The organism is Cognatundibacterium rugosum, assembly GCF_014284365.1.
Lineage (GTDB): Bacteria > Pseudomonadota > Gammaproteobacteria > Burkholderiales > Burkholderiaceae_D > Undibacterium > Undibacterium rugosum.
On the sequence record NZ_JACOGG010000002.1, the window covers coordinates 1 to 114,591 of the forward strand.

General features: G+C 53.0%; 113 protein-coding genes and 1 pseudogene (1 of these 114 only partly in view). 56 read left to right on the top strand and 58 right to left on the bottom strand.

Features of this window, described 5'->3' with window-relative positions; all coding sequences use genetic code 11:
• Nucleotides 1-177 precede the first annotated feature (177 nt).
• The 4 genes from phnD to H8K47_RS01625 all read right to left on the bottom strand — a co-directional run bounded on the left by phnD (nt 178) and on the right by H8K47_RS01625 (nt 2,756).
• Nucleotides 178-1,161 (bottom strand): phosphate/phosphite/phosphonate ABC transporter substrate-binding protein, encoded by a 984-nt coding sequence (gene phnD / locus H8K47_RS01610; protein ID WP_186879691.1) that lies wholly within the window; start codon nt 1,159-1,161, stop codon nt 178-180.
• A 281-nt stretch (nt 1,162-1,442) separates the two neighbouring features.
• A complete protein-coding gene (locus tag H8K47_RS01615) occupies nt 1,443-1,844 on the bottom strand; it encodes a lysozyme inhibitor LprI family protein (protein WP_186879692.1) in 402 nt (133 codons plus the stop codon).
• A gap of 350 nt (nt 1,845-2,194) precedes the next feature.
• Nucleotides 2,195-2,602, bottom strand: coding sequence for a hypothetical protein (locus H8K47_RS01620; RefSeq protein ID WP_186879693.1), 408 nt, complete (start codon nt 2,600-2,602; stop codon nt 2,195-2,197).
• A gap of 10 nt (nt 2,603-2,612) precedes the next feature.
• Nucleotides 2,613-2,756, bottom strand: coding sequence for a hypothetical protein (locus H8K47_RS01625; protein ID WP_186879694.1), 144 nt, complete (start codon nt 2,754-2,756; stop codon nt 2,613-2,615).
• 99 nt (nt 2,757-2,855) lie between these two features.
• On the opposite strand from H8K47_RS01625, the gene H8K47_RS01630 reads away from it, so the two are divergent.
• Nucleotides 2,856-3,293 (top strand): hypothetical protein, encoded by a 438-nt coding sequence (locus tag H8K47_RS01630; RefSeq protein WP_186879695.1) that lies wholly within the window; start codon nt 2,856-2,858, stop codon nt 3,291-3,293.
• Between the two features lie 136 nt (nt 3,294-3,429).
• Here H8K47_RS01630 and H8K47_RS01635 read toward each other — a convergent pair whose 3' ends face one another.
• From H8K47_RS01635 to H8K47_RS01645, 3 genes are all read right to left on the bottom strand, one after another.
• A complete protein-coding gene (locus H8K47_RS01635; protein ID WP_186879696.1) occupies nt 3,430-3,867 on the bottom strand; it encodes a hypothetical protein in 438 nt (145 codons plus the stop codon).
• A gap of 359 nt (nt 3,868-4,226) precedes the next feature.
• Entirely contained in the window at nt 4,227-4,721 is a 495-nt protein-coding gene (gene ssb / locus H8K47_RS01640; RefSeq protein ID WP_186879697.1) for a single-stranded DNA-binding protein, read from the bottom strand.
• 75 nt (nt 4,722-4,796) lie between these two features.
• Nucleotides 4,797-5,981: an MFS transporter gene (locus H8K47_RS01645; protein ID WP_186879980.1), complete on the bottom strand. Its 1,185-nt coding sequence runs from the start codon at nt 5,979-5,981 to the stop codon at nt 4,797-4,799.
• A 248-nt stretch (nt 5,982-6,229) separates the two neighbouring features.
• Between H8K47_RS01645 and uvrA the strand changes: the two genes are divergently transcribed.
• Genes uvrA through H8K47_RS01660 form a run of 3 tightly spaced genes read left to right on the top strand, consistent with a single transcriptional unit; the run spans nt 6,230 to nt 10,845 of the window.
• Entirely contained in the window at nt 6,230-9,097 is a 2,868-nt protein-coding gene (uvrA, locus tag H8K47_RS01650; RefSeq protein WP_186879981.1) for an excinuclease ABC subunit UvrA, read from the top strand.
• Nucleotides 9,098-9,121: 24 nt separating this feature from the next.
• The gene (gene pth, locus H8K47_RS01655) at nt 9,122-9,697 is read left to right on the top strand and encodes an aminoacyl-tRNA hydrolase (RefSeq protein ID WP_186879698.1); all 576 of its coding nucleotides are present in this window, start codon (nt 9,122-9,124) and stop codon (nt 9,695-9,697) included.
• A gap of 50 nt (nt 9,698-9,747) precedes the next feature.
• Entirely contained in the window at nt 9,748-10,845 is a 1,098-nt protein-coding gene (locus tag H8K47_RS01660) for a patatin-like phospholipase family protein (RefSeq protein ID WP_186879699.1), read from the top strand.
• Between the two features lie 9 nt (nt 10,846-10,854).
• Here the strand turns inward: H8K47_RS01660 and H8K47_RS01665 are convergent, their stop codons facing one another.
• The 4 genes from H8K47_RS01665 to H8K47_RS01680 all read right to left on the bottom strand — a co-directional run bounded on the left by H8K47_RS01665 (nt 10,855) and on the right by H8K47_RS01680 (nt 13,872).
• Nucleotides 10,855-11,094 carry a type II toxin-antitoxin system antitoxin gene (locus H8K47_RS01665; RefSeq protein WP_186880001.1) on the bottom strand — a complete coding sequence of 80 codons (240 nt, stop codon included), beginning with the start codon at nt 11,092-11,094 and terminating at the stop codon, nt 10,855-10,857.
• 2 nt (nt 11,095-11,096) lie between these two features.
• Complete coding sequence (locus H8K47_RS01670; protein WP_186879700.1) at nt 11,097-11,378, bottom strand: hypothetical protein; 282 nt, start codon at nt 11,376-11,378, stop codon at nt 11,097-11,099.
• 82 nt (nt 11,379-11,460) lie between these two features.
• Nucleotides 11,461-12,372 (bottom strand): SPFH domain-containing protein, encoded by a 912-nt coding sequence (locus H8K47_RS01675; protein WP_186879701.1) that lies wholly within the window; start codon nt 12,370-12,372, stop codon nt 11,461-11,463.
• 111 nt (nt 12,373-12,483) lie between these two features.
• On the bottom strand, nt 12,484-13,872 hold the full coding sequence (locus H8K47_RS01680; protein WP_186879702.1) for an MFS transporter: 1,389 nt from the start codon (nt 13,870-13,872) through the stop codon (nt 12,484-12,486).
• 209 nt (nt 13,873-14,081) lie between these two features.
• Here H8K47_RS01680 and H8K47_RS01685 point away from each other — a divergent pair, with 209 nt between their 5' ends.
• The 3 genes from H8K47_RS01685 (at nt 14,082) to ychF (ending at nt 18,381) form a co-directional block, all read left to right on the top strand.
• On the top strand, nt 14,082-15,782 hold the full coding sequence (locus tag H8K47_RS01685) for an SgrR family transcriptional regulator (RefSeq protein ID WP_186879703.1): 1,701 nt from the start codon (nt 14,082-14,084) through the stop codon (nt 15,780-15,782).
• A gap of 89 nt (nt 15,783-15,871) precedes the next feature.
• Nucleotides 15,872-17,266, top strand: coding sequence for an MATE family efflux transporter (locus H8K47_RS01690; protein WP_186879704.1), 1,395 nt, complete (start codon nt 15,872-15,874; stop codon nt 17,264-17,266).
• Between the two features lie 23 nt (nt 17,267-17,289).
• The gene (ychF, locus tag H8K47_RS01695) at nt 17,290-18,381 is read left to right on the top strand and encodes a redox-regulated ATPase YchF (protein WP_186879705.1); all 1,092 of its coding nucleotides are present in this window, start codon (nt 17,290-17,292) and stop codon (nt 18,379-18,381) included.
• Nucleotides 18,382-18,494: 113 nt separating this feature from the next.
• Here the strand turns inward: ychF and H8K47_RS01700 are convergent, their stop codons facing one another.
• Nucleotides 18,495-19,139 carry a cysteine hydrolase family protein gene (locus H8K47_RS01700; protein ID WP_186879706.1) on the bottom strand — a complete coding sequence of 215 codons (645 nt, stop codon included), beginning with the start codon at nt 19,137-19,139 and terminating at the stop codon, nt 18,495-18,497.
• A gap of 89 nt (nt 19,140-19,228) precedes the next feature.
• Between H8K47_RS01700 and H8K47_RS01705 the strand changes: the two genes are divergently transcribed.
• The 3 genes from H8K47_RS01705 to H8K47_RS01715 all read left to right on the top strand — a co-directional run bounded on the left by H8K47_RS01705 (nt 19,229) and on the right by H8K47_RS01715 (nt 22,536).
• A complete protein-coding gene (locus tag H8K47_RS01705) occupies nt 19,229-20,284 on the top strand; it encodes a GlxA family transcriptional regulator (protein ID WP_230410134.1) in 1,056 nt (351 codons plus the stop codon).
• A gap of 255 nt (nt 20,285-20,539) precedes the next feature.
• Nucleotides 20,540-21,385 (top strand): MOSC domain-containing protein, encoded by an 846-nt coding sequence (locus H8K47_RS01710; protein WP_186879707.1) that lies wholly within the window; start codon nt 20,540-20,542, stop codon nt 21,383-21,385.
• A 23-nt stretch (nt 21,386-21,408) separates the two neighbouring features.
• The gene (locus tag H8K47_RS01715) at nt 21,409-22,536 is read left to right on the top strand and encodes a GGDEF domain-containing protein (RefSeq protein ID WP_186879708.1); all 1,128 of its coding nucleotides are present in this window, start codon (nt 21,409-21,411) and stop codon (nt 22,534-22,536) included.
• 41 nt (nt 22,537-22,577) lie between these two features.
• On the opposite strand, the gene H8K47_RS01720 is transcribed toward H8K47_RS01715, so the two are convergent.
• From H8K47_RS01720 to rsmD, 3 genes are all read right to left on the bottom strand, one after another.
• Entirely contained in the window at nt 22,578-22,832 is a 255-nt protein-coding gene (locus H8K47_RS01720) for a YfhL family 4Fe-4S dicluster ferredoxin (protein ID WP_186879709.1), read from the bottom strand.
• Nucleotides 22,833-22,888: 56 nt separating this feature from the next.
• The gene (coaD, locus tag H8K47_RS01725) at nt 22,889-23,383 is read right to left on the bottom strand and encodes a pantetheine-phosphate adenylyltransferase (RefSeq protein ID WP_162019011.1); all 495 of its coding nucleotides are present in this window, start codon (nt 23,381-23,383) and stop codon (nt 22,889-22,891) included.
• A 174-nt stretch (nt 23,384-23,557) separates the two neighbouring features.
• A complete protein-coding gene (gene rsmD, locus H8K47_RS01730) occupies nt 23,558-24,226 on the bottom strand; it encodes a 16S rRNA (guanine(966)-N(2))-methyltransferase RsmD (RefSeq protein WP_186879710.1) in 669 nt (222 codons plus the stop codon).
• Nucleotides 24,227-24,328: 102 nt separating this feature from the next.
• On the opposite strand from rsmD, the gene ftsY reads away from it, so the two are divergent.
• The 4 genes from ftsY to rpoH all read left to right on the top strand — a co-directional run bounded on the left by ftsY (nt 24,329) and on the right by rpoH (nt 28,291).
• Entirely contained in the window at nt 24,329-25,480 is a 1,152-nt protein-coding gene (gene ftsY, locus H8K47_RS01735; protein WP_186879711.1) for a signal recognition particle-docking protein FtsY, read from the top strand.
• 12 nt (nt 25,481-25,492) lie between these two features.
• On the top strand, nt 25,493-26,167 hold the full coding sequence (locus tag H8K47_RS01740) for a cell division ATP-binding protein FtsE (RefSeq protein WP_162019013.1): 675 nt from the start codon (nt 25,493-25,495) through the stop codon (nt 26,165-26,167).
• A 23-nt stretch (nt 26,168-26,190) separates the two neighbouring features.
• A complete protein-coding gene (locus tag H8K47_RS01745; RefSeq protein ID WP_186879712.1) occupies nt 26,191-27,105 on the top strand; it encodes a cell division protein FtsX in 915 nt (304 codons plus the stop codon).
• A gap of 295 nt (nt 27,106-27,400) precedes the next feature.
• Nucleotides 27,401-28,291 carry an RNA polymerase sigma factor RpoH gene (gene rpoH, locus H8K47_RS01750; protein WP_186879713.1) on the top strand — a complete coding sequence of 297 codons (891 nt, stop codon included), beginning with the start codon at nt 27,401-27,403 and terminating at the stop codon, nt 28,289-28,291.
• Between the two features lie 106 nt (nt 28,292-28,397).
• Here the strand turns inward: rpoH and H8K47_RS01755 are convergent, their stop codons facing one another.
• Entirely contained in the window at nt 28,398-29,492 is a 1,095-nt protein-coding gene (locus H8K47_RS01755) for a patatin-like phospholipase family protein (RefSeq protein WP_186879714.1), read from the bottom strand.
• Nucleotides 29,493-29,864: 372 nt separating this feature from the next.
• Between H8K47_RS01755 and H8K47_RS01760 the strand changes: the two genes are divergently transcribed.
• Genes H8K47_RS01760 through H8K47_RS01770 form a run of 3 tightly spaced genes read left to right on the top strand, consistent with a single transcriptional unit; the run spans nt 29,865 to nt 32,331 of the window.
• The gene (locus tag H8K47_RS01760) at nt 29,865-30,590 is read left to right on the top strand and encodes a hypothetical protein (protein ID WP_186879715.1); all 726 of its coding nucleotides are present in this window, start codon (nt 29,865-29,867) and stop codon (nt 30,588-30,590) included.
• Entirely contained in the window at nt 30,587-31,747 is a 1,161-nt protein-coding gene (locus H8K47_RS01765) for a M48 family metallopeptidase (protein WP_186879716.1), read from the top strand. Before H8K47_RS01760 ends, H8K47_RS01765 begins: the two co-directional genes overlap by 4 nt.
• The gene (locus tag H8K47_RS01770) at nt 31,744-32,331 is read left to right on the top strand and encodes a hypothetical protein (RefSeq protein WP_186879717.1); all 588 of its coding nucleotides are present in this window, start codon (nt 31,744-31,746) and stop codon (nt 32,329-32,331) included. Before H8K47_RS01765 ends, H8K47_RS01770 begins: the two co-directional genes overlap by 4 nt.
• 89 nt (nt 32,332-32,420) lie before the next feature.
• Here H8K47_RS01770 and H8K47_RS18240 read toward each other — a convergent pair whose 3' ends face one another.
• The 5 genes from H8K47_RS18240 to H8K47_RS01795 all read right to left on the bottom strand — a co-directional run bounded on the left by H8K47_RS18240 (nt 32,421) and on the right by H8K47_RS01795 (nt 36,651).
• On the bottom strand, nt 32,421-32,969 hold the full coding sequence (locus H8K47_RS18240; RefSeq protein WP_230405194.1) for an SCO family protein: 549 nt from the start codon (nt 32,967-32,969) through the stop codon (nt 32,421-32,423).
• A 405-nt stretch (nt 32,970-33,374) separates the two neighbouring features.
• The gene (cyoE, locus tag H8K47_RS01780) at nt 33,375-34,259 is read right to left on the bottom strand and encodes a heme o synthase (protein WP_186879719.1); all 885 of its coding nucleotides are present in this window, start codon (nt 34,257-34,259) and stop codon (nt 33,375-33,377) included.
• A 4-nt stretch (nt 34,260-34,263) separates the two neighbouring features.
• Nucleotides 34,264-35,352: a COX15/CtaA family protein gene (locus tag H8K47_RS01785; protein ID WP_186879720.1), complete on the bottom strand. Its 1,089-nt coding sequence runs from the start codon at nt 35,350-35,352 to the stop codon at nt 34,264-34,266.
• Nucleotides 35,353-35,354: 2 nt separating this feature from the next.
• The gene (locus tag H8K47_RS01790) at nt 35,355-35,957 is read right to left on the bottom strand and encodes an SCO family protein (RefSeq protein WP_186879721.1); all 603 of its coding nucleotides are present in this window, start codon (nt 35,955-35,957) and stop codon (nt 35,355-35,357) included.
• A complete protein-coding gene (locus H8K47_RS01795; protein WP_186879722.1) occupies nt 35,932-36,651 on the bottom strand; it encodes an SURF1 family protein in 720 nt (239 codons plus the stop codon). The genes H8K47_RS01790 and H8K47_RS01795 overlap by 26 nt, the downstream gene beginning before the upstream one ends.
• A gap of 142 nt (nt 36,652-36,793) precedes the next feature.
• Between H8K47_RS01795 and H8K47_RS01800 the strand changes: the two genes are divergently transcribed.
• Entirely contained in the window at nt 36,794-36,994 is a 201-nt protein-coding gene (locus H8K47_RS01800) for a twin transmembrane helix small protein (RefSeq protein WP_186879723.1), read from the top strand.
• A 122-nt stretch (nt 36,995-37,116) separates the two neighbouring features.
• Here the strand turns inward: H8K47_RS01800 and H8K47_RS01805 are convergent, their stop codons facing one another.
• The 7 genes from H8K47_RS01805 to H8K47_RS01830 all read right to left on the bottom strand — a co-directional run bounded on the left by H8K47_RS01805 (nt 37,117) and on the right by H8K47_RS01830 (nt 42,921).
• Complete coding sequence (locus tag H8K47_RS01805; RefSeq protein ID WP_186879724.1) at nt 37,117-37,977, bottom strand: cytochrome c oxidase subunit 3; 861 nt, start codon at nt 37,975-37,977, stop codon at nt 37,117-37,119.
• Between the two features lie 32 nt (nt 37,978-38,009).
• A complete protein-coding gene (locus tag H8K47_RS01810) occupies nt 38,010-38,222 on the bottom strand; it encodes a DUF2970 domain-containing protein (protein ID WP_186879725.1) in 213 nt (70 codons plus the stop codon).
• Nucleotides 38,223-38,229: 7 nt separating this feature from the next.
• A complete protein-coding gene (locus tag H8K47_RS01815) occupies nt 38,230-38,817 on the bottom strand; it encodes a cytochrome c oxidase assembly protein (RefSeq protein WP_186879726.1) in 588 nt (195 codons plus the stop codon).
• Nucleotides 38,818-38,829: 12 nt separating this feature from the next.
• A complete protein-coding gene (locus H8K47_RS18155) occupies nt 38,830-38,937 on the bottom strand; it encodes a cytochrome oxidase small assembly protein (RefSeq protein ID WP_222612708.1) in 108 nt (35 codons plus the stop codon).
• Between the two features lie 44 nt (nt 38,938-38,981).
• A complete protein-coding gene (gene ctaD, locus H8K47_RS01820) occupies nt 38,982-40,577 on the bottom strand; it encodes a cytochrome c oxidase subunit I (protein ID WP_186879727.1) in 1,596 nt (531 codons plus the stop codon).
• 23 nt (nt 40,578-40,600) lie between these two features.
• Nucleotides 40,601-41,773, bottom strand: a complete 1,173-nt coding sequence (coxB, locus tag H8K47_RS01825) for a cytochrome c oxidase subunit II (protein WP_186879728.1) — start codon at nt 41,771-41,773, stop codon at nt 40,601-40,603.
• 236 nt (nt 41,774-42,009) lie between these two features.
• Nucleotides 42,010-42,921 carry a methyltransferase domain-containing protein gene (locus H8K47_RS01830; RefSeq protein ID WP_186879729.1) on the bottom strand — a complete coding sequence of 304 codons (912 nt, stop codon included), beginning with the start codon at nt 42,919-42,921 and terminating at the stop codon, nt 42,010-42,012.
• A 144-nt stretch (nt 42,922-43,065) separates the two neighbouring features.
• On the opposite strand from H8K47_RS01830, the gene H8K47_RS01835 reads away from it, so the two are divergent.
• The 3 genes from H8K47_RS01835 to H8K47_RS01845 all read left to right on the top strand — a co-directional run bounded on the left by H8K47_RS01835 (nt 43,066) and on the right by H8K47_RS01845 (nt 47,151).
• Nucleotides 43,066-43,806 carry a ComF family protein gene (locus tag H8K47_RS01835; RefSeq protein WP_186879730.1) on the top strand — a complete coding sequence of 247 codons (741 nt, stop codon included), beginning with the start codon at nt 43,066-43,068 and terminating at the stop codon, nt 43,804-43,806.
• Nucleotides 43,807-43,814: 8 nt separating this feature from the next.
• Nucleotides 43,815-44,285: a tRNA (uridine(34)/cytosine(34)/5-carboxymethylaminomethyluridine(34)-2'-O)-methyltransferase TrmL gene (trmL, locus tag H8K47_RS01840; protein WP_186879731.1), complete on the top strand. Its 471-nt coding sequence runs from the start codon at nt 43,815-43,817 to the stop codon at nt 44,283-44,285.
• A gap of 85 nt (nt 44,286-44,370) precedes the next feature.
• Complete coding sequence (locus H8K47_RS01845) at nt 44,371-47,151, top strand: GGDEF and EAL domain-containing protein (RefSeq protein WP_186879732.1); 2,781 nt, start codon at nt 44,371-44,373, stop codon at nt 47,149-47,151.
• Between the two features lie 22 nt (nt 47,152-47,173).
• Here the strand turns inward: H8K47_RS01845 and rfaE2 are convergent, their stop codons facing one another.
• From rfaE2 to H8K47_RS01915, 14 genes are all read right to left on the bottom strand, one after another.
• Nucleotides 47,174-47,665, bottom strand: coding sequence for a D-glycero-beta-D-manno-heptose 1-phosphate adenylyltransferase (gene rfaE2 / locus H8K47_RS01850; protein WP_186879733.1), 492 nt, complete (start codon nt 47,663-47,665; stop codon nt 47,174-47,176).
• An 82-nt stretch (nt 47,666-47,747) separates the two neighbouring features.
• Nucleotides 47,748-48,689, bottom strand: a complete 942-nt coding sequence (locus H8K47_RS01855) for a CysB family HTH-type transcriptional regulator (RefSeq protein WP_186879734.1) — start codon at nt 48,687-48,689, stop codon at nt 47,748-47,750.
• A 128-nt stretch (nt 48,690-48,817) separates the two neighbouring features.
• Nucleotides 48,818-49,882 carry a sulfate/molybdate ABC transporter ATP-binding protein gene (locus H8K47_RS01860; protein ID WP_186879735.1) on the bottom strand — a complete coding sequence of 355 codons (1,065 nt, stop codon included), beginning with the start codon at nt 49,880-49,882 and terminating at the stop codon, nt 48,818-48,820.
• A gap of 21 nt (nt 49,883-49,903) precedes the next feature.
• Nucleotides 49,904-50,809, bottom strand: a complete 906-nt coding sequence (gene cysW, locus H8K47_RS01865) for a sulfate ABC transporter permease subunit CysW (protein WP_186879736.1) — start codon at nt 50,807-50,809, stop codon at nt 49,904-49,906.
• Nucleotides 50,806-51,666, bottom strand: a complete 861-nt coding sequence (gene cysT / locus H8K47_RS01870; protein ID WP_186879737.1) for a sulfate ABC transporter permease subunit CysT — start codon at nt 51,664-51,666, stop codon at nt 50,806-50,808. Before cysT ends, cysW begins: the two co-directional genes overlap by 4 nt.
• Nucleotides 51,667-51,801: 135 nt before the next feature.
• Nucleotides 51,802-52,656, bottom strand: coding sequence for an EAL domain-containing protein (locus H8K47_RS01875; RefSeq protein ID WP_186879738.1), 855 nt, complete (start codon nt 52,654-52,656; stop codon nt 51,802-51,804).
• A gap of 162 nt (nt 52,657-52,818) precedes the next feature.
• Nucleotides 52,819-53,034 (bottom strand): TOBE domain-containing protein, encoded by a 216-nt coding sequence (locus tag H8K47_RS01880; protein WP_186879739.1) that lies wholly within the window; start codon nt 53,032-53,034, stop codon nt 52,819-52,821.
• 102 nt (nt 53,035-53,136) lie between these two features.
• Entirely contained in the window at nt 53,137-54,093 is a 957-nt protein-coding gene (locus H8K47_RS01885) for an ATP-binding cassette domain-containing protein (RefSeq protein ID WP_186879740.1), read from the bottom strand.
• A gap of 40 nt (nt 54,094-54,133) precedes the next feature.
• Nucleotides 54,134-54,961, bottom strand: a complete 828-nt coding sequence (gene ssuC / locus H8K47_RS01890; protein WP_186879741.1) for an aliphatic sulfonate ABC transporter permease SsuC — start codon at nt 54,959-54,961, stop codon at nt 54,134-54,136.
• Between the two features lie 8 nt (nt 54,962-54,969).
• Nucleotides 54,970-56,115 carry an FMNH2-dependent alkanesulfonate monooxygenase gene (gene ssuD, locus H8K47_RS01895; protein WP_186879983.1) on the bottom strand — a complete coding sequence of 382 codons (1,146 nt, stop codon included), beginning with the start codon at nt 56,113-56,115 and terminating at the stop codon, nt 54,970-54,972.
• A gap of 2 nt (nt 56,116-56,117) precedes the next feature.
• Nucleotides 56,118-57,164, bottom strand: coding sequence for a sulfonate ABC transporter substrate-binding protein (locus H8K47_RS01900; RefSeq protein ID WP_186879742.1), 1,047 nt, complete (start codon nt 57,162-57,164; stop codon nt 56,118-56,120).
• A 7-nt stretch (nt 57,165-57,171) separates the two neighbouring features.
• Nucleotides 57,172-58,122, bottom strand: coding sequence for a sulfonate ABC transporter substrate-binding protein (locus H8K47_RS01905; protein ID WP_186879743.1), 951 nt, complete (start codon nt 58,120-58,122; stop codon nt 57,172-57,174).
• Between the two features lie 205 nt (nt 58,123-58,327).
• Nucleotides 58,328-58,924, bottom strand: coding sequence for an NADPH-dependent FMN reductase (gene ssuE, locus H8K47_RS01910; RefSeq protein ID WP_186879744.1), 597 nt, complete (start codon nt 58,922-58,924; stop codon nt 58,328-58,330).
• A 224-nt stretch (nt 58,925-59,148) separates the two neighbouring features.
• The gene (locus H8K47_RS01915; RefSeq protein WP_186879745.1) at nt 59,149-60,171 is read right to left on the bottom strand and encodes a sulfate ABC transporter substrate-binding protein; all 1,023 of its coding nucleotides are present in this window, start codon (nt 60,169-60,171) and stop codon (nt 59,149-59,151) included.
• A 350-nt stretch (nt 60,172-60,521) separates the two neighbouring features.
• Here H8K47_RS01915 and H8K47_RS01920 point away from each other — a divergent pair, with 350 nt between their 5' ends.
• The gene (locus H8K47_RS01920; protein ID WP_186879746.1) at nt 60,522-61,082 is read left to right on the top strand and encodes a glutathione peroxidase; all 561 of its coding nucleotides are present in this window, start codon (nt 60,522-60,524) and stop codon (nt 61,080-61,082) included.
• A gap of 138 nt (nt 61,083-61,220) precedes the next feature.
• Here H8K47_RS01920 and H8K47_RS01925 read toward each other — a convergent pair whose 3' ends face one another.
• The gene (locus H8K47_RS01925) at nt 61,221-61,844 is read right to left on the bottom strand and encodes a TetR/AcrR family transcriptional regulator (protein ID WP_186879747.1); all 624 of its coding nucleotides are present in this window, start codon (nt 61,842-61,844) and stop codon (nt 61,221-61,223) included.
• Between the two features lie 239 nt (nt 61,845-62,083).
• Between H8K47_RS01925 and H8K47_RS01930 the strand changes: the two genes are divergently transcribed.
• The 8 genes from H8K47_RS01930 (at nt 62,084) to H8K47_RS01965 (ending at nt 69,504) form a co-directional block, all read left to right on the top strand.
• On the top strand, nt 62,084-63,394 hold the full coding sequence (locus H8K47_RS01930) for an NAD(P)/FAD-dependent oxidoreductase (RefSeq protein ID WP_186879748.1): 1,311 nt from the start codon (nt 62,084-62,086) through the stop codon (nt 63,392-63,394).
• An 8-nt stretch (nt 63,395-63,402) separates the two neighbouring features.
• Nucleotides 63,403-64,242, top strand: a complete 840-nt coding sequence (locus tag H8K47_RS01935) for a DUF1365 domain-containing protein (protein ID WP_186879749.1) — start codon at nt 63,403-63,405, stop codon at nt 64,240-64,242.
• Nucleotides 64,239-65,483, top strand: coding sequence for an SAM-dependent methyltransferase (locus H8K47_RS01940; RefSeq protein WP_186879750.1), 1,245 nt, complete (start codon nt 64,239-64,241; stop codon nt 65,481-65,483). The genes H8K47_RS01935 and H8K47_RS01940 overlap by 4 nt, the downstream gene beginning before the upstream one ends.
• Nucleotides 65,480-66,136 carry a chalcone isomerase family protein gene (locus H8K47_RS01945; protein WP_186879751.1) on the top strand — a complete coding sequence of 219 codons (657 nt, stop codon included), beginning with the start codon at nt 65,480-65,482 and terminating at the stop codon, nt 66,134-66,136. Before H8K47_RS01940 ends, H8K47_RS01945 begins: the two co-directional genes overlap by 4 nt.
• 38 nt (nt 66,137-66,174) lie before the next feature.
• The gene (locus H8K47_RS01950) at nt 66,175-66,753 is read left to right on the top strand and encodes a DUF3833 domain-containing protein (RefSeq protein WP_186879752.1); all 579 of its coding nucleotides are present in this window, start codon (nt 66,175-66,177) and stop codon (nt 66,751-66,753) included.
• Nucleotides 66,750-67,517, top strand: a complete 768-nt coding sequence (locus H8K47_RS01955; protein ID WP_186879753.1) for an SDR family NAD(P)-dependent oxidoreductase — start codon at nt 66,750-66,752, stop codon at nt 67,515-67,517. Before H8K47_RS01950 ends, H8K47_RS01955 begins: the two co-directional genes overlap by 4 nt.
• A gap of 65 nt (nt 67,518-67,582) precedes the next feature.
• Nucleotides 67,583-68,014, top strand: coding sequence for a nuclear transport factor 2 family protein (locus H8K47_RS01960; RefSeq protein WP_186879754.1), 432 nt, complete (start codon nt 67,583-67,585; stop codon nt 68,012-68,014).
• A gap of 188 nt (nt 68,015-68,202) precedes the next feature.
• A complete protein-coding gene (locus tag H8K47_RS01965) occupies nt 68,203-69,504 on the top strand; it encodes an MFS transporter (protein WP_186879755.1) in 1,302 nt (433 codons plus the stop codon).
• Nucleotides 69,505-69,607: 103 nt separating this feature from the next.
• Here the strand turns inward: H8K47_RS01965 and H8K47_RS01970 are convergent, their stop codons facing one another.
• The gene (locus tag H8K47_RS01970) at nt 69,608-71,623 is read right to left on the bottom strand and encodes an NADPH-dependent 2,4-dienoyl-CoA reductase (protein WP_186879756.1); all 2,016 of its coding nucleotides are present in this window, start codon (nt 71,621-71,623) and stop codon (nt 69,608-69,610) included.
• 308 nt (nt 71,624-71,931) lie between these two features.
• Between H8K47_RS01970 and H8K47_RS01975 the strand changes: the two genes are divergently transcribed.
• Nucleotides 71,932-72,468: a PadR family transcriptional regulator gene (locus tag H8K47_RS01975; protein ID WP_186879757.1), complete on the top strand. Its 537-nt coding sequence runs from the start codon at nt 71,932-71,934 to the stop codon at nt 72,466-72,468.
• 13 nt (nt 72,469-72,481) lie between these two features.
• Here the strand turns inward: H8K47_RS01975 and H8K47_RS01980 are convergent, their stop codons facing one another.
• Nucleotides 72,482-73,294, bottom strand: a complete 813-nt coding sequence (locus H8K47_RS01980; RefSeq protein ID WP_186879758.1) for a substrate-binding periplasmic protein — start codon at nt 73,292-73,294, stop codon at nt 72,482-72,484.
• Between the two features lie 211 nt (nt 73,295-73,505).
• Between H8K47_RS01980 and H8K47_RS01985 the strand changes: the two genes are divergently transcribed.
• The 3 genes from H8K47_RS01985 (at nt 73,506) to H8K47_RS01995 (ending at nt 78,043) form a co-directional block, all read left to right on the top strand.
• Complete coding sequence (locus H8K47_RS01985; protein WP_186879759.1) at nt 73,506-74,057, top strand: ECF-type sigma factor; 552 nt, start codon at nt 73,506-73,508, stop codon at nt 74,055-74,057.
• A gap of 121 nt (nt 74,058-74,178) precedes the next feature.
• On the top strand, nt 74,179-77,028 hold the full coding sequence (locus tag H8K47_RS01990; RefSeq protein ID WP_186879760.1) for a serine/threonine-protein kinase: 2,850 nt from the start codon (nt 74,179-74,181) through the stop codon (nt 77,026-77,028).
• A gap of 73 nt (nt 77,029-77,101) precedes the next feature.
• Nucleotides 77,102-78,043, top strand: a complete 942-nt coding sequence (locus H8K47_RS01995) for a hypothetical protein (RefSeq protein WP_186879761.1) — start codon at nt 77,102-77,104, stop codon at nt 78,041-78,043.
• Between the two features lie 107 nt (nt 78,044-78,150).
• Here the strand turns inward: H8K47_RS01995 and H8K47_RS02000 are convergent, their stop codons facing one another.
• Nucleotides 78,151-79,086, bottom strand: a complete 936-nt coding sequence (locus H8K47_RS02000; protein ID WP_186879762.1) for a PhaM family polyhydroxyalkanoate granule multifunctional regulatory protein — start codon at nt 79,084-79,086, stop codon at nt 78,151-78,153.
• Nucleotides 79,087-79,340: 254 nt separating this feature from the next.
• On the opposite strand from H8K47_RS02000, the gene H8K47_RS02005 reads away from it, so the two are divergent.
• From H8K47_RS02005 to H8K47_RS02045, 9 genes are all read left to right on the top strand, one after another.
• On the top strand, nt 79,341-80,480 hold the full coding sequence (locus H8K47_RS02005) for a DUF3108 domain-containing protein (protein ID WP_186879763.1): 1,140 nt from the start codon (nt 79,341-79,343) through the stop codon (nt 80,478-80,480).
• Entirely contained in the window at nt 80,480-81,214 is a 735-nt protein-coding gene (locus tag H8K47_RS02010) for a DUF3108 domain-containing protein (protein WP_186879764.1), read from the top strand. The genes H8K47_RS02005 and H8K47_RS02010 overlap by 1 nt, the downstream gene beginning before the upstream one ends.
• Nucleotides 81,215-81,437: 223 nt before the next feature.
• Nucleotides 81,438-81,923 (top strand): holo-ACP synthase, encoded by a 486-nt coding sequence (acpS, locus tag H8K47_RS02015; RefSeq protein WP_186879765.1) that lies wholly within the window; start codon nt 81,438-81,440, stop codon nt 81,921-81,923.
• Between the two features lie 41 nt (nt 81,924-81,964).
• Nucleotides 81,965-82,204, top strand: a complete 240-nt coding sequence (locus tag H8K47_RS02020) for an acyl carrier protein (RefSeq protein WP_162019059.1) — start codon at nt 81,965-81,967, stop codon at nt 82,202-82,204.
• A gap of 2 nt (nt 82,205-82,206) precedes the next feature.
• Complete coding sequence (locus tag H8K47_RS02025; RefSeq protein ID WP_186879766.1) at nt 82,207-83,370, top strand: acyl-CoA dehydrogenase family protein; 1,164 nt, start codon at nt 82,207-82,209, stop codon at nt 83,368-83,370.
• A gap of 13 nt (nt 83,371-83,383) precedes the next feature.
• On the top strand, nt 83,384-84,295 hold the full coding sequence (locus H8K47_RS02030) for an amino acid--[acyl-carrier-protein] ligase (protein WP_186879767.1): 912 nt from the start codon (nt 83,384-83,386) through the stop codon (nt 84,293-84,295).
• Nucleotides 84,292-85,287, top strand: a complete 996-nt coding sequence (locus H8K47_RS02035; RefSeq protein WP_186879768.1) for a DUF1839 family protein — start codon at nt 84,292-84,294, stop codon at nt 85,285-85,287. Before H8K47_RS02030 ends, H8K47_RS02035 begins: the two co-directional genes overlap by 4 nt.
• A complete protein-coding gene (locus tag H8K47_RS02040; protein ID WP_186879769.1) occupies nt 85,284-87,851 on the top strand; it encodes a glycoside hydrolase family 2 protein in 2,568 nt (855 codons plus the stop codon). Before H8K47_RS02035 ends, H8K47_RS02040 begins: the two co-directional genes overlap by 4 nt.
• The gene (locus H8K47_RS02045) at nt 87,848-89,671 is read left to right on the top strand and encodes a serine aminopeptidase domain-containing protein (protein WP_186879770.1); all 1,824 of its coding nucleotides are present in this window, start codon (nt 87,848-87,850) and stop codon (nt 89,669-89,671) included. The genes H8K47_RS02040 and H8K47_RS02045 overlap by 4 nt, the downstream gene beginning before the upstream one ends.
• Here the strand turns inward: H8K47_RS02045 and H8K47_RS02050 are convergent.
• Nucleotides 89,619-90,920 carry a lipopolysaccharide biosynthesis protein gene (locus tag H8K47_RS02050; RefSeq protein WP_186879771.1) on the bottom strand — a complete coding sequence of 434 codons (1,302 nt, stop codon included), beginning with the start codon at nt 90,918-90,920 and terminating at the stop codon, nt 89,619-89,621. The two genes, H8K47_RS02045 and H8K47_RS02050, sit on opposite strands and share 53 nt — an antisense overlap.
• Nucleotides 90,921-91,026: 106 nt before the next feature.
• On the opposite strand from H8K47_RS02050, the gene queC reads away from it, so the two are divergent.
• From queC to H8K47_RS02065, 3 genes are all read left to right on the top strand, one after another.
• Nucleotides 91,027-91,764, top strand: a complete 738-nt coding sequence (gene queC, locus H8K47_RS02055) for a 7-cyano-7-deazaguanine synthase QueC (protein WP_186879772.1) — start codon at nt 91,027-91,029, stop codon at nt 91,762-91,764.
• Nucleotides 91,765-91,881: 117 nt separating this feature from the next.
• A complete protein-coding gene (locus tag H8K47_RS02060; RefSeq protein WP_186879773.1) occupies nt 91,882-92,625 on the top strand; it encodes a metallophosphoesterase family protein in 744 nt (247 codons plus the stop codon).
• Between the two features lie 2 nt (nt 92,626-92,627).
• Nucleotides 92,628-94,055 carry a bifunctional serine/threonine-protein kinase/universal stress protein gene (locus tag H8K47_RS02065; protein ID WP_186879774.1) on the top strand — a complete coding sequence of 476 codons (1,428 nt, stop codon included), beginning with the start codon at nt 92,628-92,630 and terminating at the stop codon, nt 94,053-94,055.
• A gap of 80 nt (nt 94,056-94,135) precedes the next feature.
• On the opposite strand, the gene H8K47_RS02070 is transcribed toward H8K47_RS02065, so the two are convergent.
• Nucleotides 94,136-95,290, bottom strand: a complete 1,155-nt coding sequence (locus H8K47_RS02070; RefSeq protein WP_186879775.1) for an alpha-D-ribose 1-methylphosphonate 5-triphosphate diphosphatase — start codon at nt 95,288-95,290, stop codon at nt 94,136-94,138.
• Nucleotides 95,291-95,724: 434 nt separating this feature from the next.
• Between H8K47_RS02070 and H8K47_RS02075 the strand changes: the two genes are divergently transcribed.
• From H8K47_RS02075 to H8K47_RS02095, 5 genes are all read left to right on the top strand, one after another.
• A complete protein-coding gene (locus H8K47_RS02075; protein ID WP_186879776.1) occupies nt 95,725-96,609 on the top strand; it encodes an amino acid ABC transporter substrate-binding protein in 885 nt (294 codons plus the stop codon).
• The gene (locus H8K47_RS02080) at nt 96,609-97,328 is read left to right on the top strand and encodes a DUF1045 domain-containing protein (protein WP_186879777.1); all 720 of its coding nucleotides are present in this window, start codon (nt 96,609-96,611) and stop codon (nt 97,326-97,328) included. The genes H8K47_RS02075 and H8K47_RS02080 overlap by 1 nt, the downstream gene beginning before the upstream one ends.
• Nucleotides 97,329-97,385: 57 nt before the next feature.
• Complete coding sequence (locus tag H8K47_RS02085; protein ID WP_186879778.1) at nt 97,386-97,832, top strand: alpha/beta fold hydrolase; 447 nt, start codon at nt 97,386-97,388, stop codon at nt 97,830-97,832.
• The gene (locus tag H8K47_RS02090; RefSeq protein ID WP_329604124.1) at nt 97,754-98,083 is read left to right on the top strand and encodes an alpha/beta fold hydrolase; all 330 of its coding nucleotides are present in this window, start codon (nt 97,754-97,756) and stop codon (nt 98,081-98,083) included. Before H8K47_RS02085 ends, H8K47_RS02090 begins: the two co-directional genes overlap by 79 nt.
• 449 nt (nt 98,084-98,532) lie before the next feature.
• The gene (locus tag H8K47_RS02095) at nt 98,533-99,075 is read left to right on the top strand and encodes a DUF2726 domain-containing protein (protein WP_329604125.1); all 543 of its coding nucleotides are present in this window, start codon (nt 98,533-98,535) and stop codon (nt 99,073-99,075) included.
• Nucleotides 99,076-99,108: 33 nt separating this feature from the next.
• Here the strand turns inward: H8K47_RS02095 and H8K47_RS02100 are convergent, their stop codons facing one another.
• The 5 genes from H8K47_RS02100 to H8K47_RS02120 form a co-directional block, all read right to left on the bottom strand.
• Entirely contained in the window at nt 99,109-100,491 is a 1,383-nt protein-coding gene (locus tag H8K47_RS02100; RefSeq protein ID WP_186879780.1) for a CoA transferase, read from the bottom strand.
• A 68-nt stretch (nt 100,492-100,559) separates the two neighbouring features.
• A complete protein-coding gene (locus H8K47_RS02105) occupies nt 100,560-100,802 on the bottom strand; it encodes a helix-turn-helix domain-containing protein (RefSeq protein ID WP_186879781.1) in 243 nt (80 codons plus the stop codon).
• Nucleotides 100,803-100,811: 9 nt separating this feature from the next.
• Nucleotides 100,812-101,381 carry a hypothetical protein gene (locus H8K47_RS02110; protein WP_186879782.1) on the bottom strand — a complete coding sequence of 190 codons (570 nt, stop codon included), beginning with the start codon at nt 101,379-101,381 and terminating at the stop codon, nt 100,812-100,814.
• A gap of 175 nt (nt 101,382-101,556) precedes the next feature.
• Nucleotides 101,557-103,965 carry a TonB-dependent receptor plug domain-containing protein gene (locus H8K47_RS02115; protein WP_186879783.1) on the bottom strand — a complete coding sequence of 803 codons (2,409 nt, stop codon included), beginning with the start codon at nt 103,963-103,965 and terminating at the stop codon, nt 101,557-101,559.
• 182 nt (nt 103,966-104,147) lie between these two features.
• Nucleotides 104,148-105,113, bottom strand: a complete 966-nt coding sequence (locus H8K47_RS02120; protein WP_186879784.1) for an alpha/beta fold hydrolase — start codon at nt 105,111-105,113, stop codon at nt 104,148-104,150.
• Between the two features lie 251 nt (nt 105,114-105,364).
• On the opposite strand from H8K47_RS02120, the gene H8K47_RS02125 reads away from it, so the two are divergent.
• The 3 genes from H8K47_RS02125 to H8K47_RS02135 all read left to right on the top strand — a co-directional run bounded on the left by H8K47_RS02125 (nt 105,365) and on the right by H8K47_RS02135 (nt 107,445).
• Nucleotides 105,365-105,799, top strand: a complete 435-nt coding sequence (locus H8K47_RS02125; RefSeq protein WP_186879785.1) for a GyrI-like domain-containing protein — start codon at nt 105,365-105,367, stop codon at nt 105,797-105,799.
• Between the two features lie 59 nt (nt 105,800-105,858).
• Nucleotides 105,859-106,713 (top strand): AraC family transcriptional regulator, encoded by an 855-nt coding sequence (locus H8K47_RS02130; RefSeq protein WP_186879786.1) that lies wholly within the window; start codon nt 105,859-105,861, stop codon nt 106,711-106,713.
• A 141-nt stretch (nt 106,714-106,854) separates the two neighbouring features.
• A complete protein-coding gene (locus H8K47_RS02135; protein WP_186879787.1) occupies nt 106,855-107,445 on the top strand; it encodes a hypothetical protein in 591 nt (196 codons plus the stop codon).
• Here the strand turns inward: H8K47_RS02135 and H8K47_RS02140 are convergent.
• Together H8K47_RS02140 and H8K47_RS02145 are read right to left on the bottom strand one after the other, a co-directional pair.
• Nucleotides 107,442-107,672, bottom strand: a complete 231-nt coding sequence (locus H8K47_RS02140; protein WP_186879788.1) for a DUF4124 domain-containing protein — start codon at nt 107,670-107,672, stop codon at nt 107,442-107,444. The genes H8K47_RS02135 and H8K47_RS02140 overlap by 4 nt on opposite strands.
• Before the next feature lie 108 nt (nt 107,673-107,780).
• The gene (locus H8K47_RS02145; protein WP_222612714.1) at nt 107,781-109,076 is read right to left on the bottom strand and encodes an acetyl-CoA hydrolase/transferase family protein; all 1,296 of its coding nucleotides are present in this window, start codon (nt 109,074-109,076) and stop codon (nt 107,781-107,783) included.
• A 230-nt stretch (nt 109,077-109,306) separates the two neighbouring features.
• Here H8K47_RS02145 and H8K47_RS02150 point away from each other — a divergent pair, with 230 nt between their 5' ends.
• Nucleotides 109,307-109,918, top strand: a complete 612-nt coding sequence (locus H8K47_RS02150) for a glutathione S-transferase family protein (protein WP_186879790.1) — start codon at nt 109,307-109,309, stop codon at nt 109,916-109,918.
• Between the two features lie 131 nt (nt 109,919-110,049).
• Nucleotides 110,050-111,378: pseudogene (locus H8K47_RS02155) on the top strand (IS4 family transposase).
• A gap of 27 nt (nt 111,379-111,405) precedes the next feature.
• Here H8K47_RS02155 and H8K47_RS02160 read toward each other — a convergent pair.
• From H8K47_RS02160 to H8K47_RS02170, 3 genes are all read right to left on the bottom strand, one after another.
• Entirely contained in the window at nt 111,406-111,792 is a 387-nt protein-coding gene (locus tag H8K47_RS02160) for a DUF423 domain-containing protein (protein ID WP_186879791.1), read from the bottom strand.
• On the bottom strand, nt 111,789-113,261 hold the full coding sequence (locus tag H8K47_RS02165) for a peptide MFS transporter (protein WP_222612709.1): 1,473 nt from the start codon (nt 113,259-113,261) through the stop codon (nt 111,789-111,791). The genes H8K47_RS02160 and H8K47_RS02165 overlap by 4 nt, the downstream gene beginning before the upstream one ends.
• A gap of 261 nt (nt 113,262-113,522) precedes the next feature.
• Nucleotides 113,523-114,591 carry the 3' end of an indolepyruvate ferredoxin oxidoreductase family protein gene (locus tag H8K47_RS02170; RefSeq protein ID WP_186879792.1) on the bottom strand. The gene runs 2,513 nt beyond the window's last position, so the window shows 1,069 of its 3,582 coding nt (coding positions 2,514-3,582); its start codon lies off the right edge, out of view; its stop codon occupies nt 113,523-113,525.

Below are 114,591 nucleotides of genomic sequence, written 5' to 3' on the forward strand. Positions count from 1 at the left end.
CCAGAGCGCAGCCAGCGTTCTCCTGCAGATAGTACTCAACAACCTGTACTTTGAATTGCTTTGTATATTTACTCATGAAAACACCCCAAAAGTATGGACGGGTGTCCAACTTTTGGGGTGCAGTTCATTCGGACTGGCTATTTTTCACGAGAGAAATACAAACACTGAAACCCTGGATCAATTCAGGCGGGCAGACTCCAGAATAAAGCTGAGCTTACCGAAACGTGCACTGACCTCGTCAAATTTCTTTTGTTTTTGCTCATTAGTCAGCGTCGTATCGTTCATATTGGTACGCAAAATACTAAACAACGCCAGATCTGCAATCGGTTTTAACTGCGCGTCATTGGAGCGCTGAAAGCCAGACAGATTCAAAATATTCTTCAGCGTCTCGCGCTGAGCAGGATTCTTACCCTTGCCATAATTGATGAAGAAATCTTCAATACGGTTTTTTGTGCCCGCCGACATGTCTTTTCTATACAAAATCGGGTCATTCGGTACCAATGGCGAGGTCCAGATTGCGCGTATTTTATTCAACTGATCCGGTGCTTCTTTCTTCAGCCTGTCCATTTCTTCCGAATTAAACGTCGCCACATCCACTTCGCCACGTAAAATAGAAGCCAGGTTGGCCTGATGATTTCCAACAATCACTTGTTTAAACACTTTGGCCGGTTCAACCTTGTTTTTCGAGAACAGGTAATACGCAGGTACCAGATAACCCGAAGTCGAATTCGGATCACCGTCAGCGAAGCGGTAAGTACCGGGCTTAGCGGTAATCTGATCAAAGTTCAGGAGAGGGCTGGCAGCTGGAACGATCAGTACCGAGGTATAACCACGCGAACCATCCGATTTAATCATTTGCGCAAATACACTGGCTTTACCACCCTCTACCGCTTCGAGTGCCACTTTGCTGCTGAGCCAGGCCACCTGTACCGTATTATTTTTAAAGCCGTCCAGTATGTCCCTGTAATTAGCCGATACCAACGCCTGCACTTCCATGCCTGTGCTCTTGGCCAGATCATCCAGCAAAGGCTGCCAACGCTTGCGGGTATCTTCAGGATTGGTCGGTGCAATCAAGCCCACGGTTAATTTTTCTGCCGCCACCGCGACTGACAACAAGGTCTGGCTCAGCATCAGGGCCAGGCCGAATTTTTTGATAGACATAGTAGACTCACTGAGAAATGGATTGAGAGCGCACAGCTTATGGCCGCCTCGCTAATACAGAACAACAGACGAGAAAGCAGCCGTGACTTCGCCACGACTTAGATATTGCAAATTGGATTGCGACAGTCCAGATATTAGAGGTGATATGAAAACATCCTGTCTGCGCTCATGGCTTTGTGGCTGGATTATAGCATTTATTGCGCTGCAGCAAATTTAATGGAAACGTAAACCCTCCCAACTCCCTACCAGTCTTTAGGGCAAGTTACGCAATCGCGCAGACTTTATGGTTGAGGATCGGGCAGCACCGGCGGCGTCGCATCGTGATAAGTCAGATGCGAAATCCAGATCTCCTTGATACGCGCATCGTACAGCCGTAACTGACAAGCAGCGGTCTCAACAAAGCGCGCACTGCCCTGCTCGCGGCGATACAGAGAATCACAATGCTGACGCAGATAGGTTTCCCAGACTTCCTGCGTTTTGATTAAGGCTGTAGCGCTGCCCCAGACCACACTGTCCTGCTTCTGCGCAGCCAGATAATATTTCTGAAACTTCGCAATCTTCAACTCAAGCTGCCCATTCATACACGCTGTGAGCTCCACCGTATTTTTGCTATTTGCACATACCGCCACATCTTGCGCTGACCACGCTGTGTGAGCAAGCAAGGCAAAAACGGTGGCAAACACAGACTTTGCTAATGTTGATTTTTTCATTTGCAGAGAGGGAATTTGTGGCTGAAGTTATGTTGAAATTCAATTTTCTGAGTTCGATTTGCGCAGTAACGGAATGAGCTTTTTTTCACGCATCAATATTGAGGCATTTAAATATATACAATAATACAAATTAATCCATAATTGTTTTTCATTATCGACACAGGTAAATGTCAATATTTCCACAACAATTCTGGCTATGTATAGCTGAATTTTACGGGAGGCTTACACCTCCTCCGTTGATATCATAATTGAGATCAGAAGACGCGCGCCGCATGACATTCATCTAATGGCAGACGAAATATCTAGGGAACCTCAGTATTGTATTATTTGTTTTTTACAAACCAAATAATAATTCCACCAACACCGATCACAAATAAACCTACATAAAAATCAATTGGAAAGTCATTGATAATCTTTCCATCCACTTCAAATTGAAGCTTCCATTTCTCCTTTTTCAATTCTGTTCCAACAAGCAGATTACGGGGCAAGGATTGATCTGTAGGTCCAGCGGAATAAATGAATTGGCGCTCTACCGAGTTGTTTTTGATAAGATAGTTAGTAACGCAGCGATTGTTACTAGGCTGCTGACAAACTACTTCTCGGTTGATTACCACACCAGCAATTTCAACGCTTGCACGCCCATAGATTTCAGAAATTGACATCAATACCAAAACCCCTCCGAACATTAAAAAAGCTACAAACGGATTTGTAATTTTTTGAAAGTTATTCATACAAATTCTCCTAATGTATGTAATTCATAGACATCATTTCAATTTTCGAAGGGCTGACCTGCTCAGGCTGCAGGCAGGCGTTGATCACTTGATTTTTGAATTCGGCGCTGTGACGCCGACGCCGCACACGCGGCGTATCGAATTCATCGTTCATGTACACATGTCCACTAGTTACGTGGACATGATAATCCGCGTTTAGCGGCTTGGGTTCAAGGTGACATTACCGGGTGCTTACAAAGGTGCTGGCAACAAGGTGGTGACACCAGAAGCCATGGAACTTTCGCGACTGCGAGCATGTCACGCCGCGGCTAAAGCGGGAGAACGAAATTATAAAAAAGGCGGCGGCGTACTTTACCAAGGATATTCTGTGAAGCACGCTTGGATAGACGTTAACCGCAAAACTTATGCGCTGACCGAAATGTGTAGCGTGCTGAACGTCAACCCAAGCGGTTATCGCACCTGTAAGCACGGTGGCACACCTGCGCGCAAACGGCTGATGGACACCCAAATGCTGGCCATTATTCGTGCCATCCCCGCCGAACGCAAAGGGGCTTATAGCTGCCCGCATGGTGCACGAATTGTGTCGACGCGGTTTTACGGCAGGCAAAGAGGGGCAATACCTTGCATTGAGCGGGCAGCAGCCGAAATCGGAGGTTGGGTACTGTATAGCTTAGCTGTAGTGCCCCTCTAATAGGTATCAATATGTCTACTGGCAAATACGCCCAGCGCCCTTGATAGTGCCAACATAAAACGTATTACTTTACATCGCAGGTACGAACTAACAGAGAATGTCAGTACCTCGTAGGCACAGAGCTCAAAAGGTCGACCTATTTAAGACGCCTTGCAGCATCCCATTTCAAGAGTACCAACAATAAATTACCGACTATATTCAAAAAAATTCCGCAACCGAAAAACGTTAGAAAAATCTCTTTTGGATTCCCGATTGTCGCTAATGTATAGTTGACTTTCGGCATATCAAAATACGTCACCTTTAACGTACCCCCAATTTTTATGTTGCAAAATTCTGGAATGCCATCTCCGCCACCACCTGAGACTTCGTGTTTCATATCACCAACCCAAATTGCAGCAGTTACGCGAGGTTTAGGTTTTATTGGACTGCCGTTATCACATGACGTGCTTAATAAGGTGACCTTACCGATGGTTTCAGTTCCACCGACAGAAAGAATGGCATATTTCAATGGCATCAAAATTAAAAAAAATAAAACCATGGCTAAGCGTATTCGCCAGTATCTATTTTTGCCCATGTGCCTTTTGCTTACAGCAGGTTAGGTAAAGTGTTGTATTGGTCTTCGTAGCGCCTGCGCCAAATCCGGAATCAATTCCAATACCGCCTCCGACAATTTTCCCATTGCTGTCAGCATATACGTCAATAGTGATTGGTCCAATGGATATATGTCCATTTTGGAATGGCGCAGCCAGGTCGGATGGAGTACCTAAAACAAAACAAATCGTTGTTAAAGCAAAAATCTTACACTTATTAAGGTATTACATTAGCAAATATTTTACAAAAAATATTTACACTTATTTTGTGTTGAAAAATAAAAAGGCCTTGATAAATCAAGGCCTTAAATTGAAATTTTACATTTTACATCGCAGGTAGAAACTAAAACGGAATATCGTCATCCATATCCGAGAAATTCGGGGCTGGGCGGGATACCGGGGCTGGGCGTTGGGCCGGGGCTGCCGGGCGTTGGGCTGGGGCCGCCGGTGCGCCGTAGCCGTCGTCCATGCCTGCGCCGCCACCCATGCCGCCGCCCATACCCTGGCGGCTGCCTAACATCTGCATGGAATCTGCTTTGATGTCAGTTGCATACTTTTCTACGCCGTCTTTATCGGTGTATTTGCGGGTACGCAGGGAACCTTCGACGTAGACCTGGGAACCTTTTTTGAGGTACTGGCCAGCGATTTCAGCCAGCTTACCGAAGAAGGTAATGCGGTGCCATTCGGTCTGTTCTTTCTTTTCGCCTGTCGCTTTGTCTTTCCACGTATCGGTGGTCGCCACAGTAATGCTGGTCATGGCATCACCGTTAGGCATATAACGGGTTTCCGGATCGCGGCCCAAATTGCCGACGATAATCACTTTATTCACAGATGCCATATTTTCTCCTGATTTCCTATTACTTCCTGTATTTTCCCGAATTGTGCCGTCAATTTCCAGTTGAATCGATAGCAATCAAGTTGCTTCGGGCTTGTTCTTGCCTGCACGGCGCGCTACTTCCGGCATGTTGACTGCGATTATAAGCCAGATAAGCGTTAATACCGCACAGAGCGCGAAGATTGCTGCACCACCGGCCGACTGAGTCAGCCAGCCACCGGCTGCAGCGCCACAGGCAATGCCGAAGGCCTGCAAGGTGTTATACACACCCAGCGCCGCGCCTTTGGCGGCGGGCGGTGCGATGCGTGACACCAGCGAAGGCTGACTGGCTTCCAGTGTGTTAAAGGCCATAAAAAACGCGAACAGCAAGGCGACCAGCGCCAGCGGTTGCTGCAGCAATTGCCAGAAGCCGATTTGCACCACCAGCAATAGCGCGATGGCACCGATGAATACCTGCTTCATTTTTCCATATTTTTCGCCCACAAAAATAGCGGGCAACATGGCAACAAACGAGACCAGCATCACCGGCAGATAGATTTTCCAGTGACTCGCGACCGGCATGCCAGCCACCTGTACCAGCGCACCCGGCACCACGACAAACATCGCCATCTGCGCAAAATGCAAAACAAACACGCCCAGATTCAGACGCATTAATTCTTTATTCGTGAGCACCACCGAAAACGCTACCGGCGCGTGCTGCTGCGGCGGCGCATCCGGCGTCACGCGCAACACCACAGCGATGGCTGCCACACCCATCACGGCGATCATGGCAAACATGCCGGGCATGCCTATGCTTTCAAACAGCACCGGGGAAATCACCATGGCCAGCGCAAAGCTCAGGCCGATGGAGCCGCCCACCATGGCCATCGCCTTGGTACGGTGTTCTTCGCGTGTGGTATCCGCGATCATGGCGGTAATGGCGGCCGAGATCGCGCCCAGCCCTTGTATGCCGCGTCCCAGCATGATGCCGCTCAGGCTGGTCGAGGCAGCGCAGATAATGGCTCCGACGATAAACAGGATCAGTCCCGTCACGATCACAGGCTTACGGCCAAAACGGTCAGAAGCCATGCCAAAAGGAATCTGGCAAAACGCCTGTACCAGGCTGAACATACCCAGCGCCAGCCCAACCATCAGTGCATTATTACCGCCGCTCAGGCTCTTAGCATAAATCGCAAATACCGGCGACAGCATGAACAAGCCCAGCATGCGCAAAGCGAATACGGATGCCAGTGAGGCACTGGCGCGCAGCTCGCTGCGACTCATGCCCGCTGGTTCCGCCTCTGGCTGCCTGGCGTGGTCGAAATCTGTTGCAATAGTCATATGTATAACGCTGGTGTGTGGCCTGGAGTGCGGAAATCAAAGATCAGCCCGCGGTAAATTTGAAAAACCCGTTATAGTAGCAGGTTGCTTGCCTCCGCCAAAATTCAGTTGATACCATGACGACACGATCAAAAGCCGCAAAAGCACCCAAACCCGCCGAAATCGAATTCGACGCCGATGATATAGCACGTATGCAAAAACGCGAGTTGATACGCGTCAGAGGCGCACGTACCCATAATCTGAAAAACATCAATCTCGACCTGCCACGTAATAAGCTGGTGGTGATCACCGGTTTGTCCGGCTCAGGCAAATCCTCGCTGGCCTTTGATACCTTGTATGCGGAAGGACAGCGCCGTTATGTCGAATCTTTATCGGCCTATGCGCGTCAGTTCCTGCAACTGATGGAAAAACCGGATGTGGATCTGATTGAAGGCCTGTCACCGGCGATTTCTATCGAACAGAAGGCGACCTCGCATAATCCGCGCTCTACCGTTGGCACCGTCACTGAAATCCACGACTATCTGCGTCTGCTGTACGCACGGGTAGGCACGCCGTATTGCCCGGATCATCCGGAAAACCCGCTGGCAGCGCAATCGGTGTCGCAAATGGTGGATGCGGTACTGGCCATGCCGGAAGACAGTAAGCTGATGATACTGGCGCCGGTCGTGTCTAACCGCAAAGGCGAACATGTGGATCTGTTTGAACAGATGCAGGCTCAGGGTTTCGTACGCTTCCGTGTACAGAGCGGCACCCAGGAAGCGCGCATCGTTGAAGCAGACGATTTGCCTAAACTGAAAAAGACTGAAAAGCATACCATCGATGTGGTGGTGGATCGCGTCAAAGTACGTGAGGATATCAAACAGCGACTGGCAGAATCCTTTGAAACCTGTCTGCGCATTGCGAATGGCCGGGCACTGGTGGTAAATATGGACAGCGGCCATGAGCAGCTGTTTTCAAATAAATTTGCCTGCCCGGTGTGCGGCTATTCGCTGCAGGAGCTGGAGCCACGTCTGTTCTCGTTCAATAATCCTATGGGTGCCTGTCCGGAATGTGACGGACTTGGTCATATTGAATTCTTTGATCCGAAACGTATCGTCGCCTTTCCTAATTTGTCACTGGCCAGTGGTGCGGTCAAAGGCTGGGATCGCCGCAATCAGTTTTACTTCCAGATGCTGTCGAACCTGGCAGCCTTCTATGAATTCGATATCGATACGCCCTTTGAGCAATTGCCGGAATCTGCACAGCAAGTCATTCTGTATGGTTCGGGTAAGCAGCAAATTCCGTTCACCTACATCAATGAAAAAGGCCGTACCGTCGTTAAGGAGCACAGCTTTGAAGGTGTTGTCACGAATCTGCAGCGCCGTTACCGCGAAACCGATTCAATGGCGGTCAAAGAAGAGCTGGCGAAATTCATTAATGAAAAAACCTGCCCATCCTGCGATGGCGCACGTCTTCGCATAGAAGCACGCTATGTCAAGGTAGGCACTGGCACGCAGGAAAAAGCGATATTTGATATCAGCGCGATGCCGCTGCGTGAAACCCTGCATTTCTTCGAGCATTTGCAATTGCATGGCGCGAAACGCGATATTGCCGACCGCATCATCAAAGAAATCACGGCGCGCCTGACTTTCCTCAATAACGTAGGGCTCGATTACCTGTCGCTGGAACGCAGTGCCGATACCCTGTCGGGTGGCGAAGCACAGCGTATCCGCCTCGCTTCACAAATCGGCTCAGGCCTGACCGGTGTGATGTATGTACTGGATGAACCATCTATCGGTCTGCATCAGCGTGATAACGACAGGTTGATCGACACGCTCAAGCATTTGCGCGATATCGGCAACAGCGTGCTGGTGGTCGAGCATGACGAAGATGCGATACGCTGCGCCGACTTCGTCGTCGATATGGGCATAGGCGCTGGCGTACATGGCGGTGAAGTGATCGCCCAGGGCGCGCTGGATGACATTATGCAGAATCCGCGCTCGCTGACAGCAAAGTATCTGAGCGGCGAACTGGAAATCAGCGTACCGAAGCAACGTACCGCCGCCGATCCCGATAAGCAATTGCTGATTGCGGGTGCGCGTGGCAATAATCTGAAAAATCAGGATATGACACTGCCGGTCGGTTTGCTGACTTGCGTGACCGGGGTATCCGGCTCGGGCAAATCCACGCTGGTGAATGACACGCTCTACCATGTGGCGGCCCGCCATTTATATGGTTCGCAGACTGAGCCTGCTGCGTTTGATCATGTGAGCGGACTTGAGCATTTTGATAAAGTGATTTCTGTCGATCAGGCACCGATAGGCCGCACACCGCGCTCAAACCCAGCCACCTATACCGGCTTATTCACGCCTATCCGCGATTTGTTTTCTACGGTACCGACCGCTAAAGAACGTGGCTACAGCGCTGGCCGCTTCTCGTTCAATGTGAAAGGCGGCCGCTGCGAAGCCTGTCAGGGCGATGGCGTGATCAAAGTCGAAATGCACTTCCTGCCGGATGTCTACGTTCCCTGCGATGTCTGCCATGGAAAACGCTATAACCGGGAGACGCTGGAAGTTCAGTACAAGGGCAAGAATATCCACGAAGTGCTGGAAATGACGGTCGAGGATGCGCACGAATTCTTCAAACCGGTGCCGGTGATCGCACGTAAGCTGCAGACCTTGCTGGATGTCGGCCTGGGTTATATCCGTTTGGGTCAGAGCGCCACCACCTTGTCCGGTGGTGAGGCACAAAGGGTGAAGCTGTCGCTGGAATTATCCAAGCGTGATACCGGCCGCACCTTGTATATCCTGGATGAGCCGACCACCGGTCTGCACTTCCACGATATTGCGCTGCTGCTCAAAGTCATACACCGCCTGCGTGATCAGGGCAATACGCTGGTCATCATCGAACACAATCTGGATGTGATCAAGACCGCCGACTGGCTGATTGATCTGGGACCAGAAGGCGGTGCGGGTGGCGGCCGAATTATCGCCACCGGCACACCGGAACAAGTGGCGGCCAACCCCGACAGCGTGACGGGCAAATACCTGCTGCCACTGCTGAAAAAACACAAAAAATAAGCTTTATATTTATCTTAAATTTGTATGTCTATCCGTCTGATCGTCGGCCTTGGTAATCCTGGGCCGGAGTATGAACAAACCCGTCACAACGCAGGCTTCTGGCTGCTGGATCAGTTTCCGGTCAGCCTGCAGCGTGACAAAAATTTTAATGCGCTGGTGGGAAAAACCCGTATCGCCGGTCAGGAAGTCTGGCTACTGCAACCCCAGACTTTTATGAACCGTTCCGGCCAGTCGGTCGGTGCGATCTGCCGTTTTTATAAAATCACACCGGATCAGATTCTGGTGGTGCATGATGAACTGGATATGCTGCCCGGTGTCGCCAAGCTCAAAAAAGGCGGCTCGTCCGGCGGCCATAACGGACTCAAAGACATCACCGCCGCGCTCGGCACTCAGGATTACTGGCGGCTGCGTATCGGCATCGGTCACCCGCGCACGCTGAATCTGAATCAGGGCGTGGCAGATTTTGTACTGCATCGTCCGCGCAAAGAAGAACAGCCACTGATCGATGAAGCGATTGCAAAAAGCATGGATGTATTGCCGCTGATGGTCGCTGGCGAATTCGCGGAAGCGATGACGCGTTTGCATACCAGCGCAAAATAAAAATCAACTCAGCATCAACACTGTATCAACGCAGCACCAGCGGAGTCCTCATGTCCTCTTCTATCCAGATTTTTGCCGGACAAACTGCTTATCGCCACATCCAGCAATATGGCCTGCAAGCAGCGGATATTGCGGTCGTTCCGGCAGCCGCCGGCGGCCCCAAAGGCCTGATTTTGCAAGCCATGGATCAATGGCTGTTTGGTGATTGGCTGGCCGCTACACCGCGTGAACGCAGCCTGATCGGCGCATCGATAGGCTCCTGGCGTATGGCTGCTGCGGCCTGCGCTGATCCTGCTGCTGCCTTTGCACGGCTAGCGGATTTGTATTGCGAACAGACCTATCCGGAAAAACCCAGCGCTGAATATGTCACGACTGAGATTCAAGGCATGCTGCAGCGCTTCATCGGCGGCTATGAGCAGGAGATACTGCAACACCCTTACCAGCGTCTGCATATCCTGATCAATCGTGGTCAGCGCGGCCTCAGCGCACCGGCCAATATGAAAGCAGCCAAAGCTGGCTTTATCGCGGCGGCGCTGGCGAATCTGCGTGGTCGCGAACATCTGGCGAAACATCTGGAACGTGTGGTGATGAGCGATACACGCGATGCGCTGCATTGGCTGAAAACACCATTTGACGCGTTCAGCAGCCAGTTTTGTGCGCTCAGCAGCGCCAATCTGCAAAGCGCCCTGCTCGCTTCCGGCACGCTGCCGCTGATCATGCAGGAAGTCCGTGCTGTCGCACAGGCGCCGTCTGGTTATTATTGGGATGGTGGCATCATCGATTATCACCTGGCGTTTCCCTACGCACGCTTGCTGAGCAACACGCGCAGCGAACTGGTGCTGTATCCGCATTTCAGCGATCAGATCATACCGGGCTGGCTGGATAAGGCGTTGCCATGGCGGCGTGCTGCACGTGGCCATTTTGCGGCCTGGCTGGATAATGTCGTGCTGGTGGCACCTTCACGCGATTTCATACGCAGCCTGCCACGCGCCAAACTGCCGGATCGCAAAGACTTTGCCTATTATGGTCTGCAGCATGCGCAACGTATCAGTCAGTGGCGGCTCGCGATTGCCGAGAGTCAGCGTATGCGCGATGATCTGGCAGCCTTCATCGCACAGCCGGATATGCGCGCGGTACGCTTGTTCTGAGCGCACTGTTCAGGATTTTTTATTGGTTTTATCCGCTTTATCTGCGAAGTCTGCGTCGGCACCATCCGCCTTGCGCGACTGGACAGCGGGCTTGTCGCGTACCAGTCCGCGTTGCTGCAAGGCCTGACGCAGCATGTACTCGACCTGTGCATTCGCGCTGCGCAATTCCTGCGCGGCCAGCCTTTCTATCTCAGTCCACAAGGCCGGATCAATACGCAATGGGAAGGATTTTTTGCCTGGACTCGCCATCGCTATCTCTGAAATGCTGAAATAAATGAAGACGGCTGTCCCAGATCAGCATGCCAGCGCGGCATGATCTGACGCGCACGTTTCCATAACTGTGCAGCGCTGCCAAAACGTGCCAGCCAGGCTGCAGCATCCGGCACACCCGTGGCAGGCATCAATACCTGCACCACCGCTCCCGTTGTCACCAAGTGCAAACCGGTAAAGCCCAGGCCAGGTTCATCCATGAACAGTTCAACCGCACAACTCAATAATAAAAACAGACACAGCCTGGTCAGGATGGCATGCATAAGGCACTCGCTTATCAGAAAAAACGCAGTTACAAAAAAACAGATACCGGCGCAGAGCTAAGCATCCGCACCGGACTATCCGTCAATTATACAAAGTCCCGGTATTGATCACGGGCTGGGTTTCTTTATCCGAGCACAGCACCACCAGCAAATTACTGACCATCGCTGCTTTGCGCTCGTCATCGAGTTCCACGATCTGACGCTCAGACAAGCCTTGTAAAGCCGCTTCCACCATACTGACTGCACCATGTACGATTTTTTTACGCGCACTGATAATCGCTTCAGCCTGCTGCCGGCGCAGCATGACTTGTGCGATTTCTGCAGCGTAAGCAAGATGGGTCAGTTTGGCATCTTCCACATCGATCCCGGCTGCTGCGAAACGGGTTTGCAACTCAGCCCGCATCGCGCTGGCAACCACTTCCATCCCGGCGCGCAAGGTAGTTTCACCGTCCGCTAAATCCTCACCATCGTCATACGCATACAGAGAAGCAATGTGGCGCAATGCGGCTTCCGCCTGCACATTCACATAGCGTTCGAAATCGTCCACATTGAAGATCGCCAGCGCACTGTCACGTACCCGCCAGACGATGGCAGCACCGATTTCCACCGGATTCCCGCGTTTATCATTCACCTTCAGCGGTGCGGTATTCAGTGTACGTGCACGCAAACTGAGCTTGCGTTTGCTGTACAGCGGATTCACCCAGCGCAGCCCTTCGCTGCGATCTGTACCCTTGTATTTACCAAACAAGGACAGCAGTGCCGCCTCATTCGGTTGCAACATATACAGCCCGGCAAATAAAAATGCACCCAGCGCGACAGGCAAAACCCGCGCAAATACGCCTGCGATCCCGACACCGAAAGGCATGCTCACAAAACTGTAAACGCCCGCAGCAATCAGCAATACAGCGATACCAACGACCAGATAGCCATCGGATGACTGCAACTGACGTTCCTGCGTGACACCCTTTGCGATAACTTGTTGTTCAGTTTTCATTTTATCTCCTGAATGACTTCACCATTGAAATCAAAGTGATATCACTTTAGTAGAAGTTAGTTCAGCTAGCAAGGGTAATTTTGATATTTTTTTTACCGTAGATGCCTGCCGTCAAAAAAAACCACGCAAGCTACGGACAGCGGTACTGGCCATGCGCTGTTCCGCACGAGGACAAGCTGAGCACAGCACCTTACCGGGCGCTACTGGCTTAGCACTACCACGTGCTTGTGCACGCATCCCGAGCACATAGCACAGCAAACCAGCCAGCGCAGCACTGATCAAAGCCATAAACATGCTATGCGCAGAAAAATGGGTGAGCAAATATCCGCTGACAACGGGATTGAGTGCGGTCCCCAGCGTTGCCAGACTTTGCACACCGTAATAACTGCCACGCTGCGCAGGCGGTGCAATCATATCGATACACAGGAATTCACAGGGAATCACGATCACCTCACCCACCGTGAACAAGGCGGTCGCCAGCATCCATTGCCAGCGCTGATCAGCAAACATAAAACCCGTCAGTCCCAGGACGTACATCATTATCCCCATGCTGATCCAGCGCAGGAAGCTTTGTGCCTGTATGCGTTTGCCGATCAGGTACTGCAAACCGACCACACCGATGGTATTCACCATCAGCATCGCTGGCAGCAAATCAGCCGCCGCCTGCACACCCTGGCTGCTAATCAGATACTGCGATAAATAACCGGTAATAAATCGTCCAAATACAAAGGACGTCAGCATGCTGGCAATCGTGAATGACAGCAAACGCCGGTCCTGCCGCAAATCCCGTAAGGTATCTCTGAAGCGCGCCGGTGCGACAGCCGCAGGCCTTTGCAATGCCGCGTCTGCTGGCGCAGTCACCGCCAGATTCTGAACCAGCCAGGAAGCCAGCAAAGCAAAACCAGCGGCGATCCATAAGGGGGCGGCCAGCGCCCAGCCAAACAGCCAGGTACCAAACAAAGGGCCAAGTGCGAATGCGAGATTAATCAACAAATAATTCATCGAAAAAGCGCGCGCACGCTCAACTGGCGACAAATACTCTGCCAACATGGACTTCAAAGCAATGCTGCGTAATACCAAAGCTGATTCAATCAGCGCCAGCATCAGAAAGGCCAGCCAGGCATAGGCAGTCAGACTGAGTAATAAGGAACTCAGCGCCACCAAGACACAAGCCCAGGCCATTAAGCGCGGCTTAGGAATACGGTCAGCCAGATAACCGGAAAACACACCGGACGCTGTTGCGACCAGCATACTGCCGCCCAATATCCAGCCTATCGCATGCTGGCTCAGCCCTAATTGCCGGGTCAAAAACAGCACCATCACCGGTAGCGCAAATGCTCGCCCGATGACGAAGACGAATGAGCTGGCCAACAAACGCCGCACCGGTGCAGGAAATGCCAGCACATCATGCTGCAGGCCTGAACGCATGCCTGACAGGAGGCGACGCAAAGGACTCATACGATCCAGGCGATGACGATTGACAGAGCTGGCTGACTTCATGGCTGACCCCAATAGCGGAAAATATGCATTGAACCACCGCGCAACTGCGACACAAACCAGGCTTGCGGCAGGGATGAAATCAGTATCCGTATAAAAGCAGACAAAAAAAATGGAAGAAGAAAATATTTTTATTTCCGCTTTTCTGTTTGTTTTAAGCTTGCATAATTCAGCACCGAATTTAAGAAGCAGATGCTCACTGATCCATACGTATGAAACTGCGCGACCAATACACCAAGCTTTATGAACTCATGCAAGGCAGGCAGCAACCCGGCCTGCCTGCGCTGGCAGAGGCCATGCATTGCAGTGAAAGAAATATGCGTCATCTGCTGGCCAAAATGCAGGAGCAGGGCTGGCTGCTGTGGACTGCGGCACGTGGACGTGGCCATCACTCGCAATTGCAGTTATTGAAAACGCCGGATGCACTCGCGCTGGATCATTTATCGGGTTTGCTTGCACGCGGAGATCTGGAGCAGGCTTTTGCGAGTCTGGGTCGCGCGCAACGCAAGCAACTGGCAAGCCGCTTACCCGCCTATCTGGGCTTATCCGACGGTAAGCAACAGCTATTACGCATGCCGCTGTACCGGCCGATTGCCAGCCTCGATCCTTTACATGCGTACGGCAGACTGGAAGCGCATCTGATCCGTCAGATTTTTTCACGGCTGCTGACCTTTGATCATCAGCAGCGCAGCCTGCGTCCGGTACTTGCGCATCATTGGGAAAGTGAAGACGATGCGCGCGTCTGGCATTTTTGGTTACGCCCCGGACTCTGCTTTCATGATGGCAGTGAACTGGGACCGGAAGACGTGAAAGCAACGTTCTTACGACTGCGCGATCAGTATTCGATGTATCAAAATCTGTACCGTCATATCGACCGCATAGATCTGGGACCCAATCAACGTATCAGCTTTTACTTACAGCACAGCGACTACTTATGGCCGCATTGCCTGGCCAGCGCAATGTCGTCTATCGTGCCTCGCCAGCGTGCGCGCAATTTCGCGCAATTTCCAATTGGCTGCGGCGCATTTAAAGTGATACGCAATAATCCCTACCAACTCAGTCTGCAGGCGTTTAAATCGTATTATCGCGAAGGCGCTTTATTGGATGAAATCGATCTATGGGTGATGCAGCCCAGCGAGGAACAGGCAGGCTTCGATTTGCAGTTCGGCTATGACCCAGCCCAGGCTGGCAAACAGCAAAGCACCATGATTGCTGAGTCCGGCTGCACACATCTGATTTGCAACCCAGCCCATCCCCTGTTCCGCACTACGCAACAAAGACTTGACTGGGCTGACTGGCTTGCACCGGAAACCTTGTTTCCATACAACGATCCGGCACGCAAACCCGCAGCGGGTTTACTGCCGGGCTGGACCCACCGCATCGCACGTGCAAGTGAACGCCCGGCCTTACGGCACGGTAGCAAGCTACGCTTTGTGACTGGACAATCGAATGAAATTTTGCACCTAGGTGCATTGATACAAGCCAGACTGCAGGCCGCAGGACTCGAAGTCGAATGGCGCACTGTCAATTTCAAAGAACAGATGAGCCGCGCGTGGATGCAGGAATGCGACTTATACCTCGCCAGAGAAATCATGCACGATGATCAGGACTTTGGCTGCTTTGAATGGTTTAGCGCAGACACCTTGTACCGGCGCTGGATGCCGCCCCCGGTGTGGCAGCAAATCGATCAGCAATTACGCAGCATACAGGCTGAGCCCGACAACGCAAACAGAATGCCCGGCTACGCCCGTATCGGCCAACAATTAGTGGAAGACGGATGGCTGATACCGGTGTCCCACGAAAATCATTTCGTCAGCGTGGCACCCCATGTAGCCGGAGTGCGTATGACGCCGCTGGGCTTTGTCTCTTTCTGCGAACTGTGGCTGAAGAACACGCCAGAACCTCAGCAATAGCCAGCCATAGCGGACAGCACCATTTGAGTGCATACGCTCAGATAAGGTAAGATGCGGGTCCAGCTGTAAAGCATTTCACTCGTCTCACCATGAAAAACCGCATCCGCACCGAAGCCGCCGCCCTGTGGCAATTAGCCTGGCCAGTATTAATAGGACAACTCGCTACCGTCGGCATGGGCGTGGCGGATGTCGCTATGACCGGTCACTTCAGTGCCGAAGAACTGGCTGCGGTATCGCTTGGCACCTCACTCTGGACTATCGTGCTGGTGACAGCGATGGGCGTGATGATGGCGGTCAATGCCGTGGTGTCACATGAAATCGGGGCCGGGCAAACCCAGCGCGTGCCGCATGTGGTCCGGCAATCTATGTGGATGGGGCTGGGCATAGGCCTGGCCGGCTGTGTGCTGCTGAACGCGTCCACGCTGGTGTTTGACTATCTGATGCTGGAGCCACAGGCACAGGAAAAAGCCGCACGCTTTGTACATATCATCAGTATAGGCATGCCGGCATTCGCGATGTACCGTGCGCTGTATGGCTATACCACCAGCCTGAATCAAACCAAACCCGTGATGCTGATCGCAGTGGCTGGCCTGGCATTCAATATCCTCATTAACTGGCTGTTCATCTATGGCCGCTTTGGCTTACCACAACTGGGTGCCAGCGGCTGTGCACTGGCGACCGGCCTTGGTATCTGGCTGATGCTGGCAGCGATGCTATGGTGGATGCGGCACTCACCGGTGTATCAGGAGACCTATCCTTTCCACCAGTCAGAACCACCACACTGGCCGGAAATCCGTTCCATGCTGAAGCTGGGTCTGCCGATAGGCGTGACTTATTTTGCTGAAGTATCGGCATTTTCCGCAGTTGGTCTGCTGATCGCACGCTTTGGCGTGATCGAAGTCTCGTCCAACCAGATCGCCCTGAATTTTTCTTCGCTGGTATTCATGGTGCCGATGAGCATAGGCATCGCCCTCACCACCCGGGTCGGGCAAAGTCTGGGAGAAGGCGATGCAGAGCGCGCCCGCTTTATCTCCTGGGTTGGCGTCAGCCTGGGTGTGATTTTTTCTGTGCTGTCGGCCAGCATGATTACGATATTCCGTGACCTGATCGCGGCCGCTTACACCTCGGACCCGGCGGTACAGCGCCTGACGGCGGACTTATTGTTATTCGCAGCGATATTCCAGTTATCGGACGCGACCCAAGTCACCACATCCTGTGCAATCCGGGGTTACAAAATTACGCGCACCCCAATGCTGATCCACCTGATGGCCTTTTACGGCTTTGCGCTGCCTATAGGCTGCCTGCTGGGGCTGGCCCCTGACTGGTTGCCATGGCGACCACAAACACCAATGGCGGCAGCAGGTTTCTGGATCGGTCTGGTGTCTGGTCTGACTGTGGCTGGCATCCTGTTACTCGCTTATTTGCACAGGATCAGTCAAGGCAGGATCAGATTGAGCGCTAATTCCGGTAAAATAGCGGGTTAATTCCATCTTACTGGCAAAATATCATGAGTCTCAAATGCGGCATCGTCGGCCTGCCTAACGTCGGCAAATCCACCTTATTCAATGCACTGACTAAAGCGGGCATCCCGGCAGAAAACTATCCTTTCTGCACCATTGAGCCTAACGTCGGTGTGGTGGAAGTTCCTGATCCACGCCTGAAACAGCTGTCCGAGATCGTGAAACCTGAACGCGTCCAGAACGCCATCGTGGAGTTCGTTGACATCGCCGGCCTGGTGGCCGGTGCGTCTAAAGGTGAAGGCTTGGGCAATCAGTTCCTGGCACACATCCGCGAAACCGACGCCATCGTCAACGTAGTGCGCTGCTTTGAAGACCCGAACGTGATCCACGTCGCAGGTAAAGTCAGCCCGCTCGATGACATCGAAGTGATACAGACCGAACTGGCACTGGCCGACATGGGCAGCGTGGAAAAAGCCATCCACCGCGAAAACAAAAAAGCCCGCTCCGGCGACAAAGACGCTGCCAAACTGGTTGCCTTGTTAGAACGCCTCATGCCTGCACTGAACGATGCCAAGCCAGTACGCGCACTGGGTCTGGATGCAGAAGAGATGGCCCTGCTCAAACCGCTGTGCCTGATCACCGCTAAACCGGCTATGTATGTCGCTAACGTAGCGGACGACGGCTTCACCAATAATCCTTTGCTGGACCAGCTGACTGAATACGCCAAATCTCAGAACGCGCCTATCGTCTCTATCTGCGCAGCGATCGAAGCGGAAATCGCTGATCTGGATGATGCCGATAAAGCCGACTTCCTGGCCGACATGGGCATGGAAGAGCCAGGCCTGGATCGCCTGATACGCGCTGGTTTCAAATTATTGGGTCTGCAGACTTACTTCACCGCCGGCGTTAAAGAAGTACGCGCCTGGACTATCCGCGTTGGCGATACCGCACCCCAGGCAGCCGGCGTGATCCACACCGACTTCGAACGCGGCTTCATCCGCGCCCAGACCATCGCATTTGACGACTATATCCAGTTCAAAGGCGAAGCCGGTGCCAAAGAAGCCGGCAAAATGCGCGCTGAAGGTAAAGAGTACATCGTCAAAGACGGCGACGTACTGAACTTCCTGTTCAATGTCTAAACTGAACGTCATAACTCAGATCTGCGCAGACCTGAGTTCACACTAAAAAGCGGAGCCCTAAGCAGGCTCCGCTTTTTTATTGGCATCGGCGCTTGGGGCTGGTCACGGCCGGCTTACGATTTGCTGAGCGCATCCTGATGCGAGGCGTAGACGTTGCTGCGGCTGAGCGGGACTTGTTGAGCGAGTGCGGCTAACCACTGGTCGGTGCTGCAGGAACTCGCGAAATTGGAATGGAATACCACCTGAAAGACACGATGGATTTCTTCTGCGCTGGCCGCACCAGCCGCATTGCTGTAAGGCAGAGAGCCACTGGCATCGCTTAAGATTTCAACCTGATAGCCGCGATGAGCCGCTTCAAACACGGTGCTGGCATTGCAGTTATGCGTCATATAGCCAACGATGCTCAGCGTATCAATCTGCAAGGCTTGCAATTGCGCGTCCAGCGTGGTTCCTGTAAACGAACTCGCTTTCGTCTTTTCTATATGTACGGTCGATGGACGCCGTGCAACCTCTTCATGTAAGGCCCAATTATCAGAACCACGTGCAAATATGGGTGCATTTTCCGGCGCCGAATGCTGGATCACGAAGACCGGTATACCAGCCTGATGGGCGGCGTCCATAGCGCGACCTATCTGCTGTAAAGAACGCTTTGGATCCGGGTAGCTGATACGCATCTGGCCGCTGAAATATTCATTCTGGACGTCAATCACAATCAGGGCGCGACGCGGTGCAGATGCAGTCTGGTTCAATGTAGTCATCGTATTTCCTTTCGGTGTGGTGAAGGCTGCGTAGTACAGCCAGACTTAGTATGGGCAGCAAAGTTGAACTGCATGGGATAGGATTGTGGATGAATTCACTGCATCTGCAGAGTGACCCAATTGCCATTTACCGATACAATCAGGCCATGACAACATCTCCCTATTCTCCCGCGCCGGTACGGGTTGCGGTGCTTGCCTTTGACGGCATCAGCCCGTTTCATTTATCGGTCCCCAGTCTGGTGTTTGGCGAGTCAGTCCAGACCAGAGAAGCAGCTGCATTTGAAGTCAGAGTCTGTGCTGCAGAAACCCAGCGTGGCGGCCGTAAACTGCGCAGCAGTGCTGGTTTTTACATAGAACCGCGCTATGGTTACCGTACGCTGCGCGAAGCGGATATCGTGATCATTCCGTCCTGGCACCAGGACCTGCGCGCTGCCCCACCCGAACTGCTGACCCAGTTAAGAAAAGCCCATGCAGCAGGTGCGATGCTGGTGGGTCTGTGTCTGGGCGCATTCGTACTGGCACAATGCGGCTTACTGCAAGGGCGCACTGCAACCACACATTGGGCTGCGGCACGCGAATTTGCGCTGCGTTTTCCGGACGTGTGTCTGGCACCTGATGTGCTGTATGTGGCACATCCTGATGTGATGACTTCAGCAGGCACGGCGGCGGCGATTGACTGCTGTCTGCATATTCTGCGCACACAATGTGGCCCAGAAGCGGCGGCACAAGTGGCGCGCAAATTGGTGGTGGCACCGCACCGGCAAGGAGGTCAGGCGCAATACATAGAACGGCCACTGCCGGAGTCAGCCAGCGACCAGCGGCTGACACAGCTGATGGACTGGATGCTGGCCCATCTGTGTGAAACGCCGTCTGTCGATGACCTGGCAGCGCGCGCCTGTATGAGCCGGCGCAGCTTTACCCGCCATTTCCAGCAACAGACCGGCAGCAGTCCAGGCAAATGGCTGCTGCATCAGCGCCTGAACCATGCGCAGCGGGCATTGGAGAGCAGTGAGCTAAGCATAGAACAGATTGCGCTGCAAAGCGGCTTTGGCTCGGCGCTGATGATGCGGCGTTACTTCGCGCGGGAACTACAGATATCACCATCCACTTACCGCCAGCAATTCCGCACGAATGTGACTGTCTGACCTCGCTCAGAGCGTGCTTTCACCGCGCTCCCGCTATCGTTGTGTTGCGCCCACAAGCCGACTGACGTAAAGCGTTTGTCGTTGTAACATCACATAAAAAGTGGAATGCAGAAAAAAACTGTAACACTGACTGAACACAACCGTTCTACAATAGAGAACTTACACAAAATCATCCCCACGTCGCACCGCCTTATCGGGACGAATTTGTGTAGATCTTAAATATCTGCTTCTGTATTTTCTTTTGCCGGAATCCGCATGCCCTACCTCAGCGAACTCACGCTCTATCCGATTAAATCCTGCGCCGGCATTAGCCTGAGCAACGCAGTCGTCGGTGAGAGCGGTCTGGTGTATCAGGGCATCCGTGACCGTGAATGGATGCTGGTCACGCCGGATGGTCAGTTTCTGACACAACGCAGTCATCCGCACATGGCGCGCCTGCGCATCCAGATTGAGGATGGGGTACTGCACGTCAGCTGGTCTGGGCGGCCAGATATCGCGCTGCCGCCGGATATCGTATGGCAGCGTGAATCCACCGTCACTGTATGGGACGACACCCTGCCTGCGCTGGATGCGGGTGATACGATAGCTGCATGGTTTTCTGCGGCACTGGGAGAGAACTGCCGACTGGTGAAGGTTGCGCCACATGCGCAACGCACTGCCAGCCTCAAGTGGACCGGTGAGCCTGCCGTGCGCACGTTGTTCTCCGATGGCTATCCTTTCCTGCTGGCGGCACAGTCCTCGCTGGATGACCTGAATCAGCGCGCTGTCGCGCAAGGCCATGCTGCCGTCCCCATCAATCGCTTCCGTCCCAATCTGGTCATCGCAGACAGCCCGGCGTTTGAAGAAGATTATGCAGCACAATTTGTTTTCAGTGACGGCATCGAATTGCGCTCGGTCAAACCCTGTACGCGCTGTCCTATGCCTGCCGTGGATCAGACCAGCGGGATAGCCGGATGGAATCCGGTCGATATTCTGCAAAGCTATCGTTCCAATCCCAAGGTCGATGGTGAAACCACATTTGGCGTGAATCTGATCGTAGCGCAGGGACTGGGGCAAACACTGCAAGTTGGTGCGCAGCTCGACATAGACATCGCATTCTGAGACCGGAAAGCCATCCGATCGCCATGAACCACACTCAGCATCCGGCACAGATCCAGCATCAGCTAGAGCAAATGCGTCAGGAAAATCTCCTGCTGCGCACGCGTCTGCAAAATATTCTGGAGCAGGCGCACCGCAATCAGAACATCATGGAGCGGCACCAGCACTTCGATCTGAAGATCATCGGTGCCAGTCATTTCGAAGAGCTGATCAGCCATATTTTCAGTGCGCTCGCGATCACCTCTGAACTGGATATGGTGACGCTGGTCTTACTCGACCCACGCACAGACCTGCAAAAAATGCTGGCCGATCTGCGCATTGATCTGTCTGCATTTCCACATCTGCATTTCATACGCCATAGTAAAGAATTGCAGATCCACAGCCTGCCATTGCTCAAGCCTGTACTGGGTCCTTATCAAGACCTGCACCACGCGAGTCTGTTCCGCTGCTGCCACAAAAAGCCTCGCAGCGTGGCCGTGATACCACTGCTGCGTCAGAATAAGCTGATTGGCTATCTGAATCTGGGCAGTCTGCAAGCGGATCGTTTCCAACACAGTATGGCGACCGACTTTATTGAGCGCCTGGGTTCTATCATCGCGATCTGCCTGGAAAACGTGCTCAATAATGAGCGCCTGGTGTATATAGGTCTGACCGACCCGCTGACCCAGGTCAGCAACCGGCGTTATGTGGAACAACGCATGCTGGAGGAAATCGCTCGTGCACGGCGCCAGAATTACAGCATTGCGTGCATGTACCTGGATATCGACTACTTCAAAAATATCAATGACCAATGCGGTCATCAGGGGGGAGATGATGTGCTGTGCGAAGTGGCGCGCCGCATCAAGACTGAGCTGCGGCTCAGCGATACACTGGGGCGTTTTGGCGGCGAGGAGTTTGTCGTCTTACTCATCAATACCAGCCTGCAGGATGCGGCAATGGTGGCCGAACGCATACGCCGCAGTATTGCATCCACTCCGTTTTCGCTGACCGATGGCGGACAATGCAAGACCAGTATTTCTATCGGCCTTACAGTGGTTGGTCTACAAGAGAATTTCGGCGATGCACACCATGTTGCACGCGAGATGCTGGCGCGCGCCGATCACGCTTTATATGCGGCCAAACATGGTGGCCGTAACCGTGTCTGTTATCAGTAAGCGTTGGAGTACTGGCCGCGCGACTGCGCAACCAGGCTGGCTTATTGCTGCTCTGCCTGCAAGCGCTCGTACTTAGCCTGCAGTTGCGCTGGCGTCTCACGCCATTCAGGATTAAACGGAATACAGTTGACCGGGCAAACCTGCTTGCATTGCGGTTCTTTGTAGTGACCTACACATTCGGTGCATTTGTGTGCATCGATTTCGTAAATTTCCGGGCCCATGAAGATGGCATCATTCGGGCACTCGGGTTCGCAAACGTCGCAGTTGATGCAATCGTCTGTAATCATTAACGCCATGTCTATCTCTTTCTGAAAACCACCCTGCCTGCATGCCCGGCAAGGTGTGATACTGCTTACTTATTTTCGTTGAGCGCAGCGACTTTCTGCTTGAGCCAACGGTCTACTGAAGGGAATACAAATTTGGAGACATCGCCGCCAAACATCGCAATTTCACGCACGATGGTACCGGAGATGAACTGATACTGATCTGAAGGCGTCAGAAACAAAGTCTCGACATCCGGCAGCAAATAGCGGTTCATGCCCGCCATCTGAAATTCATATTCAAAATCCGATACAGCACGCAAACCGCGTACGATCACTCGTGCATCGTTTTTTCGTACAAAGTCTTTTAACAAGCCGGAAAAACTCTCTACCCGCACATTCGGATAATGCCCCAATACCTCATTGGCGATACTCAGGCGCTCTTCCAGTGAGAAAAAAGGACGCTTGCTCTTACTGTCGGCAACGCCCACCACCAGCGTATCGAATAAGCCTGAGGCGCGACGTACCAAATCCTCATGACCACGGGTCAAAGGATCGAATGTTCCCGGATAAACGGCTGTGACCATCTTCACTCCCTTTTTTTTCACTTATCGTACAGGGTTTGCACCAAGACTTAACAATAGGACTGACATAAATTTGTGCCGGCCGGGTACGGTCACGCAGACAGTACATTTGTACGGCAAGGAACCATAACGCCGCTGGGCAGGTTTTGCGACAGTCCTAAACAATTTGAAACGGCATTATGCCTTAATTTCGTGCGTCTCATGCGCCAAATTGCTGCGCTGCAGAAGGTGAAAATACACACTTCCTGCCTTATCGGCCCGCAACAACTGCCAACCTCGCAACAATTCCTGCATGTGGGCATCGTCCGATTCAGGATTCAGCGCAAATTCCGCCTCGACATATAGCAAGCCTTTGGGTAACAATAAACTTTGACAAACGGATAACATTTTGTGCAGCCAGTCTTTACCAAACGGCGGGTCCAGAAAAATCAAATCATACTGTTTTCCCTGAGCGATCAATTGAGCTATTGCTTTTTGCGCATCACTGCGCAGTAACTGGCATTGCTCAGCACCCAGTTTGCTTTTGACCTCAGCTAACTGCTGGTAGGCCTGAGTGTGGTTTTCTACCATCGTCACGCTTTGCGCGCCACGGCTGGCTGCCTCGAAACCGAGTGCACCGCTGCCCGCAAACAGGTCCAGGCACTGGCGTTGCGTCCAGTAGGCATCAAACAAGTGATTGAGCCAATTAAACGCAGTTTCTCGCACACGGTCGGGGGTAGGACGCAAACCCTCCGCCTCAATCACGCTCAGTACACTGCGCTTCCATTGACCACCTATGATGCGTATCTGATGGGTAGCTCGCTTGGGCGCGACATTTTTTTTGCCAGTTGTTTTCATTGTTTGCATGACATGGGTAAGTCATTTTACCCAGCGCTGTCTGTTAGAATGGCAGCATTCTAATCCAGGGAAGTGAGGTATACCTTCCCGCACTCGACAAATTCATCCCCGATGTTTAGCTTTTTCAAACGAAAACCCAAAGAACCGGCGCCCGTGCCGGAACAGCCAGCCAGTGCCCCGGTAGCACCGGCACCAACGCCAGCCACCTCTTTCAGCACCAGCCCTGCGCCGGCCGCCGACACGCCCTCTGCTGTCACACCCTCTCCTATCACGCCTGCGGCCATCACACCACCGGTGCAGGACGTGCAGACTGAGGCACCGCAACCCGCAGAAATCGTCGCAGCGCCCGCACCTGCACCGGAACAAAAGCGATCCTGGCTGAGCCGCCTGAAAGCAGGATTGGCCAAAACCTCGTCGAATCTGACCACGCTGTTCATCGGTGCGCGCATCGATGATGACTTGTATGATGAGCTGGAAGCTGCCTTGCTGACCTCCGATGCAGGCGTGGAAGCGACCCTGTTTTTGCTCGATGCACTGAAAAAGAAAGTCAAAGAAGAAAAGCTGACCGAAGCAGTACAGGTCAAGGCAGCACTCAAAACTTTACTGATCGATTTGCTGACACCACTGCAAAAGCCCTTAGTACTGGGTCAGTATCAGCCGCTGGTCATGATGATTGCGGGCGTCAATGGTGCGGGTAAGACCACCACCATAGGCAAGCTGGCAAAACACATGCAGACCCATCAGCAATCGGTGGTACTGGCCGCAGGTGATACTTTCCGTGCTGCGGCGCGTGAACAGCTGACGATCTGGGGTGAACGTAATGACGTGACCGTGATCGCGCAGGAATCCGGAGACCCGGCCGCAGTTGCTTTTGACGCAGTTGCGTCAGCTAAAGCGCGCGGTACCGATGTAGTGATGGTCGATACTGCTGGCCGTTTGCCAACCCAGTTACATCTGATGGAAGAGCTGAAAAAGATTAAGCGCGTGATTGCCAAGGGCATGGATGGCGCACCTCAGGAAGTGCTGTTAATCATCGATGGCAATACCGGCCAGAATGCCCTGGCCCAGGTCAAGGCATTTGACGATGCATTGCAACTCACCGGACTGGTGATCACTAAACTCGATGGCACGGCCAAAGGTGGTGTACTGGCAGCGATAGCGAAAACGCGCCCGGTACCGGTCTACTTTATCGGTATTGGTGAGCAGATCGAAGATCTGCAGCCTTTCAATGCCCAGGAATTTGTTGACGCCCTGCTCAATTAAAAGCGAGCTACCATGATCGAATTTGATAATGTCAGTAAGCAGTATTCCCGCGATGCCTATGCGCTGCGCGATGTGTCGCTCTCTATCCCGGATGGAGAGCTGATTTTTCTGGCCGGTGCATCCGGTGCGGGGAAATCGACTTTATTGAAAATGATCGCTGGTATAGAAAAACCCAGCAGCGGCCGCGTGATCGTCAATGGTCAGGACATCAGCAAACTCAAAGCAGGCAGCCTGCCCTACTTGCGGCGCAAACTGGGGCTGATCCTGCAGGACCAAAAACTGCTGTCGGACCGCCATGTACTGGCCAACGTGATGCTGCCGCTGATCGTGACCGGAGCCTCCGCCAGCGAAGCCGAATCGCGCGCACGCATTGCGCTCGACAAGGTCGGTCTGCCGGATAAGGCGCAGGCGATGCCTATGGAGTTGTCGGGCGGAGAACAACAGCGGGTAGCCATTGCGCGTGCGATCGTCAACCGGCCTAAAATTATTCTGGCCGATGAGCCAACGGCTTTCCTCGACCGCGACAATGCGAACAAGGTACTCAGTGCGCTCAAGATATTTCAAAGTGCAGGGGTGACCTGCGTGATTTCCAGCCATGACGAACAATTTCTGGATCAGGCCAGCCGCGTGATTTACCTGCGTCACGGACAGGTAGCCGATTCCTGGCAAGCCGCTGTCGCTGCCTGAACCTTAGCCTGCAAGGAAATGACATGACCATCTGGTTGAGAGAACATCTGTTTGCAATCAAAAGCGCACTGACCCATTTACGTGCGGCCCCGGGAAATTTTTTGTTTAATGTGTTGGTGGTCGCGATCGCGCTGGCCTTGCCTATTGCAGGTCTGACCCTGATAGAAAATATACGTCCGGTGTCAGCACAACTGTCGATAGAGCCGGAAATCAGCATTTTCCTGACGCCGGATACGCAGCGCAGCAGCGCAACTGCCCTGTCTATACCGATCAAAAAGCTGCTGAAAGACCAGAACATCAGCGCTAAACTCAGTTTCACTCCCAAAGAAAAAGCGCTGGCCGCGATGCAGGATGCGTCCAGTATTGCCGAAGTACTGTCTACGCTGGGCGGCAATCCGCTGCCAGATGCCTATGTGCTGTCTTTATCGAATCAAGATACCGATAAGCTGGAAAAATTAGTGGAACAGTTACGCACACTGCCCGATGTGGACGTGGTGCAGGTGGACTCTGCCTGGGTGAAGCGACTGGCAGCACTGGTGCAGATTTTCCAGATGGGCCTGCTGTTTATGGCGATTACCCTTGGCGTAGTTGTTGTGGTGGTGGTGTTTAATGCGACCCGCTTGCAAGTGATTTCTCATCAGGCCGAAATTTCCGTAACACGCCTGCTGGGTGCCACCAATACCTTTATACACCGGCCCTATTACTACACGGGTGCCTTCCTGGGCATCCTGGCAGGTGCGATTGCACTGGGCGTAATTGCAGCCAGCCTGCAACCGCTGAACCAGGCTATTGCAGAATTTGCCAAGCTGTATGCCTCAGAATTCCGGCTGGTTCCACTGGGTCTGTTACCCAGCCTGGCTTTACTCGGTACCAGCGTTGGCCTGGGCCTGATCGGCGCTTACCTGTCGGTACGCAGGCAACTTGCACGCGCCAGCTGAATCTGAAGCCGGGTGTTGCGCTGGCAGCCCGGCATCCCCCCGCTTCATTCCCAAACAACAATTCTTCCCTGCAATTTTCTATTGCAATGCAACTTTCCAGATTTTTCTTAGTCTATTCTATATGGACTAAGCCGTACTGACCTTGTCTGGAAAATCATTCAAGCAGGCATAAATAATTGCCATGTAGCATTTTTTCGGATTGTTAGCACTCTTTGTCAGAGAGTGCTAATATAGGTACTTGACCTGTTTGATCTGAGTGCTTGGACTCAGGCAGCAATGAGGAGGAACAATAGTAATGACATCGACACAACTTATCCCCGCAACTGACAGCCATGCGCTGGCACTGGGTTTCAGTGGCACGCTCGGTAATATTGACGCCTATATCTCTGCTGTTAACCGGCTGCCTATGCTGACTCACGAAGAGGAAGTTGATCTCGCAACGCGTTTGCGCAACCAGAATGATCTGGCTGCAGCCCAGCAACTGGTGTTATCGCACTTACGTCTGGTGGTTTCTATCGCCCGTGGTTATCTGGGCTATGGACTGCCGCATGCTGACCTGATTCAGGAAGGTAATATCGGCCTGATGAAAGCCGTTAAACGTTTCGACCCGGATCAGGGCGTGCGTCTGGTGTCCTATGCGATGCACTGGATCAAAGCAGAGATGCATGAATACATCCTGAAAAACTGGCGCCTGGTCAAAGTGGCCACCACCAAAGCACAGCGTAAGCTGTTCTTTAATCTGCGCAGCCATAAAGAAGGTCTGGAAGCGATGTCGCCTAAGCAAATCGATGCACTGGCTAAATCGCTGGACGTGAAACGCGAAGAAGTGATCGAAATGGAAATGCGCTTATCTGGCCATGATATCGCGCTGGATGCACCGGGTGATGACGATGATGATAAATTTGCACCTATTGCTTACCTGAAAACCGAGTCTGAAGAACCGACCCGTGTACTGGAAACCCGTCAGTACGACAGATTGCAAAGCGAAGGTCTGGAATCTGCTTTGGCCAAACTGGACCCGCGTTCACGTCACATCATCGAATCACGCTGGTTGAAGAACGACGATGGCTCCGGCGCTACCTTGCATGAACTGGCCGATGAATATGGCGTTTCCGCAGAACGTATCCGCCAAATCGAAAGTGCGGCACTGAAAAAAATGAAGGGTGCTCTCAGCAGCTTTAACTAAGTTTCTCTAACTAAGTTGCTACTGCTCCTTTCCTACAAAAAAGGCACTCTGATGAGTGCCTTTTTTGCATGCTGTACATTCCGTTGCAGGCAGCCTGCTTTGCACTTTAATCCTGAGGCAACTCGTGTATCACCAAGCCGGCATGGGGTGGCAAAGGCTGCAGCCAGGATTTGTGTCGCAATGCACGTTCACAATCATGCACACCTGCCTGCCAGCGGCTCTGGATGGTGCTGGCACTAAAATCTACATCTTTAAAATACTGTTCATCCGGCAGCGCTTTCATAATCAGATGCACCACATTCACCGTATGATCGCAGCCCATTTTCATCAGCGGCTGCAATTGCTTATCCTTGCGAGCTGAGGCTGGCAGGTGCGCAGTAAGCGTACGAATTGCGCGCTGCATATTCTGCATTTTCTGATGCATCATCAATAATTCCCGTGAGCGGCTGGCATACTGTATGTTTTTATAGCGCGTCATCACATCGGCAATCGAGGCAGGCCTGCTTTCGGTCGGGTCCCACAAGTCCACCATAAAGCACAGGGCATCTTCGTTTTCTTCTTCATCCAGGAAAATGCTCAGCGGTGAATTGGAATACACCCCGCCATCCCAATACGCACGGCCATCAATCAGCACAGGTGGGAAACCAGGCGGTAAGGCACCGCTGGCCATGATGTGTTCGGCAGTGATAACTTGTTTGGTATTGTCAAACACCACACTCTGTCCATCATCCAGATCCACCGCACAGACGCTGAGCCGCATATGCCCCTGATTGAGATAATCAAAATCGACATACTGTTGCAGTGTCGCTTTCAACTCTGACGTGTCATAAAAGCCAGCCTCAGACAAAGGAACCGTGCGCTGTATATCCCAGGCTGCACCAGGTCGTGGCTTGAAAAAACCATTCACGCCATTGAGCAAAATACCCATGGTACTGAGGTTCTTCAGCATACTGTTCCAGGGCCAGAACTGCCCTCTGTGCACTGCATCCGGGGCCAGGCTGTTCCAAAATGCCTGTAATTGCGCGAGCCGCTGTTCCGGTGGATTGCCCGCGATCAACGCACTATTGATCGCACCAATTGAAGTGCCTATCACCCAATCCGGCACAGTTCCATGTTGATGTAAAGTCTGAAATACGCCTGCCTGATAGGCGCCTAAAGCTCCGCCGCCTTGCAGTATCAATACGGTTTTTTGCTGTGACATACTATCTTCCTGGAATTTACTTCACTCTGATTCGGACGCACCAGCGCAACTCTCAACCGGACAGAGGACTCATCCTGCGCGCCAGGAAACCGATCATAACCCAGCTTTGCTTCATCTCCATAACACACCGGGAGTCACACTGAGATTCAATGCAGCCCCATGCCGGGTAAATCGACATTAAGCACTTATTTAATATAAAAATACAATAAGTTAACTCATTGCCTATCGGATAAGTTATACAATCAATATTGTTATGCAAGCATCGTATCCGTATTCGACATGCTTGCTGACGTGACGGGAAAACAGCTTAGTGGTAACGAGACAATCAGCACACTGATTTTGCAATAACAATCAAAGAACATGAGGCGATCCATGAGTTTTTCGTATTTCAAGCGTTATGTACAAGGACGGGGTAGTTGCGTTTTATTAGTCGCATTCATGCTGCTCAACGCAGGGCCAGCAGCGGCTGTGGAACAAATTGCAGCAGGATTTAGCGGTCTGAAAAAAGGTGAGAAAGTCGTTCTGATGCCTACCGATGTCGAGCTGTTTTCTATGAGCGCCGGCGGGATGAATGAACCACGCGCAGACTGGACCGAAGCCGCCACCAGGCACTTCAATCTGGCCTTGCTCAAAAAACGCAGTGCGCTGGGTTTAGTCAGCCTGGATCTGGCGAATGAAGAGGCTGATACCTTCAGCGATATCAGTGCATTGCATGCCGCCGTCGCGCAGGCGATCAATACCCATCACTTTGGTCACTCTGGCTACAACCTGCCTACCAAGGAAGGTAAACTGGACTGGTCTATGGGAGAAGCGGTCAAACCGATACAAGAGAAAACCCAGGCGGATTATGCGCTGTTCACCTGGGTACGCGACAGCTATGCCAGCGCAGAGCGTAAGGCCGCGATGGTGGCAATGGCATTTCTGGGTGTTGGTCTGACCGGCGGCACACAACTGGGCTATGCCTCGCTGGTTGACTTACGCACTGGCCGGGTGGTCTGGTTTAACCGGTTAATCAGTTCTACCGGTGATTTGCGCGAAGAGGACAAAGCAAAGGATACGGTGGATTCCTTGCTCAATAAATTCCCGACACCACAATGAAGCGCCGCTACTTTTTACGTTCAGGCGCAGCGTTGGCCGCAAGCCTGCTGTTGACGCAGAGCGCATTTGCAAATACGCCATGGAAAATACCCGAGCGTATGAGCAAGCCAGACATCAGCAGCGATGAGGGTGGCTTATGGGCCATGATGGACAGAGAAGAAAGTCGCTTACGCCGCAGTCCGTTTGCCTTACGTGACGCAGCTTTACAAAGCTACATCCAGGGTATTGCCTGTAAGCTTGCTGGCAATCATTGCACGGATGTCAGGGTGCATCTGGTCAGAAATCGCTACTTCAATGCCAATATGGCACCGAATGGCATGATGCAAGTCTGGAGCGGGCTGATGCTGAGGGTGGAGAATGAAGCGCAATTTTCCGCCATTCTGGGTCATGAACTGGCGCATTATATGGAGCGTCATACCGTCAATCGCTTACGTGATGCCAAGTCCAAAGCGGCATTTGGGCAGTTTCTAAGTATATTTGGACTGCCCGGACTGATAGGCGCGTTGAGTGTCGTCGCCAGCTCTTTTTCTTTTTCACGCGATCAGGAACGTCAGGCCGATGAATTCGGACTGACGCTGATGAGCCAGGCTGGCTATGATCCAGCCGAAGCCGCCAAAGTCTGGGCCAATCTGATTGAAGAAAGCAATGCTTCAGCCGAGCGCGACCCTTCTAAAAACAGCATGTTGTTCGCCACCCATCCGGCCAGCGTCGAAAGAAAAGACACATTAATTCAATTGGCAAACCAACTCCCGGCGGGTGGCCAGCTGAACGAGCAGGAATGGCGGAAACAAACCAAGCCGTTTTTACACGGTTGGCTGGAAGACGAAATCAAACGCGGCTGCCATGAAGAATCGATCGTCTTACTGTCACGTCTGTCGGCCCGCTTTCCGACTGAGGCTGAATATCTGTGGGCCAGAGGTGATATTTTCCGCTTACGCAACCTGCCTGGAGATGCGGACAAGGCGATCGCAGATTTTCGGGCGGCGATCGCGCTTGGCAGCGAACCGGCTGAAACCCATCGTGGCCTGGGCATTATATTTCGCGGTCAAAATCAACAAAAACTGGCATCAGCCAGTTTTTCCCGTTACCTGGAATTAGCACCGGATGCCTCCGATGCGCTGATGGTCAAAAATTATTTAGAGGAATCCAATTCATGAATCTCTTTAAGAAATGCATCTTACTTTCTGCGGTATTACTCGCAACAGCCTGTGTCACAACCACGAAGATAGATGCTGGCCCCAGAAATATAGGCGAACATTTACAACTGAACTTAAGCGGGGCCTGGAATCAGATCAATGTCTCAGGCATGAATGGCCCGCACACCGAAACCTGGACTATGGAAGGCCTGGCCATCGATAAACTGGATATCTATTCCGGTCTGAATGAAAATGAAGCCATCCATCCGGCTTCGGCTTCTGCCAGAGATAAGAAAAATTATGTGTTTAAAGCCAGCTTACAACCGGAACAAATTGTTGCACTGTTCGAAGGCACGCTGACACGTGATGGCTCCACGTTTAAGCTGCTGAAACTGCAACCCACACTGTTTGGCGGCGTCAAGGGCTTTCATTTTGAATATGCAGTGACTAGAAAAATCGACAACGTCGAAATTCTGGGATCAGCCAATGTGGCCATCAGCCGGAATCAACTGTATGCCATGGTGTACCAGGCACCTAAGCTGGTGTTTTACACGCGTCATATCGAGCGTGTGAATCAGATCATGCAAAGCGCACGCATCTCATAATTGTTGCTCCCGCGTTTTGCTACGCAGGCAGTAAGGCAATCAGGCCGGAAGTCATTTCCGGCCAGTTAAGCTGAATAGATCGATAGCGCTCAGGATGCCTTAGCTAACAGCAGCTTTAAATCATGCACGATAGGATCCGGACCTTGTCCATGACGCAGGAACAGGCGTATGCGCCCCTGTTGGTCGAATACATAGGTCCCCGCAGTATGGTCCATGGTGTAGCTGTCTGGCGTTTTCCCCGGTACTTTTTGGTAATACACTTTGAAGTCCTTGGCGACCTGGGCAGTCGCCGCCGCATCACCATACAAGCCCAGGAAGCGCGCATCGAAATTCGGTACATAAGCCGCTAACAAGGCCTGGGTATCACGCTCAGGGTCTATGGTAGCGAACAATACCTGGGTCTTTTCTGCATCCGGCCCCAGCTTTTGCATCACATTCGCCATTTCCACCATGGTTGTCGGGCAAACATCAGGACATTGGGTATAACCAAAAAAGATCAGAACCAGCTTACCTTTGAAGTCAGCCAGGGTTCTGGGCTTGCCATTGTGGTCGGTCAGCTTGAAGTCTTTCGCATAATCAAGGCCAGTTAAATCTGTATTTACAAACTTCTTATCAACGTCTCCCTTCCCCCAACCCAAAAAGGAAAACCGGCTTTGTTTTTGGCAATAAAGCGTCCAACTTGATTCAAACGATACTCCATTTACTTTTGCATCTAAATTAGGGCTAACAAGTAGATTATCGTTCTCAATTAATGCGGTTCTGCTACCTGTTTTAGGATCTTTGATTGAGTAAAAACGCTTAAAACCGACATATCCTCCAAATGAATTCTTAGCGTTTACTTCTCCACAAACTCCATATTCATTAAAAACTTCGTTCCTAAATTGAACTGATTCAGGATCTTTCAAATTAGAAATAAGAAAGTCCTTTGCTTCCTTACTCTCCTGTACTGAGCATCCAGAAAGGAACAGGATAAAAAGTAAAACATATAATTTAAATTTCATTTAATTACCCAACAATAAAAATTAGGTTCCGAAATAAACAATCTAGAATTTAATATAGTGATCGACCAGTAAGGCCGCAAACAGCAGAGACAGGTAAATGATCGAATAGGCAAAGGTTTTACGTGCCAGCAGATCGTTATAGTCGGTGTACATTTTCCATGCATACCACAGGAAAACCGCACCTAACACGATAGCACTGCCCAGATAAATTAAACCACTCATGTGTACCGCGAACGGCAGCAGGCTGGTAGCAAACAAAGCGATCGTATACAGCCAGATATGCAGGCAAGTGATTTTAGGGCCATGCGTCACTGGCAACATAGGCAGGCCGGAACGCGCATAGTCATCGCGACGATACATCGCCAGCGCCCAGAAATGCGGCGGGGTCCAGACAAAAATAATCATCACCAGCAGCCAGGCTTGCATAGGTACATCATTGGCAACGGCCGCCCAGCCCAGTGCCGGTGGCATCGCGCCGGACAAGCCGCCAATCACGATATTCTGTGGCGTGGCTGGCTTCAGGATAATGGTATAAATAATCGCATAGCCGACAAAGGTGACAAAGGTCAGCCACATCGTAAGTGGATTCACAAAGTTGTACAGCACCCACATGCCCATACCACCGATCACACCGGAAAACACCAGCGTTTGCGGAGCGGTAATTTCACCTTGGGCAGTAGCGCGTCGCGCTGTACGCGCCATGCGTGCATCGACTTCGCGTTCGACCAGGCAATTGACAGCAAACGCGGCACCGGCCAGCAGCCAGATACCGATGGTTGCGGCAACCAGTATGCGCCAGTCAGGTAAGTCCGGCGTCGCCAGAAACATGCCGATCACGGCACAAAATACGGCGAGCTGAGTCACGCGCGGCTTGGTGAGCGCCCAGTACTGGGCGATACGGTTAGAGGGAAGAGTGAGTGTGGTCATGAGTTCAATAGACAGCAGCACGGCGTGCGTGCAGGATGCGGTAGTTTAACATGGTCAGCAACAGCACCAGCGCCGCCGCCATCCCGTTGTGCAAAACAGCCAGCAATAATGGCCAGGATAACAAGACCGTAGAAATACCCAGTACCACTTGCGCCAGCACAACCAGCAAGATCAGTTTCCCCAGTTGACGATAAACATCTACCTGCATCGCGCGCCAGGCCGCCCAGCCCACCACGAACGCCACCAGCAAGGCAAAATTCCGATGTACCCAATGTATCGCAACCAAAGCCTGGTAAGTGATGTAGTCACCGCCTGCCGTCTGTCCTAACTGACGCCAGAGGCTAAAGCCATGCTGAAAATCCATCTGAGGGACGATCTCGCCATGACAGAGTGGATAATCCTGGCAAGCCATGGCTGCATAGTTAGTACTGACCCAGCCGCCCAATGCAATTTGAAAAAACACAAACAACAGTGCCGCGCCCGCCAGCCAACGCAGAGACTGAGGCTGTAGCTGCGGTTGAGCACTTAGCCCGGATGAACCGGCAAAGCACCGATATTGTTCCAGACTCGCTGCCAGCAAGGCCAGCAGTCCCATCCCTAACAACAGATGGGTGGTCACGATCACAGGCTGCAGCTTCAGCGTGACAGTCCAGGCACCAAATGCGCCTTGTACACAGACCATGAGCAAACAGGCGATGGCCAGACTCAGCGGATAGTCGCGCCGCCGTGCACGCCAGGCCATGACGACTTGCGCAATACACAGCAGACCAACACTCATGGCCAGGTAGCGATGTATCATTTCTATCCAGGCCTTGGTGACCGTGACCGGGCCATGTGGCATCACAGCTTCCGCCGCCTTGATATCGCTGTGTGCCTGGAAAGGATTGGATTGGCCATAGCAGCCTGGCCAGTCGGGACAACCCAGACCGGAATCCGTCAGCCGGGTAAACGCACCGAACATAATCAGTTCAAAGGTCAATGCCAGCGTCACCGCCAGCAGCTTGCGGTGTTTATCGGAATCTGCAGAAAACAGGATAATACAGAGCGGCACCGTCGCCACCGCCAGCGCAATCAAAGCAAGTTGCAACCACATAGTCAGCCTATCGCCGAAGCACGTAACAGTTTAGAGAGATCTTTTTTGATCTTATTCGGATCCGCATTTTTTGGGTAACGCATCATCAGATTACCTAAAGGATCAATCACATAAATGTGCTCATTCAGCGTCGTGTCAGCCGCTACCGGCAACCAGGCGGCCAGGCGTGCACGATCAACCTGCAACACCCGCATACCATCGTATTCACGCAATAAACGGGTTTCGACCGGTGTCTGATCGGTCAGCAGCCAGACCCGCTCTATACGCTCCATTTCCTTGCCTTGCGCCAGCCGTAACTGGCGTACATCATGCAGCCGTTTTTCACAGGACGCATCACAATCAGCATTACTGATTGTGACTAACAGCCACTTCCCTGCATAGTCGCGCAAACCCGTCTGCGCTGAATCCGGCGCATCGCCCAGACGATGCGACTGCAAATCGGGAATCGGGTACTGGCGCGGATCAAGAATAGTCCCGTAATTGGTTCTTCCCTCAGGCTTAATCACGTAATACGACAGATAGGAAAAAATCATGGGGGCGGCGCATACGGCCAGCACCAATAATAATTTCCAGCGTCCCTTAGTTGTTTGCTGCTTGTTGTCCACGGCGTATTCCTGTCACGACATAAAATATAAAAACCATGAGCGATAAAGCCAGCCATTGAAATGCATAGGCACGGTTTTTTTCCGCACCGCTGCTGGCCTTCGCCCAGTCACGCTGTAGTCCGTCAGCGCTATCGGAAGTCTGCTCCAACATGATGGATAAAAACTGTTTCCCACTGGCCTGCGCGACTTCACTGGCGCTGATATTTTGCAACAGCGCGCCAGGCCGCACGGCCTCAGGCTGCCCCAGTTGCATCACATGATCAAAGCCACTGCGTGCGGTTCCGACGATCTCAATGATACCCTGCGGTACCTTGACCGGCGCCAGCTTCAGCCTGTCTTGCGGGTCTCTGGCCTGCCAGCCACGCGCCACCAGCAAGTACTGATCCGTATCCGCAACACGGAAAGGCATCAGCACATAGCGACCAGATACACCATGCAGCGGCCGGTTATCGAGGTACAGCGGCCAGTCTGCCAGGAATTCGCCGCGCACCCTTAATTGGGTATAAGGTTCGATCGAGGCATGCAGATTCAGATTGAGCGGCATGATAACGCGTTGTGCCTGCTCACGCTGCAGCGCAACTTGTTCACGCTGTTCGGCGCGCCGCGTTTGCCACTGCGCCAGCGACAATCCTGTGCAAATCAGCAGCAAGGCTGCAATACTGGGGATCAGACGAAATTGAAAAGAAAGTGACATTCAGTATTACAATTCAAAATAGGTACAAGACAGAAGGATGTCCTCCGGCCAGGCCGCAGACGCTTCTGCATACGCGTTGACAGCTGAGTAGCAATGGCGTCAATCATCCTTCAATTCACGGGACGGCAACGTCTGATTCAATATGAAAATACTGGTCGCCATCGCTTTTTTTCTAATCATTGCCAGTATGGGCTCTGCACTGGTTTATCTGATGAAAGATAAGGGAAAAAGTAATCGTACGGTGCACGCACTGGCACTCCGGGTTGGATTCTCCATCACGCTGTTCCTGCTGATCCTGTTCGCGAACAAGATGGGCTGGATACAACCAACCGGCATACGCTGAGCGCTTCCGGAAAACCAAAACAGAATACAGCAGACAGAAAAAAGCCGCAGCAAACCTGCGGCCTGTGATGCTCAATTTGACGACGATACGATGCGGCTGCCCGTCGTCAAGCCTGGTGATACTTACAACCAGTACACCACCACGTACAACCCGAGCCAGACCACGTCGACAAAGTGCCAGTACCAGGCCGCACCTTCAAACGCAAAATGCTGCTCCGGTGTGAAGTGACCTTTGAGTACACGATACAACACCACAGACAACATAATTGCACCCATCGTCACGTGGAAGCCATGGAAGCCGGTTAGCATGAAGAAAGTCGAACCATAAATGCCGGAAGTCAGTTTCAAATTCAGTTCGCTGTACGCATGCATGTACTCATAGGCTTGAAAGCCCATAAACACGGCACCCAGTACTACCGTTGCAAACAGCCAGAAAGCCGTTTTACCACGTTGACCAGCACGCAGCGCATGGTGGGCGATAGTCAGCGTCACTCCTGAAGTCAGCAGCAATGCGGTATTGATGGTTGGAATAGGGAATGGTCCCATGGTTCTGAAGGCTTCGACCGTGCCAGCCGGACCAGTATTACCCCATTGTGCAGCAAAATCCGGCCACAATACCTTGTGATCGAGATCGCCCAGCCATGGCATGGTGATACTGCGTGCATAGAACAAGGCACCGAAGAAGGCACCAAAGAACATCACTTCAGAAAAAATAAACCAGCTCATACTCCAGCGGTAAGACACGTCGATACGCGCGCTGTATTTGCCGCCCTCGGACTCTGCAATCGCATCGCCAAACCAGTTGTATAAGACGATCAATGTCAAAATGATGCCAGCGAAATTCGCATAAGAGCCCCAGCTCACACTATTGACCCAGGCGGAGGCGCCTATCATCGTCAGCAATAAAGAAGCGCCAGCCATAATAGGCCATTTGGAAGGACCTGGCACAAAGTAATAAGGTGCTGCGGCTTTTGAAGAACTCATTTCCATCTCCTGAAACGTATCTCGGATTGTTATTATGCGACGACCTGTTTAACGATAAATATCAGCGTCATGACAAACAGCACAGCGCCGATGATGCCTGCGATGATCACATGGACAGGATTGAGCTGGGCAGCATCCTGTTCATAATCTCCTTTTTTACGGATACCCAGAAACGACCAAAACACCGCTTTCATCGTCGCTACAAACGACATTTTGCGTTGCGCCGCTTCTTTTAAATTACTCATTCAAGACTCATTTCTGTTCCTGCGCTGCCATCGCAAGCGACTGGTTTTTGCCACCGACCTCAAAGAAAGTATAGGACAAAGTAATCGTCTTCACTTCTTTAGGAATGGCAGTATCTATGTAAAACACCACTGGCATTTGCCGAGCTTCATTAGCTTCCAGCGTCTGCTGTTTAAAACAGAAGCACTCCATTTTTTTAAAATAATTGGCTGCCTGCTGCGGTGCATAGCTGGGTATCGCCTGCGCATCCATCTTCACAGCCTGTTTATTGACGACTTCGTACACAATCTGCGCCATTTCACCAGGATGCACTTTCATGCTTGACACCACAGGACGGAAGCGCCACGGACCCTGAGTATTGGCATCAAATTCCACAGTCACTTCGCGGCTCAGATCCACCTGGCTGTTCGAGATCTCTTTGAGTGAAATATCTTTAGGCGTCAGGATATTAATGCCAGTCAGTTCGCAAATCTGTTTATAAATCGGAACTAAGGCATAACCAAAACCAAACATCATGACGGCGATCACCAGCAATTTGCCGAACATGCGGCGGTTCAAGCCTCCATTGCCCTGTACCTGATCTGTATGCTCATCCATACCTTTACCCGCTTAACGCAGTATTCCCTGCTTGATAAATACACCGATAAAAAACACCAGTGCGACCGAAGCCAGGATCAGCGCCGTTCTAAGGTTGTTGGGCTTTTTTTCATTCTTCATCGTCATGCAGCACAGGCCTCACGACCTGCACTGCCCTCAAGGTCTCATTTAAAGACAGGGGGTTCTTCAAAGGTATGGAAAGGTGCCGGACTTGGTACTGTCCATTCCAGGCCTTCCGCGCCTTCCCATGGTTTAGCTGCTGCCGGCTGACCACCCCGGATTGATGGGATCACCACCGCCAGGATGAAGTAGACCTGCATCAGACCGAAGCCAAAGGCACCCACTGTCGCTACCATATTCCAGTCTGTGAACTGTGCCGGATAATCCGCATAGCGACGCGGCATGCCAGCCAGACCCAGGAAGTGCATAGGGAAGAAAGTGATATTGAAGCTAATCAGCGAACCCCAGAAATGGATTTTGCCGCGTGTTTCGTTGTACATGAAACCTGTCCACTTTGGTCCCCAGTAGTAGTAACCGGCGAACAGCGAGAACAGCGAACCAGCCACCAGCACATAGTGGAAATGCGCCACCACGTAATAGGTATCCTGCAGCTGAATATCGATAGGCGTCACCGCCAGAATCAGACCGGTGAAACCACCCATAGTAAAGACGAAAATGAAGCCGACTGCGAACAGCATCGGTGTCTCGAAAGTCATCGATCCCTTCCACATGGTCGCTACCCAGTTAAATACTTTCACGCCGGTAGGAACCGAGATCAGCATGGTTGCATACATAAAAAACAGCTGTGCAGTGACTGGCATACCGGTGGTGAACATATGATGCGCCCACACGATGAAAGACAGAATAGCGATGGAGGCAGTTGCATACACCATCGATGCATAGCCGAACAAAGGCTTACGGGCAAATGCAGGTACGATCTGGGACACAATACCGAAAGCGGGCAAAATCATGATGTACACCTCTGGATGTCCGAAGAACCAGAAAATGTGTTGGTACATCACAGGATCACCACCACCGGCGGCATTGAAGAACGAAGTACCAAAGTGACGGTCAGTCAGCGTCATCGTGATCGCACCGGCCAGTACCGGCATCACCGCGATCAGCAGATAGGCAGTGATCAGCCAGGTCCAGCAGAACATAGGCATTTTCATCAGCGTCATGCCAGGCGCGCGCATGTTCAGAATGGTCGTGATGATATTGATCGAACCCATAATGGATGAGGCACCCATGATGTGAACAGCAAAAATCGCCATATCCATACCCGGTCCCATTTGCGTGGACAGCGGCGCATACAGGGTCCAGCCAGCCGCCGTGGCACCGCCCGGTACCCAGAATGAGCCCGCCAGCAGCAGGGCTGCCGGTGGCATCAGCCAGAATGAAAAGTTATTCATGCGCGCGAAGGCCATATCGGAAGCACCGATTTGCAGCGGAATCATCCAGTTCGCAAAACCGACAAAAGCCGGCATGATGGCGCCAAACACCATGATCAGACCGTGCATGGTGGTCAGCTGGTTAAAGAATTCCGGCTGCACCAGTTGTAAGCCCGGCTGAAATAACTCAGCCCGTATCATCAGCGCCAGCACACCACCTGACAGCAGCATAGTGAATGCAAACCAGAGGTAAAGGCTGCCGATATCTTTATGGTTGGTGGCAAATAACCAACGACGGAAACCATGCGGATGGTCGTGCGCGTGGTCATGAGAGTGATCGTGAGCGTGATCAACGGTAGTAGTGCTCATCTTGTCTCCTGTTATTCCTGTGATTACTTACGCGCAGCCAGAACTTCAGCCGGCTGGACGATGTTTTCTGCCGCTTTGTTTGACCAGCTGTTGCGGGTGTAAGTAATGACCGCCGCAATTTCTGTTTCAGACAAAGTGGATTTCCAGGCTGGCATCGCATTTTTACCGTTCAGCAAAATACCGATTTGTCCTGCTTTCTCACCATTGACCACTGCCGATCCATCCAGTGCCGGGAAAGCACCCGGTACGCCTTTACCAGTCGCCTGATGGCAGGCGACGCAGTTGGACGCATACACTTTTTCACCACGTTGTTTGAGTTCGTCCACGGTCCAGACTTTGGCAGGATCATCCGCCTTGGCAGCCATTTCTTTCTTTTTCACGTCTACCCATTTTTTGTAGTCGTCTTCAGACACCACATTCACAACGATAGGCATGAATGCATGTTCTTTGCCGCACAATTCCACGCATTGACCGCGATAGACACCAATTTTGTCGGCTTTAAACCAGGTGTCGCGTACAAAGCCCGGAATCGCATCCTGTTTAACGCCGAAGGCTGGGATAGTCCAGGAATGGATCACGTCATTCGCCGTGGTGATCAAGCGGATTTTTTTATTGACCGGTACCACAACCTGGTTGTCCACTTCCAGCAGATAGTTGTCACCACGGGCTTCTGTCGGTTCGACGCCAGGCGCACCAATCTGGGTACGTGGCGTAGACAGCGTAGACAGGAAGGAAATACCTTCGCCATCGCCTTTGAGGTAATCGTAGCCCCATTTCCATTGCATGCCTGTCACTTTGATGGTGATATCGGCATTGGAGGTATCTTTCATGGCCACCACGGTTTTAGTCGCTGGCAAAGCCATCACGATCACGATGATGAAAGGCACCACTGTCCAGGCGATCTCGACTGCGGTACTTTCATGGAAAGTCGCAGCTTTATGACCCAGAGATTTTCTGTGCTTGAGGATGGAATAAAACATGACTCCGAACACAGCAACGAAAATCGCCAGGCAAATGCCCAACATTAAGTTGTGGATGGAGTAGATCTGTTCGGCAATCTGTGTTGCCGGTGTTTGCAAGTTCAGCTGACGGACGGCCGGACCGCCCTGGCTGTCGACCACAGCCCAGACTGGCATTCCTGTTGCCAGAAGTGCAGCACTCAGCATGAACGATTTGTATCGCTTTGCGTGTCTCATGATTTCCCCAAAACCCCGATTAGAATTCTTATGAATTGATCACCAGAACGCGGAGATATTGTTACAAAGTGCGTGCTGGCAACTTCTACAACGGCATGAGTATAAGGCGGAATTTAAACGCACATCAAGCAGAATACTTCCGCAATTTCTATGATGCAACGCAAACAAAATGAGAATTCACATCAAATATGTTGTCGATTTTCAGAAAAATTGTGAAATTTCCCTGAAAAAAACATCTATTTTTTGCGTGGCAAATCAAAGCGCACGATGGATTCTCCTGCGGAGGTGCGGGTATTGACCGGTTTAAACGCATGTCCGTACACCACTTCTATGCTGAGCGCAATACGGCCATCTGCGCCGCGTTGTTTTTCCAGTAATGCCAGCAGGCGCTGGTAGCGTTGACGGCCAAACAAACCACGCTCACGGGTTGCCAGCGGATTACCGCCCAGCGCACGTACATCCTGCAATAACTGATGTGGACTGGCATAGGTCAGGGTCAGCTTTTCCATGTCCATCACCGGAGTGGAAAATCCCGCATTCACCAGCATATCGCCAAAATCATGCATATCGACGAAGGGCAAGGTATGGGGCCAATTGTCGACTGCAGCAAACACATCCCTTAATTCGACGAAGGTATCCGGCCCGAAGCAGGAAAACATCAGCAAACCGTCTGTTCTGAGCAGGCGGCGCCATTCGTTAAAAACGCGGTCGGGTTCAGGATGCCAGTGCAACGCCAGATTGGACCAGATCAGGTCCAGACTTTGTGGCGCCAGGCTGGTGGCGGCAAAATCCTCACACAACAAACTGGCTTCTGGCGCGCCGCGCAAAGCAACCGGCGTCCACTTTCCCAGCAATTTACCGAATACACTCCTGGCCTGCGCCTGTTGTTCCCTGACCTGCTGCAGCATGGCCTCAGAGATATCCATGCCGCTGAGTTGTGCCTCAGGATAGAGTTTTTGCAACTCCTGCAAATCTGCTCCTGCACCACAACCCGCATCCAGTACCTGCGCCGGACTGATACGCACCAGTTCCAGCTTGTCACGCATGCGCGCAGCGATTTCACGTCGTAAAAAGTCCGATGCAGCTATTTTTGCCGGATCAGAGAACAGACGGGAGACCAGTTGGAGATCAATGGGGGCGCTTTGCATAAGACTCAAAAAAAAACAATTCAGGGTTGTGGTCCGCTCACACCAGCCAGGCAGCAGAGCAAGAATGCTGACTGTGCGGCTGCGGGAATCTGCTACAGTAAAGGTCAGAGTTTACACGCTTGTGTCATTAGCTGCTGAATACGCATGAATACCCATCTGCCACCCGTTCTGCTGCGCGCCCTCGCCGGATTCCGGCAGATAGCCGCCTGCAATTGTCTGTTGTGCCGTCAGGCCAGCCCGGAAGCAGTGTGTGCAGCCTGTCTGCAGAGTTCGCTGCCGCGCAGCGGCAAGGCCTGTCTGCAATGTGGAACCGCGTTGAGCACAGCCGATCAGCGCTGTGGCGCATGCCTGCATCAAGCGCCTGCATTTGACATCACCATTTGCGCCACCGACTATCAGCCACCTCAGGATCAACTGGTGCTGGCCTTAAAATTTGCGCATCAGCTGCCGCTGGCAAGCATGCTGGCGCGCGCAATCCGTGACGCGATACTACGCCAGCCCGGTCTGGTTCTGCCCGATTTGATCTGCCCGGTTCCGCTCAGCCCGCAACGCTTGCAGGAAAGGGGGTTCAATCAAGCGCTGGAAATCGCACGCCCGCTGGCAGCGATGCTGGGTGTGCCCTGTCTGCCCTATGCGATACACAGAGTAAGGCATACTCAGCAACAGGCCTTGCTGGCACCAGCCGACAGGCGTAGGAATATCGCCAAGGCTTTCAGTCCGGATGCCGACTATTTACCTCAGCTACAGGGCAGACATGTCGCCATCGTGGATGATGTGATTACCACTGGCATGACACTGCATGAAATCGCTACAATGCTGAAACGCTATGGTGTCCGGCAAGTCAGCAATTATGTATTTGCGCGCACACCGCCTCATTTTGAATAAGGAAGTTCATGTTTCATGTCGTCCTGGTTGAACCAGAAATCCCGCCGAATACCGGCAATATTATCCGTCTGTGTGCCAATACCGGCGTCCAGCTGCATCTGATCGAGCCTCTGGGCTTTCCGCTGGATGACAGCAAAATGAAGCGCGCCGGACTGGATTACCATGATTATGCAAGTATGAAGGTTCATAAGAACTGGGAAGCTTTTCTGGAGCAGGAGCAACCTGACCGCAGCCGCATGTTTGCCATGACCACCCATGGCTCAACCGGTTTTGCCAAACTCGCCTTTGCACCGGGTGATTATTTTGTGTTTGGTGCAGAAACCCGTGGTCTGGCACCGGAATTACGTGATTCTTTCCCCGTTAGTCAGCGCATACGCCTGCCTATGCGACCTGATAATCGCAGCCTGAACTTGTCAAATACGGTAGCGGTTGTGGTGTATGAGGCTTGGCGCCAACACGATTTTGCCGGTGGGAGCTGAGTAGCCTGAATTCACTTTTACTAAAAAGTTGATTTAAGACACAATATTGCATTACGTCTATACGGCGCAAACCGCACAGGAGTCTATGCAATTGAGCAGAGTCGGCTTATGGAGATGGTATGCCAGCAGCAGAGAAATGCACTGTTCTGCAGGCATGTGCGCGCTGATTGGTATTCCGCACCAGGCGTCCCGTTTAACTTTCGATGCTATCGCTGACTTACTCACGCCTGCATCTGCCCAGGCCTGGGAGCAAGCTTTACAACACATGCTGGCGAAAAAAGGCGAACTGGAGTGTCAGTTAACGCTGCGCCACGGTGGGCAGCAAGGCTATGTGCGTGTGCTTGCCGACATATTGCAGGACGATGCACAGGTCGTTGAGGGCAGTGCAGAATGGCTGCCCGAATGCCAGACCAGTCACCCCGAGCAACTGTTACACGCGCTGCCCATAGGAATACTGGAAGTCAGTGCAGAAGGCCGCGTCTTATTTGTCAATCAAACCCTGCTGCAATGGCTGGCGCTACCCACCGTCCGGCCACATCTGTCGCTCAATGACTTGTTTGACCTGAACAATGTCAACCTATTGCGTCAGTTGCTACACGCGGCTTCGAATGGCAGTACAAAGCCAGATACAACGCTGCGCCTGAAGCAGGCAATACCCCAGCACCCACAGCGCGAGCTGGCAGTTGAATGCCAGGAATCAACCGCTGCACCGACTCGCAAAAACAGCTGGTACCTGATCATGCATGATGTGACTGTGTATGCCGAACTGACACAACAACTCAGGCAAAACGAGGAGCGCTGGCAACTGGCACTGGAAAGTTCAGGTGACGGGGTGTGGGACTGGTATCCGCAAACCGGCATAGAACTTCTGTCTGACCGTTTGAAGGCCATCTATGGCTATGGACCAAATGAAATCGAGGATTTATCCGATGAGCTGGACCGGCGCACCCATCCGGATGATCTGGAGCAGATGCAAGCCGACCGTCAGGCGCACTTTGACGGGCTGACCCCGACGTATATCAATGAACACCGGGTACAGTGCAAAGACGGAAGCTGGAAATGGATACTGACGCGCGGTACCGTCATTGAGCGCAATGTGCATGGCGAACCGGTCAGGGTAGTCGGCACCCACACCGATATATCAGAACGCAAACAAGCCGAGGCTGATGTGCGTGACAGCGAAGAACGTTTGCGCATGGCCTTGTCAGCAACGCATCAGGGTCTATACGATCTGAACGTGCAAAGCGGCATCGCGATCGTCAATGCCGACTATGCCTTAATGCTAGGCTATCCACTGGAACAGTTTTCTGAAAACCGGCAAAACTGGTTACGCCGCTTACACCCGGAAGATCTGGCGCAGTCAGAGCGTGCCTTCCGGGATTACATCAATGGCAAGGCGCCGGAATACCGCGCGGAATTCCGGCAAAAACACGCCAATGGCAGCTGGGTCTGGATTTTGTCGGTTGGCGCGCTGGTGGAATGGGATGATCAGGGAAATCCCTTGCGTATGCTGGGAACCGTGCTCGATATCACGGCGCGCAAGCAATCGGAAGCCATTATCTGGCAGCAAGCCAATATTGACCCGCTGACTGGTTTACCCAACCGCCGCATGTTTTACGACAGGCTGGAACAAAATCTGCGCCAAAGCAAGCGGCGCAAAAACCTGCTGGCAGTACTGTTCATCGATCTGGATTTTTTCAAGGAAGTCAACGATACGCTAGGACATGCGACCGGCGACAGCCTGCTGGTCGAAGCTGCCAGACGTCTGCGACTATGCGTGCGCGAAACCGATACCGTGGCTCGTCTGGGTGGAGATGAGTTCACGGTTTCACTGCCGGATCAGACCGATACCGTGCGCGTGGAGCAGATTGCGCGCAAAATCATCGAACAACTTGCCTCCCCCTTCCATGTCGCGGGTGAAGAAATTTATTTGTCAGCCAGCATAGGAATTACGCTCTATCCGCGTGATGCCAACAATCTGGATGACCTGATGAAGCACGCTGACCAGGCCATGTATGCGGCCAAAGCGGCGGGCCGTAACCGATTCAGCTACTTCACACCAAATCTGCAGACAGCAGCATTGGCCAGATTGCGCCTGAATAATGAATTACGCAGTGCCATCGCCGACAAACAATTGCAAGTCTATTTTCAGCCTATCGTGGAAACCGATAGCGGCATCATACGTAAAGCCGAAGCCCTGATACGCTGGTATCAGCCACACAAAGGCTGGATCAGTCCGCTGGAATTTATTCCGATTGCTGAGAGCAGCGGCCAGATCCATGCGATCGGTGAACTGGTATTTCAGGAGTCGGTACGCTGGGTCAGCCAGTGGCGCAAAACGATACATCCAGACTTCCAGATCAGCATCAATCAGTCACCGGTGGAATTCCAGAACGAGAACAGCCCCTACACTGGCTGGATCGCCTATCTGGAACAGCAGGGATTACCCGGACAAGCCATTAATATCGAGATCACCGAAGGCCTGTTGCTGGATGCGGATAATAAAGTTGCCTCACGCCTTATTGGCTTTCGCGACGCAGGCATACAAGTGGCGATAGATGATTTTGGCACCGGCTATTCCGCGCTGTCTTATCTGAAAAAATTCGATATCGATTACCTCAAAATCGATCAGTCCTTCGTCCGCAACCTGAGCGAAGACAGCAGCGATATGGCCTTATGTGAAGCGATCATTATGATGGCACACAAGCTAGGTTTGCAGGTCGTCGCAGAAGGTGTGGAAAACGCAGAACAGGAACAATTGCTACGCAGTGCAAAATGTGATTTCGTGCAGGGCTATCTGTATTCGAAACCGCTGCCAGCCAGCGAATTTGATCACTTCCTGCGGCAAGCTGCCAGCAAGTTGTGAGACAAGCAGTGTGAGTGATGACTTATGCGTCTGCTGCAGCGCTGGCACGCACTTTGGCCAATAATTTACTGGTCGAGCGATCATGTTCAAAATCGATCGCGGCGACCTGGCCGCCATACGCCAGCACCGCCTGCCCTTCGGGAATCGCACGCATGTCGTAGTCGCCGCCTTTGACATACAAATCCGGATGCGCTGCAACAACGGCCTGTAAGGCGGTATCTTCATCGAACTCCACCACCAGACTAACCGATTCCAGTGCCGCCAAGACGGCCATGCGATCAGCTGCTGTGTTGACGGGCCGGTCATCGCCTTTACCCAGACGCCGCACTGAAGCATCGGTATTCACCGCTACCACCAGCGAAGCCCCAAGCGCCCTGGCCTGGGCCAGATAGGTGACGTGTCCGCGGTGCAGAATATCGAATACGCCATTGGTCATCACCACCGGTTTTTCTAAGGCAGCGACACGCGATGTGAGTTGTGCGCGGGAACAGACTTTGTCTTCGAAGGAGGCCATAAAGCGTGCAAAAGAAAAAGGAGCAGAACGCGCATTTTACACGCTCTGCTCCCTGTAGTCGCCGTTTCAGTCCCGGACAGGATCAGCCAGGATCGGCCTGACTGGCTTCACTCAGCGCACGGTGAATTTCTTCCTTACTCAGTGCCGGTGCAAATTCACGGATAAAATCATAGGTGTAGCTGCGCAAATATGCGCCACGGCGCACGGCGAGCCGGGTCACGTTCGGCGTGAATAAATGCTTACCATACAGAGTGCGTAAGCCCTGGCTACGGCTGGCTTCCACGGCCATCGAGGCAACGATACCTACACCCAGTCCCAGGCTCACATACTGCTGAATCACGTCAGAATCCATCGCGGTCAGCACGATATCGGCCTGCAAACCTGCCTGCTCAAAGGCAGCATCAATGTGGCTGCGCCCCGTGAAACCCCGGTCGTACGTGATGATAGGATATTTCGCTAATTCCTCCAGCGTCAGCAGTGACTGACTCAGTAAAGGATGGTCGTCCGGCACCACAATCATGTGATTCCATTCATAGCAGGCGAAAGAAACCAGGTCTTTGAATTGCGATAAACCTTCGGTGGCGATACCGATATCCGCTTTGCCGGAAATCACCCATTCCGCGATATGTTCCGGACTGCTTTGCTGTAAGGCGATACGCACATCTGGATAGGCCAGACGGAATTTTTGCACCACTTCCGGCAGCACATAACGCGCCTGGGTATGAGTGGTCGCAATCGACAGCGTACCGCGGGTCTGATCGGAAAATTCGTTACCTGCTTTTTGCAAATTTTCAGCTTCGCGCAACAGCCTTTCGATGATAGGCAATATACCTTTGCCCGGCTCAGTCAAACCAGTCAGGCGCTTACCATTGCGTTCGAAAATATCGACGCCCAGCTCCTCTTCCAACTCACGGATCTGGCGGCTCACGCCGGGTTGAGAGGTGAACAGCACATTCGCGACTTCGGTCAGATTAAAACCGCGCCGTGAGGCTTCGCGGATAGAACGTAATTGTTGAAAATTCATAGCATCTTCCTTTTGGAAACTGCGCAAAACTGTCCTGCTGGCCTTATAACGCCAAGCCGTAACAATTTTGCTTCAGTCTTTATTTGTTTATTGTTGGCAGACGGGGCCGCGTTGCAGATTTGCCGTACTTATTGTTGATTGACAAAAACATGCAAACGACGCGGGCGCAGCACCAGTGCCTCACCGACTTTCAGATTCAGAGACTGATAGCGCTCGCTGGAAATCATGGCTTCCACCAGATCGCCGTTGTCATCGCGTTCCAATTCCAGCTGCGCCAGCGGACCGATGCTGTGTACCCGGCGTAATTGCACCACCAGACCTTCCGCCCCCGGCGAATAACGGTCAATATCAAATTCATGCGGGCGCACATAACCGGTACCGACCGCATCTTTGGTATCAGCGTGGCCAGGTGCGGAGAATTGCACACCGCCGGCATCCAAAATCCCTTCATGTACGCGGCCATGGAACAGATTCACATTTCCAAGGAAGCCATAGACGAAAGGCGTGGCCGGATGCTGATATACCTCAGCCGGTGCACCCACCTGCTCGACCACACCATGATTCATCAGCACGATCTGATCCGCGACTTCTAATGCTTCTTCCTGATCATGCGTGACAAAAATACTGGTCACATGTAATTCATCATGCAAACGCCTTAACCAGCGCCGTAACTCTTTTCTGACCTTGGCATCAAGTGCGCCAAACGGCTCATCAAGCAACAGCACGCGTGGCTCGACGGCCAGTGCCCGTGCCAGCGCGATACGCTGACGCTGACCGCCGGATAACTGTGGCGGATAGCGGTCAGCCAGCCAGTCCAGTTGTACCAGCTCGAGCAGGCGCGTGACTTTCTCACGAATTTCGGATTCTGATGGACGGACTGCACGCGGTTTGACACGTAATCCGAACGCGATGTTTTCAAAAATCGTCATGTGTTTGAACAGCGCATAATGCTGAAACACAAAGCCGACCTGACGTTCACGCACATGCTGTTGCGAAGCATCCTGCCCGTCCAGCAAGACCTGACCGCGATCCGCATATTCCAGACCCGCAATGATGCGTAACAAGGTCGTTTTGCCGCAACCGGATGGCCCTAACAAAGCGGTTAACTCGCCATTTGGAAAATCCAGCGATACGTTATCGAGCGCAGTGAAGTTGCCGAAACGTTTGTGTAATTCTTTGACTGCGATACTCATGCTCTTTTACTCCTGCCTGAATTAAGCGGCTTGATCAGCCTGATGACGACGCTGTTCATGACTGCGCCATTCCACCAAAGTCTTCAAAGCCAGTGTCAGCAACGCCAGCAAAGTCAGCAAGGAAGCGACTGCAAACGCGGCAACAAAGTTGTACTCGTTGTATAAAATTTCGACTTGTAAAGGCATGGTATTGGTTTCACCACGGATGTGACCGGACACGACCGACACCGCACCAAATTCACCCATGGCACGTGCATTACACAGAATCACGCCGTACAGCAAACCCCATTTAATATTGGGTAAAGTCACATGCCAGAAGGTTTGCCAGCCCGATGCGCCCAATACCAGCGCGGCCTCTTCCTCTTCACTGCCCTGCGCCTGCATCAGCGGAATCAGCTCACGTGCGACAAACGGAAAAGTGACAAAAATAGTGGCCAGTACGATGCCTGGTACCGCGAATAAAATTTTGATGTCGTGTTCACGCAGCCACTCGCCAAACCAGCCCTGCGCACCGAACAACAGTACATAGATCAGACCGGAAATCACTGGTGACACGGAAAACGGTAAATCGATCAACGTCAGCAAAATGCTTTTGCCGCGGAATTCAAACTTCGCGATGGTCCAGGCGGCAGCCACGCCAAACACCAGATTCAACGGCACTGCGATGCCGGCGGCGATCAGGGTGAGCCGTATCGCCGACAAGGCATCCGGTTCCAGGATCGCGTCCAGATACAGGCCCCAGCCTTTCTTGAGGGCTTCAGCAAAAACAGCAGCCAGTGGAATAAACAAAAATAAAGTCAGGAATCCCAATGCAGTCAGCGTCAGCGCGATCCGTATCCAGCGTGCCTCGGTCGTGGCAGCAGGCTGAATTGCAGGTTCGGCGCGGCGCGCAACAGGGTTTTGCAGATGACTCACGGTCGCACTCATTCTTCTCTCCCTGCATGCTGACGACGACGCGTCCAGGCTTGTAAGGCATTAATCGTCAATAACATCACAAACGACAGTACCAGCATCACCACGGCAATCGCGGTAGCCCCTGCGTAGTCATACTGTTCGAGTTTGGTGATCATAAACAGCGGTGTAATTTCCGACACCATAGGCATATTGCCTGCGATGAAAATTACAGAACCGTATTCCCCGGTCGCTCTGGCAAATGCGAGTGCAAAACCAGTCAGCAGCGCAGGCAAAATCGTCGGGAAGATAACTCTGGCAAAGGTCTGCCAGTGACTCGCGCCCAGACTCAGGGCAGCTTCTTCTAATTCTTTTTCTGCCTCTTCCAGCACCGGCTGTACCGTGCGTACAACGAAGGGCAAGCCGATAAAGGTCAGCGCCACCAAGACACCCAGCGGTGTGAAAGCCACCTTGATGCCTAGCGGTGTGAGCAGTTTGCCGATCCAGCCATTCGGCGCATACAGGGTCGCCAGCGTGATGCCAGCTACTGCGGTCGGCAAGGCGAATGGCAAATCGACCAGGGCATCGATAAAGCGCTTACCCGGGAATGAATAGCGCACCAGCACCCAGGCTACGATGCCACCAAACACCACGTTGATCAGCGCCCCCAGAAAAGAGGCACCAAAGGTCAGCCGGTAAGACGCCAGCACGCGATCCGACGTCACGGTGTTGACGAAATCCGCCCAACTCAAGGTAAACGTTTTGAGAAACACCGCAGAAAGCGGGATCAGAACGATCAGTCCGAGGTAAAACAGGGTAAATCCCAGAGACAGATGAAACCCTGGGATGACCCGCTTTCCTCTGGCCTGCGTACTTAATGCCAGGAATGCCATAGTCAGCCTTTATTACTGATTTAACTAAAGATGACGAATCTTGGCAGTGATTTGATATATAAAAAACGATTTTTTTTTTATTTCTTTAGATGAATAGTGCATAAGCAAGTCTTGCCGGTGCTAAGCTGCCCTCGCTTAGGCTGACTGTCTGGCTTGCGCATACACTGCAGAAGGTAAAGTTTGGGTAAAACTGGTCGTGACGGGTAATTCAGCCGCCGGGATATCGAATAAAAAACCCTGCACCAGGTAAGGGCTGGCGGTACCGTGACTGTTTTGCAATGCGTCGAACTTTTCTTGCTGCTCTATGCGTTTAAAAATGACCTGGCATTGTGCACGCTCAGCCTGTTCCAGCAAATTGATTTGCAATTCAGGACGGTTGGCAGCATAAATATCGATCTTGATCGCATCCGGCCTGACCCGCTGTAACAGGTCGATGGCCTGCTCCAGATTGGCTGCATTGACGCCGACCCGGAAGCCATTGCGGCGATAGTTTTCCACGACATGCGCGAGCACCCAACGCTGGCTGGCCGTGGCGGCAGGCATCTGCAAAATGATGTGCTGATGCGGCAATTCCAGCACATCCAGAATACGGCGGAATGCCATGCCGTGATTGCCTTCTATCGCGGCCAGCAAACGACTGTGCACACTCAGATACAGGTCAAGCTGACGTACCCCGGACTGACGGTAAAAATTCATGGTGTGCAATAAGCGGCACAAGCGATCCAGCTCAACCGACTCTTCATCGTTTGCCACAAACTCCAGCAGGCGCCATACATTTAAACCCTGATCGGTCGGATCGAAACTGCGTGCATAGGCTTCATAGGCAATCACTTGCTGATCCTGACCGCTGCGTATCGCCTGAAAAGCCGTGGTCAGACTGGCGTTGAAATAGCGTCCGCGTGCGCGTCCCTGTTCATCCAGCCACAACTGGGAATTCGACAGTGCGCTTTGCAAACGGCTCAAATAGTGTTGCAAAGTTGGATAATGCATAAAAATTTCTCCTGTTTGTGCCATATCACAGGCAATCACTTTGAATGAGAAGTCCAGGCAAATTTGCCTCAACCAGGCCAGAGGCGCAGGCTATACGCGTAGCAGTGCCAAGCGTAAAAACGCAAAAGCGCAGTGACGCAGCTGGGGCGTTTTTTGTCACGGCTATAGTTTGGCCAGTGATACTTCAGTTGCCTTGACCAGCGCCACCACTTCGGTGCCGATTTCCAGGTTCAAATCCTTGACTGAACGGGTAGTGATGACCGAGGTCACTATCCCGGCAGCTGTCTCGACATCGATTTCAGAGACAATTTGTCCCAGCAATATGGCCTTAATTTTGCCGCGAAACTGATTGCGTACATTGATCGCTTGTATCGTCATTTTTTCTCTCCCGTTTGCGTGTAGACCGGATGATTCCTGTCAATCATGCCCTGCCTGACATTGAGGATGCTTACATGCTTTCGACCAAGCCCGGAGTCTGGATCAGACTGCCCAGGCCAGGTCAGTCACCGTAGGCAGCGCCGCGGCATCCGGCGCTTGCTGATTCTCTACCGGACCTGCTACCGGACCAGCTGCTGTTTGCGCTTGCGGCGCATTGCCATCTAATACGCGCTGCAAGATCGCGGCTTCCAGGGCAGCGAAACGGGCATCGCCACGCTGTCTGGGCCGTGGCAAATCAATTTGCTGATCCAACGCGACCTGACCATCTTCAATCAGAATGACACGGTCCGCTAAAGTCACGGCTTCCTGTACATCATGCGTGACTAACACCGCCGTCAAGCCACGTTGCAGCCACAATTGCTCGATCAGATTTTGCATCTCTATACGGGTCAGCGCATCCAAGGCACCCAAGGGTTCATCCAACAGTAATACGGCGGGCTGATGCACCAATGCTCTGGCCAATGCCACGCGCTGCCGCTGACCGCCAGACAATACCGATGGCCAGTCACCAGCGCGGTCTGCCAGTGCCACCTGTGCCAATAACTGGCTGGCCTGTGCCGCATCCTGTTCCAATCCCAGTGCCACATTTTGCTGTACGGTTTTCCATGGCAACAAACGCGCATCCTGAAACATCACACGGATCGCCGGTTGCTGCGTGCCCTGAGCAAACTGCAGACTGCCGCTGTCGATTTGCTCCAACCCGGCGATCACACGTAGCAAAGTGCTTTTACCGCAGCCGCTGCGGCCTATCACTGCGACGAACTCACCTGCGGCTATTTGCAAATTCAAATCCTGCAAAATGGCTTGAGGTCCAAATGACTTCGTCACGTGTTGCAGGTCTATCGTGCAGCCTGTGTTGCCAGCTGGCGGCTCAGCAGAGACTGGCGTGCCTATATGTTGCGCCACGTCTGCATCGTCTAGTTGCAGCGGATTCAGTAACTGACGCAGGGAAGCAATTTCCAGCGTGGTCTGTGAAGTTAATTCTGCGGAAAAACGCATGATGCTATCCTTATTCTGAAAGCGGAGTCAGCCAGCTGATTCAAGCCTGTTGCTGATAAGCCGGATGCCAGCGCAGCCAATAGTGTTCCAGTGCGCGTGACAAGACATCGGCCAGCTTACCCAGCAAGGCGTATAACAAAATTCCGACCAGCACCACGTCGGTCTGCAAAAACTCTCTGGCATTCATCGTCATATAACCAATGCCGGCCTGCGCCGAAATGGTTTCAGCCACGATCAATAAAACCCACACCAAGCCCAGCGAAAAACGCACGCCGACGAGAATGGATGGCAGCGCACCTGGCAAAATCACGTCGCGATACAGTGCCCAGCCCGATACGCCGTAGCTGCGCGCCATCTCGATCAAACCGCGATCAACTGAACGTATGCCATGAAAAGTGTTTAAATAGACTGGAAAAAAAACCCCCACCGAGACCAGAAACAGCTTGGCTGCCTCATCAATACCAAACCATAAAATCACCAACGGTATCAGTGCCAGAGCAGGAATATTCCGTATCATCTGCAAGCTGGTATCAAGTAAGGTCTCAGCAATGCGGAAGGTGCCCGTTAACAAACCCAGCAATAAGCCCAGGCCGCCGCCGATGGCAAAACCTGACAAGGCACGCCACAGGCTGGTTCTGGCATGCAGCAATAAATCGCCAGACAGGCTGAGCTCCCAGGCTGCGCGCACCACTGCCCACGGCTCAGGTAAGATACGACTGGATAGCCAGCCAGATTGCGCTGAAAATTGCCAGACGACGATCAGGAGTACCGGTACCAGCCAAGGTAGTGCCTGACCGCGCCAGTCAAATGTGGAGGCCCTGGCGGGTATGAGGTTACCTCGTGTGGTTTGTGTGATCTGCTGTCCCATGTGGCGTCCTAACTTTGTGAGACTTTGGGTGCAATGCCATTGGCCATAATTTCACCAAAAGGTCCGGTCAGACTGGAGGCAACACCAGGCACTTGCTTGCCAATCAAAGGAAAGACCAATTCTGAGAAACGGTAAGACTCTTCCAGATGCGGATAGCCGGAAAAGATAAAGGTATCGATACCCAAATCGGCATATTCGCGGATACGCGCCGCCACCGTTTCAGGATCGCCGACTAAAGCCGTACCGGCTCCGCCGCGCACCAAACCGACACCAGCCCACAGATTCGGGGACACTTCCAGCTTATCGCGTTTACCGCCATGCAAAGCCACCATACGCTGCTGGCCGACGGAGTCCATTTTTGCAAAAGCAGCCTGGGCCCGCGCGATCACGTCATCATCGACATAGCGGATCAGCGCATCTGCAGCTGCCCAGGCTTCTGCATTGGTTTCCCTGACGATCACATGCAGCCGTATGCCAAAGCGCAAACGTCGCCCATGTCTGGCTGCGCGTTCACGCATATCGGCAATCTTGGCAGCCACTGCCGCAGGCGGTTCACCCCAGGTCAGATACACATCCACCTGTTCTGCAGCCAGTTCATGTGCAGGTTCTGAAGAGCCGCCAAAATACAGTGGCGGATACGGTTGCTGCACCGGTGGGAACAAGGTCTTGGCACCCTTCACGCTCAGATGCTTACCCTGAAAATCGTAACCAGCCTCCCCGCCCTCGCCAGCCAGCGACGCGCGCCAGATACGCAGGAATTCATCGGTGATTTCATAGCGTTTTTCATGATCCGCAAATACACCATCCGCTTCCAGTTCGCCCTGATCACCGCCAGTCACGATATTGATCAGCAAACGTCCGCCCGATAAGCGGTCGAAAGTGGATGCCATGCGTACCGATAGTCCCGGGCTGCTGAGCCCCGGGCGTATCGCCACCAGAAATTTCAAACGCTTAGTTGCCGCGATCAGGCTGGATGCGACCACCCAGGCATCTTCGCAAGAGCGGCCGGTAGGCAGCAACACCCCATCGTAACCCTGAGTGTCGGCCGCGACCGCAATCTGCTTCAGGTAATCATAATTGATGGCCCTTGCACCATGGCTAGTGCCCAGATAGCGGCTGTCACCATGGGTAGGGATAAACCAGAATATGTTCAGACTCATGCTCTTTCCTTCACAGAGTTATTCAGCTGCGCCGGTGGAAACCAGGCCGCATCGGCAATACGAACCCCTTTCGGGATTAACTTTTGCTGGTAAAAATTGTCTGCCACGCGCTGCTGCTCTTCCAGCATCTGCGTCGTCAGATACACCACCGGCGAGCGCGGTCTGCGCTCCAGAAAACGTGCAATGGACGTTTTATCGAGCCCGGTACTGGCCGCGATAATCGCAATCGCCTCAGTCCGGTTACTTTGCACAAAACTGTCGCTGCGGGTCAGCTCTTCAAACAGCAGCTGTATCAGATGCGGATAGCGTTCCGCGAACTCGCGTGAAGACAAGTAATGCGACAGGTTATTCACCAGACCTTGTCCGGTCACCAATACCCGTGGTTTGAGCGCCTGTTCTATCGCCGCCCAATACGGGTCCCAGATCGCCCAGGCATCCACACTGCCGCGTTCAAACGCGGCACGTGCATCAGCCGGTGCCAGATAGACCGGCGTGATATCTGACCATTGCAATCCCGCCTGCTGTACTGCACGCAAGACGTGATAATGGGCGCTGGAGCCTTTTTGAAAAGCGATTTTCTTTGACTTCAGATCTGCCAGCTGGCGAATACTGGAGTCGGTTTTAACGAGGATCGCGCTGACGCCGGGCTTGGCTGGCTCTGCCCCCACATACACCAGTGAACTGCCGGCAGCCTGCGCGAAAATCGGGGGAGGTTCCCCTGTCGTGGCAAAATCGATACTGCCAGCTGACAAGGCCTCTAACATCTGGGGTCCTGCAGTAAATTCAAACCATTGAATACGCACTGTTTTCAGACGCTGCTCCAGCGCTTGCCGGTGCCTAAGCAGGCTCAGATTGACTGAGCTTTTTTGAAAACCTATACGTAACTCTTTAGGCAAAGCGGGCTTGTCATTCACATTACCGTTTGCATTCGCTGAAGCAGCGTACACGGTACTAAGTGGCAGAACGCAGCCGCTGACTGCCAGTGCAAGCGCAGTCTGCAAATGACGTCGGCGCGATAAGCGAAATGGAATAGGATCATGCATCGCAAACTCACTGTTTAGGCTGATACACCGCGTCGCGTACCACGATGCGCTTAGGCAGCAGCTTCAGCTCGGTAAAGCTGTCTGCAATCGCCTGCTGCTCCTTAATCACGGCTTCCGATAAAGGCTTGACGCCATACGCAAAGCGCTGTGCGGCCAGCTCCACGATTGCTGGCTCCAGTCCGACCTGAGTCGATAACAAGGTAGCGGTTGCTTTCAGATTTTTCTGACTCCAGTCATCCGAACGGGCCAGCTCATCAATGATTTGGCGTATCACTTCCGGATTTTTCTGGGCAAAGTTGCGCGCCGCCAGATAGAACTGGTGATTGCTGACCACGCCCTTGCCATCGGCCAGCACGCGTGCGCCGAGTTGCTTTTCAGCGGCCGCCAGGAAAGGATCCCAGATCACCCAGGCATCCACGCTGCCGCGTTCAAAGGCAGCTCTGGCATCGGCTGGTGGTAAGAAAACCAGTTCTACATCCTTATAAGCCAGACCGGATTTTTCGAGTAATTTCACCAGCAGGTAATGCACATTCGAGCCCTTGTTGAGCGCGATTTTCTTACCCTTCAGTTCGCTCAAAGACTTCAGTGCAGAGCCCTTAGGAACAACGATAGCCTCACCACCCGGTGCCGGTGGTTCATAGCCCACATACAGCAAATCAGCACCGGCTGCCTGTGCAAAGATAGGCGGCGCTTCGCCGGTGGTGCCAAAGTCGATACTGCCTACATTCAAGCCTTCCAGCAATTGTGGTCCGGCCGGAAATTCGATCCAGCGGACTTCTACGCCGCTGCCAGCCAGTCTTTTCTCCAATGCTCCGCTGGCTTTGAGTACAACCAGGGTGCCGTATTTTTGATAGCCGATGCGTACGACCTGGGCACTGCCTGGTTTGCTCTGCGCCGCTGCGGACTGCGCTGTCAGCAAAGTGACGGCCACCAGCGCCAGCAAAGAAAATACGTTCATTACCAAACTTTTTCCCGCCAGCCACGCTGATTGAATTCTGTTGTATTGATGTTGCATACTATGTGCTTTCTAATGGTGTCAGGTATGAGACTGCCCCTGCCGGCACTGCTCAGGTGGGCATAGTCACTGCATTTCTGGCTGGAGTCCGGGCCTGGTGCCTGCAGACTTCAGTCAGCATGTATTCGGAAATAGAACAGATTTCGGGCTAGGCGCGACAGCGCATTTCTGGCGCGATGGCACTGCGTGAAGCAAGGCGGGAGAGATGATATTGACGCATGGATTCCAGCGTTTCGTGCAATAGTTCTACGCCATGATTGACGCGCTCTGCGATGGCTGGGTCGATTTGCAGCCCCTCGGTTTCATGCCATTGTATCTGTGCATCGGTAGCATAGATGCTGGGCAAAATATAGCGTGCCGATAAAGAAGCCAGTATCGGACGCAGGCTGTAATCAAGTGCCAGCATATGTGATTGTGAGCCCGCAGTTGCGATGGGCAATATAACCTTTCCAGCCAGGCCATCCTGCGGCAACACATCCAGAAAAGATTTCAGCAAACCGCTGTAAGAAGCTTTGTAAATCGGCGTAGCAATCACCACCGCCTCTGCTTTTGCCAGCAACTGGCGGGCTGCCAGCAATTCCGGATCGCTAAAGTCTGCATTGAAAATTGCCTGTACCGGCAACTCACGGATAGGCACACTGACCGTGCGCTGACCATAAGCTTTGAGCTTTTCGCCCACATAATCCAGTAGCCGGGCGGAACGCGAAGGCGTCACCGGGCTGCCAGAGAGTAATAACACGCTCATCACATCTCCTTCATCGAGGTTAGGACTGACGCAAAATTGTCCCGGCAAGGCATGGCGACACAGGCAGTACAAGCTGTACGGCAAGGAGCCATAACGCCGCTGGGGCGGTTTTTCGTGAGTCCTAAAGGAAAAGAATTCAGGTGACGCTGTTGCGTGGCGTACCCCTGTTTTCCATATATTTACTTCATTTGTGCAGGCAGACAGCTGCCTGCACACTTTTATCATTAACGCTTACCTGGCTGATAAATCTGATCGAAAATACCGCCATCCGCGAAATGGGTTTTCTGCGCTTTAGTCCAGCCGCCGAACACATCATCAATCGTGAACAACTTCACATTCGGGAATTGCGCTGCATATTTTTTCGTCGCTTTTTCTGTGGTCGGACGATAGTAGTGTTTAGCAATCGCGTCCTGGCCTTCGTCGCTGTACAGGTACTGCAAATAAGCCTCTGCCACCTTGCGTGTACCACGCCGGTCAACCACTTTATCGACGACTGCAACGGCCGGCTCAGCCAGAATACTGGTGGATGGAACGACGATCTCGACTTTATCCGGGCCCAGTTCTTTGATCGCCAACAGCGCTTCGTTTTCCCAGGCCAGCAATACATCACCAATACCGCGCTCTACAAAGGTAGTAGTGGCACCACGCGCACCGGAATCGAGTACCGGTACGTTTTTATACAGCTTACTCAGAAATTCTTTGGCACTGGCTTCAGAACCACCTGGTTGTTTCAAGGCATAGCCCCAGGCCGCCAGATGATTCCAGCGTGCGCCGCCGGAGGTTTTAGGATTCGGTGTGATAACGGCCACACCCGGTTTGACCACGTCATTCCAGTCTTTAATCGCTTTTGGATTTCCTTTGCGCACCAAAAATACAATGGTGGAGGTATAAGGGGATGAGTTATGCGGCAAACGTTTTTGCCAGTTTTTATCGAGCAGATTTTTTTCTGCCAGTGCATCAGTGTCATAGGCCAGAGCCAGCGTGGCGACGTCCGCGTCAAGCCCGTCTATCACAGCACGTGCCTGTTTGCCGGAGCCACCATGCGACTGTTTAATGGTGACTTTATCACCGGTTTTCGCCTGCCATTGTTTAGCAAATGCCTGATTGATATCCTGGTACAGCTCACGGGTAGGATCGTAAGAGACATTTAACAAAGAAATATCGGCGGCCTGCGCTGTTGCAGTTAAACCGAAACTCAGTGCGACACTGGCTGCCAGCGCCGACCAGGAAAATTGAGCAATTGCCATAACTGTACTTTCCAACTTGTAGGGGTAAATAATCGAGAATTTCAGAATAAAGACATTCTTTATATTTGAAAACGATTTTTTTTGACGATCTATATTCTCAATAAGCATATAGAACTGGCGCAAAAGTGTGTCAGCAAGGTATGACGATGCAAACAATACATTGGTGCGGCAAGGTATCAAAACGCAGTTGGGATGGTTTGCAAAAGTCCTGACATGAAGAGATGCATAGCAAGGAAACGGAGGGTCGGCTACACTATGCCGGTCTTGCATCAAATGAAAGCTGGCTATAGTCGCCAGTGACAAACTATTCACCGCAATCGCGGTCTGACATCTTTATCCAGGAGTTCGCCATGTTGCTACGTACACAGTTGCTCGCTATCACTTTCGCCGGACTCGGTCTGGCGAGCGACTACGCCAGCGCACAGGATGCCTGCCCGGCAGTACTGAAACACAGTTTTAAGCGCTTGCAGGATGATGCGCCGCAAGACTTATGTCAGTACACAGGCAAAGTGGCGCTGGTCGTCAATACTGCCAGCTATTGCGGCTTCACCAAGCAGTATGAAGGTCTGGAAAAGATGTTTGCCAAATACAGTGATAAGGGCCTGGTGGTGCTGGGTTTTCCATCAAATGACTTCGGCAAACAAGAGCCGGGGAACAGCAAGGAAATCGCCGACTTCTGCTTTAATACCTATGGCGTGAAATTCCCCATGTTTGCGAAAACCGTAGTCAGCGGTAAGGATATGAATCCCTTCTATGCTGAACTGGTCAAAGCCACCGGCACCACACCGAAGTGGAATTTCTATAAATACCTGATCGACCGCAAAGGCAATGTGGTCGCGGCTTACTCCAGCATGACGACACCGGATGATAAAAAACTGGTGGCCGATATTGAGAAAGCGCTGGCGCAATAATTCTCTACATGCAAGCTATATGCGCGCCAGAGGCTGAAAACCCTGCAAAACCCTGCAAAAAAAAATGAACCCTGCTACGGCAGGGTTCATTTTTTCAATACTGCGTCAATCAGCCCCAAATTTTCCTTTGCGACCTGCTCAAAACTGCGCACGCGCCTGTTCTGATAAAAATCCACCTATGGTCGCATGCACCATCGCATCCACGATTTGTTCATGGCTGAGTTTCTTATCCCTGAGCAGGAATTCCATGGTCGGATCGCAGGCACGGGAATACAGGGTATAGACCAGCACATCGTCCGGTACCAGCGGCGTCAGCGCCCCCTGTTCGCGGGCTCGCGCCACCATGGCATGAAAGCGCTTATGCACTTTCAACGCCACCATCACGTATTCCAGGTTCAGCATCAGGCTACGCTGTAAGGTCAGACTGGTTGAAGGTAAATGCGGCACACCTCCCTGCAACCGTAGTCTGAGTGACCAGGCCAGGATATGCCGTATCTGCGCCAGCGCCGGTAAGTCCGCAGACAGGCTGTCGAGCTCCGCGACGGTGGCATTCAACAAGCGGGTCAGCGCCGCAGCCGCCAGCTTTTCTTTCGACGAGAAATGCTTATACAGGCTGCCTTTGGCGATGCCGACTGCATCGGACACATCATCCATGGTCATCAGGTCGTAGCCTTTTTCCGATAACAGGCGGTTCACGGCATCGATGATGGCCTCTTCACGTGCATCAAACTGTTGTTTTTTAAAGGGAATTTTTATCTGCATGATATTTTTCTGCACAAAATAAAACTTTGTAGTATATTTTATGACTGATCAGTCACGTTTTGAAATTAATAGTCATATTTTACTCCAGCATAGCGTGATGCACAGGAAATCTGGGGTAAAACAGAAAAAGTAATGGCGTCAGGTGCGAATAACAACGTTCCTGCAAGAAATAACCGCAGTGCAACCTTAGCGTCACATCAAGGTGTGATAATAAAAATCCAACAACGATCTCTGCCCCTATGAAAATCGCTGTCATCGGCTCCGGCATCTCCGGCTTGTCTTGCGCCTACGAATTGTCCAAGGTAAAACTTGCGGTTACCCCTGAGGTGAGCTTGTTTGAGGCCAACGATTACTTTGGTGGGCATACCCATACTGTTGACGTCAGTCTGGAAGGCAACACCTTCGGTGTCGATACCGGCTTCCTGGTGTTCAATCACAAAACCTATCCCAATCTGGTGCGGCTGTTTCAGGATTTACAGATAGAGACCGTAACGACCGATATGTCGTTCTCAGTCAAAATGCCGCAAGGCGGACGTTTGCTGGAGTGGGCTGGTGCCAATCTGGATACCGTATTCGCACAACGCAGAAATCTGTTCAATCCCGACTTTCTGCGCATGCTGCGCGATATTCTGCGTTTCAACAAACAGACTACCGCACTTGCCCTGTCCGCCAGCCAGCAGGAATTCCACACACCCTTGGGCCAGTTCCTTGATCAGCATCGTTACAGCGACGGATTCCGACACGGGTATTTGCTGCCGATGGCGGCCTGCATCTGGTCCTGTCCCACCGAAACCATGATGGCGTTTCCGCTGTCGTCCTTTGTCAATTTCTGCCATAACCACGGCTTGCTGCAAGTCAATAACAGGCCACAATGGCAAACCGTCAAAGGCGGTGCGCGCCAGTATGTAGAGAAAATGCTGCCTGTAATCAGTCACTGCCATCTGAAAACGCCGGTCCACGCCGTGTATCAACATGCGCAGCGCAGCTGGATCGTCGAATCAACCCGCGGTATAGAAAGCTTTGATCAGGTTGTATTCGCCTGCCACAGCGACCAGACCCTGGCCTTGCTGAAAGATGCCAGCGGCGCAGAGCGTAGTGTCTTGTCCGCCGTCGCTTATCAGCCAAATCACGCGGTACTGCATACCGATGCGAGCTTCCTGCCGACGCGTCGCAAAGCCTGGTCGGCCTGGAATTATGAGAGCGAAAATGGGGATGAGCCACGTGTCTGCGTGCATTACCTGATCAATCAATTGCAACCGCTGCCATGTCAGACACCGGTGATCGTGACGCTCAATCCAATTCGTGAACCAGCGGCTGATAAAGTGCTGGCGCGCTATGACTATGCGCATCCGGTATTTGACAGCAAAGCCGTTGCTGCGCAACAGGCACTGACACAGATACAAGGCCAGCGACAAGCCTGGTTTGCCGGTGCCTGGACCGGTTATGGCTTCCATGAAGATGGCTTGAAATCGGGACTGTTTGTGGCGAAAAATATCCTGGCGCGTGCCGGTTCTTCCGACACTGGCGACACGTGGTCAGCCGCTGCCTGAGTCTGACTATGGATACCGCTCACACGACAGCCCACCACAGCGTGCGTCAGATAGAACTGTGCCGCGGTGTCGTGATCCATCAGCGCTTGCGTCCTGCTGTGCATGCCTTCCGTTATGGCGTGTTTTTTCTGCGCATACCGTTGCAAAATCTGGAACAACAGAGCACAGACGCCGGTTGTCGCCTGTTCTCACTCAATCGCTGGAATTGCCTGTCGTTTTACAACCGTGACCACGGCGATGGTCAGGGCGCCTTGCTGACCTGGGCGCAGCAGATACTGCATGCGCATGGCGTGCATGATGCCGATGGCGATATCGTGCTGCAATGCTTTCCACGTGTATTTGGTTATGTGTTTAATCCGGTTTCTTTTTGGTTTTGCTACCGTCGGGACGGTGCACTGCGTGCGATTCTGTGCGAGGTGAATAACACCTTCGGTGAAAAGCATGTGTATTTACTGGCCCAGGATGCAGCGCTGACAAATGGCCAGGAATATCAGGCAGAGAAAATTTTCCATGTGTCGCCGTTCTGCGAAGTACAGGGGCGTTACCGTTTTCGCTTCCTGCATCGTCACCCAACGCAGCACACACAGCATGCAGATAGCGTACCGGCCGCAGCGCGCTATCTGGCGAAAATCGATTACGACGATGCAGCCGGTCCGCTATTACTCACCAGCGTATCCGGACAGGCCGGGCAACTCAGTGACCGTTGCATCGCCTTTGTCATGCTGCGCTATCCGCTGATGACTTTAGCCGTCATGTGGCGTATCCACTGGCAGGCTTTGCGTCTGTGGATCAAGCGTGTTCCTTTTTTTACTAAACCCAGCCCACCCCAACAAGAGGTCAGCCGATGAGCAGTCTACACCCCACCCTGTCCAGCGCAAACCATGCCATCGCCCATCTGGATACCAGCTGTTTTCCGGCTGAAATGCGTATCGTACTGAGTCTGCTGAGCAAACTGGAGCATGGCAGCCTGACCCTACATTTTCCCGATGGACAAAGTGCCTGCTTTGGACGTGCTGATGATGGCAATCGTCATGTGCATTTATATATGCATGACTGGCAGATGATACGTTCTGTGCTGAAGTCGGGCGATATCGGCTTCGCTGAAAGCTTTATTGCGGGGCACTGGAACAGTCCCAATCTGGTCGGATTGATCGAGCTGATCACGCGTAACCGCGCACAGCTGGAATCGGTGATTTACGGCACCTGGTGGGGCAGCCTGCTGTATCGTATCAAGCATCTGTTCAACCGCAATTCACGTACCGGCAGCAAGAAAAACATCCATGCCCATTACGATATAGGGAATGATTTTTACCGGCTGTGGCTGGATCCGTCCATGACCTATTCCAGCGCCTTGTTCGATGGTGATCAGGTCGGCAATCTGCATGATGCACAACTCACAAAATACCGCCGTATCCTGAATCAGTTGCAATTGCCCGATTCCGCCAAGGTATTAGAAATCGGCTGTGGCTGGGGCGGTTTTGCTGAGATGGCGACGCGTGAAGCCGGTGCCCACGTGACCGGGCTCACGCTCTCTACCGAGCAATTGCATTTCGCGCGCGAGCGACTGCAGCGTGCCGGACTGCATGCGCAAAGCGATTTGCAAATACTCGATTACCGCGATGCGCGCGGCGAGTTCGATGCGATCGCCTCGATAGAAATGTTTGAAGCGGTGGGCGAACAATACTGGCCTTCGTATTTCGCCTGCTTACAACGCAACCTGAAACGTGGCGGCCGCGCCTGCATACAAAGCATTACGATTGCAGACGATTTATTTGCGCGGTACCGCAGCGGCACTGACTTCATCCAGCAATATATTTTCCCGGGCGGCATGCTACCTTCCATCGCACGCTTCCATGCGCTGGCTAAGGAATATGGTCTGGAGGTAGAAGACACGTTTACCTTCGGGCTGGATTACGCCAGAACCTTACAGGAATGGCGACTGGCCTTCCTTGAAAAATTGCCGGAAATCCGGGCTCAGGGTTTTGATCAGGCTTTCCTGCGCACCTGGGAATTTTATCTGGTCTATTGCGAAGCCGGATTCCGCGCCGGGAATATCGATGTCGCTCAATTCACGCTGCGCAAACGATGAAACCGCAAGCCATCCAAGCACATCGACCCGCCTCGCAGCTACGCTGGCTGCAGACCGGATTACTGCTGCTTAGCTGCTTCAGTCCGCTGCATGCCAGCAGCCAGACTCAAGCTCAGATCCAGGCGCAATCTCCAGCGCAGACCCAGAGCGAAAGCGCGGCGCCCCATATCCAGCAAGAGTTGGGCAAGGCGCGTCTGTCCGGCAGCGGTGGCTACCGCTGGTTTGGGCTGGCGATTTACCAGGCCAGCCTGTGGACTGGCCCGGAAGGCTGGCGTCCCGACCTGAAACGCTATGCGCTGGATTTGCGCTATGCGCGCAGTCTGGTCGGTAAAAAGATTGCGCAGGCCAGTCAGGATGAAATGGAAAAACTGCAGGTCGGCACGCCGGAAAAACGGCAGCAATGGCTGGCCACGATGCAGCAGATTTTCCCAGACGTGAAAGAAGGCACACATATCACCGGCATCTATGATGGCGCCAGTGGCGCTCGCTTTTACCTGGACGGAAAACTGCTCGCTGAAGTCAAAGATGCCGACTTTGCACAGGCTTTTTTTGCGATCTGGCTGCATCCGAATACCTCGGCACCGGCCTTACGCAAGCAATTGCTGGCTGGTTCCGGTAACAGCGCCGGGTACAGCACGGGCACTGCGCCCTGAGTCTGAACGCTCTTATTGATTAGCTGAAGGAAACGCACATGAAAACACGTCTGCAACGCACCTGGGCGCTGTCCGGCCTGAAACTGGCTGGCGCGCTGACGCTGGCTGCATTGCTGAGCTCCTGCGCCAGCACCTATGATTCTGCGCTATATGCAAAGGAACAGCCAGTGCTGGAATTGCAGCGCTATTTCAATGGCAAGCTGGATGCCTGGGGCATGTTTCAAAACCGTTCAGGCGAAATCGTGAAACGCTTTACGGTTGTGATGCAATGCGACTGGCAAGGCGATACCGGCACCCTGCATGAAGACTTCAGTTATTCCGATGGCAGCAAACAAACCCGTATCTGGACGCTGAAAAAAACCGCACCTGGACGCTTCACGGGTACTGCGCCTGACGTCGTGGGTGAAGCACAAGGCATCGTGTCCGGGAACACGCTGCACTGGAATTATGTGCTGGCCTTGCCGGTGGATGGACGCATTATCAACGTCGACTTTGATGACCTGATGGTACAGATGGACGACAAAGTGATGCTGAACCGCGCACAAATGCGTAAGTTCGGTGTGCATCTGGGCACAGTCACTCTGTCCTTCACTAAACGCGATGGACCAAGGCCATGAACCCGCCTATCCATAACTGGCAAGGAAAACGCATCTGGATTATCGGTGCCTCAACCGGTATCGGTGCAGAGACCGCACGCCTGTTGCTGCAGCGTGGCGCACGGGTCGCCGTATCTGCACGTAACGAAGCTGCGTTGCGACAGCTGGCAGCACCATTTGGCGCCGCCTGCGTAGCCGCGCTGGACATCACCGATGCAGTCAGTGTCAGCGCGGTACATGCGCGTCTTATGCAACAATGGCAGGGCATCGATCTGGTGCTGGTCGTGGCCGGTGCCTACAACGAAATGCGCGCAGACAGTTTCGACCTGGATGCGGCCAACCGCATCCTCGATATCAATATTCGCGGGGTTTATCATTGCCTCGATGTGGTGCTGCCTGAGCTGCTCAGGCAGCAATCAGGTGGCATAGGCATCGTCGGCTCTGTCGCTGGATTGTCTGGCCTGCCCAAGGCGCTCGCTTATGGTCCGAGCAAGGCGGCAGTGATCAATTTATGTGAATCCCTGTTTTTGGATTTGCGTCCCAAAAATATTGCGGTGTATATGATTAATCCGGGTTTTGTCGATACCCCGCTCACGGCCGATAACGACTTTGCCATGCCTGCACTAATGACCGCCAATCAGGCGGCCAGTGCGATTGTGCAAGGTATGGAACGCGGTGACTTTCATATCCATTTTCCGCATCGTTTCACCAACTGGTTGCGGCTGGCGCGTCTGCTGCCGTATCGTAGTTACTTTTATCTGGTGCATAAAGTCACAGGACTTTAAGCAATACGCAGATCTGAGCGCAGCGACCGTTTGCGTCTTAGCTGTCATTTTTCCCGGAGTAGCGCATGTCTTATCAGACCAGTCTGCATAACCTGGTACAGTTCTTTGAACACATCAGTCCTGTTACGGTCAGTCAGCTCGCCGTGATTTACAGTACGGATGCAAGTTTTAAAGATCCCTTCAATGAAGTGCGCGGCCTGCCCGCCATTACGCGCATTTTTGAGCACATGTTTGTACAGGTTGATCAGCCGCGTTTTAAAGTCACCAATACGGTATTACAGGACAATACGGCGTTTTTATGTTGGGAATTCTATTTCCGCATGAAGCGTTTTGACCGCAGCGAACAATGCATACGCGGTGCCACCCACGTACGCTTCAATGCGCAGGGGCAGGTTGAAATGCATCGCGATTACTGGGATGCTGCCGAAGAATTGTATGAAAAATTGCCTGTTCTGGGCGGACTCATGCGCCTGCTGAAAAAGGCAGCGAATCAGTAAATCCCTGTGCTGACATTGTCTGTGTTCAGCCTGAGTTGAAAATCTTGCATGTATCAGCGATTGCAATTCTGAGTCAGCCTCGTTATGCTGCTTTGCAAATACAACACTGCGCAAGGCACACCTAAGGCTGCATACGCTGCTGGCAGTCTGCCTTTCCAAGCGCAGCCATCCCAACCAGGAGACATGCAATGGCAATCAGCAGTACCCCGCAGGCCGCACGGCCACTGAACCGGCAGGACATGAAAACGCTGGCATTAGCCGCACTGGGCGGCGCGCTGGAGTTTTACGACTTCATTATTTTCGTCTTTTTTACTGTCGTCATTGGCAAGCTGTTCTTCCCACCTGATATGCCGGACTGGTTACGTCAGTTCCAGACTTTCGGAATTTTTGCGGCCGGTTATCTGGCACGTCCGCTGGGCGGTATCATCATGGCCCACTTCGGAGATTTGCTGGGACGCAAAAAGATGTTCACCCTGAGTATCATTCTGATGGCCTTACCCACCTTTGCCATGGGTTTGTTGCCGACTTATGCGACGATCGGTATTGCAGCGCCGCTGGCTTTGCTGGCTTTGCGTATTCTGCAAGGTGCTGCAATCGGTGGCGAAGTACCGGGTGCCTGGGTGTTTGTGGCCGAACATGTGCCGCGCCAGCATACCGGTTATGCCTGCGGTACCCTGACTGCCGGACTGACGGCCGGTATTTTGCTGGGCTCGATCGTGGCAACGCTGATTAATACCAGCTACAGCCCGGCTGAAATCGAAGCCTGGGCCTGGCGTATTCCTTTCATCGTCGGCGGTGTGTTTGGCTTTATCGCGATGTACCTGCGCCGCTGGCTGCATGAAACACCAGTATTCAAAGAACTGCAGGAGAAAAAAGCGCTGGCCGCAGAATTCCCGCTCAAAACCGTACTCAGGGATCATAAAAGCGCCGTCGTCTTATCGATGTTGCTGACCTGGCTGTTATCGGCCGCGATAGTGGTGGTGATACTGATGACGCCGACCTATTTGCAAAAGCAGCTGGGGCTGGCACCGGCCGTGACTTTGCAGGCGAATTCGCTGGCTACCATTGCACTCACACTGGGTTGCATATTGGCGGGACGACTGATCGATAAAATTGGTGGCGGCTGGACTTTTATTCTGGGCAGCAGTTTGCTTGGCACGGTGATTTACTATTTCTACAGCACGGTATTGCAAGACCCTTCCACACTGTACGGTGCTTACGCACTGGCTGGTTTTTCAGTTGGTCTGGTTGGCGCGGTACCCTATGTGATGGTCAATGCTTTTCCGGCCACCGTACGTTTTACCGGCCTGTCGTTTTCGTATAACGTGGCCTATGCCATCTTCGGTGGGCTGACGCCGATGATGGTCTCGCTGTGGCTGAAAACCGAGAAATTTGCTCCGGCTTATTATGTATGCAGCCTGAGCGTACTGGGTTTCCTGATCGGTGTATATCTGCTGATACACGATAAAAAAGCAGCCGCTAGTGCATGAGTCAAAGCACGCAGTCAGGGCAACAAAAGTCCGTTATAAAAACAAGGGAGCGCTATTGCGCTCCCTTGTTTGTTACCGGTTTCGCTGAAGATGGATACTGGACTCAGATCACCGCAGCTAAGCGTGTACCCTGGTTAATCGCGCGTTTGGCGTCCAGTTCTGCCGCCACATCCGCACCACCGATCAGGTGTACCGTCTTGCCCAGTGCGTCCAGACCCGCCTGCAAATCACGCTTAGGTTCCTGGCCCGCGCACAGCACCACGTTATCGACCGGGATCAGCTTTTGTTCACCGTTGACCGTGACATGCAAACCAGCATCGTCGATGCGGTCATAGGACACACCGGCGATCATATGTACCTGACGGTTTTTCAAACCGGTGCGATGTATCCAGCCTGTGGTTTTACCCAGACCATCACCGACTTTGGAGGTTTTACGCTGCAACAGGAACAGCTGACGCGCAGGTGCTTCCAGATGTGGCGTGGTCAGGCCACCTACGTGCTGATAGCTGGTATCGACACCCCATTCAGCAAAGAACTTGGCCGGATCAAGACTAGGGCTGGTACCGCTGTGACTCAGGTATTCCGCCACATCGAAGCCGATACCGCCAGCACCGATAATCGCGACCGATTGACCGACGGCTTTCTTATCGCGCAAGACATCCAGATAGCTGAGTACCTTAGGATGATCGACACCCGGAATAGCAGGTACACGCGGTGTAATACCGGTGGCCAGCACCACTTCGTCAAAGTCACGCAAATCATCCGCACTGACTTTGGTATTGAGTTTGAGTTGTACGCCAGTCAGTTCAATTTGCTTGGCAAAGTAGCGCAGGGTTTCGTAAAACTCTTCCTTGCCCGGCACTTGTTTGGCGATATTGAATTGTCCGCCGATTTCGGAAGCAGCATCAAACAAAGTCACGCTATGTCCGCGCTTGGCAGCGGTGGTTGCAAATGACAGCCCGGCTGGTCCTGCACCGACCACAGCGATACGCTTAACCTGGGTCACAGGCGCATCAATAATTTCGGTTTCATGGCAGGCACGCGGATTGACCAGACAGGAAGTCAGCTTGCCGCCGAAAGTATGATCGAGGCAGGCCTGATTACAGCCGATACAGGTATTGATTTCATCCGCGCGGCCTTGCTCGGCCTTACGCAGGAATAGCGGATCAGCCAGCAACGGACGCGCCATCGACACCATGTCGCAATAATCGTCTGCAAGCAATTGCTCAGCCACTTCCGGCGTATTGATACGGTTAGTCGCCACCAGCGGAATCGAGACATGGCCTTTGAGTTTTTTGGTGACCCAGGCAAACGCCGCACGTGGTACTTTGGTCGCGATCGTCGGGATACGCGCTTCATGCCAGCCTATACCGGTATTGATGATGGTGGCACCGGCCGCCTCTATCGCTTGCGCCAGTTGTATCACTTCTTCCAGCGTCGAACCGCCTTCCACCAGATCCAGCATGGACAGGCGATAAATGATGATGAATTCCGGGCCGACTTTTTCACGGATACGACGCACGATTTCTACCGGGAAGCGGATACGGTTTTCATATGCGCCACCCCATTCATCATCGCGCTGATTGGTACGCGCAGCGATGAATTCATTGATCAGGTAACCCTCGGAACCCATGACTTCAACGCCATCATAACCGGCGAACTGCGCCAGACCGGCGCAACGGACGAAGTCGCTGATGGTTTCCTCGACTTCAGCGGTGCTCAGTGCATGCGGGGTGAAAGGATTGATCGGCGCTTTCAATGCGCTAGGCGCCACCAATGAAGGCTGATAGGAATAACGGCCAAAGTGCAGGATCTGCATGGCGATGCGGCCACCGGCCTGGTGTACCGCTTCAGTCACGATTTTATGATGATTCGCTTCTTCTTCGGTAGTCAGCATGGCACCGCCATGCATAGGACGCGCACGCTCATTCGGTGCGATACCACCCGTGACGATCAGCGACACACCACCACGTGCACGTTCGGCATAAAAGGCGGCCATGCGTTCGAAGCCATTGTCCACTTCTTCCAGCCCCACGTGCATGGAGCCCATCAGTAAGCGATTCGGTAAGGTCGTAAAGCCAAGGTCCAGCGGTTTAGTCAGGTGGGGATAGAATGCCATGGGTTTTCCTCAATGTGTCTGCGCGACAGCGATAGCCTTACAGCAGCAGGAAGCGGGCGGCAGAGCCTTGACTCTGTCTCATCCCCTGTGCCGTATCGCTATGGCGACAGCGCGATAGGTTAATACGGTCAGAACGCGTACCACAGCTGCTTTGTGCTTGTAAGCCACAGTGCGCTGATCTGGTATGGACTGAATAGCTAAAGTATTCTGACTGTGCATCGCAGAATAGCGAACAAATTTTGTTTATGCAACCAGTTGCATATAAAATGTCGATGATCCACCTCGAAGATTTACTCTAAGGTCCGTCCATGTCATTACAACACGCCCTGCTGACCTCAATCATAGAAAAGCCCTGCTCTGGCTACGAGCTGGCGCGGCGCTTTGACAAGTCGATAGGCTATTTCTGGCATGCCACCCATCAGCAAATTTATCGGGAACTGGCGCGGATGGAGCAGCAGGGCTGGGTCTCGTCCAGCGAAGTCGAAGGTGGCCGCTCCGGTAAAAAGCAATTTGATGTACTGCCAGCCGGGCGCGCTGAATTACAACGCTGGGCTGCCGAAAGCAGTGCGCCGCTGCGCCTGCGGGATGAACTAATGCTGAAACTCAGGGCGGATGCGGCGATAGGACCGCTGGGCATGGTGGAAGAGCTGGAAAAACGACTGCAATTGCATGAGCAGGAATTAGCTACCTACCGCGCTATTGAGCAGCGCGATTTTAGTAGCTCCAACGCCGGACGCGAAGCACAGATTCATTATCTGATATTGAAAGCCGGTATCGCCTATGAAGAAGGCCGCATCACCTGGACTAAAGAGGCTTTACAGACTTTGCGGCAGCTTGCAATTTAAATATTCGCAGGCGCTAATAAAACTTCGCCATGATTTTTGGCAGCTCGCCATTGTCGGTACCGCGCCGTATTACTTCATTGAGTTTGGCCAACTCATTCTGATACTTACCCTGGGCAACGGCAAAATGTACCGTATCGTAAAACACTGGCTTTTGCGACACATGAAAACGCTTCCCCTTCAATTCCGGATCGTTAAAACTGGGCAGCAGTTTGTTGTTCAGGTAATCCTCGACCTGCGCCGCGGTAGTTAGCTGACGGACAGGCCACAGCATCAGATCACTGCGTTTATTCATGAGTTTTTTGAAGCGCGCACCAGAGGATGCAGAATCTTCCTGTACGGTAAAAACCACATTCCTGGCTTTTTCAAAATCCATCCCGTGACTGAAACCCCGGCCTATACCCACCGTTTTCCCCCGTAAGTCTTCCAACGTACGAAAATTCTGACGTGGCTCGCCATAAGTGACAGCCCAGATCTTTTCACTCACGATAGGCTGGGAAAACTGAAAATACTTTAGCCGTTCCGGTGATTTAGACAATCCAAATACGATGCCCTCACCATTACGTCCTAACATCTGCGCGCGGTTCCAGGGCAGCATGCGCCAGTCAAAACGCAAGCCCGATTCGCGCTCAAAATAGATGAGAATTTTTTCCAGGTCTTTATCGATGGGTAACTGCCTTCCATGGATATCCAGATTTTCCTGTAAAAACAATGGCACCGTCTGAACTTGCGCGCGCGCAGTGCTGCTACCTGATAACAGGACAAACAGCCCTATAAACGCCGGCAACAGAATTGGGCCCAATAAGCGCGGTATCAGTCTGATTTTCATTGTTCATCTAGGGTGTTGATTAAGCCAGGGTATATCGCAATGCCTGAGTCGCGCCATACTGAGAGTGAAAATACCTTATTTATGCAGATTTACCAAATCTCATGCAAGTCCCGCACCAAGCGTGAGTGATGTACCACAGCCGGTGTACAGAACACGGGTTTCTGCAGTGAAGTCCGATACAATAACTAATTTATCAATCAGCCTACATGCTATGCAGGACTTTGCCACGGTATTCCAACATGCACGTCAGGGCGATCCCGACGCAACCGGGCGTCTGATGCAAATGATCTATCCGGAATTGCGTCAGCTCGCGAAATCCCGGCTGCGCCGCAGCGGACATCTGACCTTACTCAATACGACGGAACTGGTCGCTGAGTTATGGCTGCGCTTACAAAATCTGCAGCAATTACCAGGTGCTCAGCGCCACTTTTTTCTGGCCTATGCAGCCAAAGCGATGCGCACCATCGTCATCGACTATGTACGTAAGCGTCAGGCGCAGCGGAATGGTGGTGACGTGGATCATATTTCGCTGGATGAAGAGCTACTCATCAGCCATCCCGACACTTCCGAACTGCTGCGTGTCAACGATGCGCTGTCTGAGCTGGAACAGCTGGCGCCACGGCTGGCTCAGCTGGTTGAATTGCGCTATTTCGCTGGTCTCACTGAAGAAGAGGCGGCTGAATTTCTGGGTGTTGCCAGACGTACCGTCCAACGCGACTGGCTAAAAGCAAGGGCCTGGCTGTATGAAGCCTTGCGCCAATAAAATCCTGGCGTGTCCGTTCTGTCCCAACTTTATTTGTGACCCAATGACGCTTTGACAGGGGTGAATACGTTATGAGCCATAAGCTGATACAAATAAAACGGAGAATACGCGGAGTTCACCTTTGAGCAACAATACGCAAGACTGGCAAGCCATTTCTGTCCTGCTCGACGAGCTGCTGGAACTCTCAGCAGATCAGCAGCGCGAATTCCTGCACAACCTGCCACCGCCACAGCAGCACCTGCGCGCGCGTCTGCATAGCCTGGCGCAGGCGCACTGGCAAGCGGAACAAGACGAATTCATGTCGACTATTCCGAAAATCACGCTGACCGATGACGGCAGCCTGAGCCTGCGCCGCAACTTCCAGCCCGATAGTCAGATTGGCCCCTGGCGTCTGCTGCGTAAACTCGGTGAGGGTGGCATGGCCAGCGTCTGGCTGGCAGTCAAAGAGGGAGAGTTCCGGCGTGAAGTCGCCTTAAAATTACCGCATGCGGATAATCTGTCCGAGCGGGTCATGGAGCGCTTTGCACGAGAACGCGACATTCTGGCTCAACTGGTTCATCCACATATTGCGCGCCTGTACGATGCCGGTATGGATAAGTCGCAGCAAAGCTGGCTCGCCCTCGAATTTATCGAAGGCATGCACATTCAGGATTGGTGTCACAGCCAGGGGCTGGATACAGCGGCAAGGGTCAGGCTGATGGTACAGGCTTGCTCCGCTGTGCAATACGCTCACTCGCGTCTGGTGGTACACCGCGATCTGAAGCCATCCAATATACTGGTTACCAGCGAAGGCTACGTACGTCTGCTGGATTTTGGGATTGCCCACATCTTACAGGCCGATGCGCATAACGATACACCGGCACTCACGGAGATCAAGGCATTTCAGGGCAAACCGGTAACCTGGCGCTATGCATCACCGGAACAGCTGGGTAACCAGGAAATCGGCATTACCACGGACGTGTATGCGCTCGGCGTGGTCCTCTACGAATTGCTGACCGGACACAACCCTTATCAGCCGGAAGACCGCTCACGACGCGCACTGGAACAAGCGATTTTGCATCAGGAGCCAGCGCCCGCTTCCAGCCGTGTCAGTGATCGTAAGTTAAGTCAGCACTTACGTGGTGATCTGGATGCCATTCTGCACAAAGCACTGCAGAAAACCCCTGAGCTGCGTTACCCCACCGCCCATGCGCTGGCCAGTGATTTACGGCGCTATCTGAATCACGAGCCAGTCAGCGCAAGACCAGACAGCTTCTGGTACCGCAGCAGCCGCTTCGTTCAGCGCTATCGCACACTGAGCGCGTTGAGTGTACTGTTACTCAGTGTGGTATTGAGCAGCAGCGCCGTCGCTTTGTATCAGGCGAATAAAGCAAGGCAGGAGGCGGATCGCGCACAAGCCATGTATCAATTCGTATTGCGTATTTTTAATCCTGAACAAAAACCAGACCCCGACCTGGTCAGGCGCGACCTGAGCCTGAAAGACCTGGTCGCAACCGGTATACAGAACGCGGTCAGGGATTTTTCTTCGCTGCCAATGGAGAGTAGCAAACTGACGCATGATCTGGGTCAGCTGGCCATTCAGCTCGGTCTGAGTGATGCTGCGAGCACCTTGTATGAGCATAATCTGGCATTGGCAAAACAGGTGTATGGCGACCAGAGCAGCGAATATGCACATGCCCTGATCGAGAGTGTAGACTGGCTGGCCAGTGTAGGTCAGCATCAACGTGCATGTCAGCAAACCACGCAGGCGCTGGCGATATTCCGGCAGGCAGCAGCCAGCAGCGATCAGCTGGCGCAAGCCCACAGAAAAGCCGGACTCTGCGCGAGCAAATTATATGCGGCGAATGACCCGCGTATTTTTCAGCATCTGGAACAGGCCATCACACTGGCACGCCACAACGCAAACCGGAATGAGCTGGGTTATGCGCTGGTCAGTATAGCGATGGCCTATCTGAATGCTGACCAGACCGACAAGGCACTGGCCGCTTATCAGGAAGCCTTGCAAGTACGGCTGCTGGAATTCGGCGAAAATAACTGGCAAACCGCAGAAGCACGTCAGGGTGTGGCGATCTGTCTGGATAAACTCGGACGCCCGGCCGAATCCAGCCAGGTCGCGATCCAGGCCATGCACAATATGGAACAGGTCTGGGGCAAACATCATTACCGGGTATCGGAAGCCAGACTGTATATCGCGAATGTACTGGCCGATTCAACGCAGAGATCCGAAGCACTGCAGCAGGCGCGCACCGCCTATGACATTGTGTTGCTACCGGAATGGCGTACACAGAAACCCGACTATCTGGAAAGCGCACAAGTCGCTTATTTACGGATTTTGCTCAGAATGGGTAATCTGGCACAGATGCTGCAAGTCTGCCGCGACATCGATATGCAGGCAGCCATCAGTTATCCGCGACTGCGTCTGATGGCGGCCGATCACTGTGGTCTCGCCCGGGCCATGCAGGGCGAGACTGAAATCGCACTACAACACGTGCGCCACAGCCAGCAATTACGTGAACAATACTGGCCTGATCAGAAAAAACGCGCACTTGGCGGACTGCTGGTGCAAGGAGCGCTTGCACTACGCAAGCGGGATTTTGCACTGGCCGCTCAACTCTATCGTCAGAGCATCAGCTATGCAAACAATCATGCTGATTATTCGCGCAGTCTGGCCTGGCGCGAGCTGGCCAGACTGCCCGTCAGCAAAACAGAGGATGACTTACGACGCATCCAGGCTGAATATCAGGATTTGCAAACACCTCAGCAGGCTGACTACTGGCGTGGTCAGAGTGTAAATCTGCAAGAAGCTTTGGGATGGATTTATCTGCAGCGCGCGCAATATGGCTCTGCGATCACTGCGTTCAGGCTCGCATTGCAACTGCGTGCAAGCATGGATGATCCGGTCGACAGTGTCTGGCAAATGCAAACCCGGGCAGCATTACAACAAGCCCTGGAAAAAAATCGCAGTCTGTGACGCTTTTTTTCTGACTACTCCGTCTTAGCGAATGAAGACCCATTATTTCTCATTCATTCACAACGAGGACAGTATGAAAAAAAGTATTCCATCCAGCCTGCTTATTCTGAGTCTGATCGCTGCATTGAGCGCTTGCGGTGGCGGTAGCAGTGACAATGCGGGAAATGCCAGCGGCAATAGCAGCGGTTCCAGCGGCTCAGGTGGCAGTTCTGGTGGCAGCTCCGGTGGTGGCTCTGGCGGCAGTTCGGGCACAGGCAGCTCTGCAGGCTTGACTGAGGCATTGAAAGTATTTGCTGAGAGCTGGATTGCCACACAGATGGTGAACAGCCTGCATGATTTTGCCGTCATTGCCGGCAATACCGGAAATTGCCCTAAGGGTGGCAGTGTCAGCTATGCTGGTGGTACCACCAGCATGAGCAATTGCGTGCGCCGCTTCCCTGCCGATAACGCTTATCAGGGGGCCTTCAGTGGCGTCCCGAATCAGATCGGCAATATCAAAATGCTCAATTTCCAAAGCAGCACGGCGATCAAGGTGAATGCAGGTGATAACCCGGCACTGACACAATACCAGATCAGCAATGCCAGCTTTACTGCAACCGATGACAACAGCGACAGCAGCAAAGAACTTACCCAGATCGGTGGTGGCGCAGCCAGCTTTAGCCTGGGCACTGGCAGTTACAACATGACAGCAGTCGCCGGCAATGCCACCAACACTGGCAGCAGCCTGAGCATTGCCAATGGTTTTTTCTATACACGTAATAATGCTGCCGCAAACCGCGTGGTCAATCTGGGCAATATCGTGTATGGCGCTGAAACCAATGGCATGACGACCCGTCCTACTTCTGGTAAATACAATGTCGCCGTCGGAGGCAGCAGCACCGCCTGTGTAAATGTGGGCGTACAACTGATCAGCCTGACACAACTGACGATTACGTGTGAAGCGACGAAAGAAAGCCGTACGCTGAACTGGACTGACGCAGATCTGAAAGCTGCTCTGACTGCAGCCCAAAACTGAGGCAGATAAAAAATGCTGGCGAGCGAATAGTGCGCTCAGCCAGCGTTTTGAAGTTCATTCCGGCACGGAGCAGGAAGCATGACAGGCAACCTGTCTCTGCCGATGAATCATTTCTTCGTCGGTTTCTTCGCTTGCGTCTTTGTCTTGAGCGGCAAGCTGGTTTTCATCTGCGTACTGGCAGCAGGGCGGCTCTGCGTTTTTTTCGACGCAACGGTACCGGCCTTACTGGCTGAAACCGGCTTTGCCGGGTTGGCTTGACCAGCTTTGGCAGGCGTAGCCGTTTTACCCGCAACGGGTCGGGCTGCACTCCCGCGCTTCGTGCCGGCTGGTTTGTTGCTGGCCCGTGCTGCGGGTGATTTTTTTTCGGGTGCTGCCGGTGCAACCGCAGTTGGGGTTGCCGCGGTCTGTCCGGCACTGCCAGAATCAGACTGTATCGCCTGACTGACCGCCTGCTTAAACTGATCCTGCAGCAAATTCCACCAGACCGCCGGATTCGAAAATGTGTGGGCTGAGTCTTCCGCTGCAGATGATTTCTGCGTGTCTGAAGCCGTGTTCTGCGGCGTATGGTTTACCGCGGACGCAGCATTGCCAGGGTTCGCAGTGAGGTCTGGCGGCGCCTGATAGGCTGTATCGCTGGCGGCCTCCTTGCTCTGCTCACTGGCCGCTGCCGCTGCCGCTGACATCGGCCAGCCTGCATTCGAAAACGCAGCACCGGCACTGGCCGCCGCTGCAGTTTCTGCAGCAGCCTGTTGTGCTTCCCGCGTTTGCTGTACAAAACTGTCCCCCAAAGACTGTAAGGCAGCCAGCGTGGCACGCTGCACTTCCAGTGTCTGTATGGTTCCGCGCAGCATATTCATATTCACGTTAAGCCAGGATTCGACAGTCTTTAAATCCTGAATTTTCTTATCCAGTTCATCGAGCGACATCGGTGGCGTGACCATACCAGGTACCTGCATACTGCCCCACAGCTTTTTAATAAAACCCAGCGGGTCAGCCATCTGAGACAGGCCTGGTGCTTCCGCACCGGTAAAGGGATTTTGCATGGATAACTCCGGTTAGTATCATCGATAGCCGCACACTGCGGATTGAGGCAAGGCGGTCAGGCTGTCCGCACTGATTGTTGCCGACTACTGCTGTCGGTGGCTGCCTGACGGGTGGATTTCATCTTGCACCAGTCATAACAGTCCGTCAACTATGAATACTCAATCAGGATCACGCCATGCGCCCTGGCGCGCTATCACGAAGTCTCAGACAAATTCTGATCGCGATCCTGCTGAAGTCAGTTTACACTGCGCGTATGTCTTACACACCCAGCCAAATGATGACCGCGACGCCGCCCGGACGCATGCACTATCTGTGGTTTGCCGGCCTGGCGCTGGCGGGTCATCTGCTGCTGTGGCAATGGGGTGCAATCAGCATACGGCCCACGCCTGCGCTCAGTCCCAAGCCGGCTCCCATGACAGTACAAATGCGTGTCCGGCCTCCCGTCACAGCAGCGATCACGCCAAGCACAGTACCGCCTGCGCGCTCACTTGCCAGCTCACCGGCCCGATCACAGTCTCGCAGCGAGGCCATGCCTGCTCCACCTGCGGCCAGTATCAGCCAGAGTGAAGCGCTGACCATCGCAAGTGCGGTCACGGAACGCGGTGCGGTAACCAGTACAGTCGATGAAATCAGTAGCAGTATCGCACTCGATCCGGTCACGGTGCTGACCCCATTGACCGAATCCGGGCAAAGTCTGAGCTTACATGGCTATCCGGCAATCGCACCGGACAGCGCTGTGTTAAAGACTAAGCTGGTCAGCGAAAGCCCAGGCAAAAATCCGGTCTATGGCGTGGGTGAAATTGCGTTTCACGTTCAGGATGGACGCTATCAGGTCAAAGTCCAGGCTGGCCTTGATCTGCTGCTCACGACCTTGAATTTGTATCAGATGCAAAGCGAGGGCAACTGGACAGAATTCGGCTTGCAGCCGCAGACCATGAGTGAGAAACGGCGTAACCGTAGTGAGACTGCCACACACTTTCAGCACGACGGCCAGACCATCAGTTTTTCGTCCAGCAACCGCAGCACCCCATTACAGGCTGGCGCGCAAGACCGTGCCAGTATTTTTCTGCAACTGAGCGCACTCGGAAAAGGATCGCCACAGTTATTCCAGGCGGGACAGCAATTGCGGGTACAGGTGGCTGAAGACCGCGAGGCGCAGGAATTTCTGTTTCAGGTACAGGCAAAGGAAGTCCTGAAGACCCGTATGGGCGAACTCGAGACCTGGCATATCATTCGTCCGCCACGCGTCGGAAAATATAACTCCACACTGGAAATCTGGCTGGCTCCTGGCTGGCAATGGTATCCGGTACAAATCCGTAATACAGAATCGAATGGTACGGTGACCAGTCAATATGTGACCGCCATCCTCCCTCCCGAGAAAGGAAATTCCTGATGTTCCACGCAATTACCCGTACGGTGCTTGGTGTATGTCTTTGGCATAGTCTGTCAGCGCTGGCAGCAGACAGTTATCCCGCAACCCAGCTGGCGCCTGCGGCAGAGCTGCAATACAGTATCAAAGCCAGACAAAGCGGTCTGAGCATCGGTGGTTCAGCACTGGTACGCTGGCAGCAACAAGATGGGAAGTACAGCATACACAGCGAAACACGTGCGGTGCTGGTCGGTAAAATTCTGGATACCAGCAGCCAGGGCAGCATCGATGAACAGGGTCTGGCACCGGAACTGTTCACGGAAAAACGCTTCGGCAAACCCCAGACCCAGACCAGCTTTGATCGCCAGAATAAAATGATCAAATTCAGCACCTCGGCTGAAACTTATCCGATTAAGGGTGGCGAACAGGACCGTAGCAGCGCGACCTGGCAACTGATCGCTCAGGCCAGGGCCGCCAGCGCGCACTTCACGACTGGCAGCGAATGGAAAATGTTTGTTGCAGGCCGCCGCGATGCAGAAACCTGGACCTTCAGAGTTGTTGGGACAGAGACGATACGCACGGCACTCGGAGAATACCAGTGCATTCATGTCAGCAAAGCGCCACCACCTGATTCCAGGGATCAGCAGCTCGATATCTGGCTCGCGCCGGGACTCAACTGGTATCCGGTGCGTCTGCGTTTCAATGATGCCGATGGGGATTTTGTCGATCAGTTGCTGGAGAGTGTCAACAAGCTCTGAAACTGCGGATAGACGCGCAAATTTATTCTGTTCCAGGCATCAATAATTTCCTCATGGAAATTAAAAAAATCGGATGTGCTGACACAATAAGCAAAAAAAAAAGACGAGTTAATTTCTTAACGGAATTAATTCGTCTTTTTTTTTAAAAACTTGACATTTTTTAACTACAATAAATTGCCATTCGGCTATTCTATTACTTTCAGTTACACTTTTGCAGGCTGCCATGTACAGCGCCCCGGTTTTCTCCAATTTTTCAGTGCGTTGTCGCCGCCATGTACCGGCTAAACGCGACAATAACTTATTAATTGGAAACGATCTGGTATGGATACCCGAAGTCCGTAACGCCATTGCTCAGTTCGGTCAACGTTACCTGGACAAAATCTTCAGCGCTGCTGAAATAAACGACTGCGCGGGCATACCAGAACGCCGTGTCGCCAGTCTCGCGGCACGCTTTGCCGCCAAAGAAGCCGTGATGAAAATCCTGGGTCTGAACAAAAACAGCGTACTGCCCTGGCGTGCAATTGAAGTGATACGTCCAGCCGGTCAGGCGCCCTCTGTCCGGCTGCATCCGCCAGCCTTACAGTTCGCACGACAAGCGGGCATCCTGCATTGTTCACTTAGTCTGAGTCATGAACATGAATATGCGATGGCTACCGTGATCGCGATCCGTAAAACCAGACAAATGCAAGTTCGCCTACCACGTAACTGATGCTCCTCCCCCCCCATTTCAACGCTAAAAAAGGTTAAGCCATGAGTAAAGAAAAAATCCGCCAGGTTCTGAAGGAACAAGGTAAATTCAGCACTGACATCGACAGTCTGTCTGATGATGCCGACTTGTACGAAGCAGGCATGACTTCACATGCCAGTGTCAATGTGATGCTGGCACTGGAAGACGCGTTCGATTTGGAATTCCCGGATCGCATGCTGAAACGCAGCGTATTTGAAAGCATCAATGCAATTCATGCTGCCATTGAAGAATTGAGCGCCTGATCATGCACAGCTCTTCACTCATTCAAACAGCGCGCCTGATAGCCAAAGACTTTGCTGCTCCTCACGCGGACGCGGCAGATCGTGATGCACGTTTTCCACAAGAAGCGATAGACGCATTAAAGCAGGAAAAATTGCTGAGCGCCTATATACCGGTTGAACTCGGCGGCGCAGGTGCCAGCCTGAGTGAATTAGTGGAGATCTGTGAAATTCTGGGGCGTCAGTGTGCCGCCACCGCCATGATATTCGCGATGCATCAGATTCAGGTTATCACCCTGGTTGAACATGCTATTGATCATCCATGGTACCGCCAATATTTGCAGGATCTGGTTAAACATCAGTATCTGATCGCTTCGGTCACCTCGGAAGTGGGTGTCGGTGGCGAAATGCGCCGCAGCCGTTGCGCGGTGGAGCTCAACGGCGACTATTTCCGTCTGGTGAAAGATGCCACCACCATTTCCTATGGTGCCCAGGCCGATGATTTACTGGTCACCGCAAGGCGGCATGCCGATGCTGCGAACAGCGATCAGTCGCTGATATTGGTGCGCAAAGTGGATTACAAGCTGGAACAAAAAGGAAACTGGGATACCATGGGTATGCGTGGCACCTGCAGCCCGCCCTTCCTGATGACAGCCAGCGGTCATCGCGATCAGATCATGGAAGTTCCTTTCGGTGATATGTCTGCGCGTACCGTCGTCCCGGTATCACATCTGCTGTGGGGTGGTTGCTGGCTGGGCTGTGCCACTGCTGCAGTCAACAAGGCACGCAGTTTTGTACGCGGACAAGCCAGGTCTAATCCCGGCACTGTGCCGCCAACAGCACTGCGACTGGCGGAATTAGTCAGCATGCTGCAAAGCCTGCGCACATCGGTACAGGCCTGCCTGAGCGAATACGAACAATTATCCGCTGCCAGCGACGCTGCTACCGGCCCGCTTTCTTCGATAGCGTATTCGCTCAAAATGAATAATCTCAAAGTAGATGCGACTCAGGCCTTGCCACAAATCGTCATCAAGGCCCTGTCCATCTGCGGCATTCTGGCCTATAAAAATGACAGCAAGTTCAGCATGAGCCGTCATCTGCGAGACAGCCTGTCTGCCGCGCTGATGGTGGGTAATGACAGGATACTGGCGACGAATGCCAACCTGTTGCTGGTTCTCAAAGACGACTGATAAAGGAAGCACCATGTCTATCGATTTTTCTCCTGAAGTACTGAGCAATGACCTGATTGCCGCCGGTCATATTATTCCTGTCGGCGTACAAGGCATATTTGGACGCGGACCGATGTTTGAAGAAGTATTGCGCCGCTTTGATGATTATGTTTCACGCGTGGCAGCAGGCGATCAGGCAACCCGTATGTCTTTCCCGCCTTGCCTGGATCGTAAAGTGCTGGAACGCAGTGAATATCTGGATTCCTTCCCACAACTGGCAGGAACCATATTCAGCTTTACCGGCAACGAAGCACAGCACAAAGAACTGATAGAAAACGTGCATGAAGGCAGGCCCTGGACCCATTTGCAAACCATGACTGGCGTCTGTCTGACACCAGCTGCCTGCTATCCGGTCTATCCAAGTTTCACCGGCACCTTACCCGAAGGCGGTCGTCTGGTGGATATGCAGAACTGGGTATTCCGCAATGAACCCTCGCCTGAACCAACCCGTATGCAATCCTTCCGCGTGCGCGAATTTGTGCGGGTAGGTACACCGGACATGGTGGTGGCATGGCGTGATCTGTGGCTGCAACGTGGTATCGATATCCTGCAATCGTTAGGACTGCCCGCCCATTCCGAAGTCGCATCTGATCCTTTCTTTGGTCGCGGTGGCCGTATGCTGGCCGCGAATCAGCGTGAGCAGCAATTAAAATTTGAAGTCGTGATTCCTGTCATCTCTCAGGAAAAACCAACCGCAGTATGCTCCTTCAATTACCACCAGGATCACTTTGGTAAATTGTTTGACATTCAAACTGCCGATGGTGAAGTAGCGCATACTGCCTGCCTGGGTTTTGGTCTGGAACGTATCGTGATGGCCTTATTCAAAACCCATGGCATGGATACCGCTGGCTGGCCTGCAGCGACACGCGAAATTTTAGGCTTATGACTCTGCACGCCCTGCCCCCTATCGTACTGAGCGAATACCGCCAGCACAGTCTGCACGGTCCGGATCGCGACTGGGCGGAAACCAATTGCTATATCGATGTCTGGGTTGAGGTCTTGCATGCGCAAGGTCTCAACCCGCTGGCCTGTTTATCCATGGTATTTGCCAATGATTTCGACGGTGATCAGTGGACGTTTTACAAACCGCCGCATGAAGATTTGTTTGCGCTGTATGGCATCGATGTACAGGAACTCAACGTCTGGCGTGGCTTGCTACCCAACGCGAGTGAGCAGCTCAGACGCGGGCGGCTGGTGCTGACTGAAACCGATTCATTTTACCTGCCGGATACGGCCGGTACTGACTATCGCAGTAATCACGTCAAAACCACGATAGCGATACAGGAAATTGACCTCGAACAGCAGCGCATGGGTTATTTCCACAATAGCAGTTACCATGAAATGCAGGGCGAGGATTTCATCGAGACCTTCCGCATAGGCAAACCCTATGATCCGGCTTTCATGCCTTTGTTTGCTGAATTCGTGCGTCTGGATCGGGTACAAATCAAATCCGAACCTGAGCTTGCCGCGATCGCGCTGCAACTGCTGCGAAAACATCTGGGACGTCGCCCACACAGCAACCCCGTTTCTGCATTTTTACCGGTTTTTGTGCAGGATGTGGAAGCACTCAAAGAACAGGGGATGGCGGCTTATCACGCGTATGCATTTGCTACCCTGCGCCAGCTGGGTGCCGGCTTCAGCCTCGGCAGTCAGCATCTGGGCTGGCTGCAGGCAAGTACTGGCGTGGACTTCACTACAGCAGCACACGAGTTTCAGTCGATTTCAGAAGCCTGCAAAACCCTGCTGCTGAAGACAGCACGGGCTGTCATGGGCAAACGCGCAGCAGACTTAACACCTCTGGTGAGTCAGATGGCAGCACACTGGGATCAGGGTATGCATGCCTTACAACACAGCCTGGATCAGTCAGCGCTGCTATGAACGGGCACTACACTTCAGCCACAGCTGCGCCCACTCTACAAGCGCTGCAGGCAGCCTGGCAAATGGCGATCGTGCCTGCTGGACGCTATGCGCTGGCCAGTGAGGCGGACCAGGAGTTTCTGACCGGTTATCCGGTGCAGGTTCCTTGTACTGCCCTGTCAGCGCTGGCACAGGCAGGGGAGTTCCAGTTTCAGGATTTACAGCTGGATGATAAAGATGTCTGGCTCCGCTGCCAGCTGGATTTGCTACCGGAAGCTCAATACCTGCATTTCGATGGTTTAGCCACGCATACAGAAATTTTCTGGAATGACAGACTGCTGCAGTGTACCGACAATATGTTCCTGCGCTACACGCTGAATTTGCAAGAACTGGATGTACATGGTCAGGGTACGCTGGCTATACGCTGCTGTGCACTGCATACCGAACTGGCAAAAAAACGCCCGCGTCCACGCTGGAAAACGCGCCTGGTCGAACAACAACAGTTGCGCTGGTTACGTACCAGTCTGCTCGGTCGTATGCCGGGCTGGTCGCCACCGGTGCCGCCAGTCGGTCCCTATCGTGATATCTGGATAGAGTATGCAGCACCGCTGCGGCTGCGCGAAGTGCAATTGCAAACAAGGCTGTCGGCGCAGGACGGCGTAGTCAGTTTTTCCGCTAGCTGTATCAGCGATGAACCACTGTTGCAAGCGAGCCTGCACGTAGGCAGTTATACCCAACAACTGGATTTACACCAAACTACCGGCGCCGACACTGCGATACAAGGCGAATTGCTGTTTCCCTCGCCACAGTTATGGTGGCCACATACCCATGGCCGGCCACAGTTGTACACCGCCTGCCTGGCGCTGAGCACAGCGCGCGGGCAAAGCCTGATTGCACTCGGCGAGCTGGGGTTCCGTCATATCCATGTCGACACACGGGATGGCAATTTCTCATTGCATGTGAATGATGTACCGGTTTTTTGTCGCGGCGCGTGCTGGACACCGGCCGATCTGCTTGCACTGAATGCGAGCGAAGAAAAGCAGCGCCAGATGCTGACGCTGGCCCGTGATGCAGGCATGAATATGCTGCGCGTAGTCGGTACCATGGTGTATGAAAACGCACACTTTTACCGCCTGTGCGACGAGCTCGGCATCCTGGTCTGGCAAGACTTCATGTTTGCCAATATGGATTACCCGGTGGCCGACCTGGCATTTGGATTGCAAGTCTGTCAGGAAGCAAAAGCATTTTTAAACCGCACCCAAACTTCTGCCTGTATCGCCGTCTTATGCGGCAACAGCGAAATCGAACAACAAGCCGCCATGCTGGGACAGCCGCGTGAAAACTGGAGCAATCCGTTTTTTAGCGAGAGCCTGCCGCAAATTTGTCAGGAGCTGCGGCCTGACTGTATTTACTGGCCATCCAGCCCCAGCGGCGGCATCATGCCGTTTCAGGTCGACAGCGGCGTGGCGCATTACTTTGGCATCGGCGCCTATTTACGTCCGCTGGATGACGCACGTCGCAGCGGTGTACGCTTCACTTCCGAATGCCTGGGGTTTTCTAATATGCCGGAAGACAGTCTGCTCGACAGTATGTCCGGGCAAGGCGATTTCCCGGGGCTGCATCCATCGTGGAAAAAAGCGATACCACGCGACCATGGCACAGGCTGGGACTTTGAAGATGTACGCGATCACTATTTGCAGCAGTTATATGGACTGGACCCGGCACGGCTGCGTTATGCTGAACGCGAACGCTACATCGCGCTGTCACGCCTGACTACCGGCGAAGTCATGGCACAGGCTCTGCATGAATGGCGTCGCCATGAATCCGGCTGTCATGGCGCGCTGATCTGGTTCTGGCGCGATCTGTGGGCCGGGGCCGGCTGGGGCCTAGTCGATGCATCGGGTAGACCGAAAGCAGCCTATTACTTCGTCAAACGTGCGATGGCAGCACAACTGGTGTTCTTCACGGATGAGGGTCTGAATGGTCTGGCCATCCATGTCAGAAATGACGCGGCCAGCAGTCTGGAAGGCAGCCTGAATCTGCGGCTGACACGTCATGCCGATACCAACGTTGCCGACATCAGCGTGCCGGTTCAGGTCGCGCCACACAGCAGCATCATGCTACGTGCGGATGCCTTGCTGCCGCATTTTATGGATACCAGCTATGCCTATCGTTTCGGCCCACCCGGTCATCATCTGGCCAGCGTGCATCTGACACGGAATGGTGAAAGTACAGCCTGCAGTCATGATCATCATTTCCCGGCAACGCGCTTAGCCGGTATGGAAAACGATGCCGGACTCGATGCCAGCTGGCAGCCGGAAGGGAATGGCATGCTGCGTCTGCATTTGAGCTGCCGCCGCTTCTTACATGGTGTACAGCTACAAGTCTCTGGTGCCGAGACGCTGGATAATTATTTCCATTTAAGCCCGGGCGTCGTTTATACGGTCAGAATGCGTCTGCTTGGTTCTGCAGAGCAGGTCAAAGTACAAGTCAACGCCATCAACCTGTTGTCAGCGCAGCGGCTACGTCCGCCCGCTGAGGCGTTCAGTTCATCTCTTCATGGATACACCGGGGACCAGGTTTGAATTCGCAACAATTTCCAAGCCAACAGATTCTGTTCAGGCCCGAGGCATTCTGGTTCGGTGATCCGGAAGCGCCACTAATGGGCTGGTATCATCCTGCCCATCTGCGTGAAGCAGGCGGCAGCCGCCAATGTGGCGTGGTGCTATGCGCGCCGTTTGGGCATGAGTATATGGTGGCTTACCGGTCGTATAAGCATCTGGCTGAACGACTGGCGCGTGCAGGCTTTGATGTACTGTTTTTCGATTACCGCAATACTGGTGATGCAGGCGATCAGGCCGGTAACCGGATAGAACAGTGGCAGGAAGACATCCGTAGTGCCTGTCAGACTCTGCGGGAAATCGCGCAGGTCACTCAGATCGCACTGTTCGGTTTACGGCTGGGTGCTTTGCTGGCCGCCAGCGTACTACAGGAATGTGAGGCAAGTGCACTGATAGGCGTGGCTCCGGTGATCTCAGGCCGTGCCTACAGTCGCGAATTGCGGGTGTTACGCACCATGGGCACTACCACACCAGCCGAAGAAACTGACACTGCATGCCAGGTGAGTGAGGATGAGCTGACTGGCTATGTATTCGATGCAGAGATGCGCGCCTGCCTGGCGAAGCTTGATATGCTCAACATGGCAGCGCCTGCCTGTCCGGTGCTGCTGATCGCCCGTGATGACGTGAGCGGACAGGAAAGCAAGCTAACGACAAACTGGCACGAAGCCGGTACCAATATCACACTGAGCAATACACCCGGTTACGCCGCCATGATGCCTGGCGATGCCTATGAGAGCGTGGTACCCGATGAAATCTGGAGTGAAATTCTGGCCTGGCTCAGTCCTGCATTTCCCATCAACGACCAGGAAACACCTGTCAGCAGCAACCGGCAAACCAGCAAAATCCTGCACGTAGGAACGACACAGATTCAGGAAAAACTGGTGCATTTCGATGGTTACAGCGGAGTATTGAGTCAGCCTGTGCATCCGGTTGCCCCGCATTTGCCGGCCATCTTGCTCTGTAATATAGGCGCCAATCACCGGGTTGGCACTCACCGTTTGTATGTACGCTTTGCCCGCGCATTGGCGCAGGCTGGTTTTCCTGTATTACGTTTTGACAAAGCAGGAATCGGCTATAGCAAAGCCACACCGCAGGACACAGAAAACGATGTATATGCCGACGGCGGTGTCAACGATATCCGGAATGCCATGTATTTCATGGAGAACAGCGTGTACTGCGAAGGCTTTGTCGTCGCCGGTTTATGCTCGGGAGCTTACTTCGCCTACCTGAGTGCACTGGAGGATCAGCGGGTGCGCGGCGTGGTACTGATGAATCAGCTGGTGTTCGAATGGCATGCAGGTGACACCATCACTGCGCGCAAGCAGGAATCGATTAAATCCACCCATTTCTATGTCAAGGCGATACGCAATCTGCACACCTGGAAACGCCTGTTCAAAGGCGATATCCGGCTGCGCCAGATCATACGCAAGCTCAGTGAACGGGTGGCAAAACGTCTGCGTACCATTTCCCAGGCACTGATAGGGAAACTGATCAAGGACCACCATTTCTTAGGCAAGGTAGCCCGTCAGTTCCGTTTGCTGGAGGCACGCGGGGTTGAAGTCATGCTGCTTATGGATGCAGGTGATGCCAGCGTTGATCTGATGACAGAAAATCTGGGGCGGCACGGGGTGTTACTGGGCGACAGTGAACGGATACGCCTGGAAATTTTCAAAGGCGCTGACCATACCTTCACACCGCTATGGGCCCAACAGTATGTGAGCGGCCTGCTGGTCAGCCATTTGCAAGCGCGTTTTCTGCCTGCCGGCGCAAAGAAGGTAGAATAAAACGCCAGACCACCACCGTTTCAAATACCTCTACACAAATTAAAGCCACAATCGCACCCGCGCTGGCCAGGTAAGGCATGGTCAGCGTGGTAATCGCGATCACCAGTACCAAGGTAACGACGCCCAGCTTAAACATGGAACGGAATGCGCCACCACTCATGAGCCAGGAAGTGCCGATCGTACGCACCGCATTCACGGCAAAATAAGCACCCCACAACATGATCAACAAATCCAGGCCAGCGTATTTATTCTTATCGATAAAATGCGTTTGCAACCAGGGCATGGCCAGCAATAGAACGCCAACGAAACACAATACCACCGCCTCTATCCCCAACACCGACATCAAGGTCAGCTTGCGTAAGCCTGTCCAGTTATGTTCCTGCATCAGGCGACCGGCGACCGGGCGCGCCACCCGTATCCAGGCAGCCACTGCCAGCGGTATAGGCATCAGCAGCAGGCGTGCGGCATTCAAATCCGCAATCGCAGCCGCGCCCAGCATGGCGCCTGACAAATAGACATAGCTGTAATTCGACAGCCATCCGACCAAAGCACCGGCAACCGCCCAGCGCCCATGACTACGTATGGTTTCCTGATGTGCCTGCAGGGTTTCCTGATCATGCGTTTCGATCGCTGCCTGGGTCGCGGTCAGTTGCATCAATGCGCTGCGTCCATACAAGGCGGCCAGCAGTGAAGCGCCGGACAACACCAAAAACAAGGGCAGCAAGGCCAGATATTCAAAATACAACAGCCCGGTCAGGCCTGTCAGTACCAGCAAGACATACACCACATCCTGACGCAGCACCTGCGGAATCGCGGACTGGATAAAGCCCACAGTACGCCCATATTCACGCAAGCCATTGCCGATTACATACAGGCCGAATGCTGCCCCCAGCCCCCAGCTTTTTTCCGCATAATGCGTGGCAGCCGGAATGAACTCCACCACCAAAAAAGCAATCGCAGCCATCACCAGCGTCCAGAAAATCTGACGCGTCCAGAAAGTACGCAATAAATGGCGGCGCGTATTTTCACTGACCACACTGGTCACCGTGGTCAGTGGCCCGGCGATCCAGGAATCGACCAGCAACCCCGCCAGCAAACCACCGACATACAGTTGGCCGTATAAGCCGTAATCATCTTTTGCAACCAGACGGATTAATAAGGCGCCAATCAAAAAATTCAGCGCGCTGAGCAGGCCTTGATCAATGACGGATAAGATGGAGGAAGAAAGAAATTTTTTATGAAAACTCATGGGCTTGCGTTAACATTGGACTCAACGCTCACCATAACATTCAGCAAGGGTGCTGTGAAGTAAGTTTCGATCTTTTACACTCCTTGCCGGTTTTTTACTTTACGACATGAATAATTTGCTTACTTCTCATCACAAGTCTGATAGCGCACTGGTTTTATTCAGTGGTGGTCAGGATTCGACCACCTGCCTGGCCTGGGCACTGGCACGTTATGCGCGGGTTGAGACCATAGGCTTTGATTATGGTCAGCGCCATGCGATAGAACTCACGGTCAGACCGCAGTTATTGTCGCGTATTCGTGATATCCAGCCCGAATGGCGCGAAAGGCTGGGCGAAGACCATATGATAGATCTCGCCCTGATTTCTCAGTTATCCCATACCGCGATGACAGAAAATATCGCGATAGAAATGCAGGAAAATGGCTTACCAAATACCTTCGTACCCGGCCGCAATCTGATGTTCATGATGGTCGCAGCTACCCTGGCTTATCGCCGTGGCCTCAATGTACTGGTCGGCGGCATGTGTGAAACGGATTTCTCCGGCTATCCCGATTGCCGTGACGACACCATGAAAGCGCTGCAGGTCGCACTCAACCTGGGCATGGCAAGCCGCCTGAAACTGGAAACACCGCTGATGTGGATTAATAAGGCAGAAACCTGGTCGCTGGCTGCCCAGCTGGGTGGACAGCCGCTGGTCGATCTGATACGGCAGGATACCCACACCTGCTACCTGGGCGAACGTGGCGCACTGCATGACTGGGGTTATGGCTGCGGCACCTGCCCGGCCTGTGAATTGCGCGCACGCGGCTATCAGCAATACCGTGCCGCCTTGTCTGACAGTCTGTAAGCCTGGTGTTAGGCTGAGCCGCTACACTAGTCCTGCGACGTATCTGCGTCAGCCTGCCGGGCGCATCCTTAGCGAACTTGCAGACTCCGGTTTTTATCACTTTACTCACGGATTACCATGCTGCTTGCCTTAATGACAGATCTCCATGCCAACCGCGAAGCGCTGGAAGCCTGCCTCGCGCATGCGCAACAGCAAGGCGTATCCCAGTATGCGTTTCTGGGCGATCTGGTCGGCTATGGTGCAGACCCGGGCTGGGTGGTGCAAACTGTGATGGACTATGCCCGGCGTGGCGCATGGGTAGTCATGGGCAACCATGACGCGGGCCTGTTTCAGGAAGAGCGGCAAGGCATGAATCTTGTCGCACGCCAGGTGGTTGAATGGACCCGTGCGCAGCTGAGCCAGTCGCAACTCGATTTCCTGCGTGCCCTGCCTTACCGGCTGGAGCTGGACGAACTGCTGCTGGTGCATGCAAATGCCTGGGCACCCGATAGATGGGAATACATAGACGGTGTGATGGAAGCGATGCGCAGTATGCATGCGTGCAAAGCCCAGATTACCTTCTGCGGTCATGTGCATGCGCCTACCCTGTACCACATGACCATGACCGGCAAGACTGGCGAATTTCTGCCGACGCCGGAAAACAGCATCCCCTTGTCGCGCCAGCGGCGCTGGCTGGCCATCCCAGGCTCAGTCGGGCAGCCACGCGATGGCAATCCGGCTGCCTGCTATGCCAGCTTTGATACCGAAACTCAGGAACTGACTTTTTTCCGGGTGCCCTATGACCACGACGGTGCAGCACGCAAAGTGCTGGCCGCCGGCTTACCGGCCGCACTGGCAAACCGTTTACTGACAGGGAATTAGGGATGAACGCACGCAGCCTGCAGGCAGGGATGGAATTCGACGGCTACCGGCTGGAAGAAAAACTCCATACCGGTGGCATGGCAGCGTTATGGCGCGTTACCGATCTGCGCGCACGCCATCTCGGCAAACCCGGGCTGGAACAGGCTGTGCCACCGCTGATCATGAAGGTGCCGCTACTGTATTCCAGCGATGATCCAACCGCGATTGTGGCGTTTGAGGTTGAGCAAATGATTATGCCCAAACTCAAAGGGCCGCATGTGCCGCGCTATTTCGGTTCCGGTGACTTTGATGCCCAGCCGTATATTGTGATGGAACAGATCGCCGGGGAATCGCTGCGCAGCCGCTTTGAACAGGCACCGTTACCGATAGACGAAGTAGTCAGCACCGGCATACAGATTGCCTATGCGCTGCATGATCTGCATCGTCAACATGTGATCCACCTCGATATCAAGCCCAGCAATATCATGTTCCGTAACGGCCTGGCGGTACTGATCGATTTTGGTTTATCGCGTCACGACCGTCTGCCTGATTTGCTCGATGAAGAATTCCGTCTGCCGATGGGAACCGGGCCGTATATCTCGCCCGAACAAGTGCTGGGGGTACGCAATGAGCCACGCAGCGACCTGTTTTCACTGGGTGTGCTGTTGTATCACCTGGCGACCGGCGAACGCCCTTACGGTCATCCAACGTCGGTGGCTGGTCTCAAGAAACGGCTGTACCGCGACCCCATCCCACCGCGTCAGCATCGCCCGGACCTACCGGCCTGGTTACAGGAAATCATCCTGCGCTGTCTCGAGGTCCATCCGCAGGACCGCTTTGATACTGCCGCACAGCTGGGCTTCCTGTTACAACATCCCGATCAGCTAACCCTGACTGCGCGCGCTGGCAAACAACAACAGGATGGCTATCTGGCGATGTTTAAACGACGCCTGAAAGCAGCCGGTTCAGAACCGCTGTTACAGCACACCGTCTCCGAGCAATTAGCCAAAGCCCCCATCATCGTGGCCGCACTCGATCTGACCCATGGTTCAGAGGCACTGGCTGAACAGCTACGCCAGATCACGCGCCGCATGCTGCAAACCGAACCTGGTGCACGGCTGGCTTGCCTGACCATACGCAAAACCAGCCGCATCGGTATGGATGACAGCCTGATTCAGCAAGGACAGAATATCCATGTCAAACAATTGGTTGATCTGAAACACTGGGCGCGGCCTTTGCAGATGGCGGCCGACAAAATCACTTTTCACGTACTCGAAGCGCCCGACCCGGCGACTGCCATCATCGACTATGCGCATAACAATGATGTCGACCACATCATCATCGGTTCACGCGGCAGTTCTGCACTACGGCGCTACCTGGGCAGCGTATCGGCACGGGTAGTGGCAGAAGCGAACTGCACGGTCACGGTAGTGAAGAACAGCGATCAATAAGGCATTCAGAGCATTTTCGTCTGAAACACCGCATATTTCCTGGGGTTTGATTCGGGCTGAACCGCTAAAAAGGATGAAACTCAGAACAACTTCTGTCCCTGCTTCCAAACGCCGAGCACGACTGGCATGCCATCGATCAGGCGTACCCGCAGGAAATCAGCACGCAAGCCTATAGCGATTTCTCCGCGATCTGTGAGCCCCAGCTTTTGAGCCGGATTGCGGCTAACGGTCGCGATGGCAGCAGGCAGGTTGTAATCGGCATTTTGTAAATAGAACGCCGCTTGCAGCAAGCTGGCGGGCACATAATCGGAAGAGAAAATATCGAGTAAGCCCAGTCTGGCCAGCTCCATGGCCGACACATTGCCGGAATGCGAGCCGCCACGCACGCAATTCGGCCCACCCATGACAATCGCCAAACCATGGGCACGGGCTGCCTGCGCGGCTTCCAACGCAGTTGGAAATTCCGAAATCGTGACGCCATCGGCCACACCTTCCAGCACATGGGCCAGCGTCGTATCATCGTGAGATGCGAGCGGAATGCGGGACGCCGACTGGCGACATAACTGCACGATCTGCTGCCGGTTTTCTGCCACATGACGCTGCTGCCGCTGTAGCGCCAGTGTCAGCATCTGATCGACCTTTTCATGGCTCCAGCCGCGCTTACCGGTCACGTGGGTACGGTAATGATCGAGATCCGTCCATTGGCGTTGACCCGGCGTATGATCCATCAACGACACCAGCCGCAAACGCGGATCATCCAGAAATGGCGTAAACAACTGTAGCAAATCCGGTTCAGCCAGTTCCAGCCTCAGATGCAGCAAGTGGTCTGCACGCAACACCCCGGCTTGGGCCGCTCTGCTCAGGCCCTGAACACAACTGTGTAAGGTCTGGGTACGCAGGCTGTCAGGCTCGATATCACCGACCGCAATGGCATCGAGTACGGTGGTAATACCGGCTGCGACGATCTGTGCATCATGCGCAATAATGGCAGGCAATACCGGCCAGTTAACCTTAGGGCGCGGCATCAGGTGTTTTTCCATATTGTCGGTATGCAGCTCGACCAGCCCCGGCAATAAATAGTCGCCCTGCCAGTCGTCACCACTCAGGCCCGCATTGCCAGCATGGATGTCGGCGAACTTACCCTGGCTGACTAAGAGACTGCCTGTGATGGCCTGGGTCGCAGTGACCATACGTGCGTTCCGTATCGCAATATCGGGTAGCGAAAAAGTCTGCATAACACGCCTATCTACAAAAAAAATCTCAAAAAACATTAACATGTTTTCCTGACGGAAACATGACTATGAGTGAATATTGTTTATATTTGCAAATATTGTAATATTTGTAAATGTCAGTCTAATAATTTTTAGTAACTGGTATCGTTAGCAGCAAAATTTTTATTGTGCTTTGTGCGTTTTTTTCGTGATTTATTTCCTGTGAGGGCTGATAACTTCAGGAAGATGCAGGGCGGGTGATATTTGCGGCATGGATGCACATCTGTCTGCCTGAGTGGCTTGCAAGAACGACTTAAGACTGCTTTAGGTAACTTATTGTTGATATCGGCTGGATGGGCAAGACCTTCACTGAGCTGTATCAAAATTCCAATATGGAAATTCTATGACACTGCGCATACCTGTTTGTACACCGCTTAACCTGTTCACAAGGATCTAGTATGCAACGTCCCTTATACATCGCAGTCTTACTCAGCACCCTGCTCGCTGGCGGCTTAGCGCACGCCGCAGATACCGTCAGTAAAATCCGTAAAACCCAGATCCTGAGCATAGGTGTGCGCGAGACGCCGCCCTTTGCGTTCACTGACAGCAATCAGCAAGCGAATGGCTACGCGATAGAGTTGTGCAACAAAGTCGCTGACGCAGTGAAAAAAGAATTAAAACTGCCCAACCTGAAAGTCCAGTATGTGACTGTCGATTCGACCACCCGCTTCAGTGCGCTGACGGAAGATAAAATCGATCTGGAATGTGGCAGCACCACCAATAATGCCGAGCGCCGCAAAAAATATAGCTTCTCAATTCCGCATTTCTTCTCTTCAGTCAAAGCACTGGTACGCACCGACAGTGGCATCAAAAACTGGAATCAATTCCGGAACCGGACCATTGTCACCACCAAAAGCACCACCACCGTGCAATTGCTGGCACAGCATAACGACATCAATTCTCTCAATATCCGTCTGATCGAAGGCAATAGCGATCAGGAATCTTTTCGCATGGTAGAGGAACGTAAAGCCGATGCGTTTCCTATGGATGATGTTTTGCTCTATAGCCTGAAAGCAGAAGCGAAAAAACCTGCAGATTTCATGGTGATCGGCGATCCTTTATCGATAGAACCGTATTCCATCATGATGCGTAAGGACGATCTGGCCTTTAAAAAAATCGTGGACACAGAAATGCTGCGCATCATCCATGACGGTGAAATTTATAAGATTTACGAACGCTGGTTTATGCGCGCGATTCCGCCTAAAGGCGCGAATCTGTCCATGCCGATGAGTTTTTTATTGCGCGATTCATTGCGCTTTCCGAGTGATCAGGTAGGTGATTAATGGCCCGTTACGCGCTTTACTTTTCCCCCATATCCAACCCGGCCTGGCTGCAAGCCGGTAATCTGTGGCTGGGTCGCGATATCCGCGATATGCGGGAAGGGCAGCAACTGCGCGTCACGGACGTTGCTCCCAAGGTCTTGCATACCCTGACGCGCGATGCCAGACGCTATGGTTTTCATGCTACGCTGAAAGCACCTTTCCGGCTGGCGGAAGGTTATCAGCGTGCCGACCTGGAGCAGGCACTGCAAACCTTCTGCGCCAGCCGCAGCACCATTACGATCCCCGCCCCCCAGGTCAGCCGCATGGGTCAGTTTCTGGCCCTAAGGCCACAAGGGGATGAAAGCCAGATCAATGCACTGGCCATGCACAGTGTGCGTGAGTTTGATCATTTGCGCGCACCACTACGACCAGAAGAACTGGCGCGCAGGCAGCAACAGCAATTGAGTGCCCGCCAGTTACGCCTGTTGTCGCACTGGGGTTATCCCTATACTGAAGAAGAGTTTCGCTTTCATCTGACCCTGACCGATGCGCTCGACAATACCGATTCTGCTAACGCAATTTATCAGGCAGCAGTAAGACATTTCGCGCTGACAGAACCACTGCAAATAGAGGGCATCGCGCTCTGCTATGAAAGTGAACCAGGTGCGCCCTTCATCTTGCTACAACAATTTCCATTCGCAGCAGTCCGGGAAAAATCAGCCGCACTGCTATCGGCGTGAGGCGCACAGGCTGCGGTTACAATAGCCGTTTTTCTGCGTCCTGACCTGGTGTGACTGATGACTACGACCTCCCTGCCTCTGGTTCTGCTACCCGGTTTCATGTGTGACGCACGTCTATGGCATGCGCTACAGCCAGCGCTCGCCACAATCGGTCCACTCATACTTTGCGAACCACTGCAGGGCGACAGCATAGAGGCGATGGCGCTGCATGTGCTGCCGCAATTACCTGAGCAATGTCATCTGATAGCATTTTCTATGGGTGGCTATGTGGCGCGTCATTTAGCCGCCATCGCGCCGCAGCGGGTGCGTAGCCTGAGTCTGCTCAATACCTCGGCGCGCGCTTCGAGTGCGGAAGAGGTGCAACGCAATCAGCAGCAAATCCGCATGCTGCAGACTTTCCATATCGTGGGCAAACCCGCACTGCATTGCAACGCGCTGTCCATCCGGCCCATCCTGAGCGCGAAGCTTTACTGGATTTACTGCAGTCTATGTCACTCGATTTAGGCGTTGAGCGATTCCGTCAGCAACTCAGTGTCATTCGTGCCGACGGCCATGCCGAACTGGCGGCACTGCGCTGCCCTTTACTACTGCTCGCCAGCCGCGACGATCAAATGCGCACGCTGCAGGAAACACGCAATATGCAAGCCGCAGCACCGCATGCGGTCTGCCATATTCTGGATGATTGCGGCCATATGTCAGTACTCGAACAGGCAGAACGCATCAGTCAGTTGTTACTGGATTTTTTAAGCCCCTGAGCCAGCATACTAGCCCACACAGAGTGTTAACTGGTCTTATCTTTACCTAGCACAGTTATTATTTCCATCTCCACCTTGCATAGGCTCGCATGCTGTGCCGCTACACTGAGGCACACAGCAAAGTTTGCCCTTGGTTCCAGATTTTGCCTGATCCGTCCTCTCCCTTATTCAGCAAGTCATCCCTTGTCCATCCAGATAAAATTATATTTTTATCATTTTTACCACAATCTCACGCACCCCGCTGAATACGCATAAATACGTATTAAATATGGAAATTAATCCAATTTTTCTTTTATACGTCTCATATAAATCAAATTTTCAAAAGAAAAGTCGAAATATTCTTTTACAAACATAGGAATTATTATCAAAATGGTATTGCCAATCAGTTAGTAATAGCTCAATATTCGTTACATGTCTTTTATTTAACTAATTCGGGATTGGAGAGTATTGTGAAATACCTTGCTTTTACCCTCACGCTGTTACTGTTGATGTGGGTAGCCAGCCGCCTGTTCCGCAAACAAGAGCAGCCTGAGCTTACCAATACGAACTGGCCTTATTACCTGCGACGTCCGGTGGGTGCAGCCGAACAGATATTATTTCACCGCCTGACGACAGCATTACCCGAGCATATCGTACTGACCCAGGTACAGATGTCGCGCATACTGGGAGTCAAAAAAGGTGCCAATCTGCTGGAATGGCATCAGCGTATTAACCAGCTGAGTTTTGACTATGTCATCTGCAAAAAAGATTTTTCAGTGGTGGCGGCAATCGAACTGAACGACGGAAGCGGTCGTACCCCTCATCACGAAACTGACTATCAAAAAGCCAAAGCCTGTAAAGATGCAGGCCTGCGACTGATACACTGGCACGTTAAACTATTACCGGATGAGGCTGCTATCCGTGCGGCCTTCTCTGAACCCGTAATCACACGTAGCGCGCATCCTGAACAGATAGACCGCGAATTCAAGCAGATCGTGGCCCACTTCCACTAAACCAGGCACGCCGCTGCGAACACTTTACACGCCCTATCCCCATTGTGGTACGTGGGTACCACGTGGCATAGACGGCAGGAAAAAGTAAGGCTGACAGGCCGGCATCTGTTCCACCGGCCGAATCGCCTGCATCTGACCAAAGCCCGACGCAGTGATTTCAGAATACGCTGCAATTTCTGCGGCTGTTAACTCCGCATCTTGTACGTGAAGGGCCTGTCTGGGCAGAGATTGCAGCAATTGCCCGGTCTGGGCCAGTGATACGCGAACCTGCCAGCTTCCGCCCTCGCTTGCTCTGCGCTGCAAAGCGATCATCGTAGCGAAAGCTGCCAGATAACCCGTCGCGTGATCCAGTGCCTGACAAGGCAATTTACCAGGTCCACTCAGGTACGCGGCCTGACCTTCCGTATCCGCGATCCCGCTGGCCGACTGCACCAGACTGTCAAAGCCACGCCGTTGCGACCATGGCCCCTGCTGTCCATACGCAGACAAACTGACCACAACGATGCCGGGATAACGTGCCGCCAGGGTTTCTGCATCTAATCCAAACTGTGCCAGCGCGCCTGGCCGGTAAGCTTGCAGAAAAACGTCGGCATCTTGCATCAGCTGTGCCATATGCTGCTGTCCTGGCGCACTGCGTAAATCGATGCGGGTATTGCGCTTTCCGCGCGCTGTATCCATCACCAACAAAGGAATTTCCGGCAAATGGGCTGCACCGACTGCAAGCACATCGGCACCATGTTGCGCCAGCGTGCGCGCAGCCACCGGTGCGGCAATCACACGCGATAAATCCAGTACCCGGATACCAGATAAAGGACGGCCAGCAGCAGCTAAAGTACGAACTGGCGCATCACCAATGCGAGTGATTTCAACAGCGGGCAAGGCGGCAATAGCCTGCGCCTGCGGATGCTGCGCCCATTCTTGCTCAGTGCGTATCATGGCAGCGCACATGTCAGCTTGCGCTAACACCGCTTCCAATTCCTCTGCCTTCCAGCGCAGGATGGCTGCAGCGACAGCTTCCCGTGTCGCCGCACTGCCCAACACCTGCAAAACACCGGCGCTATGATGCGGAAAGTTAGTATGCAGCTGTATCCAGCGTCCATCACCGGTTGGATAGTAGCCGCTCAGCGGACTCCAGGTATCCTCAGGCACCTGACCATCGATACGCAGATAGCGCTCGCTGCGAAACATTGCCAATGCATGACGCCGGTCGACGCGGATTTGCTGCTCTACACCACCGCGCAATTCCCACAGCTGCTGCGCCGCCAGCGCCTGTGCCGCAATACTGGCCGAAGCCAGCGTACCGACTGCAAAAGTCGAGGGCAACTGCAGCTCGCTTCCCGTGAATTGCAGGCGCTGACAAAAATCGACATCCGCCCCAGCCTGTGTCCACAACTGCTCCAGCAATGCGCGCGCCATACCATCCTCCGTGACGATAAAAAGCTGTGAGCATCGATGATCGCATAAATATCGCTACTGAATACCGTTCAGTTTTCCTTATTATCTGAATTTTCGTTGTCTGATGCTGACGGACTGTAAGCCAGGATATCACCCGGCTGGCATTGCAGAACTTCACAAATTTTTTCCAGGGTATCAAAGCGTATCGCTTTAGCCTTACCGGTTTTTAAGACTGAGAGATTCTGTGGCGTAATTTGCACAGCTTCAGCCAGTGTATTGAGTCGCATTTTACGTTGAGCAAGTACGACGTCCAGATTAACAATTATCGCCATCACTACTCCTCAAATGACCAGTGCTGCATCTTCATTCAGCTCTGTTCCAATTTCTAAGGCCCAAACAAGCAACTTAGCGATACCCAAATTCACAAGCTCAACAAACAAAGAATCTGCAAAGTTTGTCCATAATTGCGCGGACCCGCTCGTCAAAATAATCGCAATCAATTGCACGCTATAGATACCGAAAGTCCAGGCGAGATACACCCAGAATCCAGTCTGTGCGCAACGAAGTGCCTGTCGATTAAAAATTTCACCCTGATAGAAAAAAACCAGCATGTTGTTGAGCTGAATGAAAATCCAGACTATGCAGGTACTGCTTAGCAAAACAAACGTAGTCGCCATCCATCGGTATTCATGCGCTATGCCTTGCCGCGCAAGGTCCATCATTCCCTGTACATCACTGGTATGAGAGAAGAAACTAAGTATGCCTTGCTGTCCTGACGGAGCCATCCAGATTTGCACGACGAACCCTAAGGCGCTCAGCGGCAAGAGACAGATCACAGATGTAGTGAGCCACAGGAAGTAGCGACTTAACTGACGGATATGTGCCGCTTTAGGGCGAGAAGTAAGAGACATGAGACCGACTCCATTTATGTGTGATAACTGGAGTCATATTAGCAAAATAAATATGTAATTCAATATAAATTTACTGTTTATCGATAAATTTTTAATTCTATTTATTTTTTCCATTAAAAAACGTCAAAGAAAAAAGCCGCATCAGCGGCTTTTTTTACTTTATCGCAGATACGGCTTACCAGGCGTAGCTGGCTTTGGCGTACAGATAGCGGCCATTGAAACCATACGGAGAGAAGGTGCTGTAAGGCAATGTACCACCGGTGTTCAGGTTGCCGTTAGAAGTGACTTTATCCGGATATTTATCGTTCAGATTGTCGATCCCTGCGCTGAGTTTCCAACGGCCGGTACGATAGCTGACGGCGATATCGGCCACAATGTTCGCGCTGTAAGTCTGATCCAGCGCAGGATTATTTTGCGGCGAAACAAAGCTACCATAGCGCGTGACCTGGGTATGCAGATTCCAGGCACCGCTAGCATAGTCAGCGCTGAGGCTGAGCTTGTCTTTCGGGCTGCTCAGGGTGGCACGTTCTATGGTTTGCTTATCGATCAGGGTCAGATTGTTTTGCGTCAGGATATCGGGATTGGCAGCAACTCCGCTGACACTGGTCGTATTACGGTTATAGCCCAGAGTCAGGCCCAGCGTGTCTTTATCCGCCAGTTGCCATTGGTAGGTACCAACCACATCCACGCCACGGGTGCGGGTATCAAAGGCATTGGCAAAATACCGTGCAGCACCGACCAGTACGCCCTGCTTCGCCAGTAAGGATTGCAGGCTGGCTGGTAACACCAGATTGCCCGAGTACAGAATGCGTTTATCGATATCGATCTGGTAGGCATCCACACTCAGAGAAGCGTTACGCACAGGTTGCCATACCGTTCCCAGACTCAAATTACGTGATGTTTCAGCTTGCAGTGGTTTCGCACCCAGCGCTTTGGCAGCGGCCGTGGCGACACCAAACGTACCGGTATCCACCAGTTGTGAGCTGCCATTAATGGTGATCAGATTGGTGGTGGAAATGGTGTAATTCTGCTGTGCCAGTGACGGTGCACGGAAGCCGTTGGAGACCGCGGCACGGAAAGCCAGTTCCGGCACCACGACGTAGCGGGCCGATAATTTCCCCGAAGTGACTTTACCAAAATCACTGTAATTCTCATGACGGACTGCCACGGAAGCGCTGAGCTGGCGCGAAATCTCTGCCTCCAGGTTCGCATAGAAGGACAAGTTATGGCGCTGGAAATTACCCGCATTCGAAGGCTGGAAGCCAGAAAAACCCTGGGCGCCGCTACCGCTATAGGAACTCGCTTCACCGGCGGAAATCGCATACTGATCACGTCGGTATTCCGTGCCCAGCGCCAGCGTGGCCGGATTCGATAAGCCGGGAATATCCAGCTCTGTGGCCGCGTCCAGATTCAGCAGAGTCTGGGTATTTTTCAACTTACCGGCATAAAAACTGGTCGGGCTGGCGGCACCTAAACTCAGGTTGGCGGTGTTATTCACATCCAGGCTAAAACTATTGCTGCCGCTGTTGAAGCTGGTATCCCAGCGCCAGCCTGCGGTTTTACCTTTCAAACCTAATACTGCAGATACGTCTTCATTATTGGCTGCCAGATTTGGCAAAAATCCTTGCGGATACAAAGGCGAACGTAGCGTCGTGCCGCTGCTGTAAGCCGTGCGCCAGGTAGCGGCAGCATCGGTCTTGCGCTGGCTGTATTGCAGGAAGCCATACAATTCCAGATCGTCGCTCAATGCCAGACCGGCATTGACGCCGAACTGAGTTTGTTCGAGATCAGGATCACCCTGTTTTTGATTCACACGGCCATACAAGGGTTCAAGTGGATTACGCAAATCAGGACCCGCGCGGTTGGTATCACCCTGATGTTTTTGTTCCACAGTCCAGCGTGCCCAGCCTTTGTCACCCAGCTTCGTGCCGAAGTTGGCGCTGATACTGCGTTGATTGCCGTCGCCTTGACTGGTACGTCCGCCACCCAGCTGGATTTCACCACCTTCTGCGCCTTTTTTGAGGATGATGTTAATCACACCCGCAATCGCATCCGAGCCATATTGCGCAGCAGCGCCATCACGCAATACTTCCACCCGCTCGATCGCCGATACCGGGATAGTATTCAAGTCCGCCGGGGACGAACCACGACCGGCTGTACCATTCACATTCACGACCGCCGTAGTATGCCAGCGTTTGCCATTGACCAGCACCAGCGTCTGGTCCGGTGATAAACCGCGCAGCTGAGCCGGACGATTGGAAGAAGTACCGTCGGCGACAGCCGGACGTGGAAAATTCAATGAGGGTAATAATCTGGCCAGTGCCGTTCCCAGTTCCAGGCTACCGGTATTCTGCAAATCTTTATTACTCAGTACATCAATCGGCGCTTCGGAATCAGACACGGTGCGCTTGACGCTGCGGGTACCGGTCACGATCACCTGTGCAGCATCGCTGTCGGCGCTGACTTGCGCGAAGGCGACTGGGCTCAGACCAGTGATAAAGAGCGTTGCAATCAGGCTCGATAACTGTAGGCGCGAAAATGGAATGGCGTCGCTGGTGGTGCGTTTCTTTGTATAGGGTTTCATCTGTGCTTTCTGCTGAAATTATCGTATGGAATCTGTATAGCCATGCCACTGAGGGCATGAGGGATAACAGATCATACGGTCACAGATACGGCGTGCAAACGACCTTATTTTTATGTCGACATAGTTAAAAGATATAAGCCGTCCGGCCTTTTGTCGGTGTTCGGCACGTGTTTAGCACATACTCAGCGCGTGTCGCGTGCCAGAAAAATTCTGGCTGCTGCAGCGGTCACGAATGGCGCCTCTTCCTGTGGCACATGGCCCAGTTCATCAAACATGATGAGTCTGGACTGCGCGATATCACGTGCGAACCAGGCTGCATTTTCAGGCGGGATCAGTTTGTCTTTGCCACCCCAGAGTATCAGTGTGGGCACATGGATACGCTGAATATCAGCCGCGTTTTCACCCAGATTCAGGGTGCGGATACGCTTGCGCAAAGCGGCACGGTTACCGGCACGCACTGTCATCGCGCGATAACGTGCGAGCAGTGCAGGGCTGACTTTCTCCGGGTTGCCATACACATCTTTAACGCTTTCTTCCAACATAGAAGCCGGCAAGGTGTGATCCATGAACCAGGATAAAATCGGTATCCGCGCAATCTGGAATCCGGCAGGAATAGAAAGTGGCTTAAACGCATAGCCCGCTGCATCCACCAGTATCAGTTTATCGACACGCTGCGGTGCCGCCACCGCCACGTTCCAGGCGATTTCACCGCCCAGCGAATTGCCAGCCAGGACAGCCTTACGGATATGCAACTGATCCATCAAATCCAGTATAAAGCGGGTATACGCGGCATTGCTGTAGTCCTGCGCCGCATTCGGGCCAGTCAGGCCAAAGCCGGGCAAATCCATGCTGATCACGCGCCGGTCTTTTTTCAGGATACTGACCCAACCTTCCCAGGTATGCAGACTGGAAGAAGTACCGTGTATCAGTAAGACCGGTACCGGATCATCGGCCATCCCTTCATCGCGGATATGAACGGATAAGCCATTCACGTCGATAAAGCGTGAAGGTGGTGGTGCCCATTGCTGTGTCAGGTCCGGTAGCGGACGATCAGGTGCCCAGTTCCAGGCAATACCCGCCATCACACACAGCGCAAATACAGCAGCAATACCTGCCATCACGGCAGGCAAACGAAAACGAACACTCATGCAACTTACTTTCAGGGAAACAGGCCAGAACTGGCAGCGGCTGCTATTTTCCCATGCTATTCAAACAGGAAACAGTCTCAATAGCAAAAAACTCCGCAAGATTTGTGAAATGATAGCGTGCTATGCTTTTTTTGCGCAGTGATGGTTCAGCCAGAATGCCCGGCAGTTACCGATACATACACTGCAGCGCCAGGCAGCCGGGCTTAGTCGCGGGCTACGCCGGATAACATCAAATAACGGAGCACAGAACAATGAAACAACAACAGATAGCAGGATTTTATGTCAGTGGCCCCTGTGTTCGTACCACCAACGCGGCCGAGACTGGCCCCAATGGCCGCATCCCGGGATTGTGGGGCAGCTTCTTTGCCAGCCAGCCCGATCTCAGCCAAAGTATGTATGGCGTGTATTCGCATTATGCATCGGACCTGCATGGCGAATTCAATGTTACGGCAGGCGTCAAAGCTGATATAGATACGACCCCGGGGGTTCATATCCAAAGCGGCAGCTATCTGGCTTTTCCGGCACAAGGTACCATGCCGGATGCAATTATCCAGACATGGCAGACCATATGGGAGCACTTTGCACAGCAGCACGATTATGAGCGCGCCTATGGCACGGATTTTGAAGAATACCTGGGACCGGAATCTGGCATCATTTACATAGGTATCAAACCGCGCAGCGTGTGACAACTGACCGCAACCTGTGCCACGCCCAGAGCAAAGCCAATTCAGGAGAACCGCGCCCCATGTCATCGCTCAGTCCGCTGCAGCAAAGTTATGAACGCCGCTTGGCGCGCGTGACCACCTATCTGCATGAACATCTGGATCAGCCTTTAGATCTGCAACAACTGGCTGATCTGGCCTGCATGTCGCTCTATCACTGGCACAGGATTTATCAGGGCGTGCATGGTGAAAGTGTGATTGCCACGGTCAAACGTCTGCGTCTGCAAAAGGCGGCTGCCTTGTTATTGCGCAGCGACCTGCGTATCAGCCAGATCGCGGCACAGGTTGGTTATCCGAATCTGCAATCCTTCACCCGGACTTTTTCACAAAGCTACGGCTTGCCACCCGCCCGCTTTCGCCGACAAGGAGTGACCATGACTTTAGCAACTACCGCGCCCGAGCTCGCTGCCTATCCGGTCAGTATCTGCGAAATCAACGCCATCCCGGTCTTGCAGCTGGCACATCGCGGCAGCTATATGGGCATCAGCCAATCGTTTGACCTGCTCAACAGCCATGCGGGTGCACGTGGCTGGATGAACGCGGAAACACGCTGGCTGGGGGTTTTCCTGGACGATCCGGCAGTGACGCCGGAAGCGGAGCTGCGTTCTTTCGCCTGCCTCTCTCTGCCGCCAGGTTGGCAGGATGTGGCAGAAGCACCTTTTACGCAGCAGAGTCTGGCCGCCGGTAAATATGCCGTATTGCGTTATCAGGGGCCATACTCAGCCATGCAGGCGGTCTACCAATGGTTCTGTGGCCAGTGGCTGCCCGCATCGGGACTGGAAGCCGCCGATGCGCCACCATTTGAAGACTACCTGAACAACCCGCGCTGCACGGCGCCAGCGGATTTACTGACCGATATTTATCTGCCACTGCGCTAAGCATGTGGTCCTGTTGCCGTGCGCTCAGGCATGACATTCACACCTTGTCATGGTTGACGCGGTTAACTTACATTTTCTTACTTGATGCCTGCGGCTGAACGCGGCTATCTTTGCGCCTTTCAGCGCAAAGTCTTCGTTTCCATGCATGCCGTTTTACGCAAAAACCAATTTTTTGTTCAGCAACAGCTGGGTTTGCTGGAGATGGGCAAGCATTTTGACATCTTTGATCCGCTGACTCAGCAACCAATTATCGAATGCAGAGAATTAGAACACAGGCATTTCACACGGCTGTTACGTATCCTGAACTGGGAGGCTTTGCGTCCCTTGCATGCGGAATTGCGTACACCGGAAGGCAAGCGCGTACTGCGTTTGCAGAAATGCTTTTCTTTACTGGCCGTCAAAATTGCTATTTACGATGGCAATGGCGGACTGGTTGGGTATTGCCAGCGCATGCACCAACGAGCTGACAGCTTTCGCATTCTGGATCCGGATGAACGTTTTATCGGGGAACTGCATAGCGATCAGAACAATTTTTTGTATCGCTTTGTGCAAAATGGCCAGGAGCTGGCTTGTGTGTCGGACCACCCATGGTCCCTGCCGCAGGAATTACGCAATCACCACCATGCTTATCTGCTGGAATTAAATCCCGGACTGGCACCGGAATCGCCCTTGCGTTTGCTGATATTGGCGGCGCTGCTGGCACGCCAGATGCATAGCACGAATCTGGCTTAAGATTTCTTCGGCGACGGCGTGGAGACTGGTTGTGGCGTATATTTACCAGCGGCCGGATTCTTATGTTCGCCCGACCCCAACGGCTTAACCTTGACCACTTTACTATTGCTACCGCAAGGTTTGTCTGACCAGGTGACTTTGCCACCCGACTCACATTTGAATACCGGGGTCTGCGCCTGAGCCGCAGCAGCCAGCAAAAACAAACCGAAAACGACTAGTTTTTTCATTCTCCGCCTTTCGTATTATGCTGCTTACCAATGCCTGAATACATGTTTTTATCACAGGCAACAATGCCAGCGCATTGTGCCTGAATTTGCTCTGGTACGTATGCTTTTTTACAGCAACTGCAGATGACGCGCCTGATCACGCAACTCTGCGCGGAAGTCAGGATGGGCGATGGCGATCATTTCCAGCACACGCTGACGCGCTGACTTACCTCTGAGTTGGGCCACACCGTATTCGCTGACGACGTAGTTCATATCGTTCTTGCCTGTGGTGACGTGGGTGCCTGGCGTCAGCGTGGAGACGATACGACTGATACTGTCATTTTTGGCGGTAGATGGCAGCACAATAAAAGCTTTGCCACCGCGCGAACGGTTGGCTGCACGCACAAAATCAACTTGCCCACCGGTACCGGAATACGGTAAATGGCCCAAACTTTCCGATCCACACTGCCCCAGCAAATCGATCTGCAGCGTCGCATTTATCGCTACCAGATGATCATTTTTTGCAGCCAGATACGGATCATTGGTAAAGTCGACAGGATGCATTTCCAGCGCAGGATTCTGATGCATGTAGTCGTACAGTTTGCGCGAACCCAGCGCGAAGGTTGCCACTGTTTTTCCGGGCAAGTAATTCTTGCGACGATTGGTGACCGCACCGCTTTCTATCAGCTTCAGAATGCCATCGCCTATCATTTCTGTATGGATGCCCAGATCTTTTTTCTGTACCAGTTGCATGACTACGGCATCTGGAATGCCGCCATAGCCTATCTGCAACGTCGAGCCATCTTCTATCATCTCCGCCACGTACTGACCGATGGCTTGCTGAACCGGTCCAATCACAGGCAAGCCCACTTCTGTGACGGGCTCTGTACTCTCAATCAGCCGGGTGACCTGGGAAATATGGACATGGCAATTGCCGTAAGCGAAAGGCACATTCGAATTCACTTCCAGCACAACTGCGCGCGCTTTTGCAATCGCTGCCATGGTGTAATCGGCCGCCAGGCTCAGCGAGAAATAACCCTCTTCATTCATCGGTGAAGCAAGTGCAAATACCACGTCAACCGGCATCAGCCCCCGCTCTATCAGCATCGGCATTTCAGAGAAATAGCTGGGAATGAAATCGATCCGCCCGGCTTGTCCGCCCGGACGCGAAGCAGCACCGAAAAAGTAAGCTACATGCCGTACATGCTGTTCCGTAGCAGGATCGAAATAGCCGTATTTGCGTACCGCTAATATCTGCGCCACACGGATATTCTGAAAATGGCGCCGCCGTTCAGACAAAGCAGTCAGTAAGGCAGGTGGCTCGCCAACGCCAGTCGGCACCACGATCCAATCACCGTTGTGCAAGACCTGTAGTGCTTCGTCGGGCATGCACTGCTTTTCCGTGTACTCCTGCTGCACTGACAACATAGCTCCTCCTGATTGTATGGGTATTGGATTTGATGAGATATGCTATGCCGCATCGGGAATTGGCGCAGTCAGTTCAACGACATTTCCGCACTGGCTTTGCTTTATCGCAAGTGCAACTGTGCGGTATGCGTCTGATACAGCAACAAGGGAGAAATGTTTTCCGCTCGGCAAGCATTGCGCTTTGTGTGCATAATACAAATCCTGTCTGACCGAACCGGAGACCATCCATGATCGAAGTCCATCACCTGAAACAATCCCGCTCACGCCGCATTACCTGGATGCTGGAAGAGCTGGGACTGGATTACCTTGTCATCAGCTATGACCGTGATCCAACAACCCGGCTGGCACCGCCTGAACTGAAGCAGATACACCCACTCGGCAAAGCCCCTGTGCTGGCGGATCAGGGTCTGGTGCTGATTGAATCCGGTGCGATACTGGAATATCTGATCAATACCTATGGCCGCGCGCAGTTTGCACCACCACCCGGTACGCCGGACTACTATCGCTATCTGCAATTCATGCACTATGCAGAAGGCTCGGCCATGTTGCCACTGCTGCTGAACCTGTATGTAGGCCGTCTGGGCGAAGCCGGTACCCCTTTGCATCCACGTATACACAGTGAAATTGCGAATCACTTCGGCTATCTGGATGCAGAGCTGCAAGGGCGTGATTTCTTTGTCGGCGATCATCTGACCGGTGCCGACATCCAACTGTCGTTCGCGATCCAGTCAGTGGTGCGTACCGTGGGCAAGGACAAATTCCCGAATCTGACCCGCTTCACCGAGCTGATCGAGGCGCGGCCTGCCTATCAGCGTGCAGTGGCGAAGAACGGCGAGTAAAGCACCGCACCTGCATACAGGTGACAACCATAAAAAAAACCGGCCTAGCCGTAATGCCGTTCAGTTAAGACTGAACGGCATTTTTATTTAGTGCTTGTAAACCTCCCAAGCTGCTGTTAACCTGCGGCGCCATGCTCGACGACACCCTTCACTTCCTCGCAAACCACCTTGAGTCGCCCGACTGGCGCCGGCTCGGAGCCCATTTACCTGTTGAGTGGATCGAACAGGCCGTCCAGCGCACCGAGGCCACCAGCATCCGCCAGCGGCGACTGCCTGCCGAACAGGTACTCTGGCTGATGGTAGCGCTGGCGCTGTATCGTCACAAATCCATCAGCGAAGTATTGGATGATCCCGGACTCGCCGTACCCGATACACAAACACCGTTCGTCAGTAAAAGCGCCGCCGCGCAGGCTCGCCAGCGGCTCGGAACCGATCCGGTAAAGTGGCTGTTCAATCATTCCGCACGTCACTGGAGCGCTCAGGATCGCCGCGGCTACCTCTTTAAAGGGCTGCAATTGTTTGCGATGGACGGCACCAACTTGCGTATCCAGGACTGCGCTGAGAATCGCGACCACTTCGGCGCACAACGGTATGCCAGCGGTGCCATAGCGAGCTATCCGCAAGTGCGCGGTGTCACACTCACCGCACTCCCCACGCACATCGTTCACAGCGCCGCATTCGGCCCGTACGGAACCCATGAAATGCGGTACGCGAAACAGCTGATTGCGGATGTACCCAATGAATCACTCACGGTCTTCGATCGCGGCTTTCTGTCTGCGGAAATCCTGTGCGCACTGACGCAACAAGGCAGGGATCGCCACTTCATTATCCCTGCCAAATCGAACACCCGGTAGGAAGTGATCGAGGGAGATGATAAGGACTGCATCGTTCGCATGCGCGTGTCGCCGCAGGCGCGGGCGAAGTGTGTTGACTTGCCGGATGTCTGGGAGGCACGTGCCGTGACGATCGTTGACCGGCATGCGCGCAAACGCATCTTACTGACTTCACTGCGCGACCGGCGCCGTTACCGACCGGCTGATATCGCCAGCTGTTACGAGCGGCGATGGGGCATCGAGACGAGTTATCGTGAGCTCAAGCAAACGATGCTGGGAACAGCACTGACCTTGCGCTCGAAAACGAAAGACGGCATCTATCAGGAGATCTGGGGCACACTGATTGCCTACAACCTGATTCGCCTCGAGATCGCCAAGGCAGCCTTAACGGTGAAATGCGAGCCAGGCGAAGTGAGTTTCATTCGTGCATTTCATCTGATCCAGTTCGAGCTACACTGGGCGGCAGTCACGCGGTCCTACGGCAAGCTGCCTGCGTCGATGAAGCATCTGCTCGAAAGGCTGGTTAGCCTCCTGAATGAAGAACGGCCCGATCGACAATTCGACCGGGCCATCAAGGCAAAACCAAACCGCTATGCTATTCGTGTTCTGCGAAAAACGCTTAACTGAACGGCATTACCGGCCTAGCCGGTTTTTTTATTCCTTGGAAGAGTGCTGCCAGGCGCTGATTGCTAACAACAACCAGCCAGCCAGAAATGCCACCCCGCCCAGCGGCGTGACCGCACCCAGCCAGCGTATTCCGCTCAGCGCCAGTAAATACAAACTGCCGCTGAACAGGATTATGCCGACGACAAAGGCAGTCGCTACCCACGCCAGCCGTTTCGCCCGTGGCCATTGCGGCATCAATATGCCAACTGCCAGCAAACCCAGTCCATGCACCATCTGATAATGCACTGCCGTCTGCCAGATAGCCAGCATCTCTGTGCTTAACACTGCCTTCAGACCGTGCGCACCAAATGCACCGGCCGCCACCGCGATCAGCATACTGAACGCGGCAACTGTAATGGCTATACGCGGCTTCATACTGCGCTTGGTTCACTGGTGTTAGAAATCAGCTGACGCAGGAAAGGAATCACCACCACCATCAGCACGCCTACGCCTACGCTGCCCCAACCCAGCATAGAGAAGATATGATGGTAAGTCGGATTAGTCGCCACCGCCATGCCTTCGCCAGCCTCAGGAATCAGGCCGGAAAAATAACTGGCCAGTATCGACGCGGTACCGGTAGTCAGCATCCAGGTTCCCATCATCACGCCCTGATAACGGGCTGGTGCAAGCTTACCTATCATGGCGTAACCAACAGGGGAAATCAGTAATTCGGCGATACTCTGTAACAGATAGCTGACGAAGATCCACTTGAAAGCGACCATGCCATTTTGCGCAGCAAACGTGATCCCCAGCGGTAACACCAGAAATCCTATGCCGATCAGGATCAGCGAAGTCGAAAACTGTGCGGGCACATCCACATTCCAGCCTTTTTTACGCAGCGACTGGAAAAACATCGCCATTAAAGGGCCACCGACCATGATCACAAAGCTGTTGATATTCTGTATCCACTGCGGTGCGACTTCCACACCCCACACCATGCGGTCCACATTATTGACCGCGAACAGCTGCAAACCCATCGGTGCCATCTGATACAAAGTCCAGAACACCAGCGAACCCAAGGTCAGTAACAGATACGCAATCATATTACGCTGTTCACGTCTATCTTCATGTTTCGCCGTCAGGAACACCAGAATCAGGCCTATCATAATGCTGATGATCAGCACCAGATTACCGGTCAGTTCCGCTTTATGCAGCATGAAATAAATCACCGGCACCAGTCCGACCAGCACCGCGATCCCGACCAGCAAACGTTGATTGAATTCTTCTTTTCCAGCTTCCAGCAAAGGTGTGTTCAAGTCTTTCAGACGCTGCCAGTTCAGCAGTGCCAACACGATAGCCATGAAGTTGCCTACGGTCGCAAAAATAAACAGGCCGGAATAATTTTCCTGCAACTGGAAATGTCCGGCCGCGGTAAAGCCAACAAAAAAACCCAGATTCATGCCCGCATAATTCCACAAAAACGCGCTTTCACGTCTGTCGTCCTCAGGCTTGAAACGCTGGGTCAGCATCATGTTGATACAAGTCACATTCAAGCCACTACCGGTCAGGAATAAGCCCAGCCCCCAATACATCTGTTCCGCACCACCCAAAGAAATGCAGCCACAACCCAGTACCTGCAACAACATGCCGCCGACAAACAGATTACGGTTACTGATAAAGCGCCCCCCCAGGTATCCGCCAAACAAGTGCAAGCCATAATTGAAGGCGCCAAATACGCCCATGATGGCAGTCGCATCCTTGACGCTGAAACTGAGTTTTTTGGTCGCATATAAGACCAGCGTCGAATACAGAACGGCAAAACCCAGCGTTGCGAAAATCTGGATAAAAAATAAGGCTGCCGAACCTTCCGGTATGGATGTTTGCTTAAATTTGGCGATAGACAAGTTGGTCTCCTGAGAATGTCTTTGCGTACGCGTGTCAGCCCGCGCTATAGCTGCGCTGCATTGTAATGCACTGTGGCGGCCATGCGTATTCAGGCAGGGTGGTTTTTATACTTATTATTTCATGGCTGACCATGCCAGCCAGGATGAAAAAAGGTCAGCATGGCTGACCTTTGAATATGTCGATATTTAGATATTTCGAAGCTAAACACAGATACTGTTGCGCGCGCGTCCGGGACTGCTACATCCCGGACGCCCTCAGGATCACGCTGCGCGCTGATGCTGCCCGGCGCTGTGAAACTCTGCCAGCAAGCCGGCTTCTTTGTTTTTTGCCACCGCCAGATGACGTTCCTTCACATGACCATAGCCACGGATATCTTCCGGTATCGCAGCAATTGCCACCGCTTTAGCCAGATTATCGGCATTCAGCAAAGGCAGCAACTGCATGATGGTTTGACGGTAAGCGACTGGCAATTCACGTTCTGTGCGACGCTCTTCGGTATAGCCGAACACATCCAGCTTAGTACCACGCAAAGACTTCATCTTTGCCAGGATACCGAACATTTTCATCATCCAGGGGCCATATTGTTTCTTGAGCAGATTGCCCTTGGCATCGCGCTTGGCAAACATCGGTGGCGCCAGATGGAAATTCAACTGGTAATCACCTTCAAACATATCAGCCACTTTTTTCTGGAACTTACCATCGGTGTAAAGACGGGCGACTTCATATTCGTCTTTGTACGCCATCAGTTTAAACAGATATTTCGCCACGGCTTCAGTCAGACGCAAAGGCGCGCCTGCCACAACTTTTTCTTCCGCCGCTTTGACTTGCTCAACAAAGTTTTTATACGATGCCGCGTAGTCGGCATTCTGATAGTCGGTCAGGAATACCAGGCGCTTTTCGATCACTTCATTGAGCGTAGGCTGACGTTTGATTTCTACCACTTGGGCCGGTGTTGCCAGACGCTTGACGGCCGCCAGATCATGCGCTGCCAGACGTCCCCAGTTGAATGCCTGTTTATTGAAGTCGATAGAAACGCCATTGAGTTCGATCGCACGCATCAACGCTACTTCTTCCAACGGCACCCAGCCTTTTTGCCAGGCGTAACCGAGGATGAACATATTGGTCGCGATGTTATCCCCCATCAAGGCCGTCGCTATCGAAGCTGCATCGATCAAGTCCACACGTTCAGCACCGCAGGCTTTGCGGATATCGTTTTCTGCCGATTCGCCCGGGAACTGCCAGTTAGGATTTTTAATGAAGGTCGAAGTCGGCGTGCCATTTGCATTGATGGCGGCAAACGTACGGCCCTCACCCATGCGTGACAGAGCA

What these genes read in the sequence shown, in the direction of transcription:
- phnD (WP_186879691.1), bottom strand. Translation starts at nt 1,161, where the DNA reads ATGTCTATCAAAAAATTCGGCCTGGCCCTGATGCTGAGCCAGACCTTG.
- H8K47_RS01620 (WP_186879693.1), bottom strand. Translation starts at nt 2,602, where the DNA reads ATGAATAACTTTCAAAAAATTACAAATCCGTTTGTAGCTTTTTTAATG.
- H8K47_RS01625 (WP_186879694.1), bottom strand. Translation starts at nt 2,756, where the DNA reads ATGAACGATGAATTCGATACGCCGCGTGTGCGGCGTCGGCGTCACAGC.
- H8K47_RS01635 (WP_186879696.1), bottom strand. Translation starts at nt 3,867, where the DNA reads ATGGGCAAAAATAGATACTGGCGAATACGCTTAGCCATGGTTTTATTT.
- ssb (WP_186879697.1), bottom strand. Translation starts at nt 4,721, where the DNA reads ATGGCATCTGTGAATAAAGTGATTATCGTCGGCAATTTGGGCCGCGAT.
- H8K47_RS01645 (WP_186879980.1), bottom strand. Translation starts at nt 5,981, where the DNA reads ATGAGTCGCAGCGAGCTGCGCGCCAGTGCCTCACTGGCATCCGTATTC.
- uvrA (WP_186879981.1), top strand. Translation starts at nt 6,230, where the DNA reads ATGCAAAAACGCGAGTTGATACGCGTCAGAGGCGCACGTACCCATAAT.
- pth (WP_186879698.1), top strand. Translation starts at nt 9,122, where the DNA reads ATGTCTATCCGTCTGATCGTCGGCCTTGGTAATCCTGGGCCGGAGTAT.
- H8K47_RS01660 (WP_186879699.1), top strand. Translation starts at nt 9,748, where the DNA reads ATGTCCTCTTCTATCCAGATTTTTGCCGGACAAACTGCTTATCGCCAC.
- H8K47_RS01665 (WP_186880001.1), bottom strand. Translation starts at nt 11,094, where the DNA reads ATGGCGAGTCCAGGCAAAAAATCCTTCCCATTGCGTATTGATCCGGCC.
- H8K47_RS01670 (WP_186879700.1), bottom strand. Translation starts at nt 11,378, where the DNA reads ATGCATGCCATCCTGACCAGGCTGTGTCTGTTTTTATTATTGAGTTGT.
- H8K47_RS01675 (WP_186879701.1), bottom strand. Translation starts at nt 12,372, where the DNA reads ATGAAAACTGAACAACAAGTTATCGCAAAGGGTGTCACGCAGGAACGT.
- H8K47_RS01680 (WP_186879702.1), bottom strand. Translation starts at nt 13,872, where the DNA reads ATGAAGTCAGCCAGCTCTGTCAATCGTCATCGCCTGGATCGTATGAGT.
- H8K47_RS01685 (WP_186879703.1), top strand. Translation starts at nt 14,082, where the DNA reads ATGAAACTGCGCGACCAATACACCAAGCTTTATGAACTCATGCAAGGC.
- H8K47_RS01690 (WP_186879704.1), top strand. Translation starts at nt 15,872, where the DNA reads ATGAAAAACCGCATCCGCACCGAAGCCGCCGCCCTGTGGCAATTAGCC.
- ychF (WP_186879705.1), top strand. Translation starts at nt 17,290, where the DNA reads ATGAGTCTCAAATGCGGCATCGTCGGCCTGCCTAACGTCGGCAAATCC.
- H8K47_RS01700 (WP_186879706.1), bottom strand. Translation starts at nt 19,139, where the DNA reads ATGACTACATTGAACCAGACTGCATCTGCACCGCGTCGCGCCCTGATT.
- H8K47_RS01705 (WP_230410134.1), top strand. Translation starts at nt 19,229, where the DNA reads ATGAATTCACTGCATCTGCAGAGTGACCCAATTGCCATTTACCGATAC.
- H8K47_RS01710 (WP_186879707.1), top strand. Translation starts at nt 20,540, where the DNA reads ATGCCCTACCTCAGCGAACTCACGCTCTATCCGATTAAATCCTGCGCC.
- H8K47_RS01715 (WP_186879708.1), top strand. Translation starts at nt 21,409, where the DNA reads ATGAACCACACTCAGCATCCGGCACAGATCCAGCATCAGCTAGAGCAA.
- H8K47_RS01720 (WP_186879709.1), bottom strand. Translation starts at nt 22,832, where the DNA reads ATGGCGTTAATGATTACAGACGATTGCATCAACTGCGACGTTTGCGAA.
- coaD (WP_162019011.1), bottom strand. Translation starts at nt 23,383, where the DNA reads ATGGTCACAGCCGTTTATCCGGGAACATTCGATCCTTTGACCCGTGGT.
- rsmD (WP_186879710.1), bottom strand. Translation starts at nt 24,226, where the DNA reads ATGCAAACAATGAAAACAACTGGCAAAAAAAATGTCGCGCCCAAGCGA.
- ftsY (WP_186879711.1), top strand. Translation starts at nt 24,329, where the DNA reads ATGTTTAGCTTTTTCAAACGAAAACCCAAAGAACCGGCGCCCGTGCCG.
- H8K47_RS01740 (WP_162019013.1), top strand. Translation starts at nt 25,493, where the DNA reads ATGATCGAATTTGATAATGTCAGTAAGCAGTATTCCCGCGATGCCTAT.
- H8K47_RS01745 (WP_186879712.1), top strand. Translation starts at nt 26,191, where the DNA reads ATGACCATCTGGTTGAGAGAACATCTGTTTGCAATCAAAAGCGCACTG.
- rpoH (WP_186879713.1), top strand. Translation starts at nt 27,401, where the DNA reads ATGACATCGACACAACTTATCCCCGCAACTGACAGCCATGCGCTGGCA.
- H8K47_RS01755 (WP_186879714.1), bottom strand. Translation starts at nt 29,492, where the DNA reads ATGTCACAGCAAAAAACCGTATTGATACTGCAAGGCGGCGGAGCTTTA.
- H8K47_RS01760 (WP_186879715.1), top strand. Translation starts at nt 29,865, where the DNA reads ATGAGTTTTTCGTATTTCAAGCGTTATGTACAAGGACGGGGTAGTTGC.
- H8K47_RS01765 (WP_186879716.1), top strand. Translation starts at nt 30,587, where the DNA reads ATGAAGCGCCGCTACTTTTTACGTTCAGGCGCAGCGTTGGCCGCAAGC.
- H8K47_RS01770 (WP_186879717.1), top strand. Translation starts at nt 31,744, where the DNA reads ATGAATCTCTTTAAGAAATGCATCTTACTTTCTGCGGTATTACTCGCA.
- cyoE (WP_186879719.1), bottom strand. Translation starts at nt 34,259, where the DNA reads ATGACCACACTCACTCTTCCCTCTAACCGTATCGCCCAGTACTGGGCG.
- H8K47_RS01785 (WP_186879720.1), bottom strand. Translation starts at nt 35,352, where the DNA reads ATGTGGTTGCAACTTGCTTTGATTGCGCTGGCGGTGGCGACGGTGCCG.
- H8K47_RS01795 (WP_186879722.1), bottom strand. Translation starts at nt 36,651, where the DNA reads ATGTCACTTTCTTTTCAATTTCGTCTGATCCCCAGTATTGCAGCCTTG.
- H8K47_RS01800 (WP_186879723.1), top strand. Translation starts at nt 36,794, where the DNA reads ATGAAAATACTGGTCGCCATCGCTTTTTTTCTAATCATTGCCAGTATG.
- H8K47_RS01805 (WP_186879724.1), bottom strand. Translation starts at nt 37,977, where the DNA reads ATGAGTTCTTCAAAAGCCGCAGCACCTTATTACTTTGTGCCAGGTCCT.
- H8K47_RS01810 (WP_186879725.1), bottom strand. Translation starts at nt 38,222, where the DNA reads ATGAGTAATTTAAAAGAAGCGGCGCAACGCAAAATGTCGTTTGTAGCG.
- H8K47_RS01815 (WP_186879726.1), bottom strand. Translation starts at nt 38,817, where the DNA reads ATGGATGAGCATACAGATCAGGTACAGGGCAATGGAGGCTTGAACCGC.
- H8K47_RS18155 (WP_222612708.1), bottom strand. Translation starts at nt 38,937, where the DNA reads ATGAAGAATGAAAAAAAGCCCAACAACCTTAGAACGGCGCTGATCCTG.
- ctaD (WP_186879727.1), bottom strand. Translation starts at nt 40,577, where the DNA reads ATGAGCACTACTACCGTTGATCACGCTCACGATCACTCTCATGACCAC.
- coxB (WP_186879728.1), bottom strand. Translation starts at nt 41,773, where the DNA reads ATGAGACACGCAAAGCGATACAAATCGTTCATGCTGAGTGCTGCACTT.
- H8K47_RS01830 (WP_186879729.1), bottom strand. Translation starts at nt 42,921, where the DNA reads ATGCAAAGCGCCCCCATTGATCTCCAACTGGTCTCCCGTCTGTTCTCT.
- H8K47_RS01835 (WP_186879730.1), top strand. Translation starts at nt 43,066, where the DNA reads ATGAATACCCATCTGCCACCCGTTCTGCTGCGCGCCCTCGCCGGATTC.
- trmL (WP_186879731.1), top strand. Translation starts at nt 43,815, where the DNA reads ATGTTTCATGTCGTCCTGGTTGAACCAGAAATCCCGCCGAATACCGGC.
- H8K47_RS01845 (WP_186879732.1), top strand. Translation starts at nt 44,371, where the DNA reads ATGCAATTGAGCAGAGTCGGCTTATGGAGATGGTATGCCAGCAGCAGA.
- rfaE2 (WP_186879733.1), bottom strand. Translation starts at nt 47,665, where the DNA reads ATGGCCTCCTTCGAAGACAAAGTCTGTTCCCGCGCACAACTCACATCG.
- H8K47_RS01855 (WP_186879734.1), bottom strand. Translation starts at nt 48,689, where the DNA reads ATGAATTTTCAACAATTACGTTCTATCCGCGAAGCCTCACGGCGCGGT.
- H8K47_RS01860 (WP_186879735.1), bottom strand. Translation starts at nt 49,882, where the DNA reads ATGAGTATCGCAGTCAAAGAATTACACAAACGTTTCGGCAACTTCACT.
- cysW (WP_186879736.1), bottom strand. Translation starts at nt 50,809, where the DNA reads ATGAGTGCGACCGTGAGTCATCTGCAAAACCCTGTTGCGCGCCGCGCC.
- cysT (WP_186879737.1), bottom strand. Translation starts at nt 51,666, where the DNA reads ATGGCATTCCTGGCATTAAGTACGCAGGCCAGAGGAAAGCGGGTCATC.
- H8K47_RS01875 (WP_186879738.1), bottom strand. Translation starts at nt 52,656, where the DNA reads ATGCATTATCCAACTTTGCAACACTATTTGAGCCGTTTGCAAAGCGCA.
- H8K47_RS01880 (WP_186879739.1), bottom strand. Translation starts at nt 53,034, where the DNA reads ATGACGATACAAGCGATCAATGTACGCAATCAGTTTCGCGGCAAAATT.
- H8K47_RS01885 (WP_186879740.1), bottom strand. Translation starts at nt 54,093, where the DNA reads ATGCGTTTTTCCGCAGAATTAACTTCACAGACCACGCTGGAAATTGCT.
- ssuC (WP_186879741.1), bottom strand. Translation starts at nt 54,961, where the DNA reads ATGGGACAGCAGATCACACAAACCACACGAGGTAACCTCATACCCGCC.
- H8K47_RS01900 (WP_186879742.1), bottom strand. Translation starts at nt 57,164, where the DNA reads ATGCATGATCCTATTCCATTTCGCTTATCGCGCCGACGTCATTTGCAG.
- H8K47_RS01905 (WP_186879743.1), bottom strand. Translation starts at nt 58,122, where the DNA reads ATGAACGTATTTTCTTTGCTGGCGCTGGTGGCCGTCACTTTGCTGACA.
- ssuE (WP_186879744.1), bottom strand. Translation starts at nt 58,924, where the DNA reads ATGAGCGTGTTATTACTCTCTGGCAGCCCGGTGACGCCTTCGCGTTCC.
- H8K47_RS01915 (WP_186879745.1), bottom strand. Translation starts at nt 60,171, where the DNA reads ATGGCAATTGCTCAATTTTCCTGGTCGGCGCTGGCAGCCAGTGTCGCA.
- H8K47_RS01920 (WP_186879746.1), top strand. Translation starts at nt 60,522, where the DNA reads ATGTTGCTACGTACACAGTTGCTCGCTATCACTTTCGCCGGACTCGGT.
- H8K47_RS01925 (WP_186879747.1), bottom strand. Translation starts at nt 61,844, where the DNA reads ATGCAGATAAAAATTCCCTTTAAAAAACAACAGTTTGATGCACGTGAA.
- H8K47_RS01930 (WP_186879748.1), top strand. Translation starts at nt 62,084, where the DNA reads ATGAAAATCGCTGTCATCGGCTCCGGCATCTCCGGCTTGTCTTGCGCC.
- H8K47_RS01935 (WP_186879749.1), top strand. Translation starts at nt 63,403, where the DNA reads ATGGATACCGCTCACACGACAGCCCACCACAGCGTGCGTCAGATAGAA.
- H8K47_RS01940 (WP_186879750.1), top strand. Translation starts at nt 64,239, where the DNA reads ATGAGCAGTCTACACCCCACCCTGTCCAGCGCAAACCATGCCATCGCC.
- H8K47_RS01945 (WP_186879751.1), top strand. Translation starts at nt 65,480, where the DNA reads ATGAAACCGCAAGCCATCCAAGCACATCGACCCGCCTCGCAGCTACGC.
- H8K47_RS01950 (WP_186879752.1), top strand. Translation starts at nt 66,175, where the DNA reads ATGAAAACACGTCTGCAACGCACCTGGGCGCTGTCCGGCCTGAAACTG.
- H8K47_RS01955 (WP_186879753.1), top strand. Translation starts at nt 66,750, where the DNA reads ATGAACCCGCCTATCCATAACTGGCAAGGAAAACGCATCTGGATTATC.
- H8K47_RS01960 (WP_186879754.1), top strand. Translation starts at nt 67,583, where the DNA reads ATGTCTTATCAGACCAGTCTGCATAACCTGGTACAGTTCTTTGAACAC.
- H8K47_RS01965 (WP_186879755.1), top strand. Translation starts at nt 68,203, where the DNA reads ATGGCAATCAGCAGTACCCCGCAGGCCGCACGGCCACTGAACCGGCAG.
- H8K47_RS01970 (WP_186879756.1), bottom strand. Translation starts at nt 71,623, where the DNA reads ATGGCATTCTATCCCCACCTGACTAAACCGCTGGACCTTGGCTTTACG.
- H8K47_RS01975 (WP_186879757.1), top strand. Translation starts at nt 71,932, where the DNA reads ATGTCATTACAACACGCCCTGCTGACCTCAATCATAGAAAAGCCCTGC.
- H8K47_RS01980 (WP_186879758.1), bottom strand. Translation starts at nt 73,294, where the DNA reads ATGAAAATCAGACTGATACCGCGCTTATTGGGCCCAATTCTGTTGCCG.
- H8K47_RS01985 (WP_186879759.1), top strand. Translation starts at nt 73,506, where the DNA reads ATGCAGGACTTTGCCACGGTATTCCAACATGCACGTCAGGGCGATCCC.
- H8K47_RS01995 (WP_186879761.1), top strand. Translation starts at nt 77,102, where the DNA reads ATGAAAAAAAGTATTCCATCCAGCCTGCTTATTCTGAGTCTGATCGCT.
- H8K47_RS02000 (WP_186879762.1), bottom strand. Translation starts at nt 79,086, where the DNA reads ATGCAAAATCCCTTTACCGGTGCGGAAGCACCAGGCCTGTCTCAGATG.
- H8K47_RS02005 (WP_186879763.1), top strand. Translation starts at nt 79,341, where the DNA reads ATGTCTTACACACCCAGCCAAATGATGACCGCGACGCCGCCCGGACGC.
- H8K47_RS02010 (WP_186879764.1), top strand. Translation starts at nt 80,480, where the DNA reads ATGTTCCACGCAATTACCCGTACGGTGCTTGGTGTATGTCTTTGGCAT.
- acpS (WP_186879765.1), top strand. Translation starts at nt 81,438, where the DNA reads ATGTACAGCGCCCCGGTTTTCTCCAATTTTTCAGTGCGTTGTCGCCGC.
- H8K47_RS02020 (WP_162019059.1), top strand. Translation starts at nt 81,965, where the DNA reads ATGAGTAAAGAAAAAATCCGCCAGGTTCTGAAGGAACAAGGTAAATTC.
- H8K47_RS02025 (WP_186879766.1), top strand. Translation starts at nt 82,207, where the DNA reads ATGCACAGCTCTTCACTCATTCAAACAGCGCGCCTGATAGCCAAAGAC.
- H8K47_RS02030 (WP_186879767.1), top strand. Translation starts at nt 83,384, where the DNA reads ATGTCTATCGATTTTTCTCCTGAAGTACTGAGCAATGACCTGATTGCC.
- H8K47_RS02035 (WP_186879768.1), top strand. Translation starts at nt 84,292, where the DNA reads ATGACTCTGCACGCCCTGCCCCCTATCGTACTGAGCGAATACCGCCAG.
- H8K47_RS02040 (WP_186879769.1), top strand. Translation starts at nt 85,284, where the DNA reads ATGAACGGGCACTACACTTCAGCCACAGCTGCGCCCACTCTACAAGCG.
- H8K47_RS02050 (WP_186879771.1), bottom strand. Translation starts at nt 90,920, where the DNA reads ATGAGTTTTCATAAAAAATTTCTTTCTTCCTCCATCTTATCCGTCATT.
- queC (WP_186879772.1), top strand. Translation starts at nt 91,027, where the DNA reads ATGAATAATTTGCTTACTTCTCATCACAAGTCTGATAGCGCACTGGTT.
- H8K47_RS02060 (WP_186879773.1), top strand. Translation starts at nt 91,882, where the DNA reads ATGCTGCTTGCCTTAATGACAGATCTCCATGCCAACCGCGAAGCGCTG.
- H8K47_RS02065 (WP_186879774.1), top strand. Translation starts at nt 92,628, where the DNA reads ATGAACGCACGCAGCCTGCAGGCAGGGATGGAATTCGACGGCTACCGG.
- H8K47_RS02070 (WP_186879775.1), bottom strand. Translation starts at nt 95,290, where the DNA reads ATGCAGACTTTTTCGCTACCCGATATTGCGATACGGAACGCACGTATG.
- H8K47_RS02075 (WP_186879776.1), top strand. Translation starts at nt 95,725, where the DNA reads ATGCAACGTCCCTTATACATCGCAGTCTTACTCAGCACCCTGCTCGCT.
- H8K47_RS02080 (WP_186879777.1), top strand. Translation starts at nt 96,609, where the DNA reads ATGGCCCGTTACGCGCTTTACTTTTCCCCCATATCCAACCCGGCCTGG.
- H8K47_RS02085 (WP_186879778.1), top strand. Translation starts at nt 97,386, where the DNA reads ATGACTACGACCTCCCTGCCTCTGGTTCTGCTACCCGGTTTCATGTGT.
- H8K47_RS02100 (WP_186879780.1), bottom strand. Translation starts at nt 100,491, where the DNA reads ATGGCGCGCGCATTGCTGGAGCAGTTGTGGACACAGGCTGGGGCGGAT.
- H8K47_RS02105 (WP_186879781.1), bottom strand. Translation starts at nt 100,802, where the DNA reads ATGGCGATAATTGTTAATCTGGACGTCGTACTTGCTCAACGTAAAATG.
- H8K47_RS02110 (WP_186879782.1), bottom strand. Translation starts at nt 101,381, where the DNA reads ATGTCTCTTACTTCTCGCCCTAAAGCGGCACATATCCGTCAGTTAAGT.
- H8K47_RS02115 (WP_186879783.1), bottom strand. Translation starts at nt 103,965, where the DNA reads ATGAAACCCTATACAAAGAAACGCACCACCAGCGACGCCATTCCATTT.
- H8K47_RS02120 (WP_186879784.1), bottom strand. Translation starts at nt 105,113, where the DNA reads ATGAGTGTTCGTTTTCGTTTGCCTGCCGTGATGGCAGGTATTGCTGCT.
- H8K47_RS02125 (WP_186879785.1), top strand. Translation starts at nt 105,365, where the DNA reads ATGAAACAACAACAGATAGCAGGATTTTATGTCAGTGGCCCCTGTGTT.
- H8K47_RS02130 (WP_186879786.1), top strand. Translation starts at nt 105,859, where the DNA reads ATGTCATCGCTCAGTCCGCTGCAGCAAAGTTATGAACGCCGCTTGGCG.
- H8K47_RS02135 (WP_186879787.1), top strand. Translation starts at nt 106,855, where the DNA reads ATGCATGCCGTTTTACGCAAAAACCAATTTTTTGTTCAGCAACAGCTG.
- H8K47_RS02140 (WP_186879788.1), bottom strand. Translation starts at nt 107,672, where the DNA reads ATGAAAAAACTAGTCGTTTTCGGTTTGTTTTTGCTGGCTGCTGCGGCT.
- H8K47_RS02150 (WP_186879790.1), top strand. Translation starts at nt 109,307, where the DNA reads ATGATCGAAGTCCATCACCTGAAACAATCCCGCTCACGCCGCATTACC.
- H8K47_RS02160 (WP_186879791.1), bottom strand. Translation starts at nt 111,792, where the DNA reads ATGAAGCCGCGTATAGCCATTACAGTTGCCGCGTTCAGTATGCTGATC.